Origin of the sequence: Clavibacter quasicaliforniensis, from assembly GCF_051201715.1 — a bacterium.
In the GTDB taxonomy this organism is placed as follows: Bacteria; Actinomycetota; Actinomycetes; order Actinomycetales; family Microbacteriaceae; genus Clavibacter; species Clavibacter seminis.
This window is the reverse complement of record NZ_CP139624.1, coordinates 1,358,424-1,470,657: the sequence shown is the minus strand read 5'-3', so window position 1 is coordinate 1,470,657 and position 112,234 is coordinate 1,358,424. Positions and strand designations below refer to the sequence as shown.

Genomic DNA, 112,234 nt, shown 5'->3' with positions numbered 1-112,234 from the left:
ACGCCACGGCGATCCGCCCCGGCCCGATCCCCAGCACCTCGGCGATCACCTCGCTCATCCGGAGGCCCGTGCCCTTCTCGACCCCCTTCATGAGGCTGACGACCACGGCATCCGAGGGGATGAGGTCGCGCGCCGCCTCGAGGTTCGCGCGGAGGGTCTGGCTGGGCACCGAGACGAAGACGTCGGTCGCGCCGGCGAGCACGCGCTCGAGCGACGGATCGGCCGTGAGCCGCCGCGGCAGGTTGATCCCGGGCAGGTAGTCGCTGTTGCGCTTGGCCTCGGTGATCTCCCGGGCGAGCTCGGGCCGGCGGGCCCACATGACGACGTCGCTGCCGCCGTCGGCCATGACCTTGGCGAACGTGGTGCCCCAGCTGCCGGCGCCGAGGACGACGATGCGGCGCCGCTCCCCGCCGTCCTCCGGGTCGGGCGTCGATGCGGCGGATGCGGGGGTCGGGCTCGCGGTCGCGTCACTCAAATCGGCCGGTCTCCTTCTGGTTCTTCGAGCGGGGATCCCACCGCTCGGTCGGGGCGGTCTCGCCGCGCAGCTCCTCCACGAGCTCCGTGATGGCGGCCATGACGACGGCGGTCGCCTCGGTGAGGGTCGCGGAGTCGAGGCTCCGGTCGCGGAAGCGGTCGAGGTCGACGGGCTCGCCGACGGCCACGTGGATCGTCGTCCGCGGGAAGAGCCGCACGCGCTTCGAGTAGCGGCCCATGAGCTGCTGCGTGCCCCAGTGCGCGGCGGGGATCACGGGGATCCCGGCCTGCAGGGCGAGGCGCACGGCGCCGGTCTTGCCGCGCATGGGCCAGAGGTCGGGGTCGCGCGTGAGCGTCCCCTCGGGGTAGACGACGACGATGCGGCCGTCGCGCGCGAGGTCAGACGCGGCCTCGATCGCCTTCCCGCCGCGGACGCCCCCGTCGCGCTGCACGGGGATCTGCCCGGAGCGGCGGAGGAACCAGCCGACCACCGGCACGTCGAAGAGCGACGCCTTCGCGAGGAAGCGGGGCAGGCGCCCGAGCTTCCACGCCACGGCCCCCATCACGACGGGGTCGATCTCGCTGTGGTGGTTCGGCGCGAGCACGTAGGAGCCGGTCCTCGGCAGCCGCTCGGGGTGCCGGATCTCGAACCGCACGGCCGCGTTCAGCACCGGCAGCACGAGGGCGGCCAGCACCCAGAAGATCGACGGTCGGGCCTTCTCGTTCGCCATGCATCCTCCGGTCGGGTCGCGGTCGTCGTCGGTCGCCCGCCGGGAGCCGCCCGACGGAGGGCCGGGCGCGTCCGTCGTGGACGCGCCCGGTCGGCGTGGGCGGCGCGGGCACCGCCGGTGAGGCTATCCCTCGTAGGAGAAGTCCGCGCCGAGCTGGCGCAGCTTCCCGATGAAGTCCTCGTAGCCGCGCGAGATGATCCCCACGTTGCTGACCGTGGACCGGCCCTCGGCCGTGAGCGCGGCGATGAGGTGGCTGAACCCGCCGCGCAGGTCGGGCACGGTGATGTCCGCGCCGTGCAGGTGCGTCGGCCCGGTGATGACCGCGGCCTGCTCGAAGTCGCGTCGCGCCACGCGGCGCTCGTGGCCCTCGAGGCCCTCCTTGTGGACGACGATGTCGGCGCCCATCTCGTTGAGCGCGTCCGTGAAGCCGAAGCGGTTCTCGTACACGGTCTCGTGGATGATCGAGACACCGGGCGCCTGCGTGAGCGCCACGACGAGCGGCTGCTGCCAGTCCGTCATGAAGCCGGGGTGCACGTCGGTCTCGATGACCACGGGCTTGAGGTCGCCGCCCGGGTGGTAGAACCGGATGCCGTCCTCCTCGATGTCGAACGCGCCGCCGACCTTCCGGAACACGTTGAGGAAGGTCATCATCTCGGCCTGGCGCACGCCGCCGACGAAGATGTCGCCGCCGGTCGCGAGCGCGGCGGATGCCCAGCTCGCCGCCTCGTTGCGGTCGAAGAGCGCGCGGTGCGTGTAGCCCTCGAGGCGGTCGACGCCCTCGATGAGGATCACGCGGTTCGGCTCGACGGAGATGATCGCGCCCATCTTCTGCAGGATCGCGATGAGGTCCATGATCTCGGGCTCGATGGCCGCGTTCTTGAGCTCGGTGATGCCCTTCGCGCGGACGCCGGTGAGCAGCACCTGCTCGGTGGCGCCGACGCTCGGGTAGGGCAGCTCGACGTTGGCGCCCTTCAGGCCGTTCGGCGCCGTGAGGCGGATCCCGCTCGGGAGCTTCTCGACCACGGCGCCGAAGGCGCGGAGGGCGTCGAGGTGGAAGTCGATGGGGCGGTCGCCGATGCGGCAGCCGCCGAGGTCGGGGATGAACGCCTCGCCGAGGCGGTGCAGCAGCGGCCCGCAGAAGAGGATCGGGATCCGCGAGCTGCCGGCGTGAGCGTCGATGTCCGCCATGTGGGCGCTCTCGACGTCCTTCGGGTCGAGGATGAGGTCGCCCTCCTGCTCGCCCTTGCGGAGCGTCACGCCGTGCACCTCGAGGAGGCCCGAGACGACGCGGACGTCGCTGATGTCGGGCACCGAGCGCAGGAGGCTGGGGCTCTCGCCGAGGAGCGAGGCGACCATGGCCTTGGTGGCCAGGTTCTTGGCCCCGCGGACCTCGATGCGGCCGCGCAGCGGGATGCCGCCGTTGATGACGATGGAGTCGGACAGGAGACCCACTCGCTCTCCCGCCTTCTTGGCGTCGCTGACTAGTGAGTTCATTCAGTTCTCCAGAGCTGCCGGCCGGGCCGGCAAGGTGCGCGGGCGCCATGAGGCCCGTCGGTGTTCGAAGGTGGTGATGGCGTCCTCGTCCCGGAGGGTGAGGGCGATGTCGTCGAGCCCCTCGAGGAGCCGCCACCGAGTGTATTCGTCGATCTCGAACGGGACCGTCAGGCCGGGTGCCGTGGCGATCCGCTCGACGAGGTCGACGGTGAGGTCGAGTCCGGGCTCCGCGTCCATCGCGGCCCACAGCCTCTCGACGTCGTCCTCCGTCACGATCCCCGTGAGGAGGCCCTGCTTCCCCGAGTTGCCCCGGAAGATGTCGCCGAACCTCGGGCTGAGCACGGCCCGGAAGCCGTAGTCGCGCAGCGCCCACACGGCGTGCTCGCGGGACGAGCCCGTGCCGAAGTCCGGACCGGCGACGAGGACGGTGGCGCCCTCGTAGACCGGCTGGTTGACGAAGAACGCGGGGTCCTTGCGCCACTGGAAGAAGAGGGCGTCCTCGAAGCCGGTCTTGGTGACGCGCTTGAGGAACTGCGAGGGGACGATCTGGTCGGTGTCGACGTTCGACCGCTTGAGCGGCACGCCGGTGCCGGTGACGCGGGTGATGGGCTCCATGCTCAGGCCCCCTGTCCGACGGACGCGGCCTGGCGGATGGACTCCGCGTCGACGACGCCGTCCTCCTGCAGGTCCCACGGGCTCGAGAGCGTGCCGCGGATCGCGGTCGCCGCGGCCACGAGGGGCGACACGAGGTGCGTGCGCCCGCCCTTGCCCTGGCGGCCCTCGAAGTTGCGGTTGCTGGTCGATGCGCAGCGCTCCCCCGGTGCGAGCTGGTCGGGGTTCATGCCGAGGCACATGGAGCAGCCGGCGAAGCGCCACTCGGCGCCGAAGTCGGTGAAGACCTTGTCGATCCCCTCGGCCTCCGCCTCGAGCCGCACGCGCGCGCTGCCGGGGACGACCATCACGCGGACGCCCTCGGCCTTGGTGCGGCCGCGCACGATCTCGGCGGCGGCGCGCAGGTCCTCGACGCGGCTGTTGGTGCAGGACCCGATGAACACGGTGTCGACCGCGATCTCCTTCATGGGCGTGCCGGGGGCGAGGTCCATGTAGGCGAGCGCGCGCTCGGCGGCGGCGCGCTCGTTCGGGTCGGCGACGGCGGCGGGATCCGGCACGGGCTCGCTGAGCGAGACGCCCTGGCCGGGGTTGGTGCCCCAGGTGACGAAGGGCTCCAGCGTGTCGGCGTCGAGGAAGACCTCGGCGTCGAACACGGCGGCGTCGTCGCTGGCGAGCGTCTCCCAGTAGGCGACGGCCTCGTCCCAGTCGGCGCCGGTCGGCGCGTGCGGGCGGCCCCGCAGGTAGTCGTAGGTGGTCTGGTCGGGGGCGACCATGCCCGCGCGCGCGCCCGCCTCGATCGACATGTTGCAGATCGTCATCCGGCCCTCCATGGAGAGCGAGCGGATCGCGCTGCCGCGGTACTCGAGCACGTAGCCCTGCCCGCCGCCCGTCCCGATCTGCGCGATGACCGCGAGGATGATGTCCTTGGCCGTGACGCCCGGACGCAGCGTCCCCTCGACCGTGACCGCCATGGTCTTGAACGGCTGGAGCGGCAGGGTCTGCGTGGCCATGACGTGCTCGACCTCGCTCGTTCCGATGCCGAAGGCCATGGCGCCGAACGCCCCGTGCGTGGAGGTGTGGGAGTCGCCGCAGACGACGGTGATGCCCGGCATGGTGAGGCCGAGCTGCGGGCCGACGACGTGCACGATGCCCTGCTCGATGTCGCCGAGGGAGTGCAGCCGGATCCCGAACTCCTCGGCGTTCTTGCGGAGGGTGTGGATCTGCGTGCGGCTCGTGAGGTCGGCGATGGGCTGGTCGATGCCGACGGTCGGCGTGTTGTGGTCCTCGGTCGCGATCGTGAGGTCCGGGCGGCGCACGGGGCGGCCGGCGAGCCGGAGTCCGTCGAACGCCTGCGGGCTGGTGACCTCGTGGACGAGGTGGAGGTCGATGTAGAGGAGGTCGGGCGTACCGTCCGCCCCCTCGGCGACCAGATGGTCGGCCCACACCTTCTCGGCCAGTGTCTTCGCAGGCTGCACGGCTCTCCTCATGGCAGTGGCGCGAGGGACCCCACGCGCATCATGGGAGTCTAACGCCGGGTGCCCGCGGCTATTCCTCAGGCGGTGGGCGCGCCCGCGGACCCGTCGCCCCGCGGCTCGTCCTCGGCGTGGGCCTCGATCACCACCACGGTCACGTTGTCGCGGCCGCCGGACGCGAGCGCCTGCGCGACGAGCGCGTCCGCCGCCCGGTCGACGCCCCCGCCGTCCGCGTGCGCGAGCTGCAGCACGCCGGAGATGGCCTGGTCGTCGAGTTCCTTGGTCAGCCCGTCGGAGCAGATGAGGAACACCTGGTGGTCCACGACCGGCAGCAGCCACTCGTCGGCCGCGACCTCGTCGTGGGATCCGACGGCGCGCGTGATGAGGTTCCGCACCGGGCTGCGCTCCGCCTCAGCGCGCGTCATGCGGCCCTGGTCGACGAGCTCCTGCACTGCCGAGTGGTCGATGGTCACCTGCTCGAGGCGGCCGTCCGTCCAGGCGTAGACGCGCGAGTCGCCGACGTTGAAGACCATCCAGAGCGGGTCGCCGACGTCCGAGCGCACGAGCGCGACGCCCGCGAGCGTGGTGCCGGCCACCGTGCCGGGCGGGTCGTCGCCCGTGATGAGGTCGCCGATCGCGTCGTTGGACGCGTCGACCGCCTCGACGATGAGGTCGCGCGTGACCGGGGCGTCGCCGGACAGGCCGCCGAAGGTCTCCACGAGGGTGGCGCTCGCGCGGTCGCCGAACGCGTGCCCGCCCATCCCGTCGGCCACCAGCCAGACGGGCGGGTCGGCGAGGAGCCCGTCCTCGTTCACGGCGCGCACGCTGCCGACGTCGGTGCGGGCGGACCACGTGACGTGGATCCTGCGCCCGCCGAGCGCGATGGTGCGCGCCTCGGTCACCGGGCGTCCCGGTCGTCGGCGCCGCGCTCGACCGGAGCGGACCCGTCGGCCGACCCGGTGACGGGGACGCCGTCGGCCCGCATCTTGATGAGGCTGGCCACGGTCGCGACCACCATCGACGCGAGGATCACGACGAGGCTCACGATGGTCGGGATCTCGGGCGCCCACTCGATGCCCTCGCCGCCGTTGACGAACGGCAGCGTGTTCTCGTGCATCGCGTGCAGCACGAGCTTCACGCCGATGAAGAAGAGGATGAACGCGATCCCGTACTTGAGGTAGACGAGCCGGTCGAGCAGGCCGCCGAGCAGGAAGTAGAGCTGGCGGAGGCCCATCAGGGCGAAGATGTTGGCGGTGAAGACGATGAACGGCGACTCGGTGATGCCGAAGATGGCCGGGATCGAGTCGAGGGCGAAGATCAGGTCGGTGGTGCCGATCGACACGAAGACGATCACCATGGGCGTCAGCACCTTGCGGCCGTCGATCACGGTGCGCACCTTCGCGCCGTCGAAGTCCGGGGCGATCTTGAGGCGCCGGCGGAGGAACCTGATGAAGAGCGAGTCCTCGCTCTCCTCGTCCTCGTCGCCCACCGCCTGCTTCACGGCCGTGTAGAGCAGGAACGCGCCGAAGATGTAGAAGATCCAGCTGTAGCTCTCGATGAGCTCGGCGCCCAGGAGGATGAAGATCCCGCGCAGCACCAGCGCGATGATGATGCCCACCATGAGCACCTCCTGCTGGTACTTCCTGGGCACGCTGAACCGGCTCATGATGATCACGAACACGAACAGGTTGTCGATGCTGAGGCTGTACTCCGTCAGCCAGCCCGCGAGGAACTGGCCGGCGTGCTCGCCGCCCGCCACGAACAGCATGATGACCGCGAACACCAGCGCGAGCCCCACGTAGAACGCGACCCAGAGGGCCGACTCCTTGGTCGACGGGACGTGCGGGCGCCGGTAGACGATCAGCAGGTCGGCGACGAGGACGAGGACGAGGACCGTCAGCGAGACGATCTCGAACGGGAGGGGGAGGACCAGGGGCACGCGGAGGCTTTCTGCAGCACGGGACGGCACGGACATGCCTCGACGAAACTACATGGCGGCCGACGGGTTGTTCACAATTCCCCCATCCGGGGCATCCGGCCGACGGCCCGCGGTTACGGTGGTCGCTCATGACACGAGAGGGACGCCCCATGTCCGTACTGGCGAACGAGCTCGATGCACCCGACCACGGCGGGGAGGACACCGGCCCCCGTCGCCGCGGCCCCCGCACCTCCGGCGACGCCCGGGCCAGCATCATCGACGCGGCCCGCATGCTCTTCATCGAATCCGGCGCCGACCGCGTCAGCGCCCGCCGCATCGCCGCGGCGGCCGGCGTCGACCCGAGCCTCGTCCGCTACTACTTCGGCTCGCTCGAGGCCCTGCTCGAGGAGGCGCTGCGCCCCTCGGAGGACCTCATCGCCCCGTACCTCCGGCTGCGGGAGCTGCCCATCGAGGAGCGCGGCGCGGCCCTCGTCTCCGCGGCGCTGCACACGTGGGAGCACCCGGTCGGATCCACCATCATGCGCTGGGTCACCGTCTCGTCCGACCACGACAGCGCCGCCTTCAGGCGGTTCGCCGAGGCGGCACCGCAGCACTGGATGGGCGCGCTGCCGGAGGACACCCCCGCCGAGGAGGCCGGCATCCGCAACTCGCTCGTCGGCGCCGCCCTCGGCGGCATCGCCATCACCCGATACATCTGGCGGATGGAGCCCATCGCCACCATGTCGCGCGAGACCGTCGTCGCGCTGCACGGGCCCGTGGTGCAGGGGTTCCTCACCGGTCCCCTCCCTGCCGTGACGGCCGTGGCGTCGGTGCCCGTCGCCTGAGAGCCTCCCGCCGGACCCGAGCGGGGCCGCGCGGCTCAGCTCCGGTCGGTGAGCTCCTCGCGGACCGCGAGCGGCGTGCGCACCAGCTTGTGCGGCGCGGCCTGCGCGACGGGCTTGAGGGTGAGCAGGTCCACGTTCACGTGCGGCGGCAGCTCCACCGCGTGCACGATCGCCTCGGCCACGTCCTCGGCGGTCAGCGGTCCGGGGACGCCGTCGTAGACCGCGTCCGCCTTCGCCCGGTCGCCGCCGAAGCGCACGAGCGAGAACTCCTCCGTGCGCACCTGGCCGGGCGCGATCTCGATCACGCGGATCGGCTCCCCCGCGAGCTCCAGGCGGAGCACGCCGAGCATCGCGTGCGCGGCGGCCTTCGCGGCGTTGTAGCCGCCGCCGCCCTCGTAGGGCACGTGCGCGGCGATGGAGCTCACGGTCACGATGTCGGCGCTGCCTCCCTCGGGGACGCCGGCGCGGAGCAGCGGGAGGAGCGCGCTCGTCACGCGCCGCACGGCGAGCACGTTGATCTCGTACATCCAGGCCCAGTCCTCGGACGAACCGCCCTCGACGGAGTCGGTGCCCACGGCTCCCCCGGCGTTGTTCACGAGGGCGTGCACGTGGCCGGTCTCGCGCAGGTGGTCGCGGAGCGCGTCGACGTCGGCCTGCACCGTGAGGTCGGCGACGGCGTAGGTCGCGCCGGTCTCCTCGGCGAGCGCCCGCAGGCGGTCCTCGCGGCGGGCGACGCCGACGACGTCCCACCCCCGGCTCCGGAACAGGCGGACGGTGGCGGCGCCGATCCCCGAGCTCGCACCCGTGACGACGACCCTCTTGGCTGTGGACATGACCCCAGCGTAGGGAACGCGGGCGGCCGCGGGTTACGCCGCGAGACGGGGCGGCGTTGACCGGTCACCCCGGCGATTCCTACAGTCGGGGAGCGCCCGCACGGGCGGCACCGACGCACGAGGGAAGGCACGACGATGAGCGACCACGACGAGGACCGGGCAGCGGGCTGGCGCTTCGAGACGCAGCAGATCCACGCGGGGGCGGCACCGGATCCGGTCACGCACGCACGCGCGACGCCCATCTACCAGACCACGTCCTACGTGTTCGACGACGCCCAGCACGCGCAGGACCTCTTCGCGCTGGCGCAGCCCGGCAACATCTACACGCGCATCATGAACCCGACGCAGGCCGTCGTCGAGGAGCGCATCGCGGCCCTCGAGGGCGGGACCGGGGCGCTGCTGGTCGCCTCCGGGCAGTCGGCCTCCACCTTCGCGGTGCTCAACATCGCGCAGGCGGGCGACCACATCGTCTCGAGCTCGTCGATCTACGGCGGCACGTACAACCTCTTCAAGTACACGCTCGCGAAGCTCGGGATCCAGACGACGTTCGTCGAGGACCAGGACGACCCCGAGGCGTGGGCCCGCGCCGTGCAGCCGAACACCAAGCTTCTCTTCGCGGAGACCATCGGCAACCCGCGCATCAACATCCTCGACATCCGCGCCGTCGCCGACGTGGCGCATGAGGCGGGCGTGCCGCTGATCGTGGACAGCACCATCGCCACGCCGTACCTCATCCGGCCGTTCGAGCACGGCGCGGACATCGTCGTCCACTCGGCCACCAAGTTCCTCGGCGGGCACGGCACGGTCATCGGCGGCCTGGTGGTGGACGGCGGCCGGTTCCCGTGGTCCGAGCACGCGGAGCGCTTCCCGGGGCTCACGACCCCCGACCCGTCGTACCACGGCGTCACCTACGCCGAGGCCGCGGGTGACGGCCTCGCCTACATCACCAAGGCGCGCGTGCAGCTGCTCCGCGACCTCGGGGCGTCCATCGCCCCTGCGAGCGCCTGGCAGCTCATCCAGGGCATCGAGACGCTGAGCCTCCGGATCGAGCGGCACGTGCAGAACGCCCAGGCGGTGGCCGAGTGGCTCGACGCGCACGAGGACATCGCGAACGTCTACTACGCGGGCCTCCCGTCGAGCCCCTGGTACGCGGCGGCGAACCGGTACGCGCCGCGCGGCGTCGGCGCCGTCCTCTCCTTCGAGCTGAAGGGCGGGGTGGACGCGGGGCGCGCGCTCGTCGAGTCGCTGACGCTGTTCAGCCACCTGGCGAACATCGGCGACGTGCGGAGCCTCGTGATCCACCCGGCGTCGACCACGCACGCGCAGCTCACGCCCGAGCAGCAGCTGACGGCGGGCGTCACCCCCGGGCTCGTGCGCCTGTCGGTCGGCCTCGAGAGCATCGACGACATCATCGAGGACCTCGCGGCCGGGCTCCGGGCCGCGAGGGCCGTCAAGGACGGCGCCGCCGCCCCTGCGCTCGCGGGCACCCGGCCGAGCGGGGCGTAACACTCGGGCGCGCGTCCGCCGCGGGTGCTTCACTGACCGGGATGGACTGGCAGACACCCGAGGACACCGTCCCGTCGAGCCTGGTGACGGACGCGCAGATCCGCTCCCTGATCGGACGACCGCCCGCGTCGGGCGCGTGGCGCGAGGGCGACCCCGTCGCCGACCGGCTGTTCGCGCAGGTGGGGGGCATCGACCTGGAGGCGGGCGGGCGGATCCCGTCGGTGCGCGTGGCCTACGAGACCTTCGGCGAGCGCGACCCCGACGGCGGCAACGCCGTGCTGGTGCTGCACGCCCTCACAGGTGACAGCCACCTCCGCGGACCCGCGGGTCCCGGGCAGCCGACGGGCGGGTGGTGGTCGGGCATCGTGGGTCCCGGCCTCGCGATCGACACCGACCGCTGGTTCGTCGTCGCCCCCAACATGCTGGGCGGCTGCCAGGGCACGACCGGCCCCGCCTCCCTGGCGCCCGACGCCGCCGAATGGGGAGCGAGGTTCCCCTTCATCACCATCCGCGACCAGGTCGCCGTGCAGGCCGCCCTCGCGGACGCGCTCGGGATCGACGTGTGGGCGGCGGTCGTCGGCGGGTCCATGGGCGGCATGCAGGCGCTCGAGTGGGGCGTGGGGCTCCCCGACCGGATGCGCCGGCTCGCGATCCTCGCCGCCCCGGCCATCGCCAGCGCCGACCAGATCGCGCTCAACTCCGTGCAGGCCGAGGCGATCCGCATGGATCCCGCCTACCGTGACGGCGACTACTTCGACGCGGCAGACGGCGACGGCCCGCACCGCGGCCTCGCGCTCGCGCGCCGCATGGCGCTCCTGAACTACCGCAGCCCGGACGAGCTCAACCAGAGGTTCGCCCGCTCGTGGCAGAGCGGCATCAGCCCCATGGGCGACGAGGGCAGGTACGCCGTGGAGTCGTACCTCGACTTCCACGGGAACAAGTTCACCCGGCGCTTCGACGCGACCAGCTACATCCGCCTGATCGACGCGATGAGCTCGCACGACGTGGGCCGTGACCGCGGCGGCGTCGAGGCCGCGCTCGGGAGGGTGCGGGCGGCGACGCTCGTGGTCGGCATCGACAGCGACCGGCTGTTCCCCGTCCCGGACCAGCGACTCGTCGCCCGGCATGTGCCCGGGTCCGTCGACGGCGGCGAGGTCGTGGTGATCTCCTCCGACTACGGCCACGACGGCTTCCTCATCGAGAACGAGGCCGTGGGCCGCGAGCTCGCGCGCCTGCTCGACACCCCCGCGTAGGAGCGCCCCAGTCCGGGGGTGAGTTCCGTGCGCGGCATCGCCCGCGACATCATGCGTTCCTATGCTTCCCCTGGGAGCACGCCGCCCCCTCCGGGCACCGGCGTACGAGGGGAGCACCGATGAGCCGACGTCCGCTGAACGCGACGGGCCACGGCCAACGGGTCCGCGTGGCGCTGGTCGACGACCACGTCCTCCTGCTCGACGGCCTGAGCGCCCGACTCTCCCGTCCCCGCACGGGCGTCGAGGTGGTCGCGACCTCCCCGACCTGGAACGGGCTCGTGCGCGACGACCGCTTCCCGGATGCCTTCGACGTCGTCGTCCTCGACCTCGCCCTCCGCGACGAGGTGCCGGTCGCGCAGAAGATCCGCACGCTCACGGGCGCCGGCCTCACGTCCGTGCTCCTGAGCACGCACGCCGACCCCTCGACCATCCACGGCGCCATGCGCGCGGGAGCGTCCGCCGTCGTGCCCAAGGCCGAGTCGTCGGAGGAGCTGATCGCCAGCATCCACGCCGCCGCCGACGGCACGCCCCGGCAGAGCGCGCTCGTCCAGCAGGCGATGCAGGACTTCCACGCCGAGGAGGACCCGCGGCTCGGCCAGCAGGAGCAGCGCGCGCTGGTGCTCTACGCGGGCGGGCGGTCGATCCGCGATGTCGCCGAGGCGATGAGCACGACGGAGGAGACCGTCAAGTCGTACATCAAGCGGGGGCGCCGCAAGTACCTGCACGCGGGGACGGACCTCGGGACCAAGCTGCTGCTCCGGCGCCACGCGATCCGCCACGGCTGGATCGCGCCGGAGTAGGGGACGGATCCATCCGCCGCCGACCCGCCCGGGCGGTGCGCGATGCTACGGCATGTGGACAATCGCCCCGCGCCGTCACGTCGGCGTGAGATGCGCGTGACGGACGCGCTTAGGATCGGAGGCACACCGAGCGCACGCCACCGGCGTCGGCGCACTCCGAGCGGGGACCCGATGGATCGCATGAAGCGCGAACGCGAGCGCCTGCTGCAGCGGACCGCACGCGTGTACGGCCTCATCTACACCGCGGTCGCCACCGTGTGCATCCTGCTGGCGGGAGAGATCCCCGCACCCGCCGCGGCCGGCAGCGTCGCGTTGCTCGCGCTCGTCGCGGTCGCCCAGTGGCGGGTCGGCACCGACGGCAGCGTGAGGTGGATGGTCGTCATCGTCGGCGCCGGCATCGCCGCCATGGTCGTCGCCCAGCTCGGCGGGCGCTCCGCGTCATCGCTCACTGCGCTCACCCACATCTCCGCGGGCTCCATCGGGTCGATCGCGCTCCTGGAGACGATCCGACCTCACCGGATGCGTGTCGCCGCAGCCGCATTCGTGCTGACCAGCGTGGTCGCCGTCGGCGCGTCCTGGGCCACCGCCGCGTTCCCCTACGTCGTGCTCGTCCACGTGTTCGGCTGGCTGCTCGCCATGATCCTCGGCTACTGGCTGAACGTGGCCGTGCGCCAGGTCGGCCGCCGGATCACCGACATCGGGCGCGCCCATCGCGCCGAGCGCATGGCGAGCGAGCTGGAGGCCCAACGGCGCCAGGGTGCGCGGCTCCTGCACGACACCGTGCTGGCGACGCTCACCCTCCTCGCGCACTCCGGGGTCGGCGTCACGCCGCAGGCCATGCGCCAGCAGGCGGCCGACGACGCGCGCCTCCTCCGCCAGCTCCGCCTCGGCGCGAACCCCACCCCGCAGGCGTCGGGCGGGTACACCCTCGAGCCGGTGGAGCAGTCCGTGCTCGGCAACACGCTGGAGTCGGTGAAGCAGCGCTTCGGCCGGATGGGGCTCGAGGTGAGCTGGCACGGCACCGGTCAGGTCCTGCTGCCGAGCGACATCCTCGACGCCTTCCTCCTCTCGCTCGCGGAGTGCCTGGAGAACGTGCGTCGGCACGCGGGCGTCACCGAGGCGCACGTCACCATCACCGACGACGACACCACCGTGCGCGCCATGGTCACCGACGCCGGCGTCGGCTTCGACCTCGCGCATGTCGACCCGGCGAAGCTCGGCTTCAAGGAATCGGTCGTCGCACGCCTCCTGGACGTGGGCGGGAACGCACGCTTGTTCTCGTCCCCCGGATCGGGCACGACCGTGGTCCTCGAGGTCCCGAAGTGAGCGCCCGTGCCGACGGCGGTCCGCGCACCGGCCGACGGAGGCGCCGCCCCGACAGGACGCCGGCGCAGCCGACGTCGATCGGCCTCGGCTACCTGGGAGCGGGATCCGCGGTGGTCTGCGCCCTCGCCATGGGCTACGGCCTCGTCCGCTTCGCACTCGAATACCGGAGCATCCCCGCACCGGGACTCACGGCGACCGCCTGGGTGCTCCTGGTCGCCCTGCTCGTCGTCGCGGTCGTGGTCATCCCCGCCCTCCGCGACCGGATGCCCGGCTGGCTCATGGCCGTCTTCGTCTGCGGCCTGGCCATCGTCGTGACGCTCGACCTCATGGCGGTCTGGCCCCTGGGCGACGTCATGCAGCACGCGACCGCCGCCATCGCCGCGGGCGCGGCGCTGCTCACCACGGTCACCTACCGGCCGGCGCGCGAGCTACTCGCCGTGGATGCGGCCCTGGGCGCCGTGCTGCTTCTCGTGTTCCTCTTCTCCGACCCGGTGCTGCCCGCCGACATAGCCCCCGAGATCTCCGCCATCGCCCGCGCCGTCGCGCCCGCGGCGTTCGGCGTGACGGTCGTGCGCGGCTTCCGCCGCCTGACCGAGATGGAGCTCGACCGCGTCCTCGTGCAGAGCACCGTCTCCGCGCCGCGCTACGCCGTCGGGATGATGGCGTCGGAGGAGCTGGCGCGCCTCGACCTCGCGGCGGAGCAGCTCCTCGACGACGTAGCGAACGCGCGGGAGCCGCTCCCGCTGTCGCCGCTGGCCGCCTCGACGGCCGCGTCGCTCGCGACGGAGCTGCGGCTGCACCTCATCGAGGGCCGACGCGAGACGTGGCTGCACCACGCCATCACGGAGTCGGAGTTCCTCGGACCGGACGTGACCCTCAGCGACCCGAGCGCCCTCGCCGGCCTCCTCGACCGTCGCCAGCGCGACGGCCTGCTGTCGGCGGTGTGGCTCCTCCTCACCTCGACCGAACGGCGCAACGGCGTGCCCGAGGTGTCGGTGCAGCTCGCGCTCGGACCGCTGCGCGGACGGCCGCCCGGCGCGCAGCCCGTGCCGCTCCGCCGCGCCGTCGTGCCCATCGTCGTGACGACGACCGGCCTCCCCCGGACCCGACTGGATCCCTCGACGTGGGATGCTATCGACAAGGTCGGCACGCACACCGAGAGCACCCGCGGGTCGAGCCTCCTCATCACCATCGACTGCGTAGTGGACAACCCCGCCGACCGGTGAGGGCCCCGCACAAGGACCGGAGAGCACGTGTCAGCTGAGAACCGACCGATCACCCTCGCCATCGTGGACGACCACAGGATGCTGCTCGGGGCCCTGACCGAGTGGATCCGCAACGCCGCGTCCGACATCGAGATGGTCGCCGCCGTGTCCACCTGGCCCGACCTCCTGACGCATCCGCGGTTCCCCGTCGATGTCGTCCTCCTCGACCTCGACCTCAAGGACAACCTGCCGATCTCGCTGAAGATCGCGACGCTCAAGACCACGGGCGTCAAGACCGTGCTCATGAGCACGTACTCGGAGCCCAACGTCGTGCGCGAGGCCCTGGCCTCCGGCGCCCTCGGCTACCTCGTGAAGAGCGAGGACGCCAGCATGATCGTCGACGCGATCCGCCTCGCGGCCGACGGGCAGTCGTACATCTCCGCGGAGCTCGACCTCGCGATCAACAGCACCGACGTCGGCGGCGTGCCGAAGCTCAGCGCGCAGGAGCGCCGGGTCATGGCGCTCTACGGCGGCGGCGAGCCCGTGAAGTCGGTCGCCTACAGCCTCGGCATCTCCGAGGAGACCGCGAAGTCGTACCTTAAGCGGATCCGCGAGAAGTACCGCGTCGCGGGATTCGACGTGGGCACCAAGGTGGCGCTGCGGAAGCGCGCCATCCAGGACGGGATCCTGCTCCAGGGCGAGTGACCCGGCGGCGCTCCGGCCGGCGCCGGGCGCGCGCCCCGCTCAGCCGCCGATGCCGATCGGCTGGGTCGTGGGCCGCTGGCCGTCCGCCGGCCGGCGGGATCCGCGACGGCGCCGGTCGAGCCCGAAGCTCGCGAGCGCGATGAGCAGCCCGGCGATGCTCAGCCCCACACCGACGATCGCGGGCGACGTGTAGCCGAGCCCCGCCGCGACGGTCACCCCGCCGAGCGCCGCGCCGACCGCGTTGCCCGTGTTCAGCGCCGAGTGGTTGAGCGCCGCCGCGATGGACTGCGAATCGTGCGCCACGTCCATCAGCCGGATCTGGATCCCGGGCGACAGCGCCGCAGCCGACCCGCCGATGAGGAACAGGAACCCGAACAGCCCCACCGGGTTCGACGCGGTGAGCACCAGCCCCACGAGCGAGACGATGAGCAACCCGAAGAGGGAGAGGAGCGCGGCCTTCACGTCGCGGTCCGCCCACCAGCCGCCCGCGAGGTTGCCGGCCGTCATGCCGAGGCCCACCACCACGAGCGCCAGCGGCACCGACCACTCGGGCAGCCCGGTCACCTCGGTGACCATCGGCGACACGAACGTGTAGACGGCGAAGAACCCGCCGAAGCCGATCGCGCCGATGAGGAGCGCCAGCCAGACCTGCAGCCGCGTGAACGCGCGGAGCTCGCGCCGGAGCGTCGCCTCCGGGTTCCCCGCCTGCGCGGGCACCGCGAGGAAGACCGCGACGAAGGTGGCGGCGAAGATCGCGGCGACGACCAGGTACGCGACGCGCCAGCCCGCGTTCTGCCCGATCCACGTGACGATGGGCACGCCGATGACGTTGGCGATGGTGAGCCCCGCGAGCACGAAGGCGACGCCCCTGGCGCGCTTGCCCTCCCCCATCAGCTGCGCGGCGACGAGCGACGCGATGCCGAAGTAGGCGCCGTGCGGCAGGCCCGCGACGAAGCGGGCGAGGACCACGAGGCCGAAGCTCGGGAGGATCGCGCTGAGGACCGTGCCGAGCGTGAAGGCCAGCAGCAGCCAGAGCAGCAGCTTCCGTCGGGGCGCGCGAGCCGATGCGGCCGCGATGGTCGGCGCGCCCACCACCACGCCGAGGGCGTAGGCGCTGATCAGCGTGCCGGCCTGGGCGTTCGCGGCCTCCGTCGAGCGCGCGGCCACCTCGGGGAGCAGGTCGGCCGCGAGCTGCGGCAGGAGCCCCATGGCGACGAACTCGGTGGTGCCGATGGCGAACCCGCCCATCGCGAGGGCGAGCAGGGCGACGCGGACGCGGGCCGGCGACAGGGTCGCCCGCCCGGAGGAGGGGGGAATCACCCGACGAGCCTACCGGCGGTCGGGATCCGGTCCCGGCCCCATCCTCGGCGCGGGCCCCGGCGTCAGGCGTCGGCGCCGCGGGCCTCGAGCGCCTGCTCGAGGCGCTCGAGCTTGCCCGTCAGCTCGCCCGCGTAGCCGGGGCGGATGTCGGCCTTCAGCACGAGCGACACGCGCGTGCCGAAGGGCGCGACGGCCTCGGTGGCGCGCCGCACGACGTCGAAGACCTCGTCCCAGTCGCCCTCGATCGTGGTGAACATGGCGTCCGTGCGGTTCGGCAGGCCGGACGCGCGGACGACGGCGACCGCGGCGGCGACGGCGTCGTGCACGGAGGCGTCGGGCGCGTCGCCCCCGCTGGGTGCGACGGAGAAGGCGACGAGCATGGGGACCCCCGGGGTTCGACGGCGGCGGTGCTCCGGGCGGTCGCCCGGCCGGCGTCCGGCTGTGCGCACCAGGCTACCGACGACGACGCGACCTGTGGACGGCGGCCGACGCACGCTCGGCCGCCCCGCGAGACTCGCCAGGTACTTGAAAGTTCACAGAAAGGGTGGGGCGCAATGCCCGCCCGCATCGCACGGAGGAGCAGCGCCATGGACAGGAAGACCAAGATCATCATCGGGGTGGCGGGCGGCGTGGTCGTCCTCGTCGGAGGCTTCGCGGCGTTCGGCGGCCCCATCTACAAGCAGCTGGCGGGCACGCCGGACGCCGCCCCCACCCTCGCGTCGACGCCCGCGCCGGGCGGCGCGGTCGGCGACCTCTCCGGCGACTGGAAGGTGGGTGGGTCCTCCTACGCCGGCTACCGCGTCGACGAGGTGCTGAACGGCACGCCCGTCACGGTGAACGGCCGGACGGACGCCGTCACGGGCGACATCACGGTCGCCGGATCCCAGGTCACGAAGGGCACCATGACGGTCGACGTGACGCAGATCCACACCGACCAGCCCCCGCGCGACGCGTACTTCCAGAACGAGGCGATGAAGACGGGCGACTTCCCGACCGCGACCTTCACGCTGACGCAGCCGATCGCGGCCGACGGCGTCGAGGCGGGCGTCCCCGCCACGTACGACGTGACGGGCGACCTCACGCTGCACGGCGTGACCAAGAGCGTGACCGCGCAGATGCAGGCGAGCTTCACGTCCGACGGCGGGCAGATCGTGGGCTCCATCCCGATCACGTTCCAGGACTTCGGCGTCCAGGCCCCGAGCCTCGGCTTCGTGACCGTCGAGGACCACGGCTCCGTCGAGTTCTCGCTCGACGTGGCGAAGGCCTAGTCGCCGGATCCCGCCAGCGTCTCCCGCACGGCCCTCGGCATCGCCTCGGCGACGTCGAGGGCCGTGATCGGTCCACCGCCGGACGCGAGGTCGCCCGCACGCCCGTGCAGCCACGCGGCGGCCGCGGCGACGGCGGCGAGCTCCGCGAGAGGATCCTCCGCGTCGGCGATCCGCGCGGACGCGCCCGCCGTGAGGGCGCCGAGCACCCCGCCCAGGACGTCGCCCGAGCCCGCCGTCGCGAGCCAGGGCGTCCCCGCGCGGATCGCGATGCGCGCGGACCCGCCGACCACGAACGTGGTCGCGCCCTTGAGCAGCACGCAGACGCCGAATGACGGTCGACGTGACGCAGATCCACACCGACCAGCCCCCGCGCGACGCGTACTTCCAGAACGAGGCGATGAAGACGGGCGACTTCCCGACCGCGACCTTCACGCTGACGCAGCCGATCGCGGCCGACGGCGTCGAGGCGGGCGTCCCCGCCACGTACGACGTGACGGGCGACCTCACGCTGCACGGCGTGACCAAGAGCGTGACCGCGCAGATGCAGGCGAGCTTCACGTCCGACGGCGGGCAGATCGTGGGCTCCATCCCGATCACGTTCCAGGACTTCGGCGTCCAGGCCCCGAGCCTCGGCTTCGTGACCGTCGAGGACCACGGCTCCGTCGAGTTCTCGCTCGACGTGGCGAAGGCCTAGTCGCCGGATCCCGCCAGCGTCTCCCGCACGGCCCTCGGCATCGCCTCGGCGACGTCGAGGGCCGTGATCGGTCCACCGCCGGACGCGAGGTCGCCCGCACGCCCGTGCAGCCACGCGGCGGCCGCGGCGACGGCGGCGAGCTCCGCGAGAGGATCCTCCGCGTCGGCGATCCGCGCGGACGCGCCCGCCGTGAGGGCGCCGAGCACCCCGCCCAGGACGTCGCCCGAGCCCGCCGTCGCGAGCCAGGGCGTCCCCGCGCGGATCGCGATGCGCGCGGACCCGCCGACCACGAACGTGGTCGCGCCCTTGAGCAGCACGCAGACGCCGAGCTCCCGCGCCGCGCGCTCGGCCCAGCCGGAGGCGTCCGCCTCGATGTCCTCCGCGGACGCCCGGATGCCGGCGCCGTCGAGCAGCCGGGACAGCTCGCGGAAGTGCGGCGTGACCACCACGGGTCCCGTCGCGCGGGCGACGAGGTCGAGCGCGCCCGCGTCCACGACCGCCGGGAGGCCCTGCCCGAGCGCGGCGACGATGGCGTCGGTCGCGGCCTCGTCGCGGTGGGCCTGGTCCATGCCGGATCCGACCAGCCACGCCTGCACGCGCCCGTCAGCGGTCACGACCTCGGGGCGGCGGGCGAGCACGGAGGCGGACGCTCCTGCCGGGCCGAGGTAGCGGATCATGCCGACGCCCGTGCGCGCGGCCGCCTCGACGCCGAGGACCGCGGCGCCCGGGTAGCGGTCGGACCCCGTGCGGATGCCGAGGACGCCGCGCGTGTACTTGTCGTCGTCGTCGCGCGGGAGGCGGATCGCCCGGCTCGTGCGTCCGGCGTCCTGCCGGATCCAGCCCTCGGGTGCGTGGTCGTCGTGCGCGTCGCTCATGTGCTCACGATAGGCGCGCGGGAATGCGGCGACCGCGCCGGGCATTGGGACCATGAGGCCGCCGACGCCCTCCGCCCGTCCCCGCGCGCCGCGCCTCCCCCGAGGATCCGCGCCGCCGCCCGCCTGGAAGGATCCCCATGACCACGTCCCCGCTCTTCGAGCCGATCACCGTCCGCGGCGTGACCGCCCGCAACCGCATCTGGGTCGCGCCGATGTGCCAGTACAGCATCGACGCCCGCGACGGCATCCCGGGCGCCTGGCACCTCGCGCACCTCGGCTCGTTCGCGCGCGGCGGTGCGGGACTCGTGATGGCGGAGGCCACCGGGGTCAGCCCCGAGGCGCGCATCACGCCCGAGGACACGGGCATCTGGGACGACGCGCAGCGCGACGCCTGGAAGCCGATCGTCGACTTCATCCACGAGATGGGCGCGGTCGCGGCGATCCAGCTCGCGCACGCGGGCCGCAAGGCGTCCACCTACTCGTTCTCCGGCCGCGGCACCATGCCCGCCGAGGAGGGCGGCTGGGAGACGGTCGCCCCGTCCGCCGAGCCGTTCCCCGGCTACGGCACGCCCGTCGCGCTCGACGCGGCCGGCCTGCGCAAGGTCGTCGACGACTTCGCCGCGGCCGCCCGCCGCTCGGTCGACGCCGGCTTCGACGTGCTCGAGATCCACGCCGCGCACGGCTACCTCATGCACCAGTTCCTCTCGCCGCTGAGCAACCACCGCGACGACGAGTTCGGCGGCAGCCTGGAGAACCGCGCGCGCCTGCTCCTCCAGGTGATCGACGCGGTGCGCGCCGAGGTCCCCGACGTGCCGCTGCTGGTGCGCTTCTCCGCGACCGACTGGGCGGGCGACGCCGGCTGGGACGAGGCGCAGACCGCGACGGTCGCCGGCTGGGCCGCCGAGCACGGCGCGGACTTCTTCGACATCTCCACGGGCGGCAACACGACCGGGGTCACGATCCCCGTCGCGCCCGGCTACCAGGTGCCCTTCGCCGAGTACGTGAAGGAGCACGCGAAGGTCGCGCTCAACGCCGTGGGCCTCATCACCGAGCCGGCGCAGGCCGAGGCCGTCGTCGCCGAGGGCCGCGCGGACGCCGTGATGCTCGGTCGCGAGATGCTCCGCGACCCGCACTTCGCGCTGCGGGCCGCGCACGAGCTGGGCGTCGAGATCGACTACTGGCCCAAGCAGTACGACCGCGCGCGCTGGGCCGCCTGACCCTCCGCTCCGCATGACGACGGCCCGGCATCCCGTGGGGGTGCCGGGCCGTCGTCGTGCGCCGGCGGGTCAGACCCGTCGGGTGGCGTCCTGCACCTCGCCGACGAGCTCCTCGATGATGTCCTCCAGGAACAGCACGCCCGTCGTCTCGCCTGACTCCGTGAAGGCGCGCGCGAGGTGGGCGCCGGAGCGGCGCATCATCGCGAGGGCGTCCTCGAGCTCGGTGCCCTCGAAGACCGACACCAGCTGGCGGATCCGCTTGGCCGGCACCGGGCGCACGAACTCGTCGGCCTCGTCGAGGTCGATCACGTCCTTGAGGTGCAGGTAGCCGGTCGGCTCCCCCGCCTCGTCGACGATCACGTACCGCGAGAAGCCGTGCCGGGCGACGGCGCGCTCGACCTCGGAGGGGCTCGCGGTCTCCGGCAGGCTGACCAGCGCGTCCAGCGGGATCGCGATGTCCTGCACCTTCTTGCCCGTGAACTCGAACGCCGCGGTGAGCGCGCCCGTGCGGTCCTCCAGGAGGCCTTCGCGCGTCGACTGGTCGACGATGCCCTGCACCTCGTCGAGCGTGAACGCGCTCGCGGCCTCGTCCTTCGGCTCGACCTTGGCCAGGCGGAGCACCGCGTTGGAGATCGCGTTGAGGGCCACGATGAGCGGCTTCACGACGCGGGCGATGCCGACGAGCGGCGGCGCCAGCAGCAGGGCGGCCCGGTCCGGCACGGAGAACGAGATGTTCTTCGGCACCATCTCGCCCAGCACCACGTGCAGGAACGAGACGATGAGCAGCGCGATGACGAACGCGATCGTGGAGATCGCCTCCTCCGGCAGCCCGGTGGCGCCCAGCGGAATCTCCAGCAGGTGGTGGATCGCCGGCTCGGACACGTTGAGGATCAGCAGCGAGCACACGGTGATGCCGAGCTGCGTCGTGGCGAGCATGAGGGTCGCGTGCTCCATGGCGAAGAGCGTGATGCGCGCGGCCCGGCTGCCCTCCTCCGCCCGCGGCTCGATCTGCGACCGCTTCGCGGAGATGACCGCGAACTCGGCGCCGACGAAGAAGGCGTTGACGGCGAGCAGCACGACGAGCGCGATGATCCCCCCGGCGTACTCACCCACGGGACGGCTCCTTCCTCATGGCGGCGCGTTCCGCGTCCGCCTGTCGTCCGGCCTCGCGACCGGCCTCCCGCTCCGCCTGGCGGTCCGCCTGGCGCTCGGCCCGCGTGGTGCCCACCGCGGTGGCGACGGGCTCGGGGACGGGCGTGAACCGGATCCGGTCGATCCGCCGGCCGTCGAGCCGCTCGACCCGCAGCGTGCCGGTCTCGAGCTCGAGCTCGTCCCCGACCACGGGCAGGCGGCCGAGCTCGCTCATCACGAAGCCGGCCGCGGTCTCGTACGGGCCGTCGTCGGGGATGCGCAGGCCCGTGCGCTCGAGGAGCTCGTCGGGCCGGAGCATGCCGGGGAAGGTCAGCGAGTCGCGCGAGCGGACGACGCCGGCGCGCGTGCGGTCGTGCTCGTCGGCGAGCTCGCCGACCAGCTCCTCGACCAGGTCCTCGAGGGTCGCGACCCCTGCGGTGCCGCCGTACTCATCCACGACGACGGCCATCTGGAACCCGCGGCCGCGCAGCTCGCCGAGCAGGTCGTCGAGCTTCATGGTCTCGGGCACGCGGATCGCCTCGGACTGCAGGGCGGTGACGCGCACGAGCGCGCGCTTCTCGCGCGGCACGGCCACGGCCTGCTTCACGTGCACGAGGCCGATGACGTCGTCGACGCCGTCGTCCGTGACCGGGAAGCGGGAGTAGCCGGTGGTCATCGCCAGCTCGATGACGGTCTGCGCGCTGTCGGTGCGCTCGACCGACTTGACGCGGAGGCGCGGCGTCATGACGTCGGACGCCGTGAGGTCGGCGAAGCGCAGCGTGCGGCTGAGGAGCATCGCCGTGTCGTCCTCGAGGAGGCCGGCGAGCGCGGAGCGGCGGACGAGCGAGGACAGCTCCTCGGCGCTCCTGGCGCCCGACAGCTCCTCCTTGGGCTCGATCCCGACGAGCCGCAGGATCCCGTTCGCGCTGTTGTTGAGCAGCAGCACGGCGGGCTTGAACACGGTGGTGAACAGGGTCTGGAAGGGGATCACGAGCTTGGCCGTCTCGCGAGGCAGGGCCAGCGCGAAGTTCTTCGGCACGAGCTCGCCGATGATCATCGACAGCAGCGTCGCGACGACGAGGGCCACGACGGTGGACACCGGGGAGACGAGGCCCTCGGCGAGGCCCGCCGAGGTGAGCGGGCCGGCGAGCAGGAGGCTGAGCGCCGGCTCCATCGTGTATCCGGTGAGCAGCGTCGTCAGGGTGATGCCGAGCTGGGCGCTGGAGAGGTGGGTCGAGGTGATGCGGAGGGCCCTGATGGGCGGGCCGAGCCGCTTCTCGCCGCGCTCCTGGCGCTTCTCGAGGTCGGAGCGGTCGAGGTTGACGAGCGCGAACTCGCTGGCGACGAACAGGCCGGTGCCGAGGGTCAGGAGGAGACCGACGGCGAGGAGGAGCCATTCATGCAAGGGGATGGCTCCCGGGCGCCGGGCGCGCGGCCGGCTTCAGTGGGAGGGGCGCGCGCAGCGGGGGTCTATGAGCAGGGGGAGGGTCGTCCATCGTCCGTCGAGCATACCGGGGCTCACCAGCCGACCGGCAGGGGCTTGCCCTCCTCGTAGCCCGCGGCCGACTGGATCCCGACGGCGGCCCGCTCGGCGAACTCGGCCCGAGTGCGCGCCCCGGCGTACGTGAACGAGCTGCGGACGCCGGACGTGATCGTGTCGAGCAGGTCCTCGAGGCCCGGCCGGAGCGGGTCGATGCGGATCCGGCTGGTCGAGATCCCCTCGGCGAACAGCGTGCGCCGCGCCAGCTCGAACGCCTCGCGCCTGCCGAACCGCTCCTGCACGGCGCGCGTGGACGCCATCCCCCAGCTCTCCTTGGCGAGCCCGCCGTCCTCGTCGACGAGCAGGCGGCCGGGCGACTCGACGGTGCCCGCGAACCAGGATCCGATCATGACGCTGGCGGCGCCCGCGGCGAGGGCGAGCGCGACGTCCCGCGGGTACCGCACTCCCCCGTCCGCCCAGACGAGGGCGCCGGCGGCGCGGGCGGCCTCGGCCGTGTCGAGCACGGCGGAGAACTGGGGCCGGCCGACCGCGGTCATCATGCGCGTCGTGCACATGGCGCCCGGGCCGACGCCGACCTTGACGATGTCGGCGCCCGCCTCGACGAGGTCGCGCGCGCCCTCGGCGGTGACGACGTTGCCCGCGACGATCGGGACGCGCGGGTCGAGGGCGCGCACGTCGCGGATCGCGCGGAGCATCGCCTCCTGGTGCCCGTGCGCCGTGTCGAGGACGAGCACGTCGACCCCCGCGGCCAGCAGCGCGCGGGCGCGGCCGACCGGATCGCCGTTGACGCCGACCGCGGCGCCCACCGCGAGGCGTCCGTCCGCGTCGAGCGCGGGCGCGTAGACGGTGGACCGCAGGGCGCTGCGGCGGCTGAGCGTGCCGACCAGGCGACCGTGCGCGAGCACGGGCGCGAAGTCGATCCCGGCGGCGTGCATCAGGTCGAACGCCGCGCGTCCCGTGGGCACGTCGTCGGCGTCGAGGGAGGCGAGCGCGCCGTGCGGCAGGTCGCCGAGCCGCGTGCCGTCGGGGACCCCGGCGAGCTGCGTCCCCTCGAGGCAGCCGATCATCTCCCCGTCCGCGTCGCGCAGCACGATGCCGTGCCCGGCGATGGGCGGCAGCAGCTCGCGCGCCTGGCCTGCGGTCGCGTCCGGCGGCAGCTCGAGCGGCGAGTCGTAGGCGACCGGCTGGTCCTTCACCCGGTGGATCGCGGCGTCCAGCTCCTGCGGGCGGAGGTCCTGCGGCAGGATCCCGATGCCCCCGCGTCGCGCGAGCACCGCGGCCAGGCGCGGTCCGGTGACCGAGCCCATGTTGCTCGCGACGACCGGGATGGTGCACGGCGTCCCGTCGCCCGGGGCGAGGTCGACGTCCATCCGGCTCGCGACGTCGGACCGGCCCGGGCTCAGGAACACGTCCGAGTAGGTCAGGTCGTGGGCGGGAGCCTCTCCGGTGAACCTCATCCCCCGACGGTAGCCCCGCCGTCCAGGCCCGCACCAGGCCGTCGACCGTGCGCGGCTTCCGACGCGCCGCTCCCGACGGCCCGACCGAGGGAAGGTTTAGGCTGGGTGATCGTGGACGCGCGGCACGCGAACGGGCCGCGCGAGGCAGACGACCAACAGCAAGAGAGCGGGCGATCAACTGTGTCGAGCCAGGTGACTGGTACGGGGACCGATGACGGTTCCACGGGCGACTTCGGAGCCAACGAATGGCTCGTCGACGAGATGTACGAGAGGTTCGTGGTCGACAAGGACTCCGTCGACCGGAGCTGGTGGCCGATCCTGGAGAACTACCACACCACCGTGATCGAGGGCCGCGAGGCGACGCCGGCCACCGGCGACCAGACCGCCGAGGCGCAGATCCCGGACGCGGAGAGCACATCCGCCCCCGCGTCGACCAACACGGGCAGCCCGGCGCCGACGCCGGCCCCCGCGTCCGCCGGCCGGCCCGACGCGCAGGCGCAGCAGCCCGCGACCGGGTCCCAGCCCGCCGCGCGCACCACGAGCATCGCCCCCAAGCAGCAGCCGATCCCGGCCCAGGCGCCCGCGAAGGCCCCCGTTAAGAAGGGCCAGGAGCCCACCCCGCCCGGCGAGGACGAGGTCAGCCCGCTCCGCGGCATGGCGAAGAGCCTGGCGACCAACATGGACGCGTCGCTCACCATCCCGACCGCGACGAGCGTCCGCACCATCCCGGCGAAGCTGATGATCGACAACCGCATCGTCATCAACAACCACCTCAAGCGCGCCCGTGGTGGCAAGGTCTCCTTCACGCACCTCATCGGCTGGGCGCTCATCCAGGCGCTCAAGGAGTTCCCGAGCCAGAACGTGCACTACGACGAGGTCGACGGGAAGCCCAGCGTCGTCTCCCCCGCGCACATCAACCTCGGCATCGCGATCGACATGCCGAAGCCCGACGGCACGCGGGCGCTCCTCGTCCCGAGCATCAAGGGCGCCGAGGCCATGACGTTCGGCGAGTTCCTCTCCGCGTACGAGGACCTGGTCAAGAAGGCCCGCGGCAACAAGCTGGCAGCGGGCGACTTCGCCGGCACCACCATCTCGCTCACCAACCCGGGCGGAATCGGCACGGTCCACTCCGTCCCGCGCCTGATGAAGGGCCAGGGCGCCATCATCGGCGCGGGCGCCCTCGAGTACCCGGCCGAGTTCCAGGGCTCCTCCCCCAAGACGCTCGTCGAGCTGGGCATCGGCAAGACCATCACCCTTACGAGCACGTACGACCACCGCGTGATCCAGGGCGCGGGCTCCGGTGAGTTCCTCAAGATCGTGCACGAGCGCCTCATCGGCCAGCACGGCTTCTACGAGGACATCTTCGCGGCACTCCGCATCCCGTACGACCCGATCCAGTGGGCCACCGACATCAACGTCGACCTCTCCGAGCGCGTCTCGAAGACCAGCCGCGTGCAGGAGCTCATCAACGCCTACCGTGTCCGCGGGCACCTCATGGCGGACATCGACCCGCTCGAGTACCAGCAGCGCACGCACCCGGACCTCGAGATCACGAACCACGGGCTCACCTTCTGGGACCTCGACCGCGAGTTCGTCACCGACGGCTTCGGCGGCCGCCGCCAGGCGCTCCTGCGCGACGTCCTCGGGATCCTCCGTGACTCGTACTGCCGCACCATCGGCATCGAGTACATGCACATCCAGGAGCCCGAGGAGCGCAGCTGGATCCAGGGCAAGGTCGAGCAGCCCTACGCGAAGCCCACGCACGACGAGCAGATGCGCATCCTCTCCAAGCTCAACGAGTCGGAGGCGTTCGAGACGTTCCTCCAGACGAAGTACGTCGGGCAGAAGCGCTTCAGCCTCGAGGGCGGCGAGTCCACGATCTCGCTCCTCGACACGCTCCTCCAGGGCGCCGCCGACCACGGGCTCGACGAGGTCGCGATCGGCATGGCCCACCGCGGACGCCTCAACGTCCTCACCAACATCGCGGGCAAGAGCTACGGCCAGATCTTCCGCGAGTTCGAGGGCACGCAGGACCCGCGAACCGTCCAGGGTTCCGGTGACGTGAAGTACCACCTCGGCACCGAGGGCACCTTCCGGGGTGTCCACGGCGAGGAGATGCCGGTTTACCTCGCGGCGAACCCGTCGCACCTCGAGGCCGTCAACGGCGTGCTCGAGGGCATCGTCCGCGCGAAGCAGGACCGCAAGCCCATCGGCTCGTTCTCCGTCCTGCCGATCCTCGTGCACGGCGACGCGTCGATGGCCGGCCAGGGCGTGGTCTTCGAGACCCTCCAGCTCTCGCAGCTGCGTGCGTACCGCACGGGCGGCACGGTGCACATCGTCATCAACAACCAGGTCGGCTTCACCACGCCGCCGTCGGAGTCCCGCTCGTCGGTGTACTCGACCGACGTGGCCAAGAGCATCCAGGCGCCGATCTTCCACGTGAACGGCGACGACCCCGAGGCCGTCGCGCGCGTCGCGCACCTCGCCTTCGAATTCCGCCAGGAGTTCAAGAAGGACGTCGTCATCGACCTCGTCTGCTACCGCCGTCGCGGCCACAACGAGGGTGACGACCCCTCGATGACGCAGCCGCTCATGTACAACCTCATCGAGGCCAAGCGCTCGGTGCGGAAGCTGTACACCGAGGCGCTCGTCGGCCGGGGCGACATCACGCAGGAGGAGTACGACGCGGCGCAGAAGGACTTCCAGGACCGCCTGGAGCGCGCCTTCGCGGAGACGCACGCGGCGCAGACCTCGTCCATCCCGATCCAGACCCAGGACGCCGGCGCCGTCGCGGACCTGGAGCGCCCTGACTCGCAGCAGGACGACGGCCACGGGGAGCCTGAGACGACGGGCGTGTCCGAGTCAGTGATCCAGACGATCGGCGACGCCCACGACAACCCGCCGCAGGGCTTCTCCGTCCACCCGAAGCTGCAGGCGCTGATGCGCAAGCGTCTCGAGATGAGCCGCAGCGGATCCATCGACTGGGCCTTCGGCGAGCTCCTCGCCATCGGATCCCTGCTGCTGGAGAACACGCCCGTCCGCCTCGCCGGCCAGGACTCGCGCCGCGGCACGTTCGTCCAGCGCCACGCCGTGCTGCACGACCGCGACAACGGCCAGGAGTGGCTGCCGCTCGCGAACCTCAGCGACCGCCAGGCGCGGTTCTGGATCTACGACACGCTGCTCAGCGAGTACGCGGCGATGGGCTTCGAGTACGGCTACTCGGTCGAGCGGCCTGACGCGCTGGTGCTGTGGGAGGCGCAGTTCGGCGACTTCGCCAACGGCGCGCAGACCATCATCGACGAGTTCATCTCCTCCGCCGAGCAGAAGTGGGGCCAGCGCTCGAGCGTCGTGCTGCTGCTGCCGCACGGCTACGAGGGCCAGGGACCCGACCACTCGTCCGCGCGCATCGAGCGCTTCCTGCAGCTGTGCGCCGAGCAGAACATGACCGTCGCGCGTCCCTCGACGCCCGCGTCGTACTTCCACCTGCTGCGCCGTCAGGCGTACTCGCGGCCCCGCCGCCCGCTCGTGGTCTTCACCCCGAAGGCCATGCTGCGGCTGCGCGGCGCGACGAGCGACGTCGAGGCCTTCACCTCGGGCCGCTTCGAGCCCGTGATCGACGACGTCCGCATCCAGGACCGCGGCGCCGTCCGCCGCGTGCTCCTCCACTCGGGCAAGGTGCACTACGACCTGCTCGGCGAGCTGGAGAAGCGCCAGGACACCTCGATCGCACTGGTGCGGCTCGAGCAGTTCTACCCGTTCCCCGAGGAGCAGGTGCGCCGCGTCGTCGAGTCCTATCCGGACGCCGAGGTCGTCTGGGTGCAGGACGAGCCCGAGAACCAGGGAGCCTGGCCGTTCGTGCACGTCGAGCTCGGGCGGGTCCTGCCCGACCGCCAGGTGCGCGTCGTCTCGCGTCCGGCCGCGGCCTCCCCCGCCGCCGGCTCGAGCAAGCGGCACGCGACCGAGCAGACGGACCTGATCGCGCGGGCCACCGCGGAGTGATCCGCCCGGCCTAGCCCGGCACGACGAGAGGCCCGGTCCCCCAGGGGATCGGGCCTCTCGTCATGCCGGGCGCCGCTGGTGCCGGACGCGCCGGCCTCGGGTCAGCCGAGCTTGGAGTAGCGGATGCCGGACGCGTGGTACCCGCGTCGGGCGTAGAAGCGAGTGACGTTGTCGCGCGCGGCCGCCGAAGTCGCGAGGAACCGGGACGCGCCGTGCTCCCGGGCCCACGCCTCGTAGTGGCGGATGAGGTCGGAGCCGATGCCGCCCGCCTGGCGTCCCTCGCGCACGACCAGGATGATCAGCTGCGCGATGGGCTCGTCGTCGGCGAGGCCCCACATGAGGTGGCCGCCCGCGAGGCCGGCGATCTCGCCGGCGTCGTCGCGCACGACCCACGTCTCGTGGCCGGCCGCGGCCGTCATGCGCGAGAGCCGCGCGGCGACGCGGTCCTCGTCCACCTCGTAGTCGAGCAGCCGGAGCAGCTCGACGATGACGGTGAGGTCTTCCGGGGAGGGTGTCCCGAGGGACTGGATCGCGTTGGTCACATGCCGAGATTACCGGCCGCGCGCGACCCGCCGGGTCAGTGGGTGGCCTGGATGGCCCGGAGCTTGTCCATCACCTGCGTGCGCAGGTCCTCGGGGGCCGCCTCCTTGCACGCGCGGCGCACGGTGTCCCGCAGGACCACGCCGACGCGGTGCTCACGTGCGCAGTCCGGGCAGTTCGCCATGTGCTCGCGGATGTCGGCGGCATCCGCCTTGTCGAGCTCGTGGTGCAGGTACTCCTCGAGATCCTTCTTGGCCTTGTCGCAGCCGCAGTCGCTCATTTGGTCGCTCCAGTGAGGTGCGCGGTGGAGATTCCCCGCTCGCGCGCGTAGTCGGAAAGCAGGCTCCGCAGCATCCGGCGGCCGCGGTGCAGGCGGCTCATGACGGTGCCCACGGGGGTCTTCATGATGTCGGCGATCTCCTGGTAGGAGAAGCCCTCGACGTCCGCGAAGTAGACGGCCATGCGGAAGTCCTCCGGGATGGACTGCAGCGCGTCCTTGACGGTGCTGTCCGGGAGGTGGTCGATGGCCTCGGCCTCGGCGGAGCGCGTGGTGGTCGCCGTGGCGCTCGTCGCGCCGCCCAGCTGCCAGTCCTCGAGCTCGTCGATGGTGCCGTTGTAGGGGTCCCGCTGCTTCTTGCGGTAGTTGTTGATGAAGGTGTTCGTGAGGATCCGGTACAGCCATGCCTTGAGGTTCGTGCCCTGCTTGAACTGGTGGAAGGCCGTGTAGGCCTTCACGAACGTCTCCTGCACCAGGTCCTGCGCGTCTGCGGGGTTGCGCGTCATGCGCAGGCCCGCGGCGTACAGCTGGTCGATGAACGGGAGGGCCTGCTCCTCGAAGAGCTCGCGGTTGTCGCCGGGCTGGGCCTTGCGGGGCTCCTCGGCCTCGGCGCGCTCCGCATCCTGCTGGCCGGCGGCCTCCTCGGTGGAGTGCACGACGGCCTCCACGAGCTCCGCGGGCGCCGCCGATGCGGTGGGCGCGTCGCCCCCGGTGGTGTCGGCCGGCGCGTCGTGACTGGTGTTCCCTGAAGTGGCCATCAGGGCAGATTCTACGGCTCGCACGAGCTCGGCGGACGGGGCCGCCGGTGCTGTCCTCGTGATCACGGGTGATCCTTCCCGGCCCGGGATCCGGGCCTGCCGGACGCCTGCCCGGTACTCTGGTGAACCCATGGAGATCTTCAGGTATTCCGGTCCCACCTTCAGCCCGTACGACGACGACCGGACCCACGCGCCCGTGCCGACGGACGACGGGCCGTGGGCGGCGCCCGTGGCGGACGGTCCGCTGGACGCGACGGTGCCGCTGCCGGGATCCAAGAGCCTGACGAACCGCGAGCTGGTCCTGTCCGCCCTCGCGGACTCCCCGTCGACGCTGCGCGCTCCCCTCCGGTCACGCGACACGCGGCTGATGATCGAGGCGCTGCGGTCCCTCGGCACGGTCATCGAGGAGGTCGACGGCGGGGGCGCCTTCGGGCCCGACCTGCGGATCACCCCGGCCGAGCTCGCGGGCGGCGTCACCATCGAGTGCGGCCTCGCCGGCACCGTCATGCGCTTCCTCCCGCCCGTCGCCGCGCTGGCCCTCGGGCCGGTCTCCTTCGACGGCGACCCGAGCGCCCGACGACGCCCCATGTCCGGCACCATCGAGGCGCTCCGGGCGCTCGGGGTCGACGTCAACGACGACGGCCGCCGCGCGCTGCCCTTCAGCCTCTACGGCACGGGCGAGGTGCCGGGCGGCGAGATCGCCATCGACGCGTCCGCCTCCAGCCAGTTCGTCTCCGGCCTGCTGCTCGCGGCGCCGCGGTTCGCGCAGGGGCTGCGGCTGCGCCACACGGGCGCGACGCTGCCGAGCATGCCGCACATCGAGATGACGATCCGCACGCTCGCCGAGCGCGGGGTCGTGGTCGAGAGCCCGGAGCCCGGCCTCTGGATCGTGCCCTCCTCCCCCATCGCCGGCCGCGAGGTCCGCATCGAGCCCGACCTCTCCAACGCCGCGCCCTTCCTCGCCGCCGCGCTCGTCGCGGGCGGACGCGTCGCGATCCCCGGCTGGCCCGAGGAGACGACGCAGGTCGGCGCGGACCTCGCGCACCTGCTGCCGCGCTTCGGCGCCACCGTCACACGCGAGCGCGACGCGCTCGTCGTCGACGGCGGCCCCGGGCTCGCCGCGGGCGGCCGCATCCCCGGCGTGAACCTCGACCTCAGCACAGGCGGCGAGCTCGCGCCCGCGCTGGTCGCGCTCGCGGCCCTCGCCGACGGACCCAGCCGCATCACGGGCATCGGGCACCTGCGCGGGCACGAGACCGACCGGCTCGCGGCGCTGGCTGCCGAGATCACGGGGCTCGGCGGATCCGTGACCGAGCTCGAGGACGGCCTCGCGATCTCCCCCGCCCCGCTGCACGGCGGCCCGTGGCGCGCCTACGAGGACCACCGCATGGCGACCGCCGGCGCGATCATCGGCCTGGCCGTGCCGGGCGTGGAGATCGACGACATCGGCACGACCGCGAAGACCCTGCCCGAGTTCCCGGAGCTCTGGCTCGGCCCGCTCCTCGGCCGTGCGCCGCGCGCGGCCGTCGACCCGCTCGCCCTCGGCGGCATCACCGGGCCGGGCGCCGCGGGCGGCCTCGGCGGCCTCCTGTGAGCTGGCTCGCGGATCCGGAGCAGGATGACGGCGTCTGGGACGCCTACGACGAGTCCTCGGTGCGCGTGCGTCCGAACCCGAAGGGCAACAAGCCGCGCAGCAAGCAGCGGCCCGGCCACACCGACTCCGTAGAGGGCCGGGTGCTCACGGTAGACCGCGGTCGCTTCGGCGTGCTCGTGGGCGAGGACACCGCGGACGAGCACACGCTCATCGCGACGCGCGCCCGGGAGCTCGGCAAGAAGGCCGTGGTCACGAACGACCGCGTCGACATCGTCGGTGACACATCGGGCGACGAGGGCAGCCTGTCGCGCATCGTGCGCATCGCCCCGCGCCGGACGCTCCTACGCCGGAGCGCCGACGACTCCGACGCCGTCGAGCGCGTGATCGTCGCGAACGCCGACCAGATGCTCATCGTCGTCGCGGCCGCGGAGCCCGAGCCGCGCGCGCGCCTCGTCGACCGCTACCTGGTGGCCGCGTTCGACGCCGGGATCCAGCCGATCCTCTGCATCACCAAGTCGGACGTGGCCGACCCCGCGCCCTTCGCCGCCCACTTCCGCGTGCTCGACGTTCCGATCGTGCTGAGCCGCTCGGACGACGTGCCGCTCGACGAGCTGCGCGCGCTGCTGGTCGATCGCACGACCGTCGCCGTCGGCCACTCGGGCGTCGGCAAGTCGACGCTCGTCAACGCCCTGGTGCCGGACGCGAAGCGCGCGACGGGCGTCGTCAACCAGGTCACGGGGCGCGGACGCCACACGTCGAGCTCCACCGTCTCGATGCGGGTCGAGACGGGCGACGGCGGACACGGCTGGATCATCGACACCCCGGGCGTCCGCTCGTTCGGGCTCGGGCACGTGGATCCGGCGAACATCCTCCGCTCGTTCGCCAGCTACGCCCACCTGCCCGAGGGGGAGCCGCCGGGCGGCATCCCGCTCACGGAGGCGCACGACTGGGAGATCGTCGACCGGGTCGAGGCGGGCGAGCTCGGGGACGCCGGGCGCGAGCGCCTGCACTCGCTCCAGCACCTCGTCGCCAACCGCTCCGACGCGTCGAAGGCCGACCAGGCCGATCGCTAGGCTCGACCCCGTGGCCTCCGAACCCCTGCACTCCCTGTCGTCCGACCTGCGGCTCGCCCGGGAGCTGGCCGACATGGCCGACGCGATCTCGCTCGACCGCTTCCGCTCGGCGGACCTCGCCATCGAGACGAAGGCCGACTCCAGCTGGGTCACCGACGCCGACACCTCGGTCGAGCGGGCGATCCGCGCCGGCATCGCGGAGAGCCGCCCGCACGACAGCGTGCTCGGCGAGGAGTACGGCACGTCCGGCTCGTCGTCCCGGCAGTGGATCGTGGATCCCATCGACGGCACCTCCAACTTCGCGCGCGGCGTGCCCGTGTGGGGCACCCTCATCGCGCTCGCCGTGGACGGCGTGCCCGTGGTGGGCGTCGTCAGCGCGCCCGCGCTCGGCCGCCGCTGGTGGGGCGCGACGGGCCTCGGCGCGTACGTCGACGACACGCTCGGGCAGGCCACGACGTCCGAGGAGCGCCGGATCCGGGTCTCGGACGTGGACCGGCTCGAGGACGCCTCGATGAGCGTCGCCGGCGTCCAGCGGTGGCGCGAGGCCGACCGGCTCGACGAGCTCCTCGACCTCTCGGCCCGCGTGAAGCGCTCCCGCGACTTCGGCGACATGTGGGCGTACATGCTGCTCGCCGAGGGCCTCATCGACATCGCGGGCGAGCACGACCTGAAGCCGTACGACATGGCCGCGCTGATCCCCGTGATCGAGGAGGCGGGCGGCCGGTTCACGTCGATCGACGGCGAGGCGGGGCCGTGGCACGGATCCGCGCTCGCCACGAACGGGCGCCTCCACGACGCCGTGCTGGCGGTCGTCGCGCGCTGACACCCCGCCCGCCGTGCCTCCCGCTCAGGCGGTCGCGGCGCGCTCCCGGCGTCGGCGGCGCTGGCCGAGGTCGACCAGGCCGAGCGTGAGGGCCACGGCGACCAGCGCGATCGTCACGAGGAAGCCGTTGCGGAACCCGTCGTGGTAGACCGCGAGGCTCGCGTCGCCGCCGCCCGCGGCCTCCGCGTAGAGCGTGCTGAAGAAGGTGGCCGACGCGGCCGCGACGCCCACGGCCGTGCCGACGCGCTGGCCGACCTGCGCCATGGATCCGGCGACGCCGCCCTCGGTCACCGGGATCTCGGCGAGCGTGAGGGTCTGGTTCGGCGAGATCACGAAGCCCGCCCCTACGCCCGCGACGAGCATCGCCGCGGCCATCGCCCACGGCGTCGCCTCCTGCGGCGTGAGCACCGCGGCGAGGAGCAGCAGCGTGATGCCGACCGCGACGATCGCGAGGCCGATCACGACCAGCTGCCGGCCGAGCCGCGAGACGAGGCGCCCGCCGATCCACGCGGTGACCGCCGACGACAGCGCGAACGGGATGCTGACCATGCCGGCGAACACGGGCGCGAGGCCGAGCCCCTGCTGCAGGTACAGCGTGGTCAGCAGGAACACCGCCGGGATGGCGGCGAAGTACGCGGTGGCGATGAGGATCCCGTTGCGGTACGAGGAGAGCTTGAAGAGCGCGAAGTGCACCACGGGCGACTTCCCCGACCGCTCGTAGCGCCGCTCCCACCCGACGAAGAGCGCTGCCGCGACCACGGCCGCGGCGAGCCAGATCCACCGGAGCGGGTCGTCGTCGGGCCCGCCCGTCGTGAGCACGAACGGCAGCATGAGCGAGAACGTGGCGATCGCCAGGAGGAGGACGCCGACGGGATCGAGGCCCGTCTTCTGCTGTGGCCGCGCCTGCCGGCGCGGCAGCAGCTTGAGCGCGAACGCGATGGCGACGATGCCGAGCGGGATGTTCATCCAGAACAGCAGGCGCCAGCCGTCCTCGGGGCCGCCGAGCTGGATCAGCAGGCCGCCGAGCGTCGGCCCGAACGCGGTCGCGATGCCCACGACGGCGCCGAACAGGCCGAACGCGCGCGCCCGCTCCTCGCCCTGGAAGAGCTGCTGGATGAGGCCGAGCACCTGCGGCATCTGGATGCCGGCGGCGACGCCCTGCAGGATCCGCGCGACCACGAGTGTCTTCACGTCCGGCGCGATGGCGCAGAGCAGGCTGGCGATGGTGAAGGAGCTGAGGCCGACCACGAACATGAGCCGGCGGCTGCGGATGTCGCCGAGGCGGCCGGCGGGCACGAGGGCCAGGCCGAACGCGAGGGCGTAGCCGGCGACGATGAGCTGCAGGTCGGTGGATCCGGCGCTGAGGGACTCCTCGATCGACGGCAGGCCGACGTTGACCTTCGACAGGTCGAGGATGGTGAGCGCCGCGACGCCGACGCAGACCCAGAAGGCCTGCCAGCGGGTGCGCTCCTGGTCGTCGGTCGAGGTCGGTGTCGAGGTCGGGGTCGTGCCCGCGGTGGTGCGTCCGGTCATGAGGTATCGAATCCCATACACGGGCTATGTATTCCCGCTCCCGCGAGCGGTGGCGACCTGCCTCGACCAGCCTGCTCCTCATCCGAGGGAATCGTCCGGCGTGTCCCCATGCTGAACAACGAGCCAACAGCGACCGCCGGGTCGGGAGGCCGGGGACCCCGCTCATATGGTGGGGACTTCGTGCCGGCCAGGCGCGACCGCCCGCGAGCACACCGACGTGCTCCCTCCGAGAGGACACCATGAAGAACCGCGCCCGCCGTCTCACCGCCTCCCTCGCCGCCGTCGTCGCGGCCGGGCTCGCCCTCAGCGGATGCGGGTCGTCCCCCGACAGCGGCACCGCGGACCCCGCCGTCTCCCCCGCCACCGGGGACACCCTCATCGTCTACACGAACTCCAACGGCGACGGCCGCGGCGACTGGGTCACGGCCGAGGCGGCGAAGGCGGGCTTCGACATCCAGATCGTGGGACTCGGCGGAGCGGACCTCGCGAACCGGATCGTGGCGGAGAAGAACAACCCCGTCGGGGACGTGGTGTTCGGCCTCAACAACATGTACTTCGAGAACCTCAAGGCGGAGGACGCCATCACCGCCTACACGCCCGCGTGGTCGGGCGAGGTCGACCAGGCCGCGGGCGATCCCGCCGACGGCGCGTACTGGCCGCTCGTGGAGCAGGCGATCGTCACCGTGCACGACGCGAAGCAGACCTCGGGCGGCGACGTGCCGAAGGACGTCACGGACCTCTACTCGTCGAAGTACGAGGGCGAGTACGAGGTCAACACGCGCCTCGGCGAGGCGACCCCGCAGCTCATCCTCGCGGGCCTCCTCGCGCCCTATGAGGACCCGGACGGCGACCTCGGCATCAGCGACGAGGGCTGGCAGGTCGTGAAGGACTACTTCGCGAACGGATCCCCCGCGGTCGAGGGCACGGACCTCTACGCCCGCCTCTCCCGCGGCGAGGTCGCGTTCGGCACGCTCGCCTCGAGCGGCATCGCGGCGCGCGACGCGCAGTACGCCACGACCACCGAGATCGTGCCCGCGAAGGCCGGCGTCCCGTTCGTCACCGAGCAGATCGCCGAGATCGCCGGCACGAAGAAGGAGGAGCGCGCCCGCGCGTTCATCGACTGGTTCGGCAGCGCCGACGTCCAGGGCGCGTTCGCGGAGGAGTTCTCGAGCTATCCCGTCAACACGACCGCGCGCGAGAAGGCGCTGCCTGCCGTGAAGGAGCTCATCGAGTCGCTCGACAAGCAGGACGTCGACTACGGCTTCGTGCGCGAGCACATCGCCGACTGGGTCGAGAAGACCGAGCTGGAGTACCTGCCCTGATGATCCGCTTCGACGACGTCGAGGTGCGCTTCGGCGATCAGGTGGCGATCCCGGGGCTCGACCTCGAGATCCACGAGGGCGAGTTCTTCACCCTCCTCGGGCCGTCGGGCTGCGGCAAGACGACGGCACTGCGGACCCTCGCCGGCTTCGTCGACCCGAGCCGCGGAGACATCGTCATCGACGGCCAGGTCGCCACGCGCCTCCCCAGCGAGAAGCGCCGGGTCGGCATGGTGTTCCAGAACTACGCCCTCTTCCCCAGCATGTCGGTGCGGCAGAACATCGCGTTCGGCCTCACGGTGCGGAAAGCAGGCAAGGCCGAGACCGACCGGCTCGTGCGCGCCATGGCCGACCAGGTCGAGCTGAGCGCGGCGCAGCTCGACAAGAACGTGGCGGAGCTCTCCGGCGGGCAGCAGCAGCGCGTCGCCATCGCGCGGGCGCTCGTGCTCGAGCCGCGGATCCTCCTGCTCGACGAGCCGCTGTCCAACCTCGACGCGAAGCTCCGCGTGCAGCTGCGCGACCAGCTGAAGGGCCTGCAGTCGCGCCTGGGCATCACGACCGTGTACGTCACGCACGACCAGGAGGAGGCGCTCACCATGAGCGACCGCATCGCGGTCTTCGACGCGGGGCGGATCGAGCAGGTCGGCACCCCGGAGGACATCTACGACCGCTCGGCCACCGAGTTCGTGGCCACGTTCGTCGGCGCCATCAACGCGCTCGGCCCCGCCACGGTGTCCCGCCTCCGCGACGCCGGCGCGACCGACCTCGACGCCTCGAGCCGCGCCTACGTGCGCCTGGAGCGCGTCTCGGTGGATCCGCGCGGGGCCACCCCGGCGGACGCGGGCCGCGTGCGCATCGACGGCGTGGTCGCCGAGCGGTCGTACCACGGGTCCTACAGCACCTACCGGGTCGACCTCGGGGACGACGCCGTCCAGGCGCTCGTCGCCGAGACGGGCGCCCCGCCGCTCGCGCCCGGCACCGAGGTCGTCGTGGGCATCGACCCGGCCGCGATCCTGCAGTACCGGTCGTAGCCGTGCGCACCCCCGTCCGCGCCCTGCTGCGCTCGCCCCTCGGCGTCGTGGTGCTCATCGCCGCGCTCTGGTTCGTCGTCACGTTCCTCGTGTTCCCGAACTCGAACCTGCTCGTCACGACCTTCTTCCCCGACGGCGCGTTCAGCGGCCGGGCGCTCGAGAAGCTCCTGAGCTCCGACCGGGCGATGCGCAGCGTGGGCAACAGCCTCCTGCTCGCGATCACCCTCGCGATCACGGTCAACGTGGTCGGCATCTTCATCGTGCTGGTGACCGAGTACTTCGTGGTGCGCGGATCCCGCGTCCTCTGGCTCGGCTACGCCACGACGCTCATCTACGGCGGCATCGTGCTCGCGGCCGGCTACAACTTCATCTACGGCCGCTACGGGTTCGTGACCGCCCTCGCGCAGCGCGCGTTCCCCGACCTCGACCCCGACTGGTTCTCGGGCTACTTCGCGGTCGTCATCGTGATGACCTTCGCCACCACCACGAACCACATGCTCTTCCTCCGCTCGTCGCTCGCGGCGATCGACCACCAGACCATCGAGGCGGCCCGGAGCATGGGCGCGGGCACGGGCCGCATCCTGTTCCGCATCGTGCTGCCGGCCCTGCGGCCCATGATCTTCGCGGTCACCGTCCTCACGTTCCTCACCGGCCTCGGGGCGCTCACCGCTCCTCTGGTGCTCGGCGGCACGGGCTTCCAGACGGTGGCGCCGATGATCGTCACGTTCTCCAAGAGCACGAGCTCCCGCGACCTCGCGGCGCTGCTCGCGATCGTGCTGGGCGTCGCCACCATCGTGCTGCTGGCGATCATGAACCGCGTCGAGAAGTCGGGCGTGTACTTCTCGGTGGCCAAGGTCGCGACTCCGCTGCAGAAGCAGCGCATCCGGAACCCGATCGTGAACGGCGTCGTGCACGTCGTCGCATACGCGCTGTTCGTGGTCTACGCGCTGCCGGTGATCCTCATCGTGCTGTTCTCGTTCCTCGACTCGAAGAGCGTGCAGACGGGCACGATCACGCTGGACTCGTTCACGCTGCGGAACTACGCGACCGTCCTCGGCTCCCCCGACGTGCTGCGCCCCTTCGTCGTGAGCCTCGTCTACAGCGCGCTGGCCGCCGTGATCGTCGTAGCGGGCCTCCTGTTCGTCGCGCGCATGATCCAGCGCAACCGCAACTGGGTCACCGCGACGCTCGAGTACCTGCTGCACATCCCGTGGATCCTGCCGACCATCCTCATCGCGCTCGCGCTGCTGCAGACGTTCGACCGGCCGCAGCCGCTGATCGGCGGGCAGGTGCTCACGGGCACGACCTGGCTGCTGCTCGTGGCCTACATCATCGTCAAGGTGCCGTTCACCCTGCGCCTGCTGAAGGCGGCGTTCGCGAGCGTGCCGCAGTCGCTCGAGGACGCGGCGCGGATCCTCGGCGCGAGGTCGCTCACGACGTTCCGGCGGGTGCTGGTGCCGCTCGTGATCCCCACGGTCGCCGCCATCACGGCGCTCAACTTCAACAGCCTGCTCGACGACTACGACGCGGCGGTGTTCCTCTACCAGCCGCTGTACGAGCCGCTCGGCATCGCGATCAAGGCGAGCACGGAGGGCGAGGCCAACCTCGACTCCATGAGCATCACGTTCGTCTACACGGTGCTGCTCATGATCATCATGGGGCTCACGATGTACCTCGTGTACGGGCGCTCGGGCGGGCGGAAGCGGCGACGCGGGCGGACGAGCTCGCCCGCGCTGGAGACGTCAGCGCCGGCCCTAGCGACGAGCGACCCGGGCGCGCCCGCCCTGACGGCGCCGCGCACGCCGGTGGGCTGATCCGCACGGCGAACGCGACGAAGGCCCCGTCCGGGTGGACGGGGCCTTCGTCGCGTCGGACGGATCCGGACCCTCGACGAGCGTGGAGCATGCGACGCGATGGTGGAGATGCGGGGAATCGAACCCCGGTCCACTGCTGTAATCCTGCGCCTTCTACGGGTGTATCCAGGAAAGGCGTCCTGCTCGGCCCCGGAACTTGCTCCTGGCATCTGATCCGACGGGCCCAGCCTCAGTTCGAGTCCCGCGCGGCCCTGAGGCACGACCGCGCAGCGAGCTCCCTGATCTGACGCCGACTTACCGGTTAGAGAGCATCCCCGGGTCGACGGTCCTGTTAGTGCGCTCGCTTAGGCAGCGAGAGCGAAGGACGACTGCTTGTTATTGGCAGTTGTATTTTGCAGAGAGCGTTTACGAGATAGCCCTGCATCCTCGACCCGCTTCTCGCAGTCATTCAGGCAATGTCGAAACCGATCATCCCCATGAACGGCCCAGCGCCTCTGTGAGGCGCCCGAGCCGGGTCGCATGTTCCACGCTGTCGAGTTGTCAATCGCCGATGGCATCTTCCGCGACCAGCCCTCCATGTTACCCGACCGCCGACGGTCGCACCACCGGGAGGAGGGAGCTACTCGCCGAGGCGGCGGTGGGACGACATCGCCCGGTCCGCCTCGCGCTTGTCCTGGCGCTCGCGCAGCGTCTGGCGCTTGTCGTACTCCTTCTTGCCCTTCGCGATGGCGAGCTCGACCTTCGCGCGGCCGTCGACGAAGTAGAGCTGCAGCGGGACGACCGTGTAGCCGCCCTCCTTCACCTTGGAATGGATCTTGAGGATCTGCTCCTTGTGCAGGAGGAGCTTGCGCTTGCGACGCACCGGGTGGTTGTTCCACGTGCCCTGGTTGTACTCGGGGATGTGCACCGCGTCGAGCCACGCCTCGCCGGCGTCGACGAACGCGTAGCCGTCGACGAGCGAGGCCCGCCCCTGCCGGAGCGACTTGACCTCGGTGCCCGTGAGCACGAGGCCGGCCTCGTAGGTCGACTCGATGGTGTAGTCGTGGCGCGCCTTGCGGTTGGTCGCCACCACCTTCTCGCCACGTTCCCTGGGCACGGTGGACTCCTCGATGGTTCAGGTGGATCCGCCCGGATCCGGGCAGCCCATCAGTCTACCGGAGGATCAGATCCGCAGATAGCGGCTGATCGCGAAGTTCGCGGAGACCGCCGCGAGCACGACGCCGACACCCAGGAGGATCGGCACCACGAGCAGCGCGTCGTCCATGTTCACCAGGGATATCGACGTCAGCCTCGTGCTCAGGAACCCCTGGACGAAGAACTTGACGAGCGCCACCGTCGCCGCGCTGGCGAGCACCGACCCGATGAGCGCCGCGAACACGCCCTCGAGGATGAACGGGGTCTGGATGAAGCGGTTCGACGCCCCGACCAGCCTCATGATGCCCAGCTCCCGTCTCCGCGAGAACGCGGACAGGCGGATCGTCGTGGCGATCAGCAGGGCGGCGGCCACGAGCATCAGGCCGGCGATGCCGACGGCTGTGAGGCTGGCGGCGTTCAGGATGGAGAAGATCTGGTCGAGGTACTGCCGTTGGTCGGTGACGTTCTCGACACCGGCGAGCCCGGAGAGGCTGTCGCTCAGGATGTCGGACTTCGACGGGTCCTTGAGGTTCACCCAGAACGCCTCGTTGAGGAACTCCGGCTGCACCAGCTCGGTGACGGGATCGCCCTTGAACTGCTCCTGGAAGTTCTTGTACGCCGTGTCCTGGTCCTCGAAGTAGTACTTGTCGATGAACGGGGCGAGCGTGTCGCTGTCGAGCTGCTGCTTGACGGCGTCGATCTGCTCCTGCGTGGCCTTGCCGTTGACGCATGTCTCGCTCGGCACCGACGTGTCGGTGCAGAAGTCGATCGCGACCTGCGCGCGGTCGTACCAGTAGTTCTTCATCTGGCCGATCTGCATCTGCAGCAGCACGGCAGCGCCGACGAACGTGAGCGAGATGAAGGTGACGAGCACGACCGAGACGACCATGCTGACGTTCCGTCGAAGGCCGTGGCCGACCTCGGAGAGGACGAGTCCGAGTCTCATCGCGTGGGCCCCACATCCTGTGCGCCGGTGTCGTCCGGCGACTCTCCTCGGGCACGGAGGCCCAGCTTCTCGGCCAGACCGAGCTCGGCGAGCTCGGCGTCGTCGCGTCCGTCGGCGGGCGCGGATCCGACCTCGCCGTCGGACAGGTCGGGCAGGCGGATCACGCCGGTGCCCTCGGGGAGCCGCCGGATGGATCCGGTGCTCGGGGCCGCGGGGGCGGCACCTCCGCCGTTGCGCCTGCTCGGCGGGGTGGGCGCGGAGCGCGGGCCGTCGTCCACGGGCGGCGCCTCATCGCGGATGACGGGCACGGCACGCGACGGCTCGACGGGGTCCGCGGGGACCTGCTCGGCTGGGCGCGGCTCCGGGCGGGCGGGAGCGGCCTCATGGCGCTCCTCCGCGGCCGGGGCCGGGGCGGCGGCCGGACGGTCGCGCTCGGCGTCGCGCTCGACCTCGCGCTCGGGGACGGGATCCACACGCGCGGCCTCGGCGAACGCGGAGGGAGCGTAGGCGGGAGCCGCCGGCCGGGATCCGCGGTCGGACCCCTCGTCGCGTGCCGGTCGCGCCGCGCGTGCGGCCTCGGCGTCGCGGTCGGACGACGTCGCCGGGATGATCGGCACGGCATCCGCGGCGGGAGCGGCGGATGAGGCGGCGGCGGGCGCGACGGCGCGAGCGGCGGATGTCGGTGCCGCCACCGCTGCCGGGGCCTCGGCGCCCATCGCGGGCTTCCGCGGCGCCTTCTTCGCGGCCTTGGCTGCGGCGGCCTCGCGGGTCGCCTCCTCCTTGGCGCGCGCCTTCTCGTCGGCGCGCCGCTGCTTGTCGCGCCTGGCCTGCTCGCGGCGCTCCGCGGCGTTCGCGGGCTCCGCCGGAGCGGTCGGGCGCACGGGTGCCGGCAGCGGCGCGGCGGGCACGAACACGGGCGTCGGCGCGGCGACGGGAGGGTGCTCGGGGTTCACGCCGACCGGGTTCTCCGCCGTGCGCGGCAGGTCGATGGCGGAGGTCTGGTACTGGCCGCCGACCTCGTCGCGGACGACCTCGCCGCCGATCAGCTCGATGACGCGCTTCTGCATCTGGTCGACGATGCCGGAGTCGTGGGTGGCCATGATCACCGTGGTGCCGTTGGCGTTGATCCGCTCGAGCACCTGCATGATGCCCGCGCTCGTCAGCGGGTCCAGGTTGCCCGTGGGCTCGTCGGCGAGGAGCACGGCCGGCTTGTTGACCACAGCGCGGGCGATGGCCACGCGCTGCTGCTCGCCGCCGGAGAGCTCGTGCGGGAGGCGCTGCTCCTTGCCCTGGAGGCCCACCATGGCGAGCACGTCCGGGACGGCCTCCTGGATGAAGCCGCGCGACTTGCCGATCACCTGGAGGGTGAAGGCGACGTTGTCGAACACCGACTTGTTCGGGAGCAGCCGGAAGTCCTGGAACACCACCCCCAGGCTGCGCCGGTAGTACGGGACCTTGCGGCTCGACAGCTGGTTCAGCTGCTGGCCCAGGACGTGGATCGTCCCTTGCGTGGGCCGGTCCTCCTTGAGCACGAGACGCAGGAAGCTGGACTTGCCGGACCCGGACGCGCCGACGAGGAAGACGAACTCCCCGCGGAGGATCTCGAGGTCGACGGAGCTCAGCGCCGGTCGGGGGTTGCCGGGATACACCTTGGATACGTGGTCGAACCTGATCATGTCGGTACGACCCTAGGCACGGGAGGTGCCTTTCGCCGCATCGACTCACCGCGGCCAGCGGTCCCTTCGGACTCTCTCAGGCGCGGTCGGGCGACTTCCGCCAGCGGATCCCCGCGGAGATGAAGCCGTCGAGGTCGCCGTCGAACACGTTGGACGGGTTGTTGACCTCGTGCTCCGTGCGGAGGTCCTTGACCATCTGGTACGGCGCGAGCACGTAGCTGCGCATCTGGTCGCCCCAGCTCGCGGTGATGTTGCCGGCGAGCTCCTTCTTGGTGGCCGCCTCCTGCTCGCGCTGCACGAGGAGCAGGCGCGACTGCAGCACCCGGAGGGCGGCGGCGCGGTTCTGGATCTGGCTCTTCTCGTTCTGGCAGGTGACGACGATGCCGGTCGGGAGGTGGGTGATCCGCACCGCCGAGTCGGTCGTGTTGACGGACTGGCCGCCGGGGCCGGACGAGCGGAAGACGTCCACCCGCATCTCGTTCTCGGGGATCTCGATCGACTCGGTCTGCTCGATGAGCGGCACGACCTCGACGGCCGCGAACGACGTCTGGCGCTTGCCGGCGGAGTTGAAGGGGCTCATGCGCACGAGGCGGTGCGTGCCGGCCTCGACGGAGAGCGTGCCGAACGCGTAGGGCGCGTCGATCTCGAAGGTCGCCGACTTGATGCCCGCCTCCTCCGCGTAGGACGTGTCGAGCACGGTGGCGGAGTAGTCGTGCTGCTCGGCCCAGCGCAGGTACATGCGCATGAGCATCTCGGCGAAGTCCGCGGCGTCGACGCCGCCGGCGCCCGCGCGGATCGTGACGACCGCGGGGCGCGGGTCGAACTCGCCGTTGAGGAGCGTCTGCACCTCGAGCTCGTCCATGATCTTGGTGATGCCGGCGAGCTCGCCGACCGCCTCCTCGGCGGACTCCTCGTCGTCCTTCGCCATCTCGACGAGCACGTCGAGGTCGTCGAGGCGGCGCTGCAGCTCGTCGATGCGCTTCAGCTCCGACTGCCGGTGGCTCAGGTCGCTCGTGACCTTCTGCGCCTTGTCGGTGTCGTCCCAGAGGTCCGGCTCGCCCGCCTGGGCGCTCAGCTCCTCGACCTCCTGCTGCAGGCGCTCGACGCCGATCACCGAGCGGATGTTGGAGTAGGTGTCGCGCAATTCTGTGATCCGCGAAGAGAAGTCCTGGTCGATCATGGTGCCGCCCAGCCTACCGTCAGGGCCGTCGGCGGCGTCCGGGGCGGGGGCCGCCCGCGCGTAGGCTCGGGGGCGATGTCGACCCCCGATGCCCCCTTCTCCCTCCGCGCGGTGGCGCTCCCGGCGCTGCTGCCCGCGCTCCTGTTCTCCATCGGCGAGGGGGCGATCATCCCCATCATCCCGATCGTCGCCGGCAGCCTCGGCGCCACGCTCGGGATCGCCGCCTTCATCGGCGGCATGATCATGCTCGGCGAGCTCGTGGGCGACATCCCGAGCGGATCCGTGGTGAGCCGCATCGGCGAGCGGACCGCCATGATCGGCGCGGCCTTCGTCTCCATCGGCGGCCTTGTGCTCTGCCTCCTCGCGCCGAACCCGCTCGTGCTCGGCATCGGCGTCTTCCTCATCGGCGTCTCCACGGCCGTGTTCGCGCTCGCGCGGCACGCGTTCATGACGAGCTTCGTGCCGCAGGCCTACCGCGCCCGGGCCCTGTCGACGCTCGGCGGCACGTTCCGCGCGGGGTACTTCGTCGGGCCATTCCTGGCCGCGGGCGTGATCCACCTGACGGGCGCGTCGCAGTCGGCGTTCGTGATCCACATCGTCGCGTGCCTCGCGGCCGCCGTGACGCTGCTCGTGCTGCCCGACCCGATGGACGTCGTGCGGCGCAACCGCGCGGCGGACCTGCAGAGCGCCGCGGCCGCGACCGCGGGCGAGCCGCAGGACGACGAGTCGGTCGGCGCCGCGGCCGGGACCGCGGCGGCGGGGCGCGAGTCGGCGGGCCTCGCTCGCACGCTGTGGCGGTTCAAGGGCGTGCTCGTGAAGCTCGGATCCGGCGCCGCCCTCATCGGCGCGATGCGCGCGGGCCGCGGCGTGCTCCTGCCCCTGTGGGCCGTGAGCATCGGCATCTCGGACGCGAACACGGCGCTCATCATCGGCATCGCGGGCGGCGTGGACTTCGCCCTCTTCTATGCGAGCGGCCAGATCATGGACCGCTTCGGCCGCCTCTGGAGCGCCGTGCCGTCCATGGTCGGGCTGGGCATCGGCTACCTCGTGCTCGCGTTCACACCCGACCTGCCCACGAACGTGCAGTGGTTCATCGGCGTCGCCATGTTCATGTCGGTCGCGAACGGCGTGGGCTCGGGGATCCTCATGACCCTCGGCGCCGACCTCGCCCCGAGCGAGGACCCGGCTCCCTTCCTCGGCGCCTGGCGCTTCACGGGCGACGCCGGCAGCGCCGCCTCCCCGCTCCTCATCGCCGCGCTCACCTCCGCCGCGTCGCTCGCCGTCGCGAGCGGCGTGATGGGCGTGCTCGGGCTCATCGGCGCCGGGATCCTCGTGCGGTACGTGCCCCGGTACGTGCCGCGGAAGCCGCGGCCGACCGCCTGAGGCACGGGTCACCCGCCTCCCGCGGGACCGACCGGCGCGGCGCCCGGCCCCACCAGCACGCTACGGGCGGTGCTCGTGACGTCGATGCGCACGCCCTCGGGGGCGAAGAGGGAGGCCACCGGCGGGATCCACGTGGCGGAGAGGGTGACGCGCGCGCTGCGGCCGTCCGGCGTCGTGGCGCCGTCGACGTGGAGGTCGTGGATCCCCGCCGTCGGCTCGTCGGCGAGGAACACCGTGACCGTGGAGGCCACGCCGGCGTCCGTGAGGGGCGGGAGCGCGACGCCGTCGTCGCCGACCGCGACCGCCGCCGCGCCGCCCCCGTCCACGTCGAAGGACTCGGCGCCGGCCAGCGCGGCCGCGTCCGCCAGGGAGAAGAGCCGGGCGCGTTCGAGGTACAGCGAGGACGCGGCCGACACCATGAGGATCACGGCGAGACCCAGCGCGCAGGACGCGATCACGAGCGGGAGGATCGAACCGTCGTCCCCGGTGGCGGGCACCCCCGAGAGCCGCTGCCCACCGCCGTGAGTCCGGCGGCGGCCGGCGATCATCGTCCCCCTCGTGCGAAGACGGAGACGCGCTCGTCCGCGTCGCCGTGGACCGCGACCGATCCTGGCGCGTCCGGCCCGGCGACGGGCGGCGCGAGGGGCAGCTCGGCCGCGACGCGCACCGACACGTGAACGAGCGACCGCGGGGCGTGGCAGCTCTGCGGGTCCGGCGTGCAGGTGATGTCGAGGGCGATGCCGCCGGGCGCGATCCCCTGGTCGGCGAGCGCGACCTCGACGGCCGACCGCGCCTCCCGGCGTCCGGTCGCGTCGTCGTCCGCCCGCACGTAGACGCGGGCCGCCTGCCGGGCTGCGCCCTCCGTGCCCAGCGCCGCACCCTGGATCGCGGACAGGGCGAGGACGAGGTAGACGAGCGGGACGAGGAGGAGCACGCCCGCCGTGATGAACTCGAGCGCCGCCGAGCCCCGGTCGTCAGCCCAGGCGCTCCACGGCCGCATGGCCCGTCACCTCCAGCCCGCGGTCGACGCCGAGGAGGCCGATGAGCGGCAGCGTCGTCCGCACGGTGACGCTGACGACCGCGTGCCCGAGCACGGTGCCCGTTCCCGCTGTCACGTCCTCCGCGTACCGCGCACCCACCGCCGTCGTGATCAGCTCGCGCGTGCGCTCGACGCCGTCGGCGCGGGTGGCGCCCGCGAGCGCGGCCGTGCGGGCGCCCTCCGCGGCGGCGTCGAGCACGGTCGTCCGCACGTGCAGCGCCAGCGCGAGCTGCACCACCGACAGGGCGAGGACGACGAGGAGGGCGCCGACCATGACGAACTCGGCGGGTGCCGAGCCGCGGTCGTCGCGCATCAGAACGACGTGACCCGGTCGATGGCCTGGGTGAACACGTTCTGCAGCAGGGGCCCCGCGACGCCCCACAGGATGATGACGAGCCCGGCCGTCATGAGCGTGATGAGCACCCAGCCGGGCACGTCGCCGCGGTCGTCGTCCCACGGGGTGCCGGGTGCCGGGTCGGCGCCCAGGGCGCCTCGGTCGTCGGTCATGTCGTGCCTCTCGGTCGGTGTCGGATGGTGGTGCGTGTGCGTGGTCGCCCTACAGCCCGAGCTGCAGGACGAAGACGCCGGGGAACAGGGCGAAGACGATGGTGAGCGGGAGGATCAGGAACACCAGCGGCACGAGCATCCCCACCTCCTTGCGGCCGGCGCTCTCGAGGAGCTCGCGCTTGGCGACCTCGCGCGCGTCCTGGGCCTGTGCGCGCAGCACCTCCGCGAGCGGTGTGCCGCGCTCGAGGGATCCGGCGAGCTGGTCGACGAGACGCGACACGGCGGGCATCGCGAGGCGTCGGGCGAGGTCGTCGAAGGCGCGGGTGACGGGGATCCCCGTGCCGACGTCGGCGACGACGCGCCCCAGCTCCGCCGCGAGCTCCCCTGAGTCGACGCGGGCCACGCGGCGGAGCGCGTCGAGCAGGCCCTCCCCCGCGGCGAGGCTGAGCGCCAGGAACTCCAGCACGGTGGGCAGCTCCGCCTGGATGCGCGCGATCCGGCGCTTCGCGCGACGCTCGAGCGCGGTGTCGCAGGCGACCAGGCCGGCGACGGCCGCGACGAACGGCACGGCGACCAGCTGCGCCTGCGGCAGCCCTCCCGCCACGACGGCGGCGCCGCCCACCAGGGCGGCGATCACGATGCCGGCGGCGGCCCCGAGGACGAGGCCGACGAGCTGGCGCGACCGGTGCCGCTCGACGTCCTCGCCCGAGCCCGACTGTCCGAGCATCCGCTCGATGCGCTCCGTGCCGCCGAGCACGCGCGCGAGGCCGCGTCGCAACGGGATCACGGCCGGGGCGCCGAGCGTGCCGAGCACGGGGAGCGGGTGGACGGTGGTGAGGGCGAGGTGCCGACGCGCGCCCTCCGAGACGTCGAGGACGTGCGGGGCCACTCGATCGAGCAGGCGCGCGCGACGGAAGCGGGGAACCGCCCCCATCATCGTCCAGAGCCCCACGCCCGCGACGAGGCCGAGGACGGCGCCCCAGGACTCGACCCCCGTCACGCGAACCACCTCCGGTCCTCCGGCAGCCGCCCGAGGGCGAGCATCAGCCGGTACGCGATGGCGGACACGACGAGCCCGACGACGATCACGACGGTGCCCGCGGCGGTGTCGTACGCGGCGACCGCCTCGTGCCGGGTCGACAGCAGGGCGAGGATGATCCACGGGGCCGCGACTCCGAGCTTGGCCGCGTTGACGACCCACGACTGACGGGCCTCGGCCTCGCTCCGGATGGCGGCCTCCTCCCGGAGGAAACGGGCCAGCCCGCGGAGCACGTCGGGCAGCTGCGTGCCGCCCACCTCGCGCGCCATCCGCAGCGTCTCGAGGATGCGATCGGCCGTCGGATCCGCCAGCTGCTCCTTGAGCTCGTCGAGCGCCACGGCGAAGCTCCCCGTCGTGCGGTGCACGGACGCGAAGTCCCGGAAGGCGGGCCGGAGGACCGCGGGACCCGCGACGGCGAGCGACGCCACCGCATCCGGCAGCCCCATGCCCGCTCGGACCGCGCTCACGAGGTGGTCGACGACGTCGGGCCACACCTCGCGATGGGCTCGACGACGTGCTGCGGACCGCGCGCCGACGACGGCCCACGGGAGCAGCAGGCCGGTGGCCGCCGCGGCGAGGGCGGCGCCGTCCACGCGGAGGAGCGCCTCCACCAGCACGCCCGCGGCCAGGCCGACCAGCCCGGAGACGGCGAGGAAGGAGCTCACCGAGACCCGGGCCAGTCCCGCATGGGTGAGGCGGTCGTGCACGGACGCGGTCAGCCCGCGGGCGCCCACCGACACGTCGGGCGAGGCGGGCCACAGGCGCGGCGAGATGAGGAGGACGAGGCCGGCGCCGAGCGCGAGCCCGAGGGCGACGCTCACGGAGCGCCCACCAGGACCCGGAGCGGATCCAGCCCGGCTGCGCGGAACTTGGCCAGGTGCGCGGGCTGGCCTCCGGTGGCGGTCAGGATCCCGTCCTCCAGGGCGAACACCGAGCTCGCCTCGATGACCATGCCCGAATGACGGCCGCCGGGGGCGAGGATCTCGACCACCCGCCGGGCACCGGACGGCAGCACCTCGAGGTGCACGACGAGGTCGACCGAGCTGGCGACGGTCGGCACGACGAAGGCGGAGTCGATGTTGCGGCCGGCCAGCAGCGGCAGGGTGCAGAGCTTGACGAGCGCCTCGCGCGCGCTGTTCGCGTGGATCGAGCACATGCCCGGCACGCCCGAGTTGAGCGCGATGAGGAGGTCCAGGCACTCCGCCTCGCGCACCTCGCCGACCACGAGACGGTCGGGCCGCATCCGCAGCGCCTCCTTGATGAGGCGCCGCAGCGTGATCTCCCCCGAGCCCTCGAGGCTCGGCTGCCGGCACTGCATGGCCACGACGTCGCGTCCCGCCGGATCCAGCTCGAAGGTCTCCTCGACCGTGACGATGCGATCGGACGCGCGGGCCGAGGACAGGAGGGCGTCGATCATCGTCGTCTTGCCCGTGTGCGTCGCGCCGCTGACGACGATGGAGAGGCCCGCGCGCACGCTCATGCGCAGGAACTCGGCCGCCTGAAGCGGCAGGCTGCCGAGGGCGACGAGGTGGTCGAGCTCGCGGATCCGCCGCGAGAACTTGCGGATGTTGACGGCCCAGTGGCGGCGCGTGACGTCGGGGATCACCACGTGGAGCCGGGATCCGTCCGGCAGCGACGCGTCCACGAACGGCGTCGACAGGTCCACCCGCCGCCCGGAGGACTGCAGCATCCGCTCGACGAGGTCGCGCACCTCCGCGTCGGTGAGGACGAGCGGCGTCAGCTCGGGGACGCCGGCCCGCGCCACGAAGACGCGGGTGGGCGCGTTGATCCAGAACTCCCGCCGGGGTGTTGGCTGTCGACGGCAGGTGTCGACTATGCCGAGATTCCGGGGATGTGGGGGTCAGCCGTTGATGACTGGATGTGGTCGCAGCGAGGTGTGCTGACGAACGGCTGACGAATCCTCCGCCGACTCGCCTCACTCAGTGGAGTCGGTGGCCTCGGCTTTCTCGACGGGAGGCGACGACCGATCCTTGAACCAGGCGTCGTCCGTCTCGCCCATCCGCCAGCTCGTCAACCTGATGCTGAACTGCGCGAAACGGGCGTGAGCCTCAGTGAGGAGTCGGGCACGACCTGAACTGTCGCGCTTCGCGATGGATTCGGACACGAGCCGGAGCTCCTCGATGATCCACTTGCTCACGTCGGGGTGGCGCACCTGCAGCTTGAGGGTCACATCGAAGAGGAGACCGGCGAGAGGAACTAGGCCAGCCGCGGCCTTCGCGCTGTCGGTCTCTCGCGCGACCTGTAGGAGCAGATCCATGGCCTCCATGGCCACAGCTCCACCCTCTTGCCGACCCCGCTCGAACGCCTCAGCCTCCTGCGCTTCGCGAGCCAGACGCCGATCCTCCGCCCGCGCCTCGGCGTCAAGACGCCTGTCCTCTTTGCGGGCCTCGTCAGCGGCGAGCCGCTCCCGCTTAGCGAGCCAGATGGCGATCAGAGTGGGGACGAGGATCGCGGCCACGGGGATCAGGAAGTCCTTGAGGATCTCCAGCCACGGTCCGAGGGTGTGTGCGTTCACTCGTCGACGGTAGCCCCGCTCAGGCCTCAGCGACCGCCGACGGCGCCTCGCATCGGGTTCGGCTCGAGCGGGTGCAGCTTCTGCCGGGACGGGTTCGCCTTGAGGTTCGCTCGGTAGTGGAGCAGGAGGTCCTCGAGGCGGATCATCTTGCGGCCGCCCTTCCAGATGAAGCGCATGCCGTCCTCGTTGATCCACCTCTAGATGGTGCGCTCGGATCGGTGGACTCGGCCGGCGGCGCGACCCATGGACAACAGCTGCGGCTCGTCAGGCATGCGCAGATTCTATGCGCTGTACGCCCCACCCACGCAACGATCGTGCGTTTCAGCTCCTTGGGCGCCGCGGGCGGAGAGGTGAGACGTTCTGCTTGTGGATGCACGGATCCCCCGCCATCCACGCAAGCAGGCACTGACGCTCGATGATCCACTTCCCGCGAGCGACGCGCTGCGTGCCGTGGAGCTCTCCGCCCTCTAGGGCGATGCGGATCGTCGCATCGTGCCTCCTGGCGGCCTCGGCGGCCTCCTTGACGCTCATGCGCTCCGGCATGGTGTCTGTGCCTGTTGGCTCTGCGTTCGCGTGAGCCAGGCGGTCCTCGTCGAGGGCCCGCGCGATGATGCCGGGCATCTGCTCCTGCAGCTCCTGGCGGACGAGCTTCTGGATGATGGTCTCGAGGTCGGACATCCCGCCAGAGTGCCCGAAACGGGGCGCACCATGTTGGTGCACATCTGCAGCACCGGCGGGGCTACAGGGCCGCGAAGAGGGGGATCAGATTCGCGGTGGATCCGCACGCCAGACCGACGAGCACGAAGAGGATGTCCCACCGCACCTGCCGTGCGCGTTCTCGAATCCCGTCGGCCGGGTCGAAGTCGTCGACGTCCTGCCACGATGCCCCGTCGTAGCCGCGTTCCTTGGCGAGCCGCCGCACTGCGGTGAGGGCCTTCTGCGAGCGCACGAGCAGCCACGTGAAGCCGATGGCGGGCAGGACGAAGGCGAGTGCGTTGAGGGCGATGAGGAGCCAGGTCATGGTCGAACGGTAGCGGCGGTGTCGGCGCCCGTTCGTAGCCTCCTGGGATGACGAACAAGGTCCGCCGTGACGCCCCCGCCCAGACGCCCGCCGGCGACCCCGCGGAACCCGCCCTCTACCGGACGTCCCCGGGCGGCGCGAGCATCGAGGACCGGTCAACGCTGTGGCCGTCGCGCCGGCACCTCGCGACACTCGTCCTCGAGTGGGACGGGTGGATCCTCACCCCGCGGCTCGGCGACGGCTCCCACGGGCCGTTCAGCAGCCCCGAGAACGCGTTCATGTGGTGGCTCGAACAGCGAGGGAATCTGCCGGCACCACGACGCGTGTGGCGCAACGGAGACTCATGGGAGCCCCAGGACCCTGGAGAGCCCCCGCCGGGCTCCTAGGGGCGCCGGAACCCGAGCTACAGGGAGAGCGGGACCTCGCGCAGCCCCTTGCCTGTGACTGCGCAGACGTACCCGCGGCGACTCGAGGATGCCTGCGCGAAGATGCGTCTCTCGCTATCGAGGAGCATCTGCAGCATCTGCGGGCCGGTCGCGTTACTGCTCGACAGAGCGAAGAGGCGGGCGCCGTTGTAGAGGACAGCCTCTGCCTCCAGTCGGTTCCACGCGATGCGGGAGTCCTTGCAGAGAATGACGTCGCCGGCGTCGCTCGCTTCTCGGATCCAGTGCTCGTCGCGGAGCTTCTGCGATCGCTGACGGCCGTACCGCTCGTCCATGGTCTCCAGAACCCAACCCGCTTCGCGGAGGCCGTCCGCGATGATCCTCGAGCCCAGCCCTCGATCGAGGAAGAACGTGAGCGGGGCTGCCATGCGCCCTAGGCTGCGCGCGGAGGCAGAACCGACCGCACTGTTCCGGGATCCATGCCGAAGTCGTACGCGAGGGACTCGACGCTCTCGCCCGCCGTGTGCCGGTCAACGATGTCGTCGACAGCGACCCCGAAGGGGCTGAGGGTCGGACGCCCCCAGTTGACGAACGGGTCCACGGTCACATCGACGCCCCGATACTCCGGCAGGGTCAGGGAGCTCGCGAACCCACCCTCGAAGGTGATGGCCTGGAGGTGGTCCGCGACGACCTCGTGGAAGACCGCCTGCCGGTTGCGGACGACGATGAGGCGGTCGTCAGTCTCGCCCTCGCCCTGCGCCTTCCACAGGATCTCGGCGCCGTCCGTCATGAGTCGCTGACTGGCAAGAGCGTGGTCGAGGCCGATGGTGTCGCGGATCGCGTCGAGGGCCGGGCGGATGCGCTGCATGGAGAGGCCAGTCGCCCGGAAGGAAGCTAGGACGAACGCCTCAGCGAGACCGACGAAGGGGACCGTGGCGCCCTGCTGTGGACCCTGCGACGTCGTGAGCGTGATGAGGGCAGGCATCGTGCGCACGCCGGTCGCTGTCGGGCTCTCGTAGCCTCGGCCCCACCGGTGCAGCGTCGCTCGCGGCGTCCGGATGATGCGGGCCGCCTCCGCCTGGGAGTAGATGGGCACGGTGAACGCGCGATCTAGCGTCGCTGCCCCCGTGTTCATGCTTTGACAGTAGCCGGGACGGCCGTTGACGACCTGCACGCGATCTTGGACACGCCGCCGCGGCTGAGCAGCCAGCCCCTCGGTGGCGCCCTCCACTTCCGAACTCTTGACGAGTTCGGCCGATGGTACTTAGAGAGGGCGGACGACAACCCCCTCCACGAGGAATGGAGAAGCACATGCGCGACACCGAATGGGACGACTGGGCCATTGCCGCCGACGAGGAGCTGTACGGCCCCCAGGACGACGAAGACGAGGACGCCGAGGAGTAGGCGCCCAGGACCAGCAGAAGCCCCCGACGCCTCTCAGGAGGGACGTCGGGGGCTTCGGTCCGTCTACGGCCGGACGGTCCAGATGAGCTCAGACAGCTTCGCCGCGAAGGCTGTGACTACCGCCGGCGACTCGTTGCGGATGATGTGCAGCGTCGCCAGCTCGAGGCCCTCTACGGCCACCTGCGCCCCGTACGCGGGCGTGAGCGCCGTGTCCTGCTGCACCGCGCGTAGGGCTGCGACAGCCGCTCCTAGGGGCCCCGGCATGATGATGCGCGACGCGAGCGCCCAGATCCTGTCGAAGTGGTCCGGAGGCAGGATGACGAGCTCCTCGCCGTCTTCGCCGAGGCCGGTGGTGAACGTCGTCAGAGGCGGCTCGCCCATCAGATTCGGATCCCCATGCGCGTGGCGAGCGCAGCGGCCTGGTCTCGCTTCTCGAGGTGCACGTCGATGTACTTCGTGAGGTCGACGCCTCCCTTGCTCTGGACGATGACGTTGAACTGCGGCGGGGCAGCTGCAGCAGCCGAGGCCGGCGCGCAGACCTGCGGGGCTGCTTGGTACACGGGAGGCGCGGCGTAGATGCCGCCCCCGGCGAAGTCCTCAACGCCCATCCGGCGCCCGACCTCCTTGAAGATCTCCAGCGACCGTGCGCGCTTCGACGGGGCGAGGGGGATGTAGGCCTCTCCCCCGGTCTCGTCCTCAGCCCACACCCGCCAGGTGCCTGCCTTCGCGATCTGCGCGACGTGGTTCTCGCGGATCCCGCCGGCAGCGTAGAAGTCGAGCACCCCTCCGTCAGCCTCCTGGCGCTGCGCGTACGCCGGGCCCGTGGCCGCACCAGATGCCCGGATGGCGAGCGTGATCGTCCGCCCGTTGTAGGAGCGGATGAACGTGTCGACCTTGTTCGCCGCCGACGACGTGTCCGCGAGGAGGTCGAAGGACTTGGAAGACGGGATCCCGTAGACCTTGTCGGTGAAGGCCTGCGCGGCGTTCGCGTTGCCGGTGAGGGCGAACGCGTTGTCGTAGAGCGTCTTCCGTCCGCCCTCGAGCGCGCCGCGGTACTTGTCCGTGGCGTCCTTCGCGGACATGGTCTTGAGGTCGAGCTCGTACTGCGCGGCCGCAGCCTTCTGCGAGTCGCCGGCGAGGCCGGACAGCATGTCGGCGTTCGCGGATCCTGCCGCGGTGCCCTCGTCGAGAGACCGGGAGTAGCCGTCCGCGCCGGCCTTGGCCTTCTCGATCGTCTCGCGGACCTCATCGAGAGACTGCTGGTAGGAGGCGTTCGCGGAGACCGCGTCCTGCCCGACCCCGTTCGCCTCGTTCGTGGCGTCGATGAGCTGCTTGACCTGGTCGACCAGCCCTGCAGCCTCATCAGCCGCCGCGAGGTACGCCTCGGCAGCGGTCTGCGTCGACTCCGTGTTCTGATCCGTCGCCGCCGCGAGGTTCTCGTTCTTCTCCTTGGCGTCGTCGAGCTGCCCGGATTGCTTCTTGATGGTGTTCGTCAGGTTCTTCGCGTCGGCGTCCTGGTTGGTGTAGGACCCCTGCCCGGTCTCGCCGTAGGCCTTGATCTTGGCCGTGACGTCGTCAAGGGTCTTGCCCCCGTCGACGATGGCATCGGTGAGCTCTTTCTGGCTGATGCCGGCCCTCTTGGCGACCTCGAACATGCCCTGGTCGGCGAGGCGCTTGGCGATCGTCGCTCGGGTCAGGCCTGTGGCTGCACCCGTTCCTTCCTCGAAGGTGTCTGCGAGCTCGGAGACCTGCGCCGCGGCGTCCGCAGCCGCACCGACGATGCCACCGATGACCAGCACAGCGAGGCCCACGGCGCCACCGAAGGCACCCACACCGAGAGCTGCGGTCTTCCCCTTGATGCCGGTCAGGGCGATGGCGTCCTTGAACGCGAGCACCTTCGGGGCCGCGACCAGCGCCGCGCCACCCGCCAGGGCGATCGACCCACCGATGCCGAGGATGGCCGTACCAGTAGAGAGCACGGGCGCCGGCAGGCTACCGACCAGGTCGAGGAGTCCGGTGGCGGTCTGGACGAGGCCGCGGATGGCGTCGTTGGCGCCGGAGCCGCTCTTGATGAGGTTGGTCTCGAAGGATCCGCCGAGCTTCTCAACGTCGCCGGCGAGGTTGTCCATGCGGATGCGGGCGGTCTCGGCGGCGTACCCGCTGTCGTTGACCTTCCCCTCCCAGTCGGCGATGCCCTCGGCGCCTTCGGAGTACAGGACGGACGCGGCGCGGACGGCGTCGGAACCGAAGATGGTGGCGAGGGCGCTGTTGCGCTGCTCGACGGTGAGGTCCTTGAGGGACGTCTGGAGGTTGCCGGCGAACTCAGACAGGCCGATGAAGTTGCCCTGGCTGTCGTAGGCCGAGATGCCGAGCTTGTCCATGGCTGCCTGGGCCTCTGCGGACTGCGGGGTGAGCCGCTGCAGCATGGACTTGAAGCTGGTGCCGGCGTCGGAGCCGAGGAGGCCCGCGGACGCGAACGCTGCGAGACCACCGGTGGTCTCCTCGATGGTGAGGCCGGTCTGGGAGGAGACGAGGCCGGCCTGGTTGAGGGCCCCGGAGAGGTCCTGTACGGAGCCCATGGCCTTGCCGGCGCCGGCGGAGAGGAGGTCGGCGACGTGGGGGATGTCGGAGCCGGCGAGCTTGAACTGGGTGAGTGCGGTCGAGGCGATGCCTGCGGCGTCGGCGACGCCGAGGCCGCCGGCCGCGGCGAGGTCAAGGGCGCCGGCGAGTCCACCGCTGAGGATGTCGGCGGTGGAGATGCCGGCCTTGGCGAGCTCCTCGATGGCGCCGGCTGCCTCGGTGGCGGAGTACTTCGTGCTCGCGCCGGCCTTGAGGGCTGCCTGCCGGAGGACGTTCTGCTCGTCGGCGGCGGAGTGGGTGGCGGCCTGCACCTCGGACATGGCCTTGTCGAACTCGGCGTACTTCGCGATCGCCGCGCCGGCCGCGAGGACGCCGATGCCGCCGAGGGCGAGGAGCCCGGTGCCGGCGGTGGTGAAGGCCTGCTCGTTCTTCTGGACGTGGACGGCCAGCTTGTTCGAGAACTGGGTCGTCTGCTCCTGGGCCTTCTTGAGCCCGGTGATGAAGCCGTCGACCTTCGCGCCGATGGTGACGAATACGGACCTGTCCGCCATGTGGCGCTCCTGCTCGTGAGGTGGTGGTGGCCCCCGGCGCCGCCACGTGGATGCGGCGCCGGGAGATGAGGGTCGGGGCTACGGGGTCCCGAAGTAGGTCTTCTGCGACGCCTCGACGGTGTTCCGGTCCGCGGTGGAGAGCGCGGTCGGGAAGACGACGAGCTCGATCGGACGTGTCGCGATCGGCGCCCCGAACGCCCCGTTCCGGAACAGGCCGCCCCAGGTGAACGTGTCGAGCGTCAGGGTGCCGGCGCGCGTGTAGCCGACCGTGCCGGCGTCGGAGCCGTTCACGCGCTTCACGAAGCTCGAGCCGGTGTCGATCGACGTGATCTGCACGAGGGTCGACGCCGCGAACGCCGCCACGGACGCCGAGTCCGCCGCGACGCTCGTCCCGGTGTCGTCGGTGATCCGCTGCGACAGCAGGGCCGCCGTGGTGGCGTTCGCCATGACGGGCACGTACTGCGGGCTGATCGACGACGAACTCGTCTCCGACACCAGCCGGCCGTTCGCAGTGGCGGCGCCGTAGGTGACCGCGCAGACCGTCGACGAGCCGCGCGCGTACAGCGACGGGCCGGTGAAGGTGCCCGAGTAGAACGTGTCCGCGTTGCCCACCGGCGCCGGCTTGCCGCCGACCGCGTCAAGGGTGCCATTCAGGGCGAGGCGGGCCATGTTCTTCGCCGTCGACTGGGTCAGGTGCAGGCCGTTGCCGGTGAGGTCGTAGAACGTCTTCACGCTCACCGTCGCCGTGCCCGCCCACGTCATCAGCGCGGCCGTGTCGAGGTCGCCGCCGCTCGTGAAGGCGACATCCGTCTCGGCACCGTCGGTGGAGCGCACGACGCGGAGCGCGGGGCCCGTGTAGGCCGCGTGCAGCCGGCGCACGCCGTACGCGCGGGAGGCCTGCGTGCCGAGGTCCCCGAGCAAGGAGCCCGCCGCGAGGGTCGTGGCGCGCACCGTGGAAGAAGGTGCCGCAGCGCCGCCGCCGTTGCCGGCCGTGACACGGAAGTCGTAGGCGACCTGCGAGGACAGACCCGACACTGTGGCGCTCGTGCCGGGCACGGACGTGACGACGGACCAGGCGGTGTCGACTGCCCGCTTGGACTCGATGAGGTAGCTGGCCGCTCGTGCCGCGGCCGTCCACGAGAGGGGCACGGACACGGAGCCAGGCGCGCCGGCGGTGAGGCCGGTGACCTGCGCCGGCGGGTTCGCGACGTTCGCGCGCGCCGCGGCCAGGCCGTCGACGAGCGCCTCGCCGAGGATCTGCTGCCCGGCGAGGTTGTAGTGCAGGCCGGAGTCGATGAACTTCCCCGCCGGCCCCGCCGTGAAGGACGTGAACGGTCGCAGCGAGGGGATGGCGCGGTGCACGCCGTCGATCGCTGCCCGGCCCGTGTTCCCGACGAGACCTTCGGGGACCATCCCTCCGATGACGAACGGGAGCTCGGGAGCACCGAGGCGGATCCGCATCCCGTCGATGAGGTTGAGCAGGTACCCCTGGTAGGTCGCCGCGGCCATGGCCTCATCGGTCTCGCCCTGCACCCAGAGGATCCCGACCAGGCGCGCGCCCGGGCCGGCAGCCTCGAGGGCGGCGAGGGTCTGCCGGATGGCGGAGTCGTAGAGGTTCACACCGGTGGTGTCGCCCGGGCGCCAGTGCGTCGACTGCTCGCCGCCGTGGTTCGTCTTCGTGAAGCCGGTCCCGGAGTACGCAGCAGGGACGAGCAGGAGCCGGCGGCCGGCCGGCATGGTCTGCTCGTAGCGGCGCGCGAAGGGCATGCCCGGCCCGACGGTGGACTTCCGGTAGCCCCCGTCAGCGGTCTGCACCCAGCGGTGGTAGAGCGGATCCATCCCCGGCCGGATGCCAGGCTCACCGCTCTCGAGGGGCACGCTGGCCGGGTACTGCTTGATGCGGCGGTGCTGCACGCCGGATCCGTCGGCGAGCGCCGCGCCCTGCGCGTTGGACTGCCCGGCGATGACGACGACGTCGTAGCCGCGGTCCGGCTCAGTGCGGAAGTGGTCCTCCTCGAGCTCGTCCTGGATCATGCGGGTGATCTGCCAGGGGTAGATCCCGGGGGGTGCGTGGGTCATGCGGTGCCTTTCGCGGCGGTGTTAACAGTTCTCAGGAATGTCCCAGCAGACCCAAGCCCAACAGGCCCGGATGCCAGTGAATGAGAGGCAAGTAGGGGGTTCAGTCACCAGGGGGCCGAAAATCTTGAACCCCGCATTTCTCCGAGAGCCATCCCCGGCGGTCCCCCTGTTGCAAGCTCGAGGGGGTCCTCCCCCAGGGGTCAGCTGGGTAGGAGTGGCGTGAGTCCGGCGGCGCGGGACTCGAGAGCTCCGGCGAGGGCTTCGAGCGCCTCAGCTTCGTCTCGGAGCTTCTTGACCTGAGCGCGATGGATGGACGCGCTCCTGAGGGAGGAGTTCACGACGTCCTGGATGGCGGCGAATGGCGCACCGTCCTGTTCGACGAGGTCTCGCTGCTCGAGGCTGAGGAACTGGGCGACTTCGCGGTCCATCATCGGCCGCTCCGTCCGTTCCACCCAGCGACCTGGTCGCGCATGCTGTCCGTGATCTCGGGTCCGCGGATGACGTCGGTGTACACGTCGGCGGGGTTGCGGGTCGGTCCACTGGCGACGAGCTCGCGCATGCCAGCGATGGTCATGTTCGCGATCTCGGTGGGCGCCTTGGTCTTGAACACGTAGTAGGCGAGCATCGAGGCGTCGGGGTCGTAGGTGCGCAGCTGCAGGTAGTCCTCGACTGCCCCGGTGTTGCCGGTGTTGGCGTCTCGGTAGTCGTTGAGGAAGACGGTCCATCCGCGGCTGACAGCGGTGGCGATGATGGCGCGGACGAGGCCGGCGTCGTTGGTGGTGGTCGCGCGCTTGAGGAGGTTGGTCGCCTCACGCTCACCGTCGGCCGTGTTCGGGATCTGCTCGACCCGGTCGTACGCGTCGCGGGTGGAGATGACGTCGGTGCTGCCGGCGATGGTGCCGAACAGGGCGGCCTCGGTGCGGGTGATGGCGCGGTCGAACTCGGTGCGCTCCTGCTCCTGCAGGCGGGCTACGCCCTCGAGGACGGGGATCCACGCGTTGGCGATGAGGATCTTCTTGCCCTCGGCGGAGAGGGTGTGGTCCGCGCGGATGGGCGGCAGGGTGTCGCGCTCGAACCTGTTCTGCAGCTCGGACGCCTGCTGCTGAATCGAGGTGGGCGTGTTGAGGTCGGCGGGGAGCTCGAACCCGGCGATGACGGTCATGCGCCGGCTCCCGTGATGACCTCGGTACGGCCGCTGTCGAGGTTGTGACGCATGCGGACGGTGCTGCCGTCGGGCGCCACGGTGTCGTACTCCTCGAAGCGGTCCTTCGACGTGTCGCGGACCGGGACCGGGTTCGGCGCCGGGACGGGGACGGCGGCGTTGACCGTGCCGGCGGCCAGTGCGGCGGCGCCGGGCTGGGGCTTCCGCGTCGATGCGTGCTCGGTCGGGTCCGTCGTGTCGGCCGGCCCATCGCCGGGCGCGGTGGGGTGCGGCTTCGTGATGTCGCTGGTGAGGCGAGTCTCGGTGACCATGGTGGCTCCTGTCAGCGGGCGCGGGCGGCCCGGAAGTGTTCGATGTCGATGCGTGCGATTCTCCAGCTGCGGCCGACCCGTGTCGCGGTGATGCGCTTCTCGGCGATCGCGCGGCGGATGGCCCTGCTGGTGACTCCGACTCGGGCGGCTGCCTCCGTCGTTGAGAGCCATGCTGCGGCAGGTTCCGCACGCACCTCATCAGGGGTTCCGGTCGCGGACGTACGCCACCCGAGGGCTGCGACGTGGAGGGCGAGCAGGACAGCGTCGAGCTCCTGGTCGCTCCCTCGCACGGCGATGCGAAAGCGGTTCAGGCCGGCGCGCTCATCGAGGAGCGCGGCGATGCGTCCGGGCAGGACGACGACGAGGCCGTCCTGCCCGTGCACGTAGGACCCGGGCGGGCGCTCCTGCATCAGAGCAGCCCAGTCACGAGGACCACCGGTGTCCCCATGGGAGTCCCTGGGGACACGTCGGGGACACGTGCGTGACCGTCCTCGCGCGCGCCGGCGCCTCTTGCACTAGAAGCTGCACGTGCAGGCGACAGCCTTTGACTCTGTGACCTCACAAGCAGCATCGGACAGGTGTCATCCATGCTGTTCCTCGTCGAAGACGAAGACACTGCGCGACCGACAGGTTGCGCTGCGAGTTCTTCTACGAGGTCTCTTGGGAGTTCCTTAAGAGATAGTGCGCCACTGTGACAGGGGGGCTGTGACTCTGTGACAGGGGCCCAAGTGACTCTCTGACAGGGACCATGGAACTCTGTGACCGGGCGCCCGCTCGAGTGGGCACGGTGGTGCGCTGCACCGCACCACCTCACAACCCCAGCGTCTCGCGCTCCACGAACAGGTTCGTGCCCGGCGTCTGCACCAGGTCGCCGAAGCCCGCCGCCATCTCCCCATCCGACCAGGCTGACGCGATGACCGGGAGCGCACGCGCGGGTCGCAGCCTGGGTCGGTACGCCGGGAGCAGGTACCGCTGCGTGAGCCTCCGCGCACCCTCGTTCAGGATCCACGGCTCCGTGTACACGAGCCCCCTCTTCCGCAGCTCCTCGACGGCACGGACCACGCTGCGCAGTGCCAGCGACGTCTCCTCCGCGAGGGTGGTCTGACTCGGCCACGCGCGCCCCAGCGCCTCGTTGTAGTGATCCGCGAGCATGAGCAGCACGAACGCCTGCGGAGGCGACAGGGCGGCGTCTGCGGCCGCGTCCTTCGTGTTCCTGCGCCGAATCTCGGTCTTCGCCCACTTGAAGGCCTCGATGCTCACTCAACGTCCGCGGCATCCTCGCCGCGGAGGCGCTTGACCTGCATGCCGACCGTGAAGAGCATCGCGGCCACAGCGCCGGCCGATGCGGGCTCGAGGGTCGGGCTGCACTCGAGGTTCGCGCCGACCTGGATCTCCCCGATGGCGATCGTTCCGTCGGGCCGCCTGGTGTCGATGCGGGACACCCACGCTGCCGGCCCGGCGCCGGACTCGATGACGGCCGTCGAGTGCTCGCACAGGTCGTCGCCGTCGGGTGTGGTGCCCATGTCGTGCCCCGTGCCGACGCACCACGAGGGGCAGGGCGTGAACGCGGGGAGCTCGGGGTCCGCGATGCGGCCGAGGCCCGGGGGCAGCGCGTTGTGGCCCTGGATACCCTCGAGCACGATCGCGGCCCGCCACAGGCTCGCGGCGAGCTCGCGCGCCTGGTGAGGAGTGGTGATGTCCTCGGACTCTCCCGGGACGTCGGGACCGCCCAGGACGCGGATGTAGGCGGGCTCGGCGTCGCCCTCGCGGAAGTCGGTGCGCTCAACGTGAGCGTGCCACGGGGCCGGCTTCTCCGCGGCCCACTCGACGCTGTGCATCGTCGGGTCGCCGTCGCCGCCCCACACGGCGGCGTAGGTGGCCCACTGGGGGGCGGGGTTCGGCCAGTCGGGCGCGAGGCGGTCCCCGGCGGCGTTCGGGTCAGAGATGCAGACCTGGCGGTCGTTGTGAGCGTCGGTCATGGTGGGTACGCTGTTCATGATCTTCTTCCTCTTCGTGGGGGTTGATTCCTGACCCTCGACCGGCTGCAACCGGGCGGGGGTCGTCTTGTTGGTGCTCATCGTGCAGAGAGCTCGCGGTCGCGAACCCTCCTCAGTGATGCCTCGAGCTGCTCGACGAGCATCGGCAGCTTCTCGAGCAGCATCGCCGCGTCGACGGCCTGCTGTCCTGCGGCCGCCCTCACCGGGAAGTGCGAGTGTCCGCAGGTGATCGCGAGGACGACCTCTCCCGTGGCGGCCATCAGACGGCCGCGTCCATGCGGGCGGCGATCCACGCGTCGACGTCCTCGATCGTGAACATGCGGCGCTTGCCGAGCTTGAAGGACTTCGGGGCGGTGCCCTGGACGATCCAGTACCGCAGGGTGCTGAGCGGCGTGTTGATGTACTTCGCCGTCTGGTCGGTGGTCATGAACTTGCTCACAGGGGCTCCTTACTTCGTCAGCGATCTGTTCGCCGTCGAAGACAATCTACGACCGTCGCTTGCTGTTGTCCAGTCTCGACGGTAGATTTTCTTGAATGGAGAACGGACGCCGACGAGGCCACGATCAAGGAGCTACCGGACGGACCGTGGCGGCGAACATCGCGCGCGTCCGCAAGAGCCAGCAGATGAGCCTTGAGAGGCTCGAGTCAATCTTGTGGAACATGGGGAACCGCATCAGCTTCTCCGGCTTGAGCAAGATCGAGAACAACAGCCGTCGCGTTGACGTTGATGACCTCATGGCCATCGCCCTCGCACTCGATGTGTCGCCCGCGTCGCTTCTGCTGCCGCATGCGGGAGTCGACGAGAAGGCAGAAATCACGGGCGGGCACGGATCCGTCGTCCTGCTCTGGGAGTGGATGTACGCCGAGCGAGAGCTCGAGCCGGATGACGTTCGCGCGTTCAAGGCCCGCTCCCTCCCTGGGTGGCTCTACCCCCTGGTGTCGATTGAGGCGGACAAGCCAGTCGATCGCTCCTTCTTGCGCAACGGAACGACAGAAGGCGGCATGCGAGCCTTCGGCGGCCGTTGGTATGAGAACGAAGACGGCGACGATGAGTAGCATCCGGAAGCTGCCGAGCGGGAAGTACCAGGCACAGTTCCGCGCCGTCCCGGGCGGCCCGCAGCAGACCCGCACCAACGCGCGCCGCGCCGTCGTGCAGCAGTGGCTCGACGAGCGCACCGCCGAGCGCGTCACCGGCCGCAGCACCGACCCCCGAACTGCGCGGTCGACCTTCGCCGACTTCTACGCCGTCTGGGCTGTCCGGCAGGTTTGGGAGACGAGCACGCGGCGCGCGATGGACCTCGTGGCAGGCCAGGCGCCGTTCGCCGACGAGCGGCTACAGCGCATCACCCGCGCGCACGTCGAGGAGTGGGTGAAGGCCATGCAGAAGCGCGGCCTCGCGCCCCAGACGATCCGCACGCGCGTCATGAACGCCCGCACCGTGTTCCGCGCCGCGATCCTCGAGCACCGGATCCACGAGGACCCCACCCTCGGCGTCCGCACGCCCGCGCTACGCCGCGCCGACGCCGCGATGGAGATCCCCACCCCGCAGCAGGTGCGCGCCATCCTCGACGGCGCGAGCGACCGCTACCGGCCCCTGTTCGCCGTGTGCGCGTTCGCCGGCCTCCGCCTCGGCGAGGCGTCCGCGCTGCAGCTCGGCGACGTCGACTTCCTGTCCCGCAAGCTCGCGGTCCGCCGGCAGGCCGTGCGCGGGGAGGGACAGCTCGAGGTCCGGCTCCCGAAGTACGGATCCGAGCGCGTCGTCGCGGCCGCCCCGGCGGTGATCGAGATGCTCGCCGAGCACGCCGCCCGCTACGAGCTCGCCGGCGACCCGGGCGCGTGGCTGTTCCCGAGCGCGACCGGCGGCCCCGCGGCGCCGTCGACGGTGAACAGCGCCTGGCTCGCCGCGCGAGGGGACCTCGGCTTCACGCTGCACGCCCTGCGGCACTTCTACGCGTCCGGCCTCATCGCGGCCGGCTGCGACGTCGTGACGGTGCAGCACGCGCTCGGGCACAGCAAGCCGAGCATCACGCTCGACACCTACTCGCACTTCTGGCCGAGCCCGGAGGACGTCACGCGCGCGGCCGCCGAGGGACTGGTAGATCAGGTCTTCGCGCCCGCTGACGAATTTCTGACGAGCGACACCCGCGCATCCGTGTAGCCGCGGGGCTGCGCGGAGTTGATCCAGATCTCCTCGATCGAGTCGTCGTCGAGGAGCGGCTGCAAGGCGCCGAAGCCCGTGATGCGCGCGAGCACCTGGCGCTCGGTGGCCGCCTCGTCGTCGAGGAGCCGGGAGTCGGATCCGAGCGCCTGCTCCGCGAACCGCCTGACCTCCTCGCGGACGACGGCCGCCGTGCCCGCGATGTCGGCCGCCGCCCCGTCGTCCCGCAGGCGCTCGCGCACCCGTCCGGCGATGGTGTCGAGTGGGGTCCGCGTCTGCACCCGCACAGGATGCTGATCAGGGGCGGATCCCGCCGGGGCCGTCCACAGGCCGACCAGCCGACGCCGACGGGCCGATCAGTACCCCAGCTCCGCCTTCGCCGCCGCGTACGCCTCGCGCACCGCGGGCACGCCCGGCGCGTCGAAGACCTCGTCGCCCGCGAGGGGCCACTCGGGGACCGAGCCCGTTAGCATCCACGCGGCCTGCTTCGCGGCGCCGTCGGCGACGAACTCGCCCGCGTCCGGCACGTGGATCGGCACGCCGAAGATCGTCGGCGCGATCTCGCGCACGGCACGGCTCTTTGCCCCGCCGCCGATGAGGAGCACGCGCTCCACCTCGACGCCCTGGCGCGTGATCGCGTCGAGGCCGTCGGCCAGACCGCACAGCATGCCCTCGACGTGCGCGCGGGCCATCGTCGCCGGCGTGCTGTTGCGGAGGGTCATGCCGTGGAGCGAGGCGGTCGCGTCGGGCAGGTTCGGGGTGCGCTCGCCCTCGAAGTAGGGCAGGAGCACGAGGCCGTCGGATCCCGCGGGGGCCTCGAGCGCGAGCTCGGACAGCCGCGCGTGGTCGACGCCGAGGAGGCGCGCGCCGCCGTCGAGCACGCGGGCGGCGTTGAGGGTCGCGATGAGCGGGAGGAAGTTGCCCGTGGCGTCCGCGAAGCCGGCGACCGTGCCGGACGCGTCGGTGATGGGATCCGCCGTGACGGCGAACACCGTGCCGGACGTGCCGATGGAGACGACGACGTCGCCGGGCACCGCTCCCAGGCCGAGCGCGGCGGCCGCGTTGTCGCCCGCGCCGGGGCCGACGGGGATGCCGGCCGGGACGCCGGGGATCCCGTCGCCCGTGACGCCGGCGGACTCGCCGGGTCCGAGCACGCGCGGCAGGCCGACGACGCGGCCGAGCGCGCGCTCCAGCAGGTCGAGGCGGTACTCCCCCGTGACGCTCGACCAGTAGGCGGTGCCGCTCGCGTCGGAGCGGTCGGTGGCGAGGGCGGCGAGGTCCGGGGATCCCGTGCCGTGGCCGAGCAGGCGCCAGGTGAGCCAGTCGTGCGGGAGGGCGACGGCGGCCACGCGGGCCGCGTTCTCGGGCTCCGCGTCGCGGAGCCAGCGGAGCTTGGTGGCGGTGAAGGACGCCACGGGCACGACGCCGAGGGCGCTCGCCCATGCCTCGGCGCCGAGCTCGTCGCGGAGGTCGGCGGCGGCCTGCGCGGATCGCGTGTCGTTCCAGAGGAGCGCGTCGCGGATCACCGCGCCCTGCTCGTCGAGGCAGACCATGCCGTGCTGCTGGCCGCCGACGGAGATCGCGGCGACGTCGTCGAGGCCGCCCGCGTCCGCGACGGCCGCGAGGAGCGCATCCCACCAGTGCGAGGGATCCACCTCCGTGCCGTCGGGGTGGGACGCGCGGCCGGAGCGCACGAGGGCGCCCGTGTCGAGGTCGCGGACGACCACCTTGCAGCTCTGCGTGGAGGAGTCGATGCCTGCTACCAGTGTCTTCGTTGTCACGATCAACATATTAGGGGGCGTCCTAAGCTGGTCGGGCACCCGCGGGAGTGGTGGAATCGGTAGACACGCAGGATTTAGGTTCCTGTGCTTTCGAGCGTGAGGGTTCAAGTCCCTTCTCCCGCACCAGCCGTGAAGCCCGGCGAGGGCCTCTCGTCGCCGCGACGCTCCGACCCGCAGCGAGGAGCATCCCGTGGACGAACGCCTCCGCCTCTGGCCCGACGAGACCCCCGTGCATCCGGTCCCCCGCCTCGCGGAGGCGCTCGGCCTGCACCCGGAGCGGCTCCTGATGAAGCGCGACGACCTCATCGGCTGGGGCGGCGGCGGGAACAAGGCCAGGAAGCTCGAGCGCTCGCTCGGGCGGGCCGTCGCACGCGGGGCCACGACGGTGATCACCACGGGCGCCGCGCAGAGCAACCACGCGCGCATGACGGCGGCCGCCGGCGCGACGCTCGGGCTCGACGTCGTGCTGGTGCTGGAGGGCCTCGAGGTCGCCGAGCGCGGCAACGTGCTGCTCGACGGGCTGTACGGCGCGCGCATCGTGTGGTCGGGCGACGAGCGCGCGGAGTCGCGCGCCGGGTCCGTCGTCGCGGAGCTCGAGGCGGCAGGCGCGCGCGTGCACCGGGTGGCGTTCGGCGGATCCGACGCGCACTCCGTGCAGGGCTTCGTCGACGCCGGCCACGAGCTGACGCGTCAGGTCGGCGAGGTCGACCACGTGGTCGTCGCCCTCGGGTCCGGCGGCACCATGGCCGGGCTCGTCGAGGCGCTCGGGCCCGAGCGCGTGCTCGGCGTGCACTGCGGCGCCGTCGCCGAGCCGCGCGCGGTGGTCGCGGGGTTCCTCGCGGAGCGCGGGACGGGGATCCGGGCGGACGCCCTGCGCATCGACGAAGGCCGGGTGGGCGACGGCTACGCGCACCTCACCGACGAGGCGCGGGACGCCCTCCTGCTCGTGGCGCGGACCACCGGGATCATCCTCGACCCCACCTACACGGCCCGCGCGACGGCAGGGCTGGCGGCCGCCGTCCGCGACGGTTCCGTCGGCCCGGACGACCGGGTCGTCCTCTGGCACTCGGGGGGCGCCCCCGGCCTGTTCGGCCACGCCGAGCTCGGCGCCTGACCCGCGCCGCGACCCTCGACCGGGGGTGTCCGGGACTCGGCGCGCTGACGGCCGCTCCCGATATCCTGTGCTCTGCCGCAGGTCGCTCCGCTCACGTCGCGACCCACCACGACTGGAGCCCCACGTGCACCCCCAGCTCTTCGACTTCCTCGACTCGACGACCCTCATCGAGTCGTTCGGGGGATTCGCCCTCATCGGGATCTGCCTCATCATCTTCGCCGAGACCGGCCTGCTCTTCGGGTTCCTCTTCCCCGGCGACACGCTGCTCGTCATCGCGGGGCTGACCCTCCCCGGGATCACCGGCATCGACATCTGGTGGGTCTGCCTCGCGATCGCGTTCTCCGCGTTCGCGGGCGGCGAGGTCGGCTACCTCATCGGCCACAAGGCAGGACCGAAGGTGTTCGAGCGCAAGGACTCCGGCATCTTCAGCCGGCAGAACGTCGTGCGGACCAATGCGTTCTTCGCGCGCTTCGGCGGGCTCGCCGTCATCGCGGCGCGCTTCGTGCCCATCGTCCGCACCTTCGCGCCCATCGCGGCCGGCGTCGGCCACATGGACTACCGCAAGTACTCCTTCTACAACGCGATCGGCGCCCTCATCTGGGGCGCGGGCCTCACCTTCCTGGGCCACCTGCTCAACGGCTTCCCGCCCATCCGCGACTTCGTCACGCACTACATCGACTACGTGCTGCTCGGGGCCGTGTTCATCACCGTGGTGCCCGCGGCGATCCACTTCCTCCGCGCGCGCAAGCACGCGCACGACGGGGAGACGGCGGACGTCGTGACGGACGGCGACGACCTCGCGCTCACCCCCGAGGAGTTCGACCAGGACCCCTCGAACGACCCGCGCCGCTGAGTCGGCGCCCGCGGGCGCGCGATCCGGGCCGTGGTCCTCGCGGAGCACGCCCGATCAGACGTGGTGGCGGTGCTCGTGCCCGGCGTGCTCCTCGGGCTCCAGCTGGAACGTGCTGTGCTCGACGTCGAAGTGGTCGTCGAGGCAGCCCGACAGCAGGTCGAGCAGCTCGCCCGTGCGGCCCTCCCGGAAGACCTCCTGCTGCACGACGACGTGAGCCGTGAAGACGGGCGACCCCGAGGTGATGGCCCACACGTGCACGTCGTGCACCGCGGTGACGCCGGGGGTCTCCAGCAGGTGGGCGCGGATCCGCTCGGGCTCGGTGCCCACGGGCGTGGACTCGTTCAGCACGCGCACCACGTCACGCAGCAGCACGGCTGCCCGCGGCACGATGAGCGCGGCGATGACGAGCGACGCGATGGCGTCCGCGCGGCCGAAGCCGGTGACCGCGATGACGATGCCCGCGGCGATGGTGGCGACCGATCCGAAGGCGTCGCCGAGCACCTCGAGGTAGGCGCCCCGCATGTTGATCGAGCGACCCGCTCCCCCGCGGAGCACGAGGAGCGACGCCACGTTGGCGACCAGTCCGATGCCGGCGGCGAGCAGCATGATCCCGGGATCCACCTCGGGCCCCTCCGGCGCGAGCACGCGCCCGACGCCCTGCACCGCGACGTAGACGGCGACGCCCGCGAGGATCAGGCCGTTCACGAGGGCACCGAGCACCTCGCCGCGCTGGAAGCCGAAGGTGTGCCGGTCGGTCGCGGGGCGCGCGGCGACGATGGTGGCGACGAGGGCGATGCCGAGGCCGAGCAGGTCGCTCGTCATGTGGCCCGCGTCGGCGAGGAGCGCCAGAGACCCGGAGACGAGCGCGCCGACGACCTCGACCACGAGGACCGTCGCGGTGATGGCGATGGCGACGACGAGGCGCCTGCGGTCGGTCGTGGACGCGCCGTGGTCGTGCGATCCGGAGCCCATGCGTCCACCGTACGGGCCCGCAGGCGCGCGGATCCAGCCGACGGCGCAGTCGGGAACGACTCCCGCTCTCAGCAGCGTCGGGCGGGGGCGTCAGTCCTTGCCGAGGAGCTCCCGGCGGACGACGGGCATGATCGCGTCGAACGCCAGCGCGCGGTGGCTGACCCGGTTCTTCTCGTCGGCGCTGAGGGCCGCGGCGCTCGCGCCGCCGGTGGCGGGGCGGAAGATCGGGTCGTAGCCGAAGCCGCCCTCCCCCGCCACCTCGCGGAGCACGGATCCCTCCCACACGCCGAGGGCCGTGCGCTCGACGAGCCCGTCGGTGGCGGGGACGACCAAGGCCGCGGCGCACGTGAAGCGGGCGCCGCGGTGCTCGTCCGGCACGTCCCCCAGCTGCCAGAGCAGCAGCTCGAGGTTCTCGCGGCTGTCGCGCGCGGGGCCCGACCAGCGCGCCGAGAAGATGCCCGGAGATCCGCCCAGGATGTCGACGCCGATCCCCGAGTCGTCCGCCAGCGCGGCCCGGCCCGTGTGCAAGGCGGCGGCACGCGCCTTGATGAGCGCGTTCTCCTCGAACGTCGTGCCGTCCTCCACGGGCTCCGGCCCGTCGTAGGCGACCAGGTCGATCCCGTCGAGGCGGGCACCGAGGATGCGCCGGAGCTCCTCGACCTTGTGGGCGTTGTGCGTGGCGAGGACGAGCGGGATCACGGCCGATCCTCTCAGCGGCCGAGCGCCTGCGCCTGCAGCGCGGTGAGCGTCGTGCCGCCGCCGAGCGCGAGGTCGAGCAGGGCGTCCAGCTCGGCGCGGTCGAAGGGCGCGCCCTCCGCCGTGCCCTGGACCTCGACGAAGGATCCGCTGCCCGTCATGACGACGTTCATGTCGGTCTCGGCGCGGACGTCCTCGACGTACGCGAGGTCGAGCAGGGGCTTCCCGTCGACGATTCCGACGGAGACCGCGGCGACGCTGTCCTTGAGCGGCGTGGCGCGCTGCGCGATGAACTTCTTCTCGCGGCCCCACTCGAGCGCGTCGGCGAGGGCGACGTAGGCGCCCGTGATCGCCGCGGTGCGCGTCCCGCCGTCGGCCTGCAGCACGTCGCAGTCGATGACGATCGTGTTCTCGCCGAGCGCCTTCATGTCGACGACGGCGCGGAGGCTCCGGCCGATGAGGCGCGAGATCTCGTGCGTGCGGCCGCCGACCTTGCCCTTGACGGCCTCGCGGTCCATGCGCTCGTTCGTGGCGCGCGGGAGCATGGCGTACTCGGCGGTGACCCAGCCCTGGCCGCTGCCGGCCTTCCAGCGCGGCACGCGGTTCGTGAAGGACGCGGTGCAGAGGACGCGGGTGCGTCCGAAGGAGATGAGGGCGGATCCCTCGGCCTGCTCGCTCCAGTTCCGCTCGATGGTGATCTCGCGCAGCTGGTCGGCCGTGCGGCCGTCGTGGCGGGGGGTGTCGTCGGTCATGTGCGGCCTCAGCTCGGGTCGGGGGTGGATGGGGTGCCGTCGGCGTCCGGAGGCGTCGCCGCGTCCGGTCGTGGCCGGCGGGGAAGGGTGATGGCGCCGGTCTCGACCAGCTCGACGTGGGTGACGCCGGAGCCGAGCATGCGGTGCGCGAGCGTCTCGAAGTCGGACGCGCTGCCGCCGGTGGCCTCGTACCGGATCACGGGCGGCGCGTCGGACCGGCGCTCGAGGCCCGCGGACACCAGCTCGCGGTAGACGTCCTTGGCGGTCTCGGTGTCACTCGAGACGAGGGTCACGTCGGGTCCCATGAGCAGCGAGATCGCGCCCTCGAGGAACGGGTAGTGCGTGCAGCCGAGGACGAGCGTGTCGATGCCCGCCGCGCGGAGCGGAGCGAGGTAGCCCTCGGCGGCCGCCATCAGCTCGGGGCCGGACGTCTCGCCGCGCTCCACGAACTCGACGAAGCGGGGCGCCTCGGCGCTCGTCAGCTGCAGGTGCGGGGCGGCGGCGAAGGCGTCGTCGTAGGCGCGGCTCGTGACCGTGGCGTGCGTCGCGATGACGCCCACCCGGTGGTTCCGGGTGACGCTGACGGCCGTGCGCACGGCCGGCTGGATCACCTCGACGACGGGGATGTCGTAGCGCTCGCGGGCGTCGCGGAGCATGGCAGCGGAGGCCGTGTTGCACGCGATGACGAGCATCTTCACACCGCGCTCGACGAGGTCGTCGAGGACCGCCAGCGCGTAGCGGCGGACGTCCGCGATGGGCTTGTCGCCGTAGGGCGTGTGCGCGGTGTCGCCGATGTAGATGATCGACTCGCGCGGGAGGAGCGTCGCGACCGCGCGGGCCACCGTGAGTCCGCCGACGCCGGAGTCGAAGATCCCGATCGGCGCGTCGCTCATCGGACCAGCCTACCGGCGGGTCCGGGCGCGGCCGGAGCCGGCGTCCGGCTGGCGCCCGTCACAGCGAGCGACGCGCGTCCTCCTGGGCGACGAGCTCCGGCAGGTCCTTCAGCCGCCCCAGCCCCGCGAGCGGTTGGGCCATGCGCGCGTTGCCGCGGAGCCGCTCCCTGTTGCGGTCGAGGAACCACCAGTACCCGGCCGTGTACGGGCACGCCGCGGGGCCGACGCGCACCTTGGGGTCGAACGGGCAGCCGCCGCAGTGGTCCGACATCCGGTCGATGTACGCGCCGCCTCCCGCGTAGGGCTTGGTCGCCATGCGCCCGCCGTCCGCGTGCAGCGCCATGCCGACCACGTTCGCCGGCATGACCCACGGCGTGCCGTCGACGAACGAGTCGATGAACCAGTCGTTCATGGCCGCGGGGTCGTAGCCGCGCTGGAGCGCGAGGTTGCCGAGGATCATGAGCCGCTCGATGTGGTGCGCCCAGCCGTGCGTGCGCACCTTGTCGACGACGTGGGAGAGGCAGGCGGCCTCGATGCCGGATGCGTCGAGCTCCTGTAGCGCGGTCGGCACGCCGCGGTGCGCATCGAGCCGGTTCTGGGAGGTGTAGTCGTCCTCGAAGGCCCAGTAGAGGTGCCACACGTAGTCCCGCCAGCCCATGATCTGCCGCACGATGCCCTCGACGCTCTGGATGGGCGCCCGCCCGGCCGCATGCTCGGCGACGATGCGCTCGATGACGTCCGCCGGATCCAGCACGCCCATGTTCATGGTGGCGCTCAGCAGCGAGTGCGCCATGGTCCAGTCCCCCGTGAGCGACGCGTCCTCGAACGGGCCGAAGTCGTTGAGACGGCTCGCCACGAAGTCGTCGAGCGCGCGGCGCCCCTCCTCCGGCGTGACCGCGAAGCGCCGCGGCCCGTCCTCGCCGACGAAGCGCACGATGCCCTTCCGCTCCCACTCGTCGAGGTCGGCGCGGACCTCGGCGTCGATGTCGTCCTCCTCGGGCCACCACGGCTCGGGCAGGCCGAGCGTCGCCGCGCCCTTCGGCGGGCGCTCGCGGTTGTCGTGGTCGTAGTTCCAGCGGCCGCCGACCGGGTCGTCGCCGTCCATCAGGATGCCCGTTCGGGCGCGCGACCACCGGTAGAAGTCCTCCATGACGAGCCGGTTCGAGGTGCGGCCCGCCATCCACTCGGCGAACTCCTGCTCGCTGGTGATGAAGCCGCGGCTCGGCAGGACCTGCGCCCCGATCTCCGCGACGAGGCGCCGCAGCCCGCGGGAGGTGGGATCGATGACCTCGAGGTCGTCCCGTCCCTCGACGACCTCGCGGTAGTGGTCCACCTGGTGGAACTCGACGCGGTCCCCCAGCGCCCGGGCACGGTGCCGGATGCCCGACAGGATGAGGTGCGCCTTGGCCCGGTGGTACGGCCGCCGGGCGAGCAGGCCCCGCGACTCGATGAGCAGCATCGGCCCGCCGTCGTCGAAGTGGTCGCCCAGCTGGTCGGCGAGGATCCATCGCGTGCGCTCCATGGCACGAACCTAGGCCGGACCCCCGTCATCGTCCTGCGGCGTGCGCCAGGCGGATCGGACCGCCGCCCTAGGCTGAGCGGGTGACCCAGGCGACCTCCCTCCTCACCGACCGGTACGAGCTCACCATGCTCGACGCAGCGCTGAAGGCCGGCACCCACGACCGCGAGTGCGTCTTCGAGTGCTTCGCCCGGCGCCTCCCGAGCGGCCGCCGCTTCGGCGTCGTCGCGGGCACCGGCCGCCTGCTGGAGCTCATCCGCGACTTCCGCTTCGGCGACGCCGAGCTCGAGTACCTGCGCTCCGAGCGCGTCGTGGGCGACGAGGCGCTGGCCTGGCTCGCCGACTACCGCTTCCGCGGCCGCATCACGGGCTACCGCGAGGGCGAGGTGTACTTCCCCGGATCGCCGCTCCTCACGGTCGAGGCGCCCTTCGCCGACGGCGTGATCCTCGAGACGCTCGTGCTCAGCGTCCTCAACTACGACTCCGCGGTCGCGAGCGCCGCAGCCCGCATGGTGCAGGTCGCCGGCGGCCGCCCGCTCGCCGAGATGGGGTCCCGCCGCACGGGCGAGCGCTCCGCCGTCGCCGCCGCCCGCGCAGCCTTCATCGCGGGCTTCAGCGCCACCTCGAACCTCGAGGCCGGCCGCACCTGGGGCGTCCCGACGATGGGCACCGCCGCGCACTCCTTCACGCTCCTGCACGACACCGAGGAGCAGGCCTTCCGCGCCCAGGTCGAGGCCCTCGGAGCGGGCACCACGCTGCTCGTGGACACGTACGACGTGCGGCAGGGCGTGGAGACCGCGGTCCGCGTGGCCGGCCCCGGCCTCGGCGCCGTCCGGCTCGACTCGGGCGACCTCCCCGTGCTCGTCGGCGAGGTGCGCGCCCAGCTCGACGCGCTCGGGGCCACGGGCACGCGGATCACGGTCACGAACGACCTCGACGAGCACGGCATCGCCGGCCTCGCAGCGTCGCCCGTCGACTCCTACGGCGTCGGGACCTCTCTCGTGACCGGGTCAGGCGCCCCCGCTGCCGGCATGGTCTTCAAGCTCGTCGCCCACCGCGACGCGGGCGGCGCTGGCGACTGGGTGTCCGTCGCGAAGCGTTCGACGGGCAAGCAGAGCCGCGGAGGCCTGAAGGCGGCGCTGCGCCGACACGACGCGCAGGGGGTCGCGACGAGCGAGCTCGTCACGGTCGGGCCGCACCCGGCGCCGCTCCCGGGCGACCGCGACCTCGTCGTCACGCTGGCGGAGGGCGGCGAGCCGGATCCGCGCTGGCTCGGCCGCCGAGGCACGGCCGCGGCGCGCGAGCATCACGCCCGTGTCGTGCGCGACCTGCCCGCGCAGGCCTTCCGGCTGCGCACCGGCGACCCGGCGATCCCGACCGAGGAGGGCGCGACCGCCTGACGCGGACGGCCTGCCCGATGCGCCCTACTCGGGCTTCATGTTCTCGTAGATGCGCTTGCAGTCCGGGCAGACCGGGAACTTCTCGGGGTCGCGACCCGGCAACCACTTCTTGCCGCAGAGCGCCTTCACGGGCTTGCCGCTGATCGCGGACTCGAGGATCTTGTCCTTCTTCACGTAGTGCGAGAAGCGCTCGTGATCGCCGGGCTCGATCGTCTCCTGCTCGAGGAGCTCCTCGAGCTCGCGGTCGAGCGTGTCGGTGCCGCCGCCCTGCGCGGGGCTTCCGGGGGCCTGTTCGATGCTGAGGATGACCATGCGGCCAGTCTACTTTTCCGGCGCGCGGGGACCGGCGGCGCGGGTCGCCTAGTGGCGCTGCGCGAAGGCCAGGAGCTCGGGTCCGCGCCGCTCGAAGACGCGGCCTCCGCCGGCCACGCCGACTACGAGGGTCACGACGCCGATGCCCAGCCCCACGACGAGCGACCACGTCGGGTACGCGCCGCCGTGGACGAGCCCCATCCAGCCGAGCCACACGGACGGCAGCGCGAGGACCACGGTGGCGAGGAACGTGAGCGTGGGCACGGTGGATCCCCCTGCGCTCACGCTCTGCGGCGCGTGGAAGGGGCTGTCCCCGGGACGCGACGCCGGATACGGGAATCGCGCGGAGAAGAGCGAGGCCAACCCGACTCCGTCGAGCAGGACGCCGCCGCTGACCCCGATGACGGAGGGCAGGACGGACGTGTCTCCGAAGCCGAGCGCGCTGAGCGGCGCGCCGATCGCGACGAGCGGGATGCCGATGGCGAGGACGGGCACGATGCGGCCGACGCGGTCCGCGACGCCGCGGATGCCGGACACGACGTGCAGCCACACCGCGGTGTGGTCGTGCGCGGTGTCGTTGTGCACGCTCCAGCCGAGGAAGAGCGCCATCACCGGCAGCGGCACCAGGGCGAGCACGTGCGCGTCTACGTCGACGATGACAAGCGGGATGAGGAGCACGAGGGGGAGCACCGGGATCAGCACGAGCGTCGCGCGGTAGCGGGGGTCGCGGATCCAGTACGTGACGCTGCGCGCGGCGACCGCGCCCGTGGGCGATGCACCGAAGCGGCCGAACCAGCCGAGGCCGGTCTGCGCGCGACCGCCGCCCGTGCGGTCCGGCGCAGTGAGGGACCACGGCACGAGGCGGAGCCAGAGGAGCGCGAGCAGCGCCGCCGAGGCGACGGCCACCAGGAGCATGCCGGCGGCTCCCCCGGCGTCGCCCGAGACGGCCGCGGCGGGAGCCGCCCAGGCCGCGCCGAGCGGGGTCCAGGCGATGACGCCGAGCACGCCGCGCGCGGGGCGGAGCCCGTCGTCGAGGAGGTCGGCCTGCGCCAGCGCGACCACAGCGGGGACGAGCAGCACGGCCACGAGACCCGCCGTGAGCCCGGTCGCCTCGCGTGCCCGGCGCGTGCTGAGCAGCACGGAGGAGAGGACGGTGCTGATCCGGGCGACGAGCACGCACGTGACGACCGCGGCACAGGCAGCTATCACGGCGACGAGGGCGGTGAGCGGATCGCGGGCCCACGTGACCACGGTGGTCAGCGCCACGACCACGAGCACCGCGCCCGGGACGCTGACGACGGCGGCCACACCGAGGGCCAGGGCGAGTCGCCGGGGCTCGATGCCGTAGGGCGCGAAGCGGCGCGGATCCATGGCGTCCTGGGTCCCCAGCACGAGCGGCACGACGAGCGACCCGAGGACGACGAGCGCGCCACCGGCCACGACGACGTCCCGCGCGGCGGCGACGTCGGCGTCGCGGAGCCCGGCCAGCGCCCCGACGGCGAGCACCGTCACGAGGATCCCGTACACGGCGGCCGCCACGAGGCCGAGGACCTGCCAGGGGCTGCGACGGAAGGCGTTGGCGAGGAGGGCGAGCCTCAGTCGGAGAACGAGTGCAACCACGAGAACCCCTCCGCCGTGCGTCGACCGCCGGCCAGCGCCACGAAGCGCTCCTCCAGCGAGCGGCCCGCGCGGACCTCGTCCATGGTCCCCGCGGCGAGGACCCGGCCGTTGACGATGATCGCGACGTGGTCGCAGATGCGCTGGATGAAGTCCATGCCGTGGCTCGACAGCACCACCGTGCCGCCGTGCGCCACGTAGTCCTGCAGGATCTCGACGACGTTGGCCGCCGACACCGGGTCGACCGACTCGAACGGCTCGTCGAGGACCAGCATGCGCGGCGAGTGGATCATGGCGCAGGCGAGCGCGACCTTCTTGGTCATGCCCGCCGAGTAGTCGGTGACGAGCCGCCCGACGGCGTCCTCCAGCCCGAAGGCGGTGATGAGGTCCGCCGAGCGGCTGCGGATCTCCGCGTCGTCGAGCCCTCGGAGGGCGCCCGAGTAGTGGAGGAGCTGCGCGCCGGTGAGGCGGTCGAAGAGGCGGAGGCGGTCCGGCAGCACGCCGATGCTCCGCTTCGCGGTGAGCGGCTCGCGCCAGACGTCGATCCCGTTGACGGTTACGGTGCCGGCGTCGGGTCGGAGGAGACCCGTGACCATGGACATGGTCGTGGTCTTTCCCGCGCCGTTCGGCCCGACGATGCCGTAGAAGGAGCCGGCGCGCACGGTGAGGGCGATGTCGTCGACGGCGACCTTCTCGTCGAAGCGCTTGGTGAGCCCCTCGATCACGAGGACGTCGTCCCCCAGCTCGGGAGCGGCGGCGCGGTCGCCGCGCACGGACGGCGTGAGGGCGGTCTCCGCGACTCCGGCGAGGCCAGGGCGGGTGGAGCGGGGCGCGGTGAGGCTGTCGGTGCGCACGGTCACGGGGCGGGCCGTCTCGGGCTCGGGATCCGGAACGCGGCCCGGCACGGCGACGGCGTCCGCGTCCGGGGTCGCGGACACGTCGTCCACGACCTGCTCGGACGGCTCGGCTGCCCGGGCCTCGGCCTCAGCGGTCGGCTCGAGCGCGGTCTCATGATCCGTGAGAGGCGCGGGCTCCGGCTCGGGCTGGGGCTGGGGCTCGGGCTCGGGCTCGGGCTCGGGCTCGACGCTCGCATCAGGCTCGGGGGCCGCGTCCGGGGCGTCGAGGGCGTCGGGGACCGCGTCGCCCGGATCCGTCGCCTCCACGCTCACCGGGTCGCCCGGATCCGCGTCCGCAGAGGTCGGGCCGGGTCCCTCCGCGACTTCCGCCGCCGAGACGTCGCCGGTCGGAGGAGTGCCGTCGTCCTCCAGGACGGGGCGGACGGGATCGCCCGCGGGCTGGCGGTCAGCATCCGAGAACATGCTGCTGAGCTCCGTCAGGCCGTCCTGGTCCGGCGCCGTGGCTCCGGCATCGTGCGGGTCCGCCGCATCCGGCACCTCTGCGGGCGTCGTCGGCGAGTCCACGGACGTGCCGGTCGCCGTCCGCTCCTCGTCCACGTCCGATGCCGCGCTGTCCTCGGAGACCACCACGGCCTCCGCGCTCCCGGCCGCTCGCTGGACGCGGGTGCGCCGACGGACGCGCGGAGGGCGGGATGCCGCGGACGGGCTCTCCCCCGCATCATCCGCCGAGACGGGCAGCCGCGACGCGGGCGCGACGACGGGACTCGACTTCACCCGGGGCGGCGTGGGCGCCACGACGACGGCGGGCGCGGTGCGCGGGGAGGGCGCGGTGGCACGACGCGGGACGCGCTGTCCGGGGCGCGGGGGGCGCGGCACGGCGGCCGATCCCTCGACGGGGACGGCCGTCACGGTCGGTTCCTCCGCCGGCACGGCTGCGGCGCTGTCGGCGTGATCCCGGGGCTCCGCGGAGGAGTCGGACGTGGCGTCAGGGGAGGTCGTCTCGTCGGGGGCGTCGGTCACGGCCCCACGTTAGCAAGGCGGTCCTCCGTGCCCGGTCCGTCGTCCTCGGAGGTCCGCGCCCGAGGCCGCCCCGACCCCGGACGCGCACCCGACGCGCCCCGGCGGGAGCCCATCCAGATCACGAAAGGGACACGACCCCGCTGCCTATCCCGCCTATTTCCCCGCCCGCGGCCTACGATGGAAGCGGCATGACGGCGTGTCGAACAGGAAACCCGCGGGTGAAGTCCCGGCGAACCCTCGATGTCCGAGGGCTGCCGAGCGGACTCGGCACCCCGCATCGAACGGAGAACACATGACCACGCAGGTAGTCATCCTGGCGGCAGGCATGGGCAGCCGTCTCGGACGCAGCCTCCCCAAGCCCCTCACCGAGCTGAGCGACGGCCGCACCATCATGGGCCAGCAGTTCGACAACATCCGCTTCGGCCTCGGCGACGACGCCAAGGTCAGCATCGTCGTGGGCTACAAGCTCGACCACATCATCGATGCGTTCCCCGACGCCGACTACATCTACAACGAGCAGTACGACCAGACCAACACGTCCAAGAGCCTGCTCCGCGCGCTCCGCGCCTCGGGCCCCGGCGGCGTGCTCTGGATGAACGGCGACGTCGTCTTCGACCCGATGATCCTCCGTCGCGCCGCCGCGATGATCGCGCGCGACCAGTCCTTCGTCACCGTCAACACCTCGCGCGTGTCCGACGAGGAGGTCAAGTACACGACCAGCCCCGAGGGCTTCATCCGCGAGCTGTCGAAGACCGTGAAGGGCGGCCTCGGCGAGGCGGTCGGCATCAACTACGTCTCCAAGGCCGACAAGCCCGTCCTCATCCGCCAGCTGGCCCGGGTCGCCGACCAGGACTACTTCGAGCGTGGAATAGAGTTGGCGATCGAGCAGGACTCCCTGCTCGTCGAACCGGTAGACATCTCCGACCTGTACGCGGTCGAGGTCGACTTCGCGGAGGACCTCGAGAGGGCCAACCTCTTCGTCTAGACCGCCTCGGGGATGCTGACGCAGAGGATCCCCGCCGTGACCGACGCCGCCAGCCCCGGTCGCGCCTCCCGCACCCCCGCCGCCCGCTACCGCAGGTCGCTCTGGCTGCTGACGACGCGTGACCTCAAGGTGCGCTACTCGACGAGCGCGCTCGGCTGGTTCTGGTCGATCCTCGACCCGCTCGTGATGTCGGGTATCTACTGGTTCGTCTTCACGGTCGTGTTCTCGCGCGACGTCGGCGAGGAGCCGTACATCGTGTTCCTCCTCGCGGCGCTCCTGCCGTGGATGTGGTTCACCGGGGCGACGAGCGACTTCACTCGGGCATTCAGCTCCCAGGCGAAGCTCGTCCGCTCGACCCGCATCCCGCGCAGCATCTGGGTGCTCCGCCTCGTCCTCGCGAAGGGCTTCGAGTTCGTCGCGAGCCTCCCGGTCCTGGCCGTGTTCGCGATCGTGGCGGGCGCGCGCCTCGACGTCCACGTGCTGCTGTTCCCGCTCGCCGTGCTCATCCAGGCGGCGCTGCTCCTCGGCATCGGCCTGATCATCGCGCCCCTCGTCGTGTTCTTCCGCGACCTCGAGCGCGCCGTGAAGCTCGTGCTGCGCTTCCTGTTCTACGCCTCGCCCATCGTCTACTCGTCGAGCGACCTGCCCGCCGAGCTGCATCCCTGGGCCGCGCTCAATCCCCTCACCGGCGTCTTCGGCCTCTACCGCGCGGCGTTCTTCCCCTCCGAGCTCGACTGGTACGCGGTCGGGGTCAGCGCGGCTATCTCCGCCGGCCTGGTCGTGGTCGGCGCGCTGGTCTTCCGCCGCTCCCTGCCCGCCGTCCTGAAGGAGATCTGATGGAGGCACCGCTCCCGTCGCCGGACCCGCGCACCGTCCTCTCGGTCGACGACGCCGGCATCCGCTTCCGCCGCAACCGGAAGGCCCGACGCAGCTTCAAGGACCTCTTCGCGGGATCGGCACGGCGCGCGCGACCGGGCGAGTTCTGGGCTCTGCGCCACGTCTCCTTCGAGGTGCGGCAGGGCGAGGCGATAGGCGTGGTCGGCCGCAACGGCCAGGGGAAGTCGACGCTGCTCAAGCTCGTCGCCGAGGTGCTCATCGCCGACGAGGGGTCGATCGGCGTCCATGCCGGCGTCGCACCGCTGATCGAGATCACGGGCGGCTTCGTCAACGACCTCACGGTCCGCGACAACATCTACCTCACGGCGGGTCTCCACGGCATGTCCAAGGCCGAGATCGACGCCCGGTTCGACGAGATCATCGCCTTCGCCGAGATCCCGGACTTCGTCGACACCCCCTACAAGCACCTCTCGAGCGGCATGAAGGTGCGCATCGCGTTCGCCGTGATCTCGCGGCTCGACGAGCCGGTGCTCCTCGTGGACGAGGTCCTCGCCGTGGGCGACCGGGCGTTCCGGGAGAAGTGCTACCACCGCATCGAGGAGATGCTCGCGGAGGGGCGCACGCTCTTCTTCGTCTCGCACAACGAGCGCGACCTCCGCCGCTTCTGCACGCGCGGGCTGTACCTCGACAAGGGCGCCCTCGTGCTCGACGGCCCCATCGACCGGGTCATGGACGCCTACAACGCCGACCACAACCCGCCGGCTCCGACAGGCGCATAGCCCGAGGCGCTCCCCTCCTCCCCAGCCCTGCCCTTCCACAGGCCCGCGACCCCGCACGTCGCACGCCGCCCCTACCGTGCACGCATGCTGCGACCGGTCCCGCCCCTGCCCATCCGCCCCGATCCCGAGCCCGCGTACCGCGTGCCCTGGCACTTCGACCGCACGCTCGAGCGGCCGCGCTTCGCGCTGGTCAACGTCGGGGACGAGGTGCTGCACGCCATCTCGCTGCACCTGCTCGGGTCGGGCACCATGCTGTCGCGCGCGCCCGTCACTGTGCGGCCGGGAGAGCGCCTGTCCACCACGATCCGCGGCGACGACCTGGCGCTCGACACGATCCTCGTGGTGCGCTGGTTCCGGCCGGACGGGGGCGAGTACCTGTGGCGGGTCAGCTTCTGACGGGCGTGGTGCCGCGTCGGTCCCGCTCGCGCTCCAGACGGATCAGCTCGGCCGGCGAGTCGCCGTCGTCCTGGGGCAGCATGTCGGCCGTGAGGCCCGTCACGAGGAGCCCCGCGTCCACGTCGAGTCCGCTCGCGATCTTGATGATGTTGCGCAGGCTCGGGTTGCGTTGGCCGCGCTCGATCTTGCCGAGGGCCGTCCAGTGGATGCCGGAGAGCTCCGCGAGCGTCTCCTGGCTGATGCCGATGCGCTGGCGCTGCTCGCGCACGCGGGAGCCGAACTCGGCGGCGGCGTCGGAGACGGTGGTGACCATGTCACATGCTTATCCGCCACATGGAGGAATGACCAGAGCGGCGACGCCCCATGCGCTTGTGCCCGCACCTCCGCGGATAGGCCTGTCATGCACGCCTCCATCCGGTGGACGACGAGGGGACGAACGGCACAGGTGCCGCGCGTAGGCTCGGAGCATGAAGGACGCCTCCGAGCTCGACCCGACCGTGGCCACCGGCATCGATCGTCTCCTGTCCGTGCAGCGCCCCGTCGTGCTCGCCCACATCCGCTCGATCCGCGCCCGCCACCCCGACGCCTCACCCGACCGCATCATCGCGATCCTGGAGAAGCGCTTCCTCGCCGCCGTCACCGCCGGTGGCGCCGCCGTGGGAGCGAGCGCCGTGATCCCCGGCGTCGGCACCGGCGTGTCCCTCGCGCTCACGGGCGTGGAGACGGCCGGCTTCCTCGAGGCGAGCGCCCTGTTCGCGCAGTCCATCACCGAGGTGCACGGCATCACCGTCGAGGATCCGGCCCGCGCCAGGGCCCTCGTCATGACGATGATGCTCGGCGCCCCGGGCGCGCAGGTCATCCAGCAGTTCACCGGCCAGTTCTCCGGCCAGCCCGTCGACCGGAACGCCAACTGGGGCCGCGCGATCACCTCGGGCCTGCCCTCGTTCGCGATCGGGCCCATAGCCGACCGCATCAAGCGCGCCTTCATCAAGCGCTTCGTGGTCAACCAGAGCGCGAGCGCCATCGGCCGCGCGGTGCCGTTCGGCATCGGTGCCGTCATCGGGGGCGCCGGCAACCGGATGCTGGGCGGGAAGATCGTCGCGAGCTCACGTCAGGCCTTCGGACCCGCTCCGGCCGGATTCCCCGACGAGCTGGCGGTGCCGGAGAAGAAGCCGCGCGTGATCCGCGTCGCCGAGAAGAAGGCCGCCAAGGGCTGACGCCACCCGCGGGGAGGTCGGCGTCGTCGCCCGACCCCGCCGAGCCTCAGGCGTCCTCGTCCTCGTCGTCGACCTGGTCGTCGGACGGCGGATCGTCGCCGCCGTCCCGGGCGTGCAGAGCCGCGTGCCGCTCCCACTCCCCCATGAGGTGGTCGATCGCCCCGTGGAAGCGCGCGGTCGCCGCGCCGGGAGAGGTGTCGCCGAAGTAGTGGCGGACCCAGGCCGCGAGCCGGCGATCCGCGGCCGCGTCGTGCTGCAGCGCGTCCAGCCGGGTGACGATGTCGCGCGCGTCGTCCGCCGTCAGCCACTCGCAGTCGGAGAGGTAGCCGTCGGTGTCGATCTGGGCCTCCGGCTGGACCGGCCGCGTCACCATCAGCGGGCGTCCCGCCGCGAGGCGGTCGTAGACCATCGCGGAGATGTCGACGATGGCGAGGTCGGCGGCGGACAGCTGCCAGGCGAGCTCGCGCGAGCGGTCGACGACGTGCTGCGCCGACGGATCCTGCGCGTTCGCCCGCTCGAGCATGGCGGCGATCTCGCGGTTCGCGCGCGCGTACCCGGGATCGACGACACCCGACCGCGGGTGCGGCCGGTAGACCACCCGATGCCGCCCCGTCGCGATGAGGTCACGCACCAGCGGCACACCGTGGGACGCGATGGACCCGTACGCGGCGGCGGCGCGATCCCCCTCCCACGTGGGCGCGTAGAGCACGACCGTGCGGTCGTCGGGCGCGTAGGGCAGCTCACCGGAGTAGTGGTCGGCCTGCGGTCGGCCGATCGGGATCGCGCGACGGGCGAGGTCGTAGTCCCAGAGGACCTTGCCGAGCCGGGCGCGGGCGGCGTCGCCGGCGATGAGGCTGTAGTCGTACGCCTTGAACTGGTTGGTGGTCATGTACATCTTGTCGGACTCGCCGTGGTTGACGAAGACATGCCACCGGCGCCCGTACCGCATCATCTGGAAGTTCCGGGTGTTCTGGTTGACGTAGAGGACGACGCGGATGTCCTGCTCCGCGATGACCCGCTCGAGGTCCGCGACGCGACGCACGTACTCCACCGGGAGGGGGCTCTCGTCGAGGAGCGCGTTCGCCCCGCTCGGGTGGCGGCTCAGGATGACGACCGGATGCGTGCGCGCCAGCTCGACGAGCGGCCGGTACCACTGGCGGATCTGGTACATGTTCACGGCCGAGTCGGCGAAGTACACGGCGACGCGGTACTCGCCTCGGGGCGAGGGGGCGCGGAGCGCGAGCTTGCGCTGGAGGGTCCCGCGCGCACGGCGCTGCTGGACCAGCGAGCGGACAGCGCGCACGCCGAGGCGAGCGTCGTTCAGGAGACCCATGACTCCACCGTAGCCAGCGCTCCGGGTGCCTCCGGACGCGCCCCGGCCGGGGGCGCGGAACGGTGTGCGATCGTGACCGATCGGGGTCGGATCACGATCAGATGACGGGCGGCCTGCCCGCGCGCGTCATGCGGACGACGGTGCTCCACGACATCGGACGACGCGGCCCGGGCGACGTCGTCCACCCCTCGCGCCAGCCGCGCAGCCAGGTGCCGAGGCCGTCTCGGTTCCGCGCGCTGCGGATCAGCTGCACCGCGGTCCACGACCCCACGTACACGGGCACGAGCGGCAGCGGCAGGTTGCGCCGCGCGAGCCAGACCCGGTTGCGCGCGTTCAGGCGGTGGTACTCCGCGTGCCGGGTCGGGGCGACGGCGGGGTGGTGGGCGACGAGGTCGCCCGCGTACCAGGCGCGGAGCCCCTGATCCCAGATCCGCCATGCCAGCTCGATCCCCTCGTGGGCGTAGAAGAACTCCCCCGCCCAGCCGCCAGCGGCCTCGAACGCGTCGCGGCGGACGACGACGGCACCCTCCAGCACGGACATGACCTCGCTCGAGCTCGCGGGATCGCCCTTGCGGATGCGCGGGATCCAGCGGCGGGGCGTGGCGGCACCGGTCGGGTCGACGATCCGCGGCTGGATGAGCGCGATGTCACCCGTCGTCCGCATCAGCTCGAGGGAGTCCGCGAGGAACGCCGCGCTCGGCACGGTCTCGTCGTCGTCGAGGAAGAACAGCGTCTCGCCGGCGACGAGCGGGACCCCGGCGTTGCGCCCGGCGGGGATGCCCAGGTTCTCGGGCAGGTGCAGGCCCCGCACGCCGTCGGGCAGGCCCACGGGATCCCAGCCGTTGCCGACCACGACGACGTCGAGCGCGACGCCCTGCTGCCGCAGCACCGAGGCGAGCGACGCCGCCAGCCCCTCCGGCCGACGCCCCTGGCTGAGGACGACGACGCCGACGCGCGGGACGGCGACCGTCATGCGGACGTCAGCCGACGCGAGGTGACGATCATCACGAAGTGCCCGACGAGCGCCAGCACCGCGAGCGGCACCAGGACGACGAGGTACACCCGGTCGGTCTCCGGCTGACCCGCGACGAGGCCGATCAGCGCGACGACGAAGGTCACGATGGTGAGCTCCACCGAGTGGAACATGCGGTGGAAGGGCAGGAACCGCACGACGCGGCGGGCCGTGGCGATCAGGGAGTGCTGCGACGCGACCGTACCGGCGCCGACGGGAGCCTTGGGCAGGTCGGCCGACGCCCGCGCCACGCGGACCATGTCGTTCAGCGCCTTGTTCAGCACGATCACGAGCGCCAGGGCGAACGCGAGGGTCGTCCACGGCAGGTCGCCCGGCGCCTCGAAGGGGTAGGCGGCGGCGCGGATCCCGAGGGCGAGCGCGATCAGCGTCTCGGTGGAGTAGTGCCCCACGGCGTCGAGGAAGTGGCCGACCGGCGACGAGGTACGGCGCCAGCGCGCCACCTCGCCGTCGCAGCAGTCCACCAGCATCTGCAGCTGGCCGAGGACCAGCGCGAGGGCGGCCCCCGCGATGCCGGGGATGAGGAGCGCGGCGGCGGCCGCCCAGCCCGTGAGGATCATGACGACGGTGACCCCGTTCGCGCTGATCCTCGTCCGTAGCAGCAGCCAGGTCAGGTACGGCGAGAGGTCGCGCAGGTACAGGTGCGCCGTCCAGTGCTCGGCGTTCGCGCGGAGTCGCACCTCGGGCGGCTGCGTCACGCGGCGGAGCTCGTCGATGGAGGTGGGCAGGCCGCGGTCGCCGGTGCCGGGAGCGGCGCTCATCGGCCGGTGTGCCCGTCGAGGTCGTCGGTGAGCTCGAGGAAGCCGAGCACGAACCCGGTGCCCCAGCTGAAGTGGATGGACGGGAGGACCGCCGCGAAGCGGAGCATCGTCGCGGCGCCGTCCCGCGAGGCGACCGAGACCGAGCTCACCAGCACGAAGCCGGCGTAGACGCCGGGCACGACGAAGGCGCCGACGAGGCGGCGCAGGCCCGGCATCCCCAGCGCGGCGCCGACGAGGCCCGCGGTACCCAGGAGGAGCCCCGCGGCCACTCCGGCGACCGCGACCGGGGGCACGAAGTACCGCACGGAGTTCTGCCGCGTGTAGCGCCGGGCGAGCTCCCCGCGCCACAGGCCGGTGGCGAAGAACTGGCGGATGAGCGAGCGGAACGTGGAGCGCGGACGGTAGGTCACCTTCATCCTCGGCGTGAACCACACGAGTCCGCCGCTCTGCCGGAGCCGGCGGTTGAGCTCCCAGTCCTGGCCGCGTCGCACGCCCTCGTCGAAGAGCCCGACCTCCACGAGACGCTCGCGACGGAAGGCGCCTAGGTAGGCGGTCTCCGCCGGCCCCTCCTTGCCGCCCACGTGATGCGCGGTGCCGCCGAGCCCGACCCGGGCGCCGTACGCGCGGGCGACGGCCTTCTCGAACGGCGTGCGCCCCTCGGCCGACATGAGACCGCCGACGTTGTCGGCGCCGGTCGCCTGCAGGGTCTCGACGGCGATGCGCGTGTAGTCGCGCGGCAGGAGCGAGTGCGCGTCGACGCGGATCACGATGGGGTGGCGCGTGGCGCGGATGGCCGCATTGAGGCCGCCGGGCGTGGACCCCGTGGGGTTGTCGACGCTCGTGATGCGCGGATCGGCCCGGGCCATCTCGCGGACGACCTCGGTGGTGCCGTCTGTGCTCGGACCGAGGGCCAGGACGACCTCGAAGTCGCCGGGGTAGTCCTGCTGCATCATGCTGTCGACGGCGGAGCGGACATGGGCCGCCTCGTTGAGGATCGGCATGACGTACGAGACGGCGGGGAGATCGCCGGGGCTGCCGGCGACGGGGTCTCGTCGCGGGTGGTGCGCCATCTGAGCCGATCTCTTGAGGGAGGTGCGGCCGGGGCCTGTCGGGGGCCGAGCCTCGCAGGAGTTTACCAGCCTCCCCGTCGGCCGCCCGCCGGTCGAGGACGACGAGGGGCGGACCGGCGCCAGCCGATCCGCCCCTCGTGACGCCCCTCGCTACTGCTGCAGCGTGCCGAGCGTGACGTCCACCTTCTGCTTCTGCCCACCGCGGATGACGGTGAGCTCCGCGGCGCTGCCGCCGGCGAGGGCGCGCACCTGAGCCGTGAGGTCGCTCGCCTTGCTGATCGGGATGCTGCCGAAGGCGGTCACGATGTCCCCCTGCTTCAGCCCCGCAGCAGCCGCCGCACCACCGCTCTGGACCTCGGCGATGAACGCGCCGCCGACCGGGGTGGCCGAGTCGCCGCTGGCGACGTCGCGGACGCTCGCCCCGAGGAGACCGTGGGATGCCTTGCCGTTCTGGATGATCTCCTGGCCCACGCGCTTCGCGAGGTTCGACGGGATGGCGAAGCCGACGCCGATGCTGCCGGCGGTGGAGCTGGTGCCGCCCGCGTTCGCGATGGCGACGTTGACGCCGATGAGCTTGCCGTCGCCGTCGAGGAGCGCACCGCCCGAGTTGCCGGGGTTGATGGCCGCGTCGGTCTGGATCACCGCGAGGTTGATGTTCGCCGAGGCCTGGCCCTGAGCGCCGGAACCGCCCTGGCCGCCCTGGCCACCCTCGCCGCCGGAACCGCCCTGGCCCTCGTTGCCGAAGGGCCAGAAGTTGAACGGCGTCTCGTCGCTCTGGCTGCCGTCGCCCGGTGTCGCCGGGGCTGCCGACGACGCGACCTGGATGCTCCGGTCGAGGGCGCTGACGATGCCGTCGGTGACGGTGCCGGAGAGCCCCAGAGGGGCACCGATGGCGATGGCGGTGTCGCCGACGTTGAGCTTCGACGAGTCGGCGAACTCTATGGGCGTGAGGCCGCTCGCGTTGTCGAGCTTGATGACGGCGAGGTCGACGACGGGATCCGTGCCGACGAGCTTCGCCGTGTAGAGCGCCCCGTCCGCGGTCTTCACCTGGATGGTGGCGTCGCCGGTCTGGCCGTCGAGCGTCACCACGTGGGTGTTGGTGAGGATGTAGCCGTCGCTGGAGAGCACGACGCCGGAGCCCGTGCCGCCGGCCTGCGCACCGGCCACCTCGATGGTGACGACCGAGCCGGACACCTTGGCGGCGACGGCCGTGATGGGAGTCGCGTTGTCCGGGTCGTTGACCGTGATGTTCGCAGGCGACTGGCTGACCGACTCGGTCGAGGCGTCGTCGTGCGCGATGGCCCAGGTGGTGAGACCGCCGGCGGCACCGCCGATGAGCGCCCCGACGGCCAGCATGGCGACGAGGGGCAGTGCCTTGTTCGGCTTCTTCTTGGGAGCAGCGGTCGTGGTGTCGCCGACCGGCTCGGATCCCGCCGCCGCAGCGCCACCGAGAGGCGCGGTCGCCGCGTGGTCGGTCGGTGCTGCCGTTCCGTAGGCGAGGGTGTCCTGCTGATCCGACGTGGTCGGCGTGGTCGGCGCGGGATGGGACGCGGCCGCGGGGCCGGCGGGCGCCGGCCAGGCCGATCCCTCGTCGCGCGCCTGAGGGGCATCGGACGACGTGGCACCCGTCGAGGAGCCCTCGGCTCGGCCGGCTGCCTCGCGGCCGCCCTCGTGCTCGTCGTCGCCGTGGCTTCTGTCGGTCATCGGTGGTGCTCCTCTCAGGTCATGCCAGCATTCAGGGCGAGTCTGGGCGTTCCCTATGGCCGCCCTGACAGGGCACCGCCGCCGGACCTCGGGAGGCACGGGCGGCTCGCGACCGGACACGCTCAGCTCACGAGCTGGCTCGAGCGTACGCGGCGACGGTGTTCCTGCCGCCGGTCACGCCGTGGGACTCGCTACCCCCGACCCCGCGCGCGGTCCGATGCAGCTCACGGGCATCCGGGTCCCGCGTCCCGCTCCCCGCACGCACCCCCGACCAACACCGTCGACCCCTGCAGGACACGGATCGCGACAGGCCCGACCTGCACCGGGAGCGTGCCCGGGATCTGCTGCCAGGCACCCCCGTCGAACCGGTAGGCGGGCGAGTACGAGATCGTCAGGCTCACTTGCCTGTCACCGACGCTCGGATACACGTGGCTCGTGTCCGTCGGCGTGAAGTCCTGCTGCCCCAACGCCTTCCACGACGCACCAGGACCCACCACCGTCGTACTGGTCCCGTCGCCGTGATCCCACACGAACGACACCGGCACGAACCGCACCTGCGCCGGCCGACCCAGCAACACCCCGTCCACCACCTGCGGCGTCGCGTCGGTGAACAGGTTCACCGGCGCCCCCACGATCGCCCACCCGTTCGGCTGCGACCGGATCGACGCATCCCGCGGCACGAACTGCGCCACATCCGCCAACGACACCCCAGGAGCTGCGGCCACGACCGGCACCAGATCCGCCGGCTTGGTCGCTGCCTTCGCCGGCGGCAGGAACGCATGCTGCCCATCCGAACAGAGAGATCCACCCGACAGACGCGCACTCGGAGTGCACGGCACGTCCACATCCGCAGCCAACCGCCCCCGCGGCACCGGAGGCGGCGCCTGCGGCGTCGTCTGAGTTGCAGGGTGAGCACGCACTGCGTCGTCGTCGGCAGATCCATCGCTGACGGGCGCGGCCATCGTCGTTCCGTGCAGCGCGACGCCGTCCGCACCGATCGCGCCGCCGATGCAGGGCGCATCCCCCAGGCCGCGCCGCCCACACCCGCCCGAGTCGGCCTGCACCGCGACAGCATTCAGGGCAACTAGGGCGATCGAGATGATGAGCACCAGCGCCGCTCTCAGTCGCATGCGTGGACCTCGTCATTGGGGACCAGGTCGCTGATGCGCCACGAACCATCGTCGCCGATGACGCCCTTAAGCTGCAGCGACACGACCGGACTCCTCGTCGTCGTCACGTCTCGTCCACTCGCATCGAGGACCCTGGTTCCGCTGACGTCGAGACATGCCTGGGCCACCGCGTACCCCGGTCCACGCGACGTCACTCGAAAGCCGTAGTAGGTGTCCTTGCCGACCACCGTCTGCTGGGCCGCTTGGTACTCGTCGATCTCGCGCACTTCGTCGTCGAAGGCATCTCCGGTGAGGAACGGCCGAAGAGCGTCGCCAGACTCTCCTTGGAAGGGCAGGTCGAGGAACCCCGAGAACGCTGCCTGGAAGGCCTGGTCGTCCTGCTCCTCCTGCGTGAGCGACGGGGTCGGGGCGGTCGTGGGTGCCGGGGGCGAGGAGGGGGCGCATCCGGTGAGCAAGTGGAAGGTGGCGAGGACGGCCACCGAGACGGCCACCGCTCCCCCTCGTCGGCGCAGCGGGATGCGCGGTCGGTCGTTCACGTTCGTCTCCCCCGGGCGGTGCGGATCCCGCGCGGGAGCAGGCGCTCGGGCGCCGTGCGTCGCGGGTCCAGGAAAGCTAGCGGGGGTCGCGGAACGCGGACGTGGTCGCTCCACACCATCCTTGGCGCGTACGGCGCTGCCGCCTGTGGAGGACGAGCGGGCGCGGGATGATGGGCCCATGACGATTCCCGGCGCGTGGGTGCGCGCGGCCCGTGGGGCGATGCTGCTGACGCCGGACGGGATGCCGGGAACCACCGTGTTCGCGGAGATGAGCGCGCTGGCCGCGGCGACCGGCGCGATCAACCTCGGTCAGGGCTTCCCCGACGAGGACGGGCCCAGCGAGGTGCTCGAGGCGGCTCGTGCCGCCATCTCCGCCGGCATGAACCAGTACCCGCCGGGGCGCGGCACGCCGGAGCTTCGGTCGGCGATCGCCGCGCACCAGGCGCGCTTCTACGGTCTCGCCGTGGATCCGGACACGGAGGTCCTCGTCACCGCCGGCGCGACCGAGGCACTCTCCGCGACGCTGCTCGCGCTGGTCGAGGAGGGCGACGAGGTCGTGACGCTCGAGCCGTTCTACGACGCGTACGGGGCGCTCATCTCGCTGGCCCGCGGGATCCACCGGACCGTGCCGCTGCGCGCCCCCGACTTCCAGCCTCGGCTCGACGACCTCCGCCGGGTCATCACCGACCGCACCCGCGTGATCCTCCTCAACGACCCGCACAACCCCACCGGCACGGTGCTCAGCCGCGAGGTACGGGAGCTCGTGGTCGAGCTCGCCGTCGCGCACGACGCGGTGATCGTCACGGACGAGGTCTACGAGCACCTCGCCTTCGACGCGCCCCACGTGCCCGTCGCGACGCTGCCCGGGGCGCGCGAGCGCACGGTGACGATCTCCTCGGGCGGCAAGACGTTCCGCACCACGGGGTGGAAGGTCGGCTGGCTCACCGCGCCGGCCCCGCTCGTGTCGGCGATCCTCGCGGTGAAGCAGTTCCTGACCTTCGTGAACGGGGCGCCGTTCCAGCCCGCCATCGCGACCGGCCTCGCGCTGCCCGACGCGGTGTACGAGGAGATCGCGGACGACCTCCGGCGGAAGCGCGACGTCCTGGCCGCGGGACTGACCGCTGCGGGCTTCCGGATCCACCTGCCCGCCGCCGGGTACTTCATCGTCGCGGACGCGGCCCCGCTCGGCTTCCCCGACGCCCGCGAGCTGTGCCTGCGCCTCCCGGAGCTGGCCGGCGTCGTCGGCGTGCCTCTGTCCGCCTTCTGCCATGCGCCGCTCGCCGCGGAGCACGCGTCCCTCGTGCGGTTCGCCTTCTGCAAGCGGATCGACGTGCTCGAGGAGGCGGCGAGGCGCCTCGGCGCGCTGGCGGCGGGGACCGCCTGAGCCGGCACCCTGGTACCAGCCTCCCGCGCGAGACGGGGGCCGGAGGGGGGACGCCGCCCCGACGACCCCGCCCCTAACGTTGCTTCCGCGGGCGCTGGGCCCGCGAACCCACCCTGAGGAGGCAGCGCGCATGATCGTCGCTGAGAACCTGACCAAGCGCTACGGCGCGAAGACCGCCGTGGACGGCGTGAGCTTCACCGTCCAGCCGGGCATGGTGACCGGATTCCTCGGTCCGAACGGCGCCGGCAAGTCCACCACGATGCGCATGATCGTGGGTCTCGACCGTCCCACGTCCGGCTCGGTGACCGTCAACGGCCGCCGCTACCGCGACCTCCAGGCTCCGCTCCACGAGGTCGGCGCGCTCCTCGACGCCAAGGCCGTCCACACGGGCCGCTCCGCCTACAACCACCTGCTCGCCATGGCGGCCACGCACGGCATCCCGCGCTCGCGGGTGGACGAGGTCATCGAGATGACCGGCCTCCAGCCGGTCGCCAAGAAGCGCGTCGGCGGCTTCTCCCTCGGCATGGGACAGCGCCTCGGCATCGCCGTCGCTCTCCTCGGGGACCCGCGCACGCTGATCCTCGACGAGCCCGTCAACGGCCTCGACCCCGAGGGCGTCATGTGGGTGCGCAACATCACCCGCTACCTCGCCGGCCAGGGACGCACAGTCCTCCTCTCCTCGCACCTCATGAGCGAGATGGCGCAGACCGCCGACCACCTCATCGTCCTCGGGCGCGGTCGCGTGCTCGCCGACGCGCCTGTCGCGGCGGTCGTCGCGGGGGCCACGAGCGGCCTCGTCCGCGTCCGCTCCCCGCACGCCGACCAGCTCGGCCAGGCGGTGGCGCGGCCGGAGGTCGTGGTCACCAGCGTCGAGCGCGACGTGATCGAGATCACGGGCCTCACGGCCGCGCAGGTCGGCGACGCGGCGATGTCCGCCGGTGTCGTGCTGCACGAGCTCACGCCCGTCACCGCGTCCCTCGAGGACGCGTACCTGTCGCTCACGCAGGGCGACGTCGAGTACCACAGCGCCGCAGTCGGCCAGACCGAGCAGGAGATCGCACGATGACCGCCACCAGCACGACCTACGCGCCCGCACCGGTGACCACGGGCCGGCCCACGCTCCCCCGCCTGATGCGCTCCGAGTGGATCAAGCTGCGGACGCTGCGCTCCACCGTCTGGTGCTTCGCGCTCGTCTTCCTCCTGCTCGCCGGCTTCTCGGCGCTCTTCACGCCCTTCGTCGTGGACCAGCTCCGGACGCAGCTGTCCCTCCCCGGCGTCCCCGCGACGGACCTTCTCCTCCAGGTGGGGCTCAGCGGCGTCACCCTGTCGATGCTCGTCGCCGGCGTGCTCGGCGTGCTGGTGATCAGCGGCGAGTACTCGACCGGCATGATCCGCTCGTCCTTCAGCGCCGCGCCGCGCCGTCTGGGCGTCATCGCCGCCAAGGCGATCGTCTACACGGTGGTGACGTTCGTCATCACCGCGATCGCGGTGGCCGCCGCGCTCCTCATCGCCCGCGGGTACTTCGCGTCCGCCGGCGCGGAGGTCGACGTGCTGGACGGTGACTTCCTGCTCGCGGCCCTCGGCGGCGTGCTCTTCGTCGTGCTCATCGGCCTGATGGGCTTCGGCTTCGGACTGCTGCTGCGCAACGGCGCGGCGGGGATCGGCGCCCTCGTCGGCCTCGTGCTCGTCGTGCCGATCGTCGGCCAGCTGCTCGGCGGCGTGCTCGACTGGGTCGCGGATCTCGCGCCGTACTTCCCGCTGAGCGCCGGCAACCGGCTCTACAGCATGGCCACGGGTGCGCCCGGTGAGCTCGAGTTCTGGCAGGCGCTGCTCGTCATGGTCGGGTGGGTCGCCGTGATCCTCGTGCCCGCGATGGTCCTCGCCCGGAAGCGGGACGCCTGATCGACGCGGGACGGAGGGCGCCGTCGGGCGCGGCGGGCACCCCCCCCCCCGACGGCGTCCGCCTGCCCACCCCGCCGGGCGCCTTCCGCGGCTGGATGGCCCGGCACCCGCGAGCGGTCGACGCGGTCATCGCCATCGCGTTCACCCTGCTGTCGGTGAGCGCGGCGCCCGTCGTCGGGAGCAGATCCCCGGGCCTCGCCGGAGGCCTGGCGCTGGCGGCGTTCAGCGTCCTGACGGGCGTCGCCCTCATGTTCCGCCGCAGCCGACCCGTGATTGTCCTCGCGGTCTCGGGGGCGGCGACCGCGGCGGGCGCCCTCGTGTCCGGCAGCTTCGACGGCGGGGCCGTCCCGCTCGCGCTCTACGCCCTGGCCGTCTACGGGTCGGCCCGGCACGCGTGGATCGGCTTCGGCGGCGTCGCCGTCCTCATCGCGGTCGTCGCGCCGTCGACGGCGGGCCAGGGGCCCATGGCCCTGTCGATCGCCACCATGCTGCTCATCAACCTGATCCTCCCGCTCATCGCGACGCTCATCGGGATCAACGTGGGCGGGCGCAAGCGCTACGTCGAGGCGCTGCGGGACCTCGCCATGCAGCTCGCCCGCGAGCGCGACCAGCAGGCGCGGCTCGCCACCGCGGCGGAACGGACGCGGATCGCGCGCGAGATCCACGACATCGTCGCGCACGGGATCACCGTCATGGTGACCCTCGCCGACGGGGCGGCCGCGAGCGCCGTCGCCCGACCGGAGCTCGCCCGCGACGCGATGCGCGAGGTCGCCGAGACCGGTCGCACCTCCCTGTCCGAGATGCGCCGGATGCTGGGCGTCCTCGCCGAGGAGCCAGGCACGGGCGACGCCGCCCCGCCGTCGCTCCGCGCGCCCCAGCCCGGGCACGCCGACCTCGCCGCCCTGGTCGACTCGTTCCGCTCCACCGGCCTGCCGGTGCGCTTCACCAGCACGGGCACGCCGCCCGACGACCCGGGACGGCAGCTGGCCGTCTTCCGCGTCGTGCAGGAGTCGCTGACCAACGTGCTCAGGTACGCGCCGAACGCCGACCGGGTCGAGGTGAAGCTCGACCATCGGCCGGAGGAGATCGTCGTCGAGGTCACGGACGACGACCTCACGGGACCCGTCGTGCCGCCCGTCCCCGGCAGCGGCCGCGGACTCGTGGGCGTCGCGGAGCGCATGGCGGTGTACGGCGGCACCGCGACCGCGGGACGACGCGAGAACGGGGGCTGGCGCGTGCTGGCGACCATGCCCAGCGGGCTCCACGACGTGCGGCCGGGCGACGCGACCCGTGCCCCCGGACCGACCGACAGCCCCCGCCTCCAGGAGGACCGATGACCGACAGCAGCACCCCCGTCCGCGTGCTCATCGTGGACGACCAGGCGCTCGTGCGCATGGGCTTCCGCATGGTGCTCGACGCCGAGCCCGGGATCGAGGTGGTGGGCGAGGCAGCCGACGGCCGCGCGGCCGTGGAGCGCACGGGCGCCCTCGCCCCCGACATCGTGCTCATGGACGTGCGGATGCCCGGGATGGACGGCATCGACGCCACCGCCGAGATCGTCGCCCGCCACCCGGCGACGCGCGTCATCGTGCTGACCACGTTCGACCTCGATGAGTACGCGTTCGCCGGGCTGCGCGCCGGCGCGAGCGGGTTCCTGGTGAAGGACACGCGGCCCGAGCACCTGATGGAGGCGATCCGCGCGGTCGCCGACGGCGACGCCGCCATCTCGCCCCGGGTCACCCGGCGCATGATCGAGCTGCTCGGCCCGACGATGCCCGCGACCGGCGGCGCGGCCGGCACGGGCGAGGGCGCCGCCGACCCGCGCCTGCGACCGCTGACGGCGCGCGAGCTGGAGGTGCTCACGGCGCTGGCCGAGGGGCTCACCAACCAGGAGATCGCCGGACGCCTCTACCTGTCGGAGTCGACGGTGAAGACGCACGTGGGCCGGGTGCTCGCCAAGCTCGAGGTGCGGGACCGCGTGCAGGCCGTGATCCTCGCGTACGACTGCGGGCTCGTGCGTCCCGGTGCATGACGCGGCGCGAACGAGGTCGCCGGCGACCCGCCCGGCGGGGGAGGATGGATGCTCCGGCCGCTCGCCGGGACGACCCCACGGGAGCGCGATGACCACCACCACCGCGGACGCGCGGACCTCCCGCCTCCTCCCCGCCGCTCGCCGCGCCGCCGACCCGCCCGCGGGCGACCCCGGGTCGGGGACCCGCACGGGATCCGACACCAGCCTGCTCGAGCGCGCGTCGACCCCGCCGGTGTGGAGCTGCGTGGTCTGGAACGACCCCGTCAACCTCATGACCTACGTCTCGTACGTGTTCCGCAGCTACTTCGGCTTCCCCCGCGAGCGCGCCGACGAGCTCATGCTCCGGGTGCACGAGGACGGCCGGGCGGTCGTCGCGACGGGGATCCGCGAGGAGATCGAGCGCCACGTCCTGGCGATGCACGGCTACGGCCTGTGGGCCACCCTCGAGCGGGTGGACGCGTGAGGGCCTTCCGCGCGCGCCCCGACGGCACGGTCGCCGCGCACCTCGAGCCGCACGAGATCGCCATGCTGCGCGGCCTGCTCGGCGAGCTCCGCGGGATCCTGGACGAGGGATCCGCGCCCGGCGGCGCGACCGACGGCGCCGCCCCCTCCCCCGTCGTCGAGCGTCTGCTGCCCGACGCGTACCCGGACGACGCGGAGTCGTCCGCGGAGTTCCGGCGCTTCACGGCGGCGGACCTCAGCGAGGCGAAGGCGGCCAACGCGAGCTCCGTCGAGGCGACCCTCGCGGAGGCCGACGCGCGCGGGGCCGGCCGGCGCGGACTCCTCGTGGTGCTGGATCCGACGGGCGCGCAGGCCTGGCTCCGCATCCTCAACGACCTGCGGCTCGCGATCTCCGTGCCGCTGCGCATCGACGAGGCCGACGGCTGGCGCGACCGCGCACCGCAGGAGAGCGCGAGCCTGTACGACTGGCTGACGTTCGCCCAAGGGTCGCTCATCGAGGCCGTCGACCGCTGAGCATCGGCCCGCACCGCCCGCCGGCCGGCTCGGCGGCGACCGACGGCGAGCATGATGGAGGGGACCCGCGGATCAGCCGGCCCGACGGGTCCCGTCCGCAGGAGAGGAGCAGCATGCGCGTCGTCGTCATCGGAGCGACCGGGAACCTCGGCACCGGGGTGCTGCGCCGCCTCCACGCCGCGGGCGCCGAGATCGTGGGCGTCGCCCGGCGCATGCCCGACGCCTCCCTCGAGCCGTACTCCCACGTCACCTGGCGCCTGGCCGACATCGGCGCGGCGGGCGCGGTCTCCGGGCTCGCGGCCACCATGCGCGGCGCCGACGCGGTGATCCACCTCGGCTGGGCTCTGCAGCCGAACCACCGCGAGAGCGTGATGCACCGCACCAACGTCATCGGCACGGCCCACGTGCTCGAGGCCGTCGCCCAGGCGGGCGTCCCGCAGGTGGTCGTCGCCTCCTCGGTGGGCGCGTACAGCCCGGCGCCCAAGGACCGGCCGCGGGACGAGACCTGGCCCACCGGCGGGATCCACACCTCCCACTACTCGCGGCACAAGGCCGAGAACGAGCGCGCGATGGACGCGTTCGAGCGGGCGCACCCGGGGATCGTCGTGACGCGCATGCGGCCCGGGCTCGTGATGCACGACGAGGCCGCGGCGGAGATCGCCGGGCTCTTCCTCGGGCGCTGGATCCCCACGCGCTGGCTCGGACTCGCCACCCGCACCCCGGTGCTGCCGCTCCCCCGCGAGCTCGTGTCGCAGGTGGTGCACAACGAGGACGTCGCGGACGCGTTCTGGCGCGCGGTCGAGCGGCGCGCTCCCGGCGCGTTCAACGTCGCGGCGGATCCGGTCGTCGACCCCGCGCTCGTCGGCCGCCTGCTCGACGCGCGCGTCGTGACGGTGCCTCTGCCGGCGCTGCGCGCGCTCGTGTCGGCCAGCTGGCGGCTGCGCGTGCAGCGGACGGATCCGGGCTGGATCGACATCGCCGCGAACGTGCCCGTCATGTCGACCGCGCGCGCCCGCGAGGTGCTGGGCTGGGTCCCGACGCACACGGCGGAGGAGGTCCTGGTCGAGTTCGGCCGCGCCTTCGTGCACCGCACCGGGCGCGAGGGCTCGGCGCCGCTCGCCAGATGACCGAGGACGCCGAGTTCGTCGCGGCGGCCCTCGAGCGGGAGGGCGCGTGGTACCGCGCCGAGGCGGAGCGGGAGCGGCTGCGCTCCGACCTCGAGTTCGTGGGCGCGTCGGTCGGCGCGGTGCGCGGGACGGTGCGCGACCTCGGGCGGCGGCGTCCGGGCATGACCCGGGACGAGGCGGTCGCGCTCGCGTCCGAGCTCTGGCGGTCGCGCGTCTACGAGCGCCGGCTGGCGGCGGTCGTGCTGCTGCAGGAGCACGTCGACCGGCTCGACAACGGCGACCTGACGCGCGTCGAGGGATTCGTGCGGGACGCCCGGCTGCGGGCGCTCGTGGATCCGCTCGCGCTCGACGTCATCGGCCCGCTCGTCGAGCGGCTGGCCGGTGCCGCGCGCGCCCGAGCCGACCAGGCGCTCGACCGCTGGGCGGGCGAGGCGGACGTGTGGCTCCGCCGGGCGGCCCTGCTGGCGCCGACCCGACCGCTCCGGGCCGGCGGCGGCGACTGGGACGGGTTCCTCCGTCGCGCCCGCACCGCCCAGGCGGCCCCTCGGGGCGGGCACGACGTGGTGCGCGAGGCGGTCGAGCGGGTGCGCGAGGTCGTGCGCGAGACGCGACCCGATCTCGCCTGACGCCCCCGCTCCCCGCGGGTACGTTCGGGACATGACCTTCGACGACGACGCCCGCATCGACAGCAGCAAGGTCACGCGGCGTCGCGGCGGCAGGGGACGCACGACCGGCATCGCGGCCGGCGGCGGCGGGCTCCTGGTGGTGGTCGCGGTGATCCTCGTGCAGCAGCTCACGGGCGTCGACCTGTCGCAGCTCGTCGACGGGACCGGCGGCGCGGGCGGCGCGGGCGGCACGGGCGGCGCGGGCGGCACGGGCGGCGCGGGCTCGTCGCAGGAGCAGGACGAGGCGATCGAGGGTTGCACGACCGGCGCGGAGGCGAACGCGAGCGTCGAGTGCCGGATGGCGGGCGCGGCCGACTCGCTCGACACCTACTGGACGACCGCGGCATCCGAGGTCGGCATCGCCGACTACGCCAGCCCGGGCTTCTCCCTGTTCGACGCCGCGACGAGCACCGGATGCGGCGAGGCGACGAGCGCCACCGGGCCGTTCTACTGCCCGCCGGATCGGCGCCTCTTCGTCGACGTCACCTTCTTCGACGAGCTGCGCACGCGCTTCGGCGCCTCGGGCGGGCCGCTCGCGCAGATGTACGTCGTCGGGCATGAATGGGGCCACCACATCCAGCAGCTGTCGGGCGCCTTCGACCGCGCCGACCGGAGCGGGACGGGACCGGACTCCGACTCGGTGCGGCTCGAGGTGCAGGCCGACTGCTACGCGGGCGCGTGGGTCGGCGCGGCCGCCGAGGTGCGGGACGACACGGGGACCGCGTTCCTCGAGCCCGTTTCCGCGGCCGAGGTGGCGGACGCGCTCGACGCCGCGGCCGCCGTGGGCGACGACCGCATCCAGGCCCAGGCCGGCGGCGGGGTGGATCCGGACACCTGGACGCACGGATCGGCCGAGCAGCGTCAGCGCTGGTTCGAGGCCGGTCGCGCCGGCGGCCCGACGGCGTGCGACACGTTCGCGGTCCCGGGCAGCGCGCTCTAGGCCGAGAGCGCACGACCGGCCGCAGTCAGTCTGGGATGGGCGCGGGCGGATCCGTGCGGAAGCCGACCAGCCGGTGCGTGCCGTCGCAGTAGGGCTTGATCGACGAGACGCCGCAGCGGCAGAGCGCGACGGTGCTGCGCGTCCTCGGGATCGGGTGGCCCTCGGGATCCACGATCTCGAAGTCGCCGCGGACGAGCAGCGGCCCGTCGGGGTACGCGATGATGCGCGCGGGCTCGGGAGCGGTCGACCGGGCGCGCGCCGGACCCGGAGCGGACACGTCGTCCGCGGACGGCGCGCTCACGCGGCGACCACGGCGGCCGTCGACCCCTCACGCAGCGACGACCGCCCGGCCTGCCAGCTCGCCAGCACGTGCGCACCTACCCAGCCCTCGACCTCGAGGCACGCGGCGGCGCCGAACAGCACGTCGTCGAGGAGCTCGGGCTCCGACTCCACGAGCCCGCCCGCGAGGTCGTGCGCCGCGATCTGCTCGTGCACGGCGTCGGCCTCGACGTGCTCGTCGTAGTACCAGGCGACGTCGTCGCCGAAGCCGAGGCGGCGGATCCCGCTCGCGTAGAGGCGGCTGGGCACGCTCGACGTCATCTCGAACGCGGCCAGGTGGCCGACGATCGCGCCGCGGAGGCGCCGGTGCAGGCCGAACAGCGCCATCGCGTTCGACGACGCGAGCGTGATCGCGGGCACGTCGTCGAGGTGGGCGCCGTAGCGGTCGTCGAGGCCGACGCCGCGGAGGGTCGCGCCGAAGATCGTCGCGTGGACGCGCTCGGGCCGGCCGCCGCCGTACTCGTCGGCCTGGATCTCCACGAGCGCGGCCTTGGCGCGGCCGCGGAGGCGCGGGATCGCCCAGGAGTGCGGGTCGGCCTCGCCGAGCGTGTAGATCGACCGCTGCACGAGGAACTCGCGGAGCTGCTCGAGGCTCGCCTTCCGCGCGACGAAGCGCGAGATGGACGGGCCGGAGTCGGCCGAGGTGAGCGCGAAGAGCGCGGCCGCGACGCCGGCTGACGTGGGTTCGGGGCGCTCGGGGACGGGCACGCGATCGCGCAGGGCGGCCTCGAAGGCGCGCTCGAGGATGCCGCGGACGGCGATCAGCCGCGGGTCCCACTCGCGGTCGTCGTCCACCCCCTCGAGGCCGGCGTGGTGCAGCTCGTAGAGGCAGAACAGGGCCAGCTGGACGTCGTCGTCGCGGACCACGTCGTCCGTAGCGGCGAGCGCCTCCGCGGCGAGCGCCGCGAGGTCGACGCCCGGACCCGCGGAGGAGGCGACGCCGTGGAGCAGGGCGTCGAGGAGCCCGGCGCTCAGCGGCCCCCGGGATGCGGGGAGTGGAGACGGGAGGGTGCGGACCGCTTCGTGGGCGGTGGCGAGCGGATCGGTCATGCGTCCACCCTGCTCCGGGAGGCGCAGTCCCTGCCGGGCGTGTCACCCCTCCTCCGCAGCGGCGATGCGCGGGGCTGGAGCGATACCAAGGTATGGATCCGCGCGACGAAAGGCGCGGGAACGCACCCGGAGGGGTCAGCGGCGGTGCGCGCCGCGGGGCCGCTGATAGCGTCCGTAGTCACCCCGGTCATCCGTCCGTCGGGGCCTCCGGTCCATCCGCATCGCTTCCCTTGACCGCGTTCCGGAGCGGTGAATACGTTTCCCCCGAGGTCACACACGGCGACCCGATGGTCCACACGGAGGCAACACATGGTACGTACGCAGAACATCACCCGACTCGCCCTCACGGCGCTGCTCGGGACACTGGCCCTCGTGGCCACCTCGCTCGTCCTCGGGACGCTGCCGATGGCGGACCTCGCCCAGCAGTTCGGCATCCCGACCGCCGTGGGCGGCACCATCCTCAACCTCGCCACGGCCGGGGGAACGGCCGCGACGATCGTCGGGATCCTCATCGGGCTCGGTTCGGGCGGCCTCGGCCTCATCGCCGCGGCGGGCCGCGAGACCATCAAGCAGTTCCTGCTCAACGAGATCAAGAAGAAGGGCCGCAAGGCCGTCATCGCCTGGTGACATGACGGTCTCGCGGACGCTCGATCAGGAGGCACATCGGATGCGTGCGCAGACCCTCACCCTGGACACCGTGCTCCACCGCCGTCGCTGGCGGGCGGAGCGCGGTGTCCTCCTCGCGCTGCTGCGGCGGGGAGGACGCCGCTGGGCCCTGCCGGCGCAGCTGGTCGGGGCCGATCTCCCCGGGCGCGGGACAGCCGGGTCGATCCGGATCAGCATGGGAGCTGCTCTGGCCGTCGGCCTCCTGGCGAGCGCATCGCTCGCCGTCGCCGCGCGGGCCCAGCCGCTGCGGCTCCCCCTCGACGTCGCCGTCCCCGCCGCCGCGGCCGCCGTGCTGATCCTCGCCGCGCTGACCGGAGCCGCATCGTGGCGACGCGTCGCCGTGCTGCCGTTCGAGGATCTCCGACGCCTCTCCCCCATCCCCGACGAACGGCTCGCCCGCCGGCTCGCCCGCGCAGCCCTCGTGTACTCGCTCGTGTGCTCGGCCCCCGCGTGGGCCGCACCGCCCCTCGCCGCACTGGCCCTGTCCGTCCCGCGCGGGGAGGCCGGATCGGCGTTCGTCGCCGTGCCCCCGCTGCTCATCGGCGCCGCGGCGCTCTTCGCGGTCGGCCACGGGGCGGGTGCGCGTGTCGCCGTCGCGCTCGTCCGCGCACGCGCATCGGGTCGTGTCGGCGTGCGCCGGCTCCTCGTCCACGTGGTGTGCTGCGCGATCGGCGCGATGCTCGGCTGGTTCGTCGCGCGGAACCTCGTCGTCACCGCCGTCACGACTCTGCAGGACGCGTTCCCGGACCTCGGCCGCCTCGCGGACGCGGCCGCATGGGAGGGCGTGGAGCCGCTCGCGGCGGAGTACCTGACTCGCGCGTGGGCCGGCCCGGCCGCCGCGCTCGCCGTGCTGGACCCACGTGCCTGCGTCCTCGTGGCCGCCGCGGCCCTACTCGTGGGATCCGCGGCGGCCCACCTGATCCCGCCGGCGCTGATCGATCGGGATCCCGGCACGAGGGGCGGCAGCGACCTCATGCGGCCCGACGCGTTCGACGCGTGGGTCGAGCGGCTCCGCACGACGCGCGCCCCGTGGCGGCCCGCGGGCACGGACGTGCTGCGCGAGGTGCTCATCCGCCGCCTCCGCGCGTCGCGCTGGGCCGTGGCACCGGCGTTCTGGGCGCGGATCCTGCCGACCGTCGAGTCGTGCGTCCAGCTCGGCATCGCGGCCGGCCTCGCCATGGGCGTCGCCGGCACCGGCCTGTCCACCCTCGTCCTCGTCATCGGCGTCCTCATGGCGGTGCACGGCGGCGCGACCGAGATGCGCGCGGAGCTCGCGCCCGCGACCGCGGTGCAGGCCGACGGACCGGCCGTCTCCCTGCTGCGGCAGGCGCCGGGAGGGCGGGGGATCCTCCACGCCACGCGCGCCCGGGCCGACCTCCTCGCCGTCCAGCTCGTCCCCTCGACGGCGGTCGTCCTCGTCGTCGTGCTCGCCATCGGATGGGCCGACGGCCTGTCCGCCTGGAGCCTCGCGATGCTCGTCGCGACAGCTGCGGTGAGCCCGCTCGTGGCCGCATCCGTGCAGTGGTACATGGGGCCGAGGCTCTACCTCGACGCCATGGAGCAGCGGGCAGAGGAAGCCGGGCTCGACTCCTCCGCCCTGGACCTCCAGCGCGCGATGCAGGCTGCTCCGCGTTACCCGCTCGTGGTCGTGCCGGCCCTCCTCACGACGTGCGCCTTCCTCCTGCAGGCACACGTGCCGGACGGCCTCCTCCTCGCGCTCGCGGCGGCCGTGGTCGTCATCCAGCCGGTGGGGCTCGTCCTCCTCGGCCGCGCATCCCGTGCGCTGCTGGGTGCCGAGCACCGGGGAGCGACGACGTGACGCCCGCCGCGCCGGCCGTGACCACGACTGCGCCCGCACGCCGGCGGTTCCCGGGGACGAGGCCCGTCGCGGGTGCCGCCGGGGCCGTCGCGCTCCTCGCGTTCCTCGTCGGAGCGGCCTACGGGGCGTGGGCGCTGCCCCAGTCGGTGACCGTCGCGGACCTGGCCGGGTCGCATCCCGGAGGAGATGCGGCATCCTTCGCCATCGCGCGCAACAACCTGGGGGTGGCCGCCGTCATGCTGCTCGTCGGCACGGCCACCGCCTCGCTGGGCGCGGCGGCCGTGCTCCTGGTCAACGGGCTCTTGATCGGTCAGCTGACGGCCCTGCTCTGGGACGGCGGGCGCATGGATGCCCTCGTCACGGGACTCCTCCCGCACGCGCCGCTCGAACTGGCCGGCCTCTGCGCCGTCGCCGCGGCCAGCGCCCTCCCGGCGCACGCGGTCGTCGGCCGCATCCTGCTGCCCCGGCCCGACGGCCCGCCCCGCGCGCTGCCCGTGCGTCCCTTCGCCCTGCTGCTCGCCCTCGCCGTCGGCCTCATCCTCGCCGCAGCGTGGGTGGAAGGCCACATCAGCCACGTCACCATGAACGGAGCAGTCGCATGACCGCACACGCACCCTCACCCGCACCCCTGATGGGCCCCGCCTCCCCGGATGCGGCCCGCCCCCTCCCCCGGCTCCCGCGCGCCGCCGGCGCGGCGCTCGTGCTGACCTCGGCGCTGGCCATCGCCGCCGCGTTCGTCGTGCTCGTGAACGCCCTGGCGATGCAGCCGGGCAGCGCCATGGGTGACGACATCGTCCTCGTCACCGTGGTGGGCGCCATCGTGCTCATCCCGGTCATGGGCCTCCTGGCACTCATCGCGACCTCGATCGCCGGGCTCGTGATCTCCGCCGTCGATCGTCGATACGACGACCGTCGGCTCCTGCTCATCACGCTCGTCTGCATGTCGACGGGCGCCCTCGTGAGCGCGCTGGCCACGGGTGCCCTGCTCTCGGGAGACGGCTCGGACCGCGCTCCGCTCCTGCTCGGGGCGGTCGCGCACCTGGGCATCATCGCCGTCTTCGCGATCACCGCCGTCCGACTCGCGGGGGTGCGCGCACGTGCCGCCGTCATCGTGGCCGCCGTGCCGGCCGCGTACACCGTCGTGAGCGCCCTCCTGGCGGCCGCGCATGCTTGAGCTCCGCGTCGACGCGCTCGACTACCGCCACCAGGACGCGGACGATGACACCGTGCACGGGTTCTCGGAGACGTTCACGTCCGGCCGCGTGACGTGGTTGGAGGGACGCAACGGCATCGGCAAGACCACGCTGCTGGAGCTGATGGCGGGGCTCCGCCGACCGGCCCGCGGGAGCATCACCCTCGACGGGCGCGACCTGGAGCGCTCGCGGGTGCTCCTCCTGCCGAGCGAGCCGCCGGTGTTCCCGGAGCTCGACGCGGAGGAGCACGTCGCGCTCGTGTGCGAGCTCTGGGAGCTGGACGCCGCACGACGGGCCGCGTTCCGGCCGCGGTTCGCCGAGGTCATGGCCGAGCTCGCGATGCCGTCGGCGCGCTCCCTGATCGGCACGTACTCGACCGGCATGCGCCAGAAGCTCGCCCTCGCCATCGGCGTCGCGCTCGCGCCGGACGTGCTGCTCCTCGACGAGCCCCTCACCGCCACCGACGCGACCAGCCAGGACGCGTCCCGCCGTCTCCTCGACGAGCACGCCCGCGATCACGTGCTCGTGCTGACGAGCCACATCCCGGCGATCGTGGAGCCGCTGCACCCGCGCGTGGTGCGGATGGAGCAGGAGGCGCGCCGATGAGGATCGCGATCCCGGTCGGCATCGTCGCGGTCGCGGCGATCGCGTGGGGGCTCGTCGTCGTGGGCGGGGACACCGAGACAGGGCGGGTGATCGCCGCGATCGGCGTGGTGCTGCTGTGGGTGCCGCTCCGGGAGGGCATGCGACGCGCCTCCGCGCGTCGCGACCGCGGGCGCGATCCCGGGGCCTGAGGCCGGACCGCGCTCGGCTCCCGCCGGGACCGTGACGCGTCCGCGCATCCGCGATACTGCGGGGAGGCCCGCGCCCGGCGGGCCAGGCCCACGCGAGGAGGTGCCCATGCGACGCGGCACCAACCTGCCCGCCATCGGCGGCTACAACCGCACCGTCGTACTCGATGCGGTGCGCCGCGCGGCAGAGGGCGCGAGCCGCTCCGAGATCGCCGAACGCACGGGCCTCAGCGCGCAGACCGTGACCAACGTGACCCGCCGCCTCATCGACGAGGGGCTCGTGCGCGAGGGCGGCACCGTGATCCGCGGGCCCGGCAAGCCGCGCACCCTCCTGCACCTCGTGGCCGACGGCCGCTTCGCGGTGGGCGTGCACGTGGATCCCGCGGTCATCACCTCCGTGCTGCTCGACCTCGAGGGCACGGTGCTCCGGCACGTCAGCAGCCCCACGCCCTCCGCGTCCCGACCCGACGAGGTGGTGGCGCTCGTGGCCCGGCTCGTCGACGGGCTCATCGCCGACGCGGGGGTCGACCGGCAGTCCGTGCTCGGGGTGGGTCTCGCCGCGCCGGGCCCCATCGACGTCGGCGCGGGCCTCGTGCTGGATCCGCCGATGCTCCCCCGCTGGCGGCACGTGCCGCTGCGCTCGGCGCTCAGCACCGCGACCGGCCTGCCGGTGCTGCTCGAGAAGGACGTGACCGCGGCGGCCGTCGCCGAGCTCTGGTTCGGTCCCGGGGATCGCCGCCACCTCGCGTTCGTCTACTACGGGACCGGATTCGGCACCGGTCTCGTGCTCGGCGGCGAGCCCGTGCGGGGAGCCAGCTCCAACGCCGGGGACGCCGGCCACATCATGGTCGCCTCGCGCGGCAGGCGCTGCACGTGCGGGCGCGTCGGATGCGTGGGCGAGCTGATCACCCCGCACGCGCTCGTGCGCCAGGCCGTCGAGGGCGGCGTGCTCGAGGCCGGGGACGTATCGGACGCGGCGCTCGCGGAGTCCGCGGCGAGCGGCGACGCGGTCGACATGCGGCTGATCGGCGAGGCCTTCCACGCGCTCGCGGCCCGCGCGGACGCGGAGGACGGGCCCGCCCGCCGGATCGTGGAGGCCGCGGCCCGGCACCTCGCGCGCGCCATCGTGATCCAGGTGAACCTGCTCGACGTCGACGAGGTCGTCTGCGGCGGCCCCTTCTGGCACCCGATCGCGCGCCTGGTGCTGGAGACGCTGCCCGAGGAGGTGCGGCGGTCCCCCGCGCTCATCGCCAAGCACCCCGTTCGGGTGGTCGAGTCGGCGGTCGGCGAGGACGTCGCCGCCGTGGGCGCCGCGTGCCTCGTGCTGGACAACGCGTTCTCGCCGCGCCCGTCGGCGATGCTGATCCGCGGATAGCCGCCCGCGCTCCGCCGCGCGCTGCTGCCGCCGCCGGCCCGTCCTCCCGCGGGCCCGTCCTCCCGCGACGCCGTGACCGGATCGACACCATGATGTCTTGACATGGATTAGTCCATACGTTTGGCTAACCCTCGACGGTCCGCGATGAGGCCGACCGTCCGAGCCAGTGGAGCAAGGGAGCACCATGACGAATCGAACGCCTCGCCCGAGGACGCGGGCCCGCATCCTCCAGATCACGGCGGCGTCCGTCGCCGCCCTCCTCCTCGCCACCGGCTGCTCGGGCGGCGCGGGCGGCGGAGACGACGGGAAGACCATCAAGGTCGCCTACCAGAAGTTCGGCACCTTCACCCAGATGGACGCCCACATGAAGGAGACCGCGAAGACCTTCGAGGCCGCCAACCCCGGCATGAAGGTCGAGTTCGTCCCCATCGCCGCGCAGAACGACGACTACTTCACCAAGCTCGCGCTGATGAACCGCTCGGCCTCCACCGCCCCGGACGTGATGTACGAGGACACCTTCAAGGTGAAGTCCGACGCGGCCGCCGGCTACCTCCTCCCCCTCGACGACCAGGTCTCGAAGTGGGACGACTGGTCGAAGTTCTTCGACTCCGCCAAGCAGGCGGGCGTCGGCGAGGACGGCAAGGTGTACGGCATCCCGATGGGCACCGACACGCGCGCCCTCTGGTACAACAAGGACCTCTTCCAGAAGGCCGGCCTCCCGGTCCCGTGGGAGCCCAAGACCTGGGACGACGTCCTCGACGCGGCGAAGACCATCAAGCAGAAGATGCCGGACGTGATCCCCCTCAACGTCTACTCGGGCAAGCCGCAGGGCGAGGGCGCGACCATGCAGGGCTTCGAGATGCTGCACTACGGCACCCCCACCGGCACCCTCTACGACGACTCGACGAGCAAGTGGATCACGGGCTCGCAGGGCTTCGAGGACTCGCTCGGCTTCATCCGCGACGTCTACCAGGGCGGCATCGGCCCGAAGCCCGAGGAGGCGCTCGACACCAACATCGGCACCATCGTCGCCGGCCAGTGGATCCCCCAGGGCAAGCTCGCCATCGACCTCGACGGCTCGTGGCTCAGCGGCACCTGGCTCGACACGGGCACGAACCCGTGGCCCGAGTGGAGCGACGTGATGGGCCAGGCGCCCATGCCCACGCAGGACGGCCAGGCCCCCGGCGCGGTCAGCATGTCGGGCGGTTGGACCCTCGCGGTAGGCGCCAAGACGAAGGCCCCCGACAAGGCGTTCGAGTTCATCGCCGACGCGCTCGACAAGGACGGCTCGCAGTCGTACGACATCGCGGCGAGCCAGATCGCGGTCCGCAGCGACGTGGCCGAGGACCCGGAGTACGTGGCGTCCAACCCCACGTTCGAGTTCTTCTCCTCGATCGTCGACAAGACCCACTTCCGCCCCGCGACCACCGACTACAGCCGCATCTCCAACGCGATCACCGTGGCGATGGAGTCGGTGATGACCGGCCAACAGACCCCGCAGGAGGCCGCGGCCGCCTACGACCAGGCCCTCGTCGGCATCGTCGGCGAGGACGGGACGCAGAAGGCGAAGGGCTGACGGTGGCCACCATCGCCCCCGTCCCGGTCGGCCGCGACGCCGATGCGCGGAGCGCCGACCGGCGGGACGCGGCGGGGTCCGGCGGCGCTCCGGGCGCGGGCGGGCCTCCCCCGGTCCGCCCCGGCCGGGCCCGCGCCCGCGCTCTCCGCACCGGCGCGCGCACCATCCCGCTGATCCCCTCCATGGTCCTGCTCGCCCTGTTCCTCCTCGGCCCCGTGATCTCGAGCCTCTACGGCTCCTTCACCGACGCGTCCCTCACCGGGTACGCGGCCGGAGGCGCGCAGTTCATCGGGTTCGACAACTACACGGCGCTCTTCGCGGATCCCGACTTCCCGAAGTCGGTGCTCCTCACGCTCGCGTTCGTCTTCTTCTCGGCGGTCGTCGGGCAGAACGTCGTGGGCCTCGGGCTGGCTCTGCTGATGCGGCAGGGGAACCGGGTCATCCGCGCGATCGTCGGCACCTTCGTCATCGCTGCGTGGGTGCTGCCGGAGATCGTGGCCGCGTTCGCCGCGTACGCGTTCTTCAACGACTCGGGCACGCTCAACACGATCCTCGGCTTCTTCGGGATCCAGGGCGCGAACTGGCTGTACGGCCTGCCGCTGCTCTCGGTGATCCTCGCGAACGTGTGGCGTGGATCCGCCTTCTCGATGCTCGTCTACGCGGCGGCCGTGCAGGAGGTGCCGCCGGAGATCACGGAGTCCGCGGAGGTGGACGGCGCGACCGGCTGGCAGCGGCTCGTCTTCATCACGCTGCCGGTGATCCGCCGCAGCATCTCGACGAACCTGATGCTCACCACGCTGCAGACGCTGTCGGTCTTCACCCTCATCTTCGTGATGACGGGCGGCGGCCCCGGCACTTCCAGCTCGACCCTGCCGATCCTCGCCTACCAGGAGGCGTTCCAGTTCTCGCAGCTGGGCTTCGGCACCGCGATCGCCACGATCATGCTGCTCGTCGGAGCGGTGTTCAGCGTGATCTACATCAGGGCCCTGCGCCCGGAGGTGGACTGACCATGGCCGTGACCACGATGACCCCGCCCGCCACCCGGCCGGCGCGAGCGAGGCGGGCGGCCCGGCCGCCGGGCTCCCGCATGACCTCGCCGAGCGGACGCGTGATGCGCCAGGTCGCCAACGGCGTGCTGGTGCTCGTCGCGCTGTGCTTCGCGGTGCCGCTCGTGTGGCTCCTGCTCGCGGCCTTCGATCCGTCGGCGACGCTGTCGGCGAAGGTGCCGAGCGAGTTCACGCTGGAGAACTTCCGGGCCGTGCTCACGCCCGAGATCTCGTTCATCCCGCTGATGAACAGCCTCGTGCTCTCGGGCGGCTGCGCCATCGTGACGGTGGTGGTCGCGATCCTCGCGGCGTACCCGCTGTCGCGGTACCGGATGCGGATCAACAAGCCGTTCCTCTACGGGATCCTCTTCGGCACGTGCCTGCCCATCACCGCGATGATGGTGCCCGTCTACAGCCTCTTCGTCACGCTCGACCTCATCGACTCGATCGGCGGCACGGTCTTCTTCCTCGCCGCCACGAGCCTGCCCATGGCGATCTGGATGGCGAAGAACTTCATGGACTCCGTGCCGATCTCCCTCGAGGAGGCCGCGTGGACCGACGGCGCGTCGATGATGCGCACGCTCACCCACATCGTCGTGCCGCTCATGCGGCCGGGGATCGCGGTGGTGTTCATCTTCGTGTTCATCCAGGCCTGGGGGAACTTCTTCGTGCCGTTCATCCTGCTGCTGAGCCCGGACAAGCAGCCGGCCGCCGTGAGCATCTTCAACTTCTTCGGGCAGTACGGATCGGTCGCGTACGGCCAGCTCGCGGCGTTCTCGCTCGTCTACTCGGTGCCCGTCATCGCGCTGTACGTGCTCGTCTCGCGCACGCTCGGCGGATCCAACGCGCTCGCCGGCGCCGTGAAGGGCTGACCGGCCCGCGCATCCATCCGCACCACCACCGCACCACCCGCCGCCGGACGCCGACGCCCGCGCGGCGCACCCTGGAGACACCCGCCCGCGGTCCGCCGCGCCATCGACTGGAGACGACCATGCCCCCCACCACCGCGCTCGCCGAGGCCCGCGTCGAGCGGTTCGTCCGCGACCGCCTCGTGCCGAACGTCCACCGCCGACGGATGCCGCTCGCGATCGAGGCGTGGGACGCGCCGGGCGAGCCCGTGCCGTTCGCCGAGGCGGTGCGGCAGGACTACCGGCCGTTCGCCGTCGGCACGCCGTGGAGCAGGGCGTGGGGCACGACGTGGTTCCACATCACCGGCACCGTGCCGGACGACGGGGATGCGGACGGCACCGCGCTCGAGGTGCTCGTCGACCTCGGCTTCAGCGACCGGCAGCCCGGGTTCCAGGCGGAGGGCCTCGTCCACCGGCCCGACGGCAGCGTCGTGAAGGCCATCGAGCCGTACAACGGCTACGTGCCGCTCGCCGCGATCGGTGCCGGCACCGCGCCGGGGACGCGCATCGACCTCTGGATCGAGGCGGCATCGAACCCCGACATCGGCGGCGACTCCTTCCACGGCGAGACGCCGCTCGGCGACCTCGCCACCGCGGGCGACGAGCCCATCTACCGGCTGCGCACGATGGACCTCGCGTGGCGCGACGAGGCCGTCTGGGAGCTCGACCGCGACGTGTGGACGCTGCAGGGGCTCATGGGCCAGCTGGATCCGGCGTCGTCGCGGCGCGCGGAGATCCTCGCGGCGCTCGAGCGCATGTGCGACGCGGTGGATCCGGACGACGTCGCCGGCACCGCCCCCGCCGGCCGGAGGGCGCTCGAGGCCGTGCTGGCCGCGCCCGCCCACGCGAGCGCGCACCGCGTGACCGCGGTCGGCCACGCCCACATCGACTCCGCCTGGCTCTGGCCCGTGCGCGAGACGCGCCGCAAGGTCGCCCGCACCTTCTCGAACGTGCTCGCGCTCATGGACGAGGATCCCGACTTCGTGTTCGCCGCCTCCAGCGCCCAGCAGTACGCGTGGCTGAAGGAGGACCACCCCGAGCTGTTCGAGCGGCTCCGCCAGCGCGTCGCCGAGGGCCGGTTCGTCCCCGTCGGCGGGATGTGGGTCGAGTCGGACACGAACATGCCGGGCGGCGAGGCGCTCGTCCGCCAGCTCGTGCAGGGCAAGCGGTTCTTCCTCGAGGAGTTCGGGATCGACGCCCGCGAGGTGTGGCTGCCCGACTCGTTCGGCTACACGGGCGCGCTCCCGCAGATCGTGCGCGGCGCGGGCGCCGAGTACTTCTTCACGCAGAAGCAGTCGTGGAACGAGACGAACACGATGCCGCACCACACGTTCCTCTGGGAGGGCATCGACGGCAGCCGCGTCTTCACGCACTTCCCGCCGGTGGACTCCTACAACTCGGACCTCTCCGGGGAGGACCTCGCGCGCGCCGAGCGCCAGCACGCGGAGAAGGCCGTGAGCAACGCGTCCATCGTGCCCTTCGGCTGGGGCGACGGCGGCGGCGGACCGACCCGCGAGATGGTCGCGGCCGCCCTTCGCACGCACGACCTCGAGGGATCGCCGCGCGTGACGCTCGGCACGCCGCTCGACTTCTTCGACGCCGCGAAGGCCGAGATCCGGGACCCGCACGTGTGGTCGGGCGAGATGTACCTCGAGTTCCACCGCGGCACCTACACGTCGCAGGCGCGCACGAAGCAGGGCAACCGCCGGAGCGAGCACCTGCTGCGGGAGGCCGAGCTGTGGCTCGCGGCCGCCGCGGTGCGCGACCTCGTCGCGTACCCGCACGACGAGCTCGACGCCCTGTGGCGCACGGTGCTGCTGCTGCAGTTCCACGACATCCTGCCCGGCACCTCCATCGCGTGGGTGCACCAGGAGGCCGAGCGCGAGCACGCCCGAGTGCAGGGCCGCCTGCGGGAGCTCGTGGCCGAGGCGCAGTCCGCGCTGGCGGGATTCGGAGACCGGCGCATCGCGTTCAACGCGGCGCCCGTGGACGCGGACGGCGTCGGCGCGCTGTCGGCCGCGGTCGTGGATCCCGCACCCGCCTCCCCCGCGCCCGTCGCGGACGGCACCGGCTGGATCCTCGACAACGGACTCCTCCGGGCGCGCGTCGACGCGGACGGCACCGTCTCCTCGCTGGTCGACGCCGCGTCCGGCCGCGACCTCGTCGCCCCCGGCCAGCGCCTCGGCCTCCTGCAGCTGTTCCGCGACGCCCCGAACCAGTGGGACGCGTGGGACATCGACGACGCGTACCGCCGCAACCGCACCGACCTCACCGAGGTGGCAGACGTGCGGATCGACGGCGCAGCCCTCGTGGTCGAGCGCGCGTTCGGCGCCTCGCGCGTCACGCAGACGTGGACCCTGCCTGCCGGGGAGCCCGAGCTGCAGGTCGTCACCGACGT

The 112,234-nt window shown here is 72.4% G+C and carries 114 protein-coding genes, 1 tRNA gene, 1 other RNA gene and 2 pseudogenes (2 of these 118 only partly in view); 50 read left to right on the top strand and 68 right to left on the bottom strand.

From position 1 onward, the window contains the following. The 7 genes from NL142_RS07120 to NL142_RS07090 form a co-directional block, all read right to left on the bottom strand. Positions 1–475: the beginning of an NAD(P)H-dependent glycerol-3-phosphate dehydrogenase gene (locus NL142_RS07120; protein WP_435081484.1), read on the bottom strand. 599 nt of this gene lie to the left of the window's left edge; 475 of the gene's 1,074 nt are visible here — the first part of the coding sequence; it begins with the start codon at positions 473–475; its stop codon lies off the left edge, out of view. Continuing rightward, positions 468–1,205 (bottom strand): lysophospholipid acyltransferase family protein, encoded by a 738-nt coding sequence (locus NL142_RS07115; protein WP_194682775.1) that lies wholly within the window; start codon positions 1,203–1,205, stop codon positions 468–470. Before NL142_RS07115 ends, NL142_RS07120 begins: the two co-directional genes overlap by 8 nt. Positions 1,206–1,328: 123 nt before the next feature. Beyond that, entirely contained in the window at positions 1,329–2,699 is a 1,371-nt protein-coding gene (murA, locus tag NL142_RS07110) for a UDP-N-acetylglucosamine 1-carboxyvinyltransferase (RefSeq protein ID WP_015490031.1), read from the bottom strand. Then, complete coding sequence (gene leuD, locus NL142_RS07105) at positions 2,700–3,314, bottom strand: 3-isopropylmalate dehydratase small subunit (protein ID WP_043587332.1); 615 nt, start codon at positions 3,312–3,314, stop codon at positions 2,700–2,702. Positions 3,315–3,316: 2 nt separating this feature from the next. Then, a complete protein-coding gene (gene leuC / locus NL142_RS07100) occupies positions 3,317–4,798 on the bottom strand; it encodes a 3-isopropylmalate dehydratase large subunit (protein WP_194682777.1) in 1,482 nt (493 codons plus the stop codon). 65 nt (positions 4,799–4,863) lie between these two features. Then, a complete protein-coding gene (locus NL142_RS07095) occupies positions 4,864–5,685 on the bottom strand; it encodes a PP2C family protein-serine/threonine phosphatase (protein ID WP_435081483.1) in 822 nt (273 codons plus the stop codon). After that, positions 5,682–6,722, bottom strand: coding sequence for a TerC family protein (locus tag NL142_RS07090; protein WP_435081482.1), 1,041 nt, complete (start codon positions 6,720–6,722; stop codon positions 5,682–5,684). The genes NL142_RS07095 and NL142_RS07090 overlap by 4 nt, the downstream gene beginning before the upstream one ends. A 149-nt stretch (positions 6,723–6,871) precedes the next feature. On the opposite strand from NL142_RS07090, the gene NL142_RS07085 reads away from it, so the two are divergent. After that, positions 6,872–7,546 (top strand): TetR/AcrR family transcriptional regulator, encoded by a 675-nt coding sequence (locus NL142_RS07085; RefSeq protein WP_435081481.1) that lies wholly within the window; start codon positions 6,872–6,874, stop codon positions 7,544–7,546. A 35-nt stretch (positions 7,547–7,581) separates the two neighbouring features. Here NL142_RS07085 and NL142_RS07080 read toward each other — a convergent pair whose 3' ends face one another. Beyond that, positions 7,582–8,379, bottom strand: a complete 798-nt coding sequence (locus tag NL142_RS07080) for an SDR family NAD(P)-dependent oxidoreductase (protein WP_435081480.1) — start codon at positions 8,377–8,379, stop codon at positions 7,582–7,584. Between the two features lie 135 nt (positions 8,380–8,514). Between NL142_RS07080 and NL142_RS07075 the strand changes: the two genes are divergently transcribed. From NL142_RS07075 to NL142_RS07050, 6 genes are all read left to right on the top strand, one after another. Next, positions 8,515–9,885 carry a bifunctional o-acetylhomoserine/o-acetylserine sulfhydrylase gene (locus tag NL142_RS07075; RefSeq protein WP_194682782.1) on the top strand — a complete coding sequence of 457 codons (1,371 nt, stop codon included), beginning with the start codon at positions 8,515–8,517 and terminating at the stop codon, positions 9,883–9,885. Positions 9,886–9,926: 41 nt separating this feature from the next. Beyond that, the gene (gene metX, locus NL142_RS07070; RefSeq protein ID WP_435081479.1) at positions 9,927–11,138 is read left to right on the top strand and encodes a homoserine O-acetyltransferase MetX; all 1,212 of its coding nucleotides are present in this window, start codon (positions 9,927–9,929) and stop codon (positions 11,136–11,138) included. A 119-nt stretch (positions 11,139–11,257) separates the two neighbouring features. Continuing rightward, positions 11,258–11,938: a response regulator transcription factor gene (locus tag NL142_RS07065; RefSeq protein WP_194682784.1), complete on the top strand. Its 681-nt coding sequence runs from the start codon at positions 11,258–11,260 to the stop codon at positions 11,936–11,938. Between the two features lie 171 nt (positions 11,939–12,109). Then, positions 12,110–13,264, top strand: coding sequence for a sensor histidine kinase (locus tag NL142_RS07060; protein ID WP_435081478.1), 1,155 nt, complete (start codon positions 12,110–12,112; stop codon positions 13,262–13,264). Continuing rightward, on the top strand, positions 13,261–14,490 hold the full coding sequence (locus tag NL142_RS07055) for a hypothetical protein (protein ID WP_435081477.1): 1,230 nt from the start codon (positions 13,261–13,263) through the stop codon (positions 14,488–14,490). The genes NL142_RS07060 and NL142_RS07055 overlap by 4 nt, the downstream gene beginning before the upstream one ends. A gap of 27 nt (positions 14,491–14,517) precedes the next feature. Beyond that, positions 14,518–15,174, top strand: coding sequence for a response regulator transcription factor (locus NL142_RS07050; RefSeq protein WP_012038017.1), 657 nt, complete (start codon positions 14,518–14,520; stop codon positions 15,172–15,174). Positions 15,175–15,213: 39 nt separating this feature from the next. Here NL142_RS07050 and NL142_RS07045 read toward each other — a convergent pair whose 3' ends face one another. Both NL142_RS07045 and NL142_RS07040 read right to left on the bottom strand, forming a co-directional pair. Then, the gene (locus tag NL142_RS07045; protein ID WP_435081476.1) at positions 15,214–16,494 is read right to left on the bottom strand and encodes an MFS transporter; all 1,281 of its coding nucleotides are present in this window, start codon (positions 16,492–16,494) and stop codon (positions 15,214–15,216) included. 62 nt (positions 16,495–16,556) lie between these two features. Continuing rightward, positions 16,557–16,874 carry a thiamine-binding protein gene (locus NL142_RS07040; RefSeq protein ID WP_435081475.1) on the bottom strand — a complete coding sequence of 106 codons (318 nt, stop codon included), beginning with the start codon at positions 16,872–16,874 and terminating at the stop codon, positions 16,557–16,559. Positions 16,875–17,081: 207 nt separating this feature from the next. Between NL142_RS07040 and NL142_RS07035 the strand changes: the two genes are divergently transcribed. Next, the gene (locus NL142_RS07035) at positions 17,082–17,762 is read left to right on the top strand and encodes a YceI family protein (protein ID WP_435081474.1); all 681 of its coding nucleotides are present in this window, start codon (positions 17,082–17,084) and stop codon (positions 17,760–17,762) included. Here the strand turns inward: NL142_RS07035 and NL142_RS07030 are convergent. Beyond that, a pseudogene (locus tag NL142_RS07030) lies at positions 17,759–18,088 on the bottom strand (NAD(P)H-hydrate dehydratase); the annotation flags it as partial. The gene NL142_RS07035 and the pseudogene NL142_RS07030 overlap by 4 nt on opposite strands. A 14-nt stretch (positions 18,089–18,102) precedes the next feature. Here NL142_RS07030 and NL142_RS07025 point away from each other — a divergent pair. After that, complete coding sequence (locus NL142_RS07025; protein WP_435081473.1) at positions 18,103–18,456, top strand: YceI family protein; 354 nt, start codon at positions 18,103–18,105, stop codon at positions 18,454–18,456. Here NL142_RS07025 and NL142_RS07020 read toward each other — a convergent pair. Continuing rightward, positions 18,453–19,331 (bottom strand): ADP-dependent NAD(P)H-hydrate dehydratase, encoded by an 879-nt coding sequence (locus NL142_RS07020; protein WP_435081472.1) that lies wholly within the window; start codon positions 19,329–19,331, stop codon positions 18,453–18,455. The two genes, NL142_RS07025 and NL142_RS07020, sit on opposite strands and share 4 nt — an antisense overlap. A gap of 137 nt (positions 19,332–19,468) precedes the next feature. Here NL142_RS07020 and NL142_RS07015 point away from each other — a divergent pair, with 137 nt between their 5' ends. After that, positions 19,469–20,548, top strand: a complete 1,080-nt coding sequence (locus tag NL142_RS07015; protein WP_435081471.1) for an NADH:flavin oxidoreductase/NADH oxidase — start codon at positions 19,469–19,471, stop codon at positions 20,546–20,548. 69 nt (positions 20,549–20,617) lie between these two features. On the opposite strand, the gene NL142_RS07010 is transcribed toward NL142_RS07015, so the two are convergent. The 3 genes from NL142_RS07010 to NL142_RS07000 all read right to left on the bottom strand — a co-directional run bounded on the left by NL142_RS07010 (position 20,618) and on the right by NL142_RS07000 (position 24,637). After that, positions 20,618–21,661, bottom strand: a complete 1,044-nt coding sequence (locus NL142_RS07010; protein WP_194682792.1) for a hemolysin family protein — start codon at positions 21,659–21,661, stop codon at positions 20,618–20,620. After that, positions 21,654–23,084 carry a hemolysin family protein gene (locus NL142_RS07005; RefSeq protein ID WP_435081470.1) on the bottom strand — a complete coding sequence of 477 codons (1,431 nt, stop codon included), beginning with the start codon at positions 23,082–23,084 and terminating at the stop codon, positions 21,654–21,656. The genes NL142_RS07010 and NL142_RS07005 overlap by 8 nt, the downstream gene beginning before the upstream one ends. A 113-nt stretch (positions 23,085–23,197) precedes the next feature. Then, complete coding sequence (locus NL142_RS07000) at positions 23,198–24,637, bottom strand: GMP reductase (RefSeq protein ID WP_194682794.1); 1,440 nt, start codon at positions 24,635–24,637, stop codon at positions 23,198–23,200. Positions 24,638–24,817: 180 nt separating this feature from the next. On the opposite strand from NL142_RS07000, the gene NL142_RS06995 reads away from it, so the two are divergent. Beyond that, positions 24,818–28,636, top strand: a complete 3,819-nt coding sequence (locus NL142_RS06995; RefSeq protein WP_435081469.1) for a multifunctional oxoglutarate decarboxylase/oxoglutarate dehydrogenase thiamine pyrophosphate-binding subunit/dihydrolipoyllysine-residue succinyltransferase subunit — start codon at positions 24,818–24,820, stop codon at positions 28,634–28,636. Positions 28,637–28,737: 101 nt separating this feature from the next. On the opposite strand, the gene NL142_RS06990 is transcribed toward NL142_RS06995, so the two are convergent. The 3 genes from NL142_RS06990 to NL142_RS06980 are packed head-to-tail and all read right to left on the bottom strand — an operon-like array spanning position 28,738 to position 30,211. Beyond that, the gene (locus NL142_RS06990; RefSeq protein WP_194682796.1) at positions 28,738–29,178 is read right to left on the bottom strand and encodes a GNAT family N-acetyltransferase; all 441 of its coding nucleotides are present in this window, start codon (positions 29,176–29,178) and stop codon (positions 28,738–28,740) included. Between the two features lie 35 nt (positions 29,179–29,213). Continuing rightward, a complete protein-coding gene (locus tag NL142_RS06985) occupies positions 29,214–29,456 on the bottom strand; it encodes a zf-HC2 domain-containing protein (protein WP_012038006.1) in 243 nt (80 codons plus the stop codon). Then, positions 29,453–30,211 carry a sigma-70 family RNA polymerase sigma factor gene (locus tag NL142_RS06980; RefSeq protein WP_435081468.1) on the bottom strand — a complete coding sequence of 253 codons (759 nt, stop codon included), beginning with the start codon at positions 30,209–30,211 and terminating at the stop codon, positions 29,453–29,455. Before NL142_RS06980 ends, NL142_RS06985 begins: the two co-directional genes overlap by 4 nt. Before the next feature lie 130 nt (positions 30,212–30,341). On the opposite strand from NL142_RS06980, the gene aroA reads away from it, so the two are divergent. Genes aroA through NL142_RS06965 form a run of 3 tightly spaced genes read left to right on the top strand, consistent with a single transcriptional unit; the run spans position 30,342 to position 33,701 of the window. Further along, positions 30,342–31,805, top strand: a complete 1,464-nt coding sequence (aroA, locus tag NL142_RS06975) for a 3-phosphoshikimate 1-carboxyvinyltransferase (protein WP_435081467.1) — start codon at positions 30,342–30,344, stop codon at positions 31,803–31,805. Next, the gene (gene rsgA / locus NL142_RS06970) at positions 31,802–32,878 is read left to right on the top strand and encodes a ribosome small subunit-dependent GTPase A (protein WP_435081466.1); all 1,077 of its coding nucleotides are present in this window, start codon (positions 31,802–31,804) and stop codon (positions 32,876–32,878) included. Before aroA ends, rsgA begins: the two co-directional genes overlap by 4 nt. 10 nt (positions 32,879–32,888) lie before the next feature. After that, positions 32,889–33,701, top strand: coding sequence for an inositol monophosphatase family protein (locus NL142_RS06965; protein ID WP_194682799.1), 813 nt, complete (start codon positions 32,889–32,891; stop codon positions 33,699–33,701). 24 nt (positions 33,702–33,725) lie between these two features. Here the strand turns inward: NL142_RS06965 and NL142_RS06960 are convergent, their stop codons facing one another. Continuing rightward, positions 33,726–35,234: an MFS transporter gene (locus NL142_RS06960; RefSeq protein ID WP_435081465.1), complete on the bottom strand. Its 1,509-nt coding sequence runs from the start codon at positions 35,232–35,234 to the stop codon at positions 33,726–33,728. A gap of 239 nt (positions 35,235–35,473) precedes the next feature. Between NL142_RS06960 and NL142_RS06955 the strand changes: the two genes are divergently transcribed. The 3 genes from NL142_RS06955 to NL142_RS06945 are packed head-to-tail and all read left to right on the top strand — an operon-like array spanning position 35,474 to position 39,398. Further along, positions 35,474–36,556 carry an extracellular solute-binding protein gene (locus tag NL142_RS06955; RefSeq protein ID WP_435081464.1) on the top strand — a complete coding sequence of 361 codons (1,083 nt, stop codon included), beginning with the start codon at positions 35,474–35,476 and terminating at the stop codon, positions 36,554–36,556. Next, positions 36,556–37,584: an ABC transporter ATP-binding protein gene (locus tag NL142_RS06950; RefSeq protein WP_435081463.1), complete on the top strand. Its 1,029-nt coding sequence runs from the start codon at positions 36,556–36,558 to the stop codon at positions 37,582–37,584. The genes NL142_RS06955 and NL142_RS06950 overlap by 1 nt, the downstream gene beginning before the upstream one ends. A gap of 2 nt (positions 37,585–37,586) precedes the next feature. Further along, entirely contained in the window at positions 37,587–39,398 is a 1,812-nt protein-coding gene (locus NL142_RS06945; RefSeq protein WP_435081462.1) for an ABC transporter permease, read from the top strand. A gap of 100 nt (positions 39,399–39,498) precedes the next feature. Here NL142_RS06945 and ssrA read toward each other — a convergent pair. The 5 genes from ssrA to prfB form a co-directional block, all read right to left on the bottom strand. Further along, positions 39,499–39,874, bottom strand: a transfer-messenger RNA (tmRNA) gene (ssrA, locus tag NL142_RS06940). 143 nt (positions 39,875–40,017) lie between these two features. After that, on the bottom strand, positions 40,018–40,494 hold the full coding sequence (gene smpB / locus NL142_RS06935; RefSeq protein ID WP_012037997.1) for an SsrA-binding protein SmpB: 477 nt from the start codon (positions 40,492–40,494) through the stop codon (positions 40,018–40,020). 66 nt (positions 40,495–40,560) lie between these two features. Next, on the bottom strand, positions 40,561–41,478 hold the full coding sequence (gene ftsX, locus NL142_RS06930) for a permease-like cell division protein FtsX (protein ID WP_012037996.1): 918 nt from the start codon (positions 41,476–41,478) through the stop codon (positions 40,561–40,563). Beyond that, a complete protein-coding gene (ftsE, locus tag NL142_RS06925) occupies positions 41,475–43,154 on the bottom strand; it encodes a cell division ATP-binding protein FtsE (RefSeq protein WP_435081461.1) in 1,680 nt (559 codons plus the stop codon). The genes ftsX and ftsE overlap by 4 nt, the downstream gene beginning before the upstream one ends. Positions 43,155–43,230: 76 nt before the next feature. Continuing rightward, positions 43,231–44,334 (bottom strand): peptide chain release factor 2, encoded by a 1,104-nt coding sequence (gene prfB / locus NL142_RS06920; protein ID WP_435081460.1) that lies wholly within the window; start codon positions 44,332–44,334, stop codon positions 43,231–43,233. 75 nt (positions 44,335–44,409) lie between these two features. Here prfB and NL142_RS06915 point away from each other — a divergent pair, with 75 nt between their 5' ends. Then, positions 44,410–45,717, top strand: a complete 1,308-nt coding sequence (locus NL142_RS06915) for an MFS transporter (protein ID WP_435081459.1) — start codon at positions 44,410–44,412, stop codon at positions 45,715–45,717. Positions 45,718–45,725: 8 nt separating this feature from the next. On the opposite strand, the gene NL142_RS06910 is transcribed toward NL142_RS06915, so the two are convergent. The 24 genes and pseudogenes from NL142_RS06910 to NL142_RS06795 form a co-directional block, all read right to left on the bottom strand. After that, positions 45,726–46,214, bottom strand: a complete 489-nt coding sequence (locus NL142_RS06910; RefSeq protein WP_435081458.1) for a pilus assembly protein TadG-related protein — start codon at positions 46,212–46,214, stop codon at positions 45,726–45,728. A 47-nt stretch (positions 46,215–46,261) separates the two neighbouring features. Beyond that, positions 46,262–46,717, bottom strand: coding sequence for a hypothetical protein (locus NL142_RS06905; protein WP_194682808.1), 456 nt, complete (start codon positions 46,715–46,717; stop codon positions 46,262–46,264). After that, a complete protein-coding gene (locus NL142_RS06900; RefSeq protein WP_043587392.1) occupies positions 46,692–47,069 on the bottom strand; it encodes a TadE/TadG family type IV pilus assembly protein in 378 nt (125 codons plus the stop codon). The genes NL142_RS06905 and NL142_RS06900 overlap by 26 nt, the downstream gene beginning before the upstream one ends. Beyond that, positions 47,069–47,263: a hypothetical protein gene (locus tag NL142_RS06895; protein ID WP_435081457.1), complete on the bottom strand. Its 195-nt coding sequence runs from the start codon at positions 47,261–47,263 to the stop codon at positions 47,069–47,071. Before NL142_RS06895 ends, NL142_RS06900 begins: the two co-directional genes overlap by 1 nt. Positions 47,264–47,312: 49 nt before the next feature. After that, a complete protein-coding gene (locus NL142_RS06890) occupies positions 47,313–48,263 on the bottom strand; it encodes a type II secretion system F family protein (protein ID WP_435081456.1) in 951 nt (316 codons plus the stop codon). Continuing rightward, positions 48,260–49,123 (bottom strand): type II secretion system F family protein, encoded by an 864-nt coding sequence (locus NL142_RS06885; protein WP_194682811.1) that lies wholly within the window; start codon positions 49,121–49,123, stop codon positions 48,260–48,262. The genes NL142_RS06890 and NL142_RS06885 overlap by 4 nt, the downstream gene beginning before the upstream one ends. Beyond that, a pseudogene (locus tag NL142_RS06880) lies at positions 49,120–50,100 on the bottom strand (CpaF family protein); the annotation flags it as partial. The gene NL142_RS06885 and the pseudogene NL142_RS06880, both read right to left, overlap by 4 nt. Positions 50,101–50,238: 138 nt before the next feature. Further along, positions 50,239–50,838: a hypothetical protein gene (locus NL142_RS06875; protein WP_435081455.1), complete on the bottom strand. Its 600-nt coding sequence runs from the start codon at positions 50,836–50,838 to the stop codon at positions 50,239–50,241. Positions 50,839–50,864: 26 nt separating this feature from the next. Continuing rightward, positions 50,865–51,014 carry a hypothetical protein gene (locus NL142_RS06870; protein ID WP_435081454.1) on the bottom strand — a complete coding sequence of 50 codons (150 nt, stop codon included), beginning with the start codon at positions 51,012–51,014 and terminating at the stop codon, positions 50,865–50,867. A 145-nt stretch (positions 51,015–51,159) separates the two neighbouring features. Next, entirely contained in the window at positions 51,160–51,516 is a 357-nt protein-coding gene (locus tag NL142_RS06865) for a hypothetical protein (protein WP_435081453.1), read from the bottom strand. Positions 51,517–51,577: 61 nt separating this feature from the next. Then, the gene (locus NL142_RS06860) at positions 51,578–51,859 is read right to left on the bottom strand and encodes a hypothetical protein (RefSeq protein ID WP_435081452.1); all 282 of its coding nucleotides are present in this window, start codon (positions 51,857–51,859) and stop codon (positions 51,578–51,580) included. A gap of 403 nt (positions 51,860–52,262) precedes the next feature. Continuing rightward, the gene (locus NL142_RS06855) at positions 52,263–52,670 is read right to left on the bottom strand and encodes a PIN-like domain-containing protein (protein ID WP_435081451.1); all 408 of its coding nucleotides are present in this window, start codon (positions 52,668–52,670) and stop codon (positions 52,263–52,265) included. Positions 52,671–52,675: 5 nt separating this feature from the next. Beyond that, on the bottom strand, positions 52,676–53,377 hold the full coding sequence (locus NL142_RS06850; protein ID WP_435081450.1) for a hypothetical protein: 702 nt from the start codon (positions 53,375–53,377) through the stop codon (positions 52,676–52,678). A 332-nt stretch (positions 53,378–53,709) separates the two neighbouring features. Continuing rightward, a complete protein-coding gene (locus NL142_RS06845; RefSeq protein WP_435081449.1) occupies positions 53,710–54,027 on the bottom strand; it encodes a hypothetical protein in 318 nt (105 codons plus the stop codon). Continuing rightward, positions 54,027–56,777 (bottom strand): phage tail tape measure protein, encoded by a 2,751-nt coding sequence (locus NL142_RS06840; RefSeq protein WP_435081448.1) that lies wholly within the window; start codon positions 56,775–56,777, stop codon positions 54,027–54,029. Before NL142_RS06840 ends, NL142_RS06845 begins: the two co-directional genes overlap by 1 nt. A gap of 78 nt (positions 56,778–56,855) precedes the next feature. Then, positions 56,856–58,856 carry a sialate O-acetylesterase gene (locus NL142_RS06835; protein WP_435081447.1) on the bottom strand — a complete coding sequence of 667 codons (2,001 nt, stop codon included), beginning with the start codon at positions 58,854–58,856 and terminating at the stop codon, positions 56,856–56,858. Positions 58,857–59,056: 200 nt separating this feature from the next. Further along, the gene (locus NL142_RS06830) at positions 59,057–59,287 is read right to left on the bottom strand and encodes a hypothetical protein (protein WP_435081446.1); all 231 of its coding nucleotides are present in this window, start codon (positions 59,285–59,287) and stop codon (positions 59,057–59,059) included. Continuing rightward, entirely contained in the window at positions 59,284–60,018 is a 735-nt protein-coding gene (locus NL142_RS06825; RefSeq protein WP_435081445.1) for a hypothetical protein, read from the bottom strand. The genes NL142_RS06830 and NL142_RS06825 overlap by 4 nt, the downstream gene beginning before the upstream one ends. Further along, positions 60,015–60,329, bottom strand: coding sequence for a hypothetical protein (locus NL142_RS06820; RefSeq protein ID WP_435081444.1), 315 nt, complete (start codon positions 60,327–60,329; stop codon positions 60,015–60,017). Before NL142_RS06820 ends, NL142_RS06825 begins: the two co-directional genes overlap by 4 nt. Before the next feature lie 11 nt (positions 60,330–60,340). Next, positions 60,341–60,739 (bottom strand): helix-turn-helix domain-containing protein, encoded by a 399-nt coding sequence (locus NL142_RS06815; RefSeq protein WP_435081443.1) that lies wholly within the window; start codon positions 60,737–60,739, stop codon positions 60,341–60,343. 400 nt (positions 60,740–61,139) lie between these two features. Continuing rightward, a complete protein-coding gene (locus NL142_RS06810; protein ID WP_435081442.1) occupies positions 61,140–61,589 on the bottom strand; it encodes a helix-turn-helix domain-containing protein in 450 nt (149 codons plus the stop codon). After that, complete coding sequence (locus NL142_RS06805; protein ID WP_435081441.1) at positions 61,586–62,326, bottom strand: hypothetical protein; 741 nt, start codon at positions 62,324–62,326, stop codon at positions 61,586–61,588. Before NL142_RS06805 ends, NL142_RS06810 begins: the two co-directional genes overlap by 4 nt. 77 nt (positions 62,327–62,403) lie before the next feature. Beyond that, positions 62,404–62,586: a hypothetical protein gene (locus NL142_RS06800; RefSeq protein WP_435081440.1), complete on the bottom strand. Its 183-nt coding sequence runs from the start codon at positions 62,584–62,586 to the stop codon at positions 62,404–62,406. Next, positions 62,586–62,765: a helix-turn-helix transcriptional regulator gene (locus NL142_RS06795; protein ID WP_435081439.1), complete on the bottom strand. Its 180-nt coding sequence runs from the start codon at positions 62,763–62,765 to the stop codon at positions 62,586–62,588. Before NL142_RS06795 ends, NL142_RS06800 begins: the two co-directional genes overlap by 1 nt. A gap of 146 nt (positions 62,766–62,911) precedes the next feature. Between NL142_RS06795 and NL142_RS06790 the strand changes: the two genes are divergently transcribed. Both NL142_RS06790 and NL142_RS06785 read left to right on the top strand, forming a co-directional pair. Then, positions 62,912–63,382 (top strand): helix-turn-helix domain-containing protein, encoded by a 471-nt coding sequence (locus NL142_RS06790; protein ID WP_182480865.1) that lies wholly within the window; start codon positions 62,912–62,914, stop codon positions 63,380–63,382. Further along, complete coding sequence (locus NL142_RS06785) at positions 63,375–64,484, top strand: tyrosine-type recombinase/integrase (RefSeq protein WP_435081438.1); 1,110 nt, start codon at positions 63,375–63,377, stop codon at positions 64,482–64,484. Before NL142_RS06790 ends, NL142_RS06785 begins: the two co-directional genes overlap by 8 nt. Here NL142_RS06785 and NL142_RS06780 read toward each other — a convergent pair. Both NL142_RS06780 and xylB read right to left on the bottom strand, forming a co-directional pair. Further along, the gene (locus NL142_RS06780) at positions 64,427–64,765 is read right to left on the bottom strand and encodes a hypothetical protein (RefSeq protein ID WP_435081437.1); all 339 of its coding nucleotides are present in this window, start codon (positions 64,763–64,765) and stop codon (positions 64,427–64,429) included. The two genes, NL142_RS06785 and NL142_RS06780, sit on opposite strands and share 58 nt — an antisense overlap. A gap of 75 nt (positions 64,766–64,840) precedes the next feature. Beyond that, the gene (gene xylB / locus NL142_RS06775) at positions 64,841–66,274 is read right to left on the bottom strand and encodes a xylulokinase (RefSeq protein WP_435081436.1); all 1,434 of its coding nucleotides are present in this window, start codon (positions 66,272–66,274) and stop codon (positions 64,841–64,843) included. 32 nt (positions 66,275–66,306) lie between these two features. Here xylB and NL142_RS06770 point away from each other — a divergent pair. The 3 genes from NL142_RS06770 (at position 66,307) to NL142_RS06760 (ending at position 68,232) form a co-directional block, all read left to right on the top strand. Next, a tRNA-Leu gene (locus NL142_RS06770) sits at positions 66,307–66,391 on the top strand. A gap of 64 nt (positions 66,392–66,455) precedes the next feature. Beyond that, positions 66,456–67,379 (top strand): pyridoxal-phosphate dependent enzyme, encoded by a 924-nt coding sequence (locus NL142_RS06765; RefSeq protein WP_435081435.1) that lies wholly within the window; start codon positions 66,456–66,458, stop codon positions 67,377–67,379. Between the two features lie 124 nt (positions 67,380–67,503). Further along, on the top strand, positions 67,504–68,232 hold the full coding sequence (locus NL142_RS06760; RefSeq protein WP_435081434.1) for a DedA family protein: 729 nt from the start codon (positions 67,504–67,506) through the stop codon (positions 68,230–68,232). A 54-nt stretch (positions 68,233–68,286) separates the two neighbouring features. Here NL142_RS06760 and NL142_RS06755 read toward each other — a convergent pair whose 3' ends face one another. From NL142_RS06755 to NL142_RS06735, 5 genes are all read right to left on the bottom strand, one after another. Continuing rightward, positions 68,287–69,204: a cation diffusion facilitator family transporter gene (locus tag NL142_RS06755; RefSeq protein WP_435081433.1), complete on the bottom strand. Its 918-nt coding sequence runs from the start codon at positions 69,202–69,204 to the stop codon at positions 68,287–68,289. A gap of 90 nt (positions 69,205–69,294) precedes the next feature. Beyond that, entirely contained in the window at positions 69,295–69,903 is a 609-nt protein-coding gene (rdgB, locus tag NL142_RS06750; protein ID WP_435081432.1) for an RdgB/HAM1 family non-canonical purine NTP pyrophosphatase, read from the bottom strand. Between the two features lie 11 nt (positions 69,904–69,914). Beyond that, positions 69,915–70,652 (bottom strand): ribonuclease PH, encoded by a 738-nt coding sequence (gene rph, locus NL142_RS06745; RefSeq protein ID WP_012037981.1) that lies wholly within the window; start codon positions 70,650–70,652, stop codon positions 69,915–69,917. 8 nt (positions 70,653–70,660) lie between these two features. After that, positions 70,661–71,545: a glutamate racemase gene (gene murI, locus NL142_RS06740; RefSeq protein WP_435081431.1), complete on the bottom strand. Its 885-nt coding sequence runs from the start codon at positions 71,543–71,545 to the stop codon at positions 70,661–70,663. Positions 71,546–71,603: 58 nt separating this feature from the next. Continuing rightward, positions 71,604–73,067 (bottom strand): cryptochrome/photolyase family protein, encoded by a 1,464-nt coding sequence (locus tag NL142_RS06735; RefSeq protein WP_435081430.1) that lies wholly within the window; start codon positions 73,065–73,067, stop codon positions 71,604–71,606. A gap of 80 nt (positions 73,068–73,147) precedes the next feature. Between NL142_RS06735 and NL142_RS06730 the strand changes: the two genes are divergently transcribed. Then, positions 73,148–74,464 carry a nicotinate phosphoribosyltransferase gene (locus tag NL142_RS06730; protein WP_435081429.1) on the top strand — a complete coding sequence of 439 codons (1,317 nt, stop codon included), beginning with the start codon at positions 73,148–73,150 and terminating at the stop codon, positions 74,462–74,464. Between the two features lie 24 nt (positions 74,465–74,488). Here the strand turns inward: NL142_RS06730 and NL142_RS06725 are convergent, their stop codons facing one another. The 3 genes from NL142_RS06725 to NL142_RS06715 are packed head-to-tail and all read right to left on the bottom strand — an operon-like array spanning position 74,489 to position 78,270. After that, a complete protein-coding gene (locus NL142_RS06725; RefSeq protein ID WP_012037977.1) occupies positions 74,489–74,776 on the bottom strand; it encodes a DUF3039 domain-containing protein in 288 nt (95 codons plus the stop codon). Between the two features lie 48 nt (positions 74,777–74,824). After that, positions 74,825–76,396, bottom strand: a complete 1,572-nt coding sequence (locus NL142_RS06720) for an ABC transporter permease (RefSeq protein ID WP_435081428.1) — start codon at positions 76,394–76,396, stop codon at positions 74,825–74,827. Beyond that, positions 76,372–78,270, bottom strand: a complete 1,899-nt coding sequence (locus tag NL142_RS06715) for an ATP-binding cassette domain-containing protein (RefSeq protein ID WP_435081427.1) — start codon at positions 78,268–78,270, stop codon at positions 76,372–76,374. The genes NL142_RS06720 and NL142_RS06715 overlap by 25 nt, the downstream gene beginning before the upstream one ends. Positions 78,271–78,562: 292 nt before the next feature. On the opposite strand from NL142_RS06715, the gene NL142_RS06710 reads away from it, so the two are divergent. The 4 genes from NL142_RS06710 (at position 78,563) to NL142_RS06695 (ending at position 81,267) form a co-directional block, all read left to right on the top strand. Next, positions 78,563–79,255, top strand: coding sequence for a phosphocholine cytidylyltransferase family protein (locus tag NL142_RS06710; protein ID WP_012037974.1), 693 nt, complete (start codon positions 78,563–78,565; stop codon positions 79,253–79,255). 36 nt (positions 79,256–79,291) lie between these two features. After that, on the top strand, positions 79,292–80,092 hold the full coding sequence (locus tag NL142_RS06705; protein WP_435081426.1) for an ABC transporter permease: 801 nt from the start codon (positions 79,292–79,294) through the stop codon (positions 80,090–80,092). Then, complete coding sequence (locus NL142_RS06700) at positions 80,092–80,871, top strand: ABC transporter ATP-binding protein (protein WP_435081425.1); 780 nt, start codon at positions 80,092–80,094, stop codon at positions 80,869–80,871. The genes NL142_RS06705 and NL142_RS06700 overlap by 1 nt, the downstream gene beginning before the upstream one ends. 84 nt (positions 80,872–80,955) lie before the next feature. Continuing rightward, a complete protein-coding gene (locus NL142_RS06695; RefSeq protein ID WP_194666248.1) occupies positions 80,956–81,267 on the top strand; it encodes a hypothetical protein in 312 nt (103 codons plus the stop codon). Here the strand turns inward: NL142_RS06695 and NL142_RS06690 are convergent. Next, positions 81,257–81,580, bottom strand: a complete 324-nt coding sequence (locus NL142_RS06690; RefSeq protein WP_012299425.1) for a helix-turn-helix domain-containing protein — start codon at positions 81,578–81,580, stop codon at positions 81,257–81,259. The two genes, NL142_RS06695 and NL142_RS06690, sit on opposite strands and share 11 nt — an antisense overlap. Positions 81,581–81,734: 154 nt before the next feature. Here NL142_RS06690 and NL142_RS06685 point away from each other — a divergent pair, with 154 nt between their 5' ends. Next, positions 81,735–82,484, top strand: a complete 750-nt coding sequence (locus NL142_RS06685) for a hypothetical protein (protein WP_194682826.1) — start codon at positions 81,735–81,737, stop codon at positions 82,482–82,484. Positions 82,485–82,530: 46 nt separating this feature from the next. Here the strand turns inward: NL142_RS06685 and NL142_RS06680 are convergent, their stop codons facing one another. The 7 genes from NL142_RS06680 to NL142_RS06650 form a co-directional block, all read right to left on the bottom strand. Continuing rightward, positions 82,531–83,817 (bottom strand): hypothetical protein, encoded by a 1,287-nt coding sequence (locus NL142_RS06680; RefSeq protein WP_435081424.1) that lies wholly within the window; start codon positions 83,815–83,817, stop codon positions 82,531–82,533. A gap of 97 nt (positions 83,818–83,914) precedes the next feature. Beyond that, positions 83,915–84,790: a glycosyltransferase family 2 protein gene (locus NL142_RS06675; protein ID WP_435081423.1), complete on the bottom strand. Its 876-nt coding sequence runs from the start codon at positions 84,788–84,790 to the stop codon at positions 83,915–83,917. Beyond that, complete coding sequence (locus NL142_RS06670; RefSeq protein ID WP_194682829.1) at positions 84,787–85,608, bottom strand: CDP-alcohol phosphatidyltransferase family protein; 822 nt, start codon at positions 85,606–85,608, stop codon at positions 84,787–84,789. The genes NL142_RS06675 and NL142_RS06670 overlap by 4 nt, the downstream gene beginning before the upstream one ends. Further along, positions 85,605–86,678, bottom strand: a complete 1,074-nt coding sequence (locus NL142_RS06665) for a glycosyltransferase family 2 protein (protein ID WP_435081422.1) — start codon at positions 86,676–86,678, stop codon at positions 85,605–85,607. The genes NL142_RS06670 and NL142_RS06665 overlap by 4 nt, the downstream gene beginning before the upstream one ends. Before the next feature lie 150 nt (positions 86,679–86,828). Then, entirely contained in the window at positions 86,829–88,382 is a 1,554-nt protein-coding gene (locus NL142_RS06660; protein ID WP_435081421.1) for a S1C family serine protease, read from the bottom strand. Between the two features lie 224 nt (positions 88,383–88,606). Then, positions 88,607–89,512 (bottom strand): hypothetical protein, encoded by a 906-nt coding sequence (locus NL142_RS06655; protein WP_435081420.1) that lies wholly within the window; start codon positions 89,510–89,512, stop codon positions 88,607–88,609. Beyond that, the gene (locus NL142_RS06650; protein ID WP_435081419.1) at positions 89,503–90,048 is read right to left on the bottom strand and encodes a hypothetical protein; all 546 of its coding nucleotides are present in this window, start codon (positions 90,046–90,048) and stop codon (positions 89,503–89,505) included. Before NL142_RS06650 ends, NL142_RS06655 begins: the two co-directional genes overlap by 10 nt. A gap of 178 nt (positions 90,049–90,226) precedes the next feature. Here NL142_RS06650 and NL142_RS06645 point away from each other — a divergent pair, with 178 nt between their 5' ends. The 10 genes from NL142_RS06645 (at position 90,227) to ypfJ (ending at position 99,073) form a co-directional block, all read left to right on the top strand. Continuing rightward, entirely contained in the window at positions 90,227–91,432 is a 1,206-nt protein-coding gene (locus NL142_RS06645; protein ID WP_435081418.1) for an aminotransferase class I/II-fold pyridoxal phosphate-dependent enzyme, read from the top strand. A 130-nt stretch (positions 91,433–91,562) separates the two neighbouring features. Then, the gene (locus NL142_RS06640; protein WP_194682835.1) at positions 91,563–92,498 is read left to right on the top strand and encodes an ABC transporter ATP-binding protein; all 936 of its coding nucleotides are present in this window, start codon (positions 91,563–91,565) and stop codon (positions 92,496–92,498) included. Beyond that, the gene (locus NL142_RS06635; RefSeq protein ID WP_194682836.1) at positions 92,495–93,334 is read left to right on the top strand and encodes an ABC-2 transporter permease; all 840 of its coding nucleotides are present in this window, start codon (positions 92,495–92,497) and stop codon (positions 93,332–93,334) included. Before NL142_RS06640 ends, NL142_RS06635 begins: the two co-directional genes overlap by 4 nt. A gap of 95 nt (positions 93,335–93,429) precedes the next feature. After that, a complete protein-coding gene (locus NL142_RS06630; RefSeq protein ID WP_435081417.1) occupies positions 93,430–94,671 on the top strand; it encodes a sensor histidine kinase in 1,242 nt (413 codons plus the stop codon). Continuing rightward, positions 94,668–95,366 carry a response regulator transcription factor gene (locus NL142_RS06625; RefSeq protein WP_012037957.1) on the top strand — a complete coding sequence of 233 codons (699 nt, stop codon included), beginning with the start codon at positions 94,668–94,670 and terminating at the stop codon, positions 95,364–95,366. Before NL142_RS06630 ends, NL142_RS06625 begins: the two co-directional genes overlap by 4 nt. An 88-nt stretch (positions 95,367–95,454) precedes the next feature. Next, on the top strand, positions 95,455–95,829 hold the full coding sequence (gene clpS / locus NL142_RS06620) for an ATP-dependent Clp protease adapter ClpS (RefSeq protein WP_435081416.1): 375 nt from the start codon (positions 95,455–95,457) through the stop codon (positions 95,827–95,829). Continuing rightward, positions 95,826–96,341 carry a DUF2017 family protein gene (locus tag NL142_RS06615; RefSeq protein ID WP_435081415.1) on the top strand — a complete coding sequence of 172 codons (516 nt, stop codon included), beginning with the start codon at positions 95,826–95,828 and terminating at the stop codon, positions 96,339–96,341. The genes clpS and NL142_RS06615 overlap by 4 nt, the downstream gene beginning before the upstream one ends. 113 nt (positions 96,342–96,454) lie before the next feature. After that, positions 96,455–97,468 (top strand): NAD-dependent epimerase/dehydratase family protein, encoded by a 1,014-nt coding sequence (locus tag NL142_RS06610; protein ID WP_435081414.1) that lies wholly within the window; start codon positions 96,455–96,457, stop codon positions 97,466–97,468. Next, a complete protein-coding gene (locus tag NL142_RS06605; protein ID WP_194682841.1) occupies positions 97,465–98,094 on the top strand; it encodes a DNA alkylation repair protein in 630 nt (209 codons plus the stop codon). Before NL142_RS06610 ends, NL142_RS06605 begins: the two co-directional genes overlap by 4 nt. Before the next feature lie 31 nt (positions 98,095–98,125). Continuing rightward, the gene (ypfJ, locus tag NL142_RS06600) at positions 98,126–99,073 is read left to right on the top strand and encodes a KPN_02809 family neutral zinc metallopeptidase (protein WP_435081413.1); all 948 of its coding nucleotides are present in this window, start codon (positions 98,126–98,128) and stop codon (positions 99,071–99,073) included. 25 nt (positions 99,074–99,098) lie between these two features. Here the strand turns inward: ypfJ and NL142_RS06595 are convergent, their stop codons facing one another. After that, the gene (locus NL142_RS06595; RefSeq protein ID WP_435081412.1) at positions 99,099–99,374 is read right to left on the bottom strand and encodes a CDGSH iron-sulfur domain-containing protein; all 276 of its coding nucleotides are present in this window, start codon (positions 99,372–99,374) and stop codon (positions 99,099–99,101) included. After that, entirely contained in the window at positions 99,371–100,462 is a 1,092-nt protein-coding gene (locus tag NL142_RS06590) for an iron-containing redox enzyme family protein (RefSeq protein WP_435081411.1), read from the bottom strand. Before NL142_RS06590 ends, NL142_RS06595 begins: the two co-directional genes overlap by 4 nt. Positions 100,463–100,771: 309 nt before the next feature. Here NL142_RS06590 and NL142_RS06585 point away from each other — a divergent pair, with 309 nt between their 5' ends. The 11 genes from NL142_RS06585 to NL142_RS06535 form a co-directional block, all read left to right on the top strand. Then, positions 100,772–101,089, top strand: a complete 318-nt coding sequence (locus tag NL142_RS06585) for an uberolysin/carnocyclin family circular bacteriocin (protein WP_194682844.1) — start codon at positions 100,772–100,774, stop codon at positions 101,087–101,089. Positions 101,090–101,129: 40 nt separating this feature from the next. After that, the gene (locus tag NL142_RS06580; RefSeq protein ID WP_435081410.1) at positions 101,130–102,947 is read left to right on the top strand and encodes a hypothetical protein; all 1,818 of its coding nucleotides are present in this window, start codon (positions 101,130–101,132) and stop codon (positions 102,945–102,947) included. Then, a complete protein-coding gene (locus NL142_RS06575; protein WP_194682846.1) occupies positions 102,944–103,549 on the top strand; it encodes a stage II sporulation protein M in 606 nt (201 codons plus the stop codon). Before NL142_RS06580 ends, NL142_RS06575 begins: the two co-directional genes overlap by 4 nt. Then, positions 103,546–104,121, top strand: a complete 576-nt coding sequence (locus tag NL142_RS06570; RefSeq protein WP_435081409.1) for a hypothetical protein — start codon at positions 103,546–103,548, stop codon at positions 104,119–104,121. The genes NL142_RS06575 and NL142_RS06570 overlap by 4 nt, the downstream gene beginning before the upstream one ends. Further along, positions 104,114–104,746 carry an ATP-binding cassette domain-containing protein gene (locus NL142_RS06565; protein ID WP_194682848.1) on the top strand — a complete coding sequence of 211 codons (633 nt, stop codon included), beginning with the start codon at positions 104,114–104,116 and terminating at the stop codon, positions 104,744–104,746. The genes NL142_RS06570 and NL142_RS06565 overlap by 8 nt, the downstream gene beginning before the upstream one ends. Then, positions 104,743–104,934, top strand: a complete 192-nt coding sequence (locus NL142_RS06560; RefSeq protein WP_194682849.1) for a hypothetical protein — start codon at positions 104,743–104,745, stop codon at positions 104,932–104,934. Before NL142_RS06565 ends, NL142_RS06560 begins: the two co-directional genes overlap by 4 nt. A 106-nt stretch (positions 104,935–105,040) precedes the next feature. After that, positions 105,041–106,306, top strand: coding sequence for an ROK family protein (locus NL142_RS06555; protein WP_435081408.1), 1,266 nt, complete (start codon positions 105,041–105,043; stop codon positions 106,304–106,306). 184 nt (positions 106,307–106,490) lie between these two features. After that, positions 106,491–107,882, top strand: a complete 1,392-nt coding sequence (locus tag NL142_RS06550) for an extracellular solute-binding protein (protein ID WP_435081407.1) — start codon at positions 106,491–106,493, stop codon at positions 107,880–107,882. A gap of 2 nt (positions 107,883–107,884) precedes the next feature. Then, positions 107,885–108,889 (top strand): carbohydrate ABC transporter permease, encoded by a 1,005-nt coding sequence (locus NL142_RS06545; RefSeq protein WP_435081406.1) that lies wholly within the window; start codon positions 107,885–107,887, stop codon positions 108,887–108,889. Between the two features lie 80 nt (positions 108,890–108,969). After that, entirely contained in the window at positions 108,970–109,800 is an 831-nt protein-coding gene (locus NL142_RS06540) for a carbohydrate ABC transporter permease (RefSeq protein ID WP_234424514.1), read from the top strand. A 119-nt stretch (positions 109,801–109,919) separates the two neighbouring features. Then, positions 109,920–112,234, top strand: partial view of an alpha-mannosidase gene (locus NL142_RS06535; RefSeq protein WP_435081405.1) — the 5' portion only. 712 nt of this gene lie beyond the right edge of the window; the window shows 2,315 of its 3,027 coding nt (coding positions 1–2,315); it begins with the start codon at positions 109,920–109,922; the stop codon falls past the right edge of the window.

Coding starts and splice junctions, on each gene's coding strand:
- NL142_RS07115 (WP_194682775.1), bottom strand. CDS start 1,205: ATGGCGAACGAGAAGGCCCGACCGTCGATCTTCTGGGTGCTGGCCGCC.
- murA (WP_015490031.1), bottom strand. CDS start 2,699: ATGAACTCACTAGTCAGCGACGCCAAGAAGGCGGGAGAGCGAGTGGGT.
- leuD (WP_043587332.1), bottom strand. CDS start 3,314: ATGGAGCCCATCACCCGCGTCACCGGCACCGGCGTGCCGCTCAAGCGG.
- leuC (WP_194682777.1), bottom strand. CDS start 4,798: ATGAGGAGAGCCGTGCAGCCTGCGAAGACACTGGCCGAGAAGGTGTGG.
- NL142_RS07085 (WP_435081481.1), top strand. CDS start 6,872: ATGTCCGTACTGGCGAACGAGCTCGATGCACCCGACCACGGCGGGGAG.
- NL142_RS07080 (WP_435081480.1), bottom strand. CDS start 8,379: ATGTCCACAGCCAAGAGGGTCGTCGTCACGGGTGCGAGCTCGGGGATC.
- NL142_RS07075 (WP_194682782.1), top strand. CDS start 8,515: ATGAGCGACCACGACGAGGACCGGGCAGCGGGCTGGCGCTTCGAGACG.
- metX (WP_435081479.1), top strand. CDS start 9,927: ATGGACTGGCAGACACCCGAGGACACCGTCCCGTCGAGCCTGGTGACG.
- NL142_RS07065 (WP_194682784.1), top strand. CDS start 11,258: ATGAGCCGACGTCCGCTGAACGCGACGGGCCACGGCCAACGGGTCCGC.
- NL142_RS07060 (WP_435081478.1), top strand. CDS start 12,110: ATGGATCGCATGAAGCGCGAACGCGAGCGCCTGCTGCAGCGGACCGCA.
- NL142_RS07040 (WP_435081475.1), bottom strand. CDS start 16,874: ATGCTCGTCGCCTTCTCCGTCGCACCCAGCGGGGGCGACGCGCCCGAC.
- NL142_RS07035 (WP_435081474.1), top strand. CDS start 17,082: ATGGACAGGAAGACCAAGATCATCATCGGGGTGGCGGGCGGCGTGGTC.
- NL142_RS07020 (WP_435081472.1), bottom strand. CDS start 19,331: ATGAGCGACGCGCACGACGACCACGCACCCGAGGGCTGGATCCGGCAG.
- NL142_RS07015 (WP_435081471.1), top strand. CDS start 19,469: ATGACCACGTCCCCGCTCTTCGAGCCGATCACCGTCCGCGGCGTGACC.
- NL142_RS07000 (WP_194682794.1), bottom strand. CDS start 24,637: ATGAGGTTCACCGGAGAGGCTCCCGCCCACGACCTGACCTACTCGGAC.
- NL142_RS06985 (WP_012038006.1), bottom strand. CDS start 29,456: ATGAGCGACTGCGGCTGCGACAAGGCCAAGAAGGATCTCGAGGAGTAC.
- NL142_RS06980 (WP_435081468.1), bottom strand. CDS start 30,211: ATGGCCACTTCAGGGAACACCAGTCACGACGCGCCGGCCGACACCACC.
- aroA (WP_435081467.1), top strand. CDS start 30,342: ATGGAGATCTTCAGGTATTCCGGTCCCACCTTCAGCCCGTACGACGAC.
- NL142_RS06960 (WP_435081465.1), bottom strand. CDS start 35,234: ATGACCGGACGCACCACCGCGGGCACGACCCCGACCTCGACACCGACC.
- NL142_RS06955 (WP_435081464.1), top strand. CDS start 35,474: ATGAAGAACCGCGCCCGCCGTCTCACCGCCTCCCTCGCCGCCGTCGTC.
- NL142_RS06950 (WP_435081463.1), top strand. CDS start 36,556: ATGATCCGCTTCGACGACGTCGAGGTGCGCTTCGGCGATCAGGTGGCG.
- ftsX (WP_012037996.1), bottom strand. CDS start 41,478: ATGAGACTCGGACTCGTCCTCTCCGAGGTCGGCCACGGCCTTCGACGG.
- ftsE (WP_435081461.1), bottom strand. CDS start 43,154: ATGATCAGGTTCGACCACGTATCCAAGGTGTATCCCGGCAACCCCCGA.
- prfB (WP_435081460.1), bottom strand. CDS start 44,334: ATGATCGACCAGGACTTCTCTTCGCGGATCACAGAATTGCGCGACACC.
- NL142_RS06915 (WP_435081459.1), top strand. CDS start 44,410: ATGTCGACCCCCGATGCCCCCTTCTCCCTCCGCGCGGTGGCGCTCCCG.
- NL142_RS06905 (WP_194682808.1), bottom strand. CDS start 46,717: ATGCGGCCGTGGAGCGCCTGGGCTGACGACCGGGGCTCGGCGGCGCTC.
- NL142_RS06900 (WP_043587392.1), bottom strand. CDS start 47,069: ATGCGCGACGACCGCGGCTCGGCACCCGCCGAGTTCGTCATGGTCGGC.
- NL142_RS06895 (WP_435081457.1), bottom strand. CDS start 47,263: ATGACCGACGACCGAGGCGCCCTGGGCGCCGACCCGGCACCCGGCACC.
- NL142_RS06870 (WP_435081454.1), bottom strand. CDS start 51,014: ATGCGCTTCATCTGGAAGGGCGGCCGCAAGATGATCCGCCTCGAGGAC.
- NL142_RS06865 (WP_435081453.1), bottom strand. CDS start 51,516: ATGTCCGACCTCGAGACCATCATCCAGAAGCTCGTCCGCCAGGAGCTG.
- NL142_RS06860 (WP_435081452.1), bottom strand. CDS start 51,859: ATGACCTGGCTCCTCATCGCCCTCAACGCACTCGCCTTCGTCCTGCCC.
- NL142_RS06855 (WP_435081451.1), bottom strand. CDS start 52,670: ATGGCAGCCCCGCTCACGTTCTTCCTCGATCGAGGGCTGGGCTCGAGG.
- NL142_RS06850 (WP_435081450.1), bottom strand. CDS start 53,377: ATGAACACGGGGGCAGCGACGCTAGATCGCGCGTTCACCGTGCCCATC.
- NL142_RS06845 (WP_435081449.1), bottom strand. CDS start 54,027: ATGGGCGAGCCGCCTCTGACGACGTTCACCACCGGCCTCGGCGAAGAC.
- NL142_RS06840 (WP_435081448.1), bottom strand. CDS start 56,777: ATGGCGGACAGGTCCGTATTCGTCACCATCGGCGCGAAGGTCGACGGC.
- NL142_RS06835 (WP_435081447.1), bottom strand. CDS start 58,856: ATGACCCACGCACCCCCCGGGATCTACCCCTGGCAGATCACCCGCATG.
- NL142_RS06830 (WP_435081446.1), bottom strand. CDS start 59,287: ATGATGGACCGCGAAGTCGCCCAGTTCCTCAGCCTCGAGCAGCGAGAC.
- NL142_RS06825 (WP_435081445.1), bottom strand. CDS start 60,018: ATGACCGTCATCGCCGGGTTCGAGCTCCCCGCCGACCTCAACACGCCC.
- NL142_RS06820 (WP_435081444.1), bottom strand. CDS start 60,329: ATGGTCACCGAGACTCGCCTCACCAGCGACATCACGAAGCCGCACCCC.
- NL142_RS06815 (WP_435081443.1), bottom strand. CDS start 60,739: ATGCAGGAGCGCCCGCCCGGGTCCTACGTGCACGGGCAGGACGGCCTC.
- NL142_RS06805 (WP_435081441.1), bottom strand. CDS start 62,326: ATGAACAGCGTACCCACCATGACCGACGCTCACAACGACCGCCAGGTC.
- NL142_RS06800 (WP_435081440.1), bottom strand. CDS start 62,586: ATGGCCGCCACGGGAGAGGTCGTCCTCGCGATCACCTGCGGACACTCG.
- NL142_RS06785 (WP_435081438.1), top strand. CDS start 63,375: ATGAGTAGCATCCGGAAGCTGCCGAGCGGGAAGTACCAGGCACAGTTC.
- xylB (WP_435081436.1), bottom strand. CDS start 66,274: ATGTTGATCGTGACAACGAAGACACTGGTAGCAGGCATCGACTCCTCC.
- NL142_RS06755 (WP_435081433.1), bottom strand. CDS start 69,204: ATGGGCTCCGGATCGCACGACCACGGCGCGTCCACGACCGACCGCAGG.
- rph (WP_012037981.1), bottom strand. CDS start 70,652: ATGACCGACGACACCCCCCGCCACGACGGCCGCACGGCCGACCAGCTG.
- murI (WP_435081431.1), bottom strand. CDS start 71,545: ATGAGCGACGCGCCGATCGGGATCTTCGACTCCGGCGTCGGCGGACTC.
- NL142_RS06735 (WP_435081430.1), bottom strand. CDS start 73,067: ATGGAGCGCACGCGATGGATCCTCGCCGACCAGCTGGGCGACCACTTC.
- NL142_RS06725 (WP_012037977.1), bottom strand. CDS start 74,776: ATGGTCATCCTCAGCATCGAACAGGCCCCCGGAAGCCCCGCGCAGGGC.
- NL142_RS06710 (WP_012037974.1), top strand. CDS start 78,563: ATGACCACGCAGGTAGTCATCCTGGCGGCAGGCATGGGCAGCCGTCTC.
- NL142_RS06700 (WP_435081425.1), top strand. CDS start 80,092: ATGGAGGCACCGCTCCCGTCGCCGGACCCGCGCACCGTCCTCTCGGTC.
- NL142_RS06695 (WP_194666248.1), top strand. CDS start 80,956: ATGCTGCGACCGGTCCCGCCCCTGCCCATCCGCCCCGATCCCGAGCCC.
- NL142_RS06690 (WP_012299425.1), bottom strand. CDS start 81,580: ATGGTCACCACCGTCTCCGACGCCGCCGCCGAGTTCGGCTCCCGCGTG.
- NL142_RS06685 (WP_194682826.1), top strand. CDS start 81,735: ATGAAGGACGCCTCCGAGCTCGACCCGACCGTGGCCACCGGCATCGAT.
- NL142_RS06680 (WP_435081424.1), bottom strand. CDS start 83,817: ATGGGTCTCCTGAACGACGCTCGCCTCGGCGTGCGCGCTGTCCGCTCG.
- NL142_RS06675 (WP_435081423.1), bottom strand. CDS start 84,790: ATGACGGTCGCCGTCCCGCGCGTCGGCGTCGTCGTCCTCAGCCAGGGG.
- NL142_RS06670 (WP_194682829.1), bottom strand. CDS start 85,608: ATGAGCGCCGCTCCCGGCACCGGCGACCGCGGCCTGCCCACCTCCATC.
- NL142_RS06665 (WP_435081422.1), bottom strand. CDS start 86,678: ATGGCGCACCACCCGCGACGAGACCCCGTCGCCGGCAGCCCCGGCGAT.
- NL142_RS06660 (WP_435081421.1), bottom strand. CDS start 88,382: ATGACCGACAGAAGCCACGGCGACGACGAGCACGAGGGCGGCCGCGAG.
- NL142_RS06655 (WP_435081420.1), bottom strand. CDS start 89,512: ATGCGACTGAGAGCGGCGCTGGTGCTCATCATCTCGATCGCCCTAGTT.
- NL142_RS06645 (WP_435081418.1), top strand. CDS start 90,227: ATGACGATTCCCGGCGCGTGGGTGCGCGCGGCCCGTGGGGCGATGCTG.
- NL142_RS06640 (WP_194682835.1), top strand. CDS start 91,563: ATGATCGTCGCTGAGAACCTGACCAAGCGCTACGGCGCGAAGACCGCC.
- NL142_RS06635 (WP_194682836.1), top strand. CDS start 92,495: ATGACCGCCACCAGCACGACCTACGCGCCCGCACCGGTGACCACGGGC.
- NL142_RS06630 (WP_435081417.1), top strand. CDS start 93,430: ATGGCCCGGCACCCGCGAGCGGTCGACGCGGTCATCGCCATCGCGTTC.
- NL142_RS06625 (WP_012037957.1), top strand. CDS start 94,668: ATGACCGACAGCAGCACCCCCGTCCGCGTGCTCATCGTGGACGACCAG.
- clpS (WP_435081416.1), top strand. CDS start 95,455: ATGACCACCACCACCGCGGACGCGCGGACCTCCCGCCTCCTCCCCGCC.
- NL142_RS06610 (WP_435081414.1), top strand. CDS start 96,455: ATGCGCGTCGTCGTCATCGGAGCGACCGGGAACCTCGGCACCGGGGTG.
- NL142_RS06605 (WP_194682841.1), top strand. CDS start 97,465: ATGACCGAGGACGCCGAGTTCGTCGCGGCGGCCCTCGAGCGGGAGGGC.
- ypfJ (WP_435081413.1), top strand. CDS start 98,126: ATGACCTTCGACGACGACGCCCGCATCGACAGCAGCAAGGTCACGCGG.
- NL142_RS06590 (WP_435081411.1), bottom strand. CDS start 100,462: ATGACCGATCCGCTCGCCACCGCCCACGAAGCGGTCCGCACCCTCCCG.
- NL142_RS06585 (WP_194682844.1), top strand. CDS start 100,772: ATGGTACGTACGCAGAACATCACCCGACTCGCCCTCACGGCGCTGCTC.
- NL142_RS06580 (WP_435081410.1), top strand. CDS start 101,130: ATGCGTGCGCAGACCCTCACCCTGGACACCGTGCTCCACCGCCGTCGC.
- NL142_RS06570 (WP_435081409.1), top strand. CDS start 103,546: ATGACCGCACACGCACCCTCACCCGCACCCCTGATGGGCCCCGCCTCC.
- NL142_RS06565 (WP_194682848.1), top strand. CDS start 104,114: ATGCTTGAGCTCCGCGTCGACGCGCTCGACTACCGCCACCAGGACGCG.
- NL142_RS06560 (WP_194682849.1), top strand. CDS start 104,743: ATGAGGATCGCGATCCCGGTCGGCATCGTCGCGGTCGCGGCGATCGCG.
- NL142_RS06555 (WP_435081408.1), top strand. CDS start 105,041: ATGCGACGCGGCACCAACCTGCCCGCCATCGGCGGCTACAACCGCACC.
- NL142_RS06550 (WP_435081407.1), top strand. CDS start 106,491: ATGACGAATCGAACGCCTCGCCCGAGGACGCGGGCCCGCATCCTCCAG.
- NL142_RS06540 (WP_234424514.1), top strand. CDS start 108,970: ATGACCTCGCCGAGCGGACGCGTGATGCGCCAGGTCGCCAACGGCGTG.